Annotated in this window: 103 protein-coding genes, 1 tRNA gene, 1 other RNA gene and 1 riboswitch (2 of these 106 running past the window's edge); of the genes, 53 read left to right on the forward strand and 52 right to left on the reverse strand. The window is 73.8% G+C overall.

The features are described 5' to 3' along the window. A protein-coding gene (locus AB0P03_RS10935) for an MFS transporter (protein ID WP_363580870.1) crosses the window boundary here: on the reverse strand, window positions 1–1,506 show its 5' portion. It extends 105 nt beyond the left edge of the window; only the first 1,506 of its 1,611 coding nucleotides appear in the window; it begins with the start codon at window positions 1,504–1,506; its stop codon lies beyond the left edge, outside the window. A 280-nt stretch (window positions 1,507–1,786) separates the two neighbouring features. Here AB0P03_RS10935 and panB point away from each other — a divergent pair, with 280 nt between their 5' ends. From panB to AB0P03_RS10950, 3 genes are all read left to right on the forward strand, one after another. Beyond that, window positions 1,787–2,656 (forward strand): 3-methyl-2-oxobutanoate hydroxymethyltransferase, encoded by an 870-nt coding sequence (gene panB / locus AB0P03_RS10940; RefSeq protein ID WP_363580868.1) that lies wholly within the window; start codon window positions 1,787–1,789, stop codon window positions 2,654–2,656. 151 nt (window positions 2,657–2,807) lie between these two features. Then, window positions 2,808–3,830, forward strand: coding sequence for an ATP-binding cassette domain-containing protein (locus tag AB0P03_RS10945; RefSeq protein WP_363580866.1), 1,023 nt, complete (start codon window positions 2,808–2,810; stop codon window positions 3,828–3,830). Continuing rightward, window positions 3,827–4,639 carry an ABC transporter permease gene (locus AB0P03_RS10950; RefSeq protein WP_363622325.1) on the forward strand — a complete coding sequence of 271 codons (813 nt, stop codon included), beginning with the start codon at window positions 3,827–3,829 and terminating at the stop codon, window positions 4,637–4,639. The genes AB0P03_RS10945 and AB0P03_RS10950 overlap by 4 nt, the downstream gene beginning before the upstream one ends. A 108-nt stretch (window positions 4,640–4,747) precedes the next feature. Here the strand turns inward: AB0P03_RS10950 and AB0P03_RS10955 are convergent, their stop codons facing one another. Further along, a complete protein-coding gene (locus AB0P03_RS10955; RefSeq protein WP_363628546.1) occupies window positions 4,748–8,137 on the reverse strand; it encodes a BTAD domain-containing putative transcriptional regulator in 3,390 nt (1,129 codons plus the stop codon). A gap of 181 nt (window positions 8,138–8,318) precedes the next feature. On the opposite strand from AB0P03_RS10955, the gene AB0P03_RS10960 reads away from it, so the two are divergent. Next, window positions 8,319–9,134, forward strand: coding sequence for a site-2 protease family protein (locus tag AB0P03_RS10960; protein WP_363628548.1), 816 nt, complete (start codon window positions 8,319–8,321; stop codon window positions 9,132–9,134). Between the two features lie 4 nt (window positions 9,135–9,138). Here AB0P03_RS10960 and AB0P03_RS10965 read toward each other — a convergent pair whose 3' ends face one another. Beyond that, window positions 9,139–9,339, reverse strand: coding sequence for a hypothetical protein (locus AB0P03_RS10965; protein ID WP_363372195.1), 201 nt, complete (start codon window positions 9,337–9,339; stop codon window positions 9,139–9,141). Window positions 9,340–9,453: 114 nt separating this feature from the next. Beyond that, a complete protein-coding gene (npdG, locus tag AB0P03_RS10970) occupies window positions 9,454–10,146 on the reverse strand; it encodes an NADPH-dependent F420 reductase (RefSeq protein ID WP_363628550.1) in 693 nt (230 codons plus the stop codon). A 47-nt stretch (window positions 10,147–10,193) separates the two neighbouring features. Between npdG and AB0P03_RS10975 the strand changes: the two genes are divergently transcribed. Both AB0P03_RS10975 and AB0P03_RS10980 read left to right on the forward strand, forming a co-directional pair. Further along, on the forward strand, window positions 10,194–10,799 hold the full coding sequence (locus AB0P03_RS10975; protein ID WP_363628552.1) for a hypothetical protein: 606 nt from the start codon (window positions 10,194–10,196) through the stop codon (window positions 10,797–10,799). Between the two features lie 107 nt (window positions 10,800–10,906). Continuing rightward, window positions 10,907–12,274, forward strand: a complete 1,368-nt coding sequence (locus AB0P03_RS10980) for an MFS transporter (RefSeq protein WP_363580855.1) — start codon at window positions 10,907–10,909, stop codon at window positions 12,272–12,274. Between the two features lie 67 nt (window positions 12,275–12,341). On the opposite strand, the gene AB0P03_RS10985 is transcribed toward AB0P03_RS10980, so the two are convergent. After that, window positions 12,342–12,575 (reverse strand): hypothetical protein, encoded by a 234-nt coding sequence (locus tag AB0P03_RS10985; RefSeq protein WP_363580853.1) that lies wholly within the window; start codon window positions 12,573–12,575, stop codon window positions 12,342–12,344. A gap of 104 nt (window positions 12,576–12,679) precedes the next feature. Between AB0P03_RS10985 and map the strand changes: the two genes are divergently transcribed. Further along, complete coding sequence (gene map / locus AB0P03_RS10990; protein WP_363622337.1) at window positions 12,680–13,525, forward strand: type I methionyl aminopeptidase; 846 nt, start codon at window positions 12,680–12,682, stop codon at window positions 13,523–13,525. 19 nt (window positions 13,526–13,544) lie between these two features. Here the strand turns inward: map and AB0P03_RS10995 are convergent, their stop codons facing one another. Then, a complete protein-coding gene (locus AB0P03_RS10995; RefSeq protein ID WP_363580851.1) occupies window positions 13,545–14,246 on the reverse strand; it encodes a bifunctional DNA primase/polymerase in 702 nt (233 codons plus the stop codon). Window positions 14,247–14,659: 413 nt separating this feature from the next. On the opposite strand from AB0P03_RS10995, the gene AB0P03_RS11000 reads away from it, so the two are divergent. Both AB0P03_RS11000 and AB0P03_RS11005 read left to right on the forward strand, forming a co-directional pair. Further along, window positions 14,660–14,890 carry a hypothetical protein gene (locus AB0P03_RS11000; protein ID WP_063347363.1) on the forward strand — a complete coding sequence of 77 codons (231 nt, stop codon included), beginning with the start codon at window positions 14,660–14,662 and terminating at the stop codon, window positions 14,888–14,890. A 52-nt stretch (window positions 14,891–14,942) separates the two neighbouring features. Next, the gene (locus AB0P03_RS11005) at window positions 14,943–15,140 is read left to right on the forward strand and encodes a hypothetical protein (RefSeq protein WP_363628554.1); all 198 of its coding nucleotides are present in this window, start codon (window positions 14,943–14,945) and stop codon (window positions 15,138–15,140) included. Between the two features lie 36 nt (window positions 15,141–15,176). On the opposite strand, the gene AB0P03_RS11010 is transcribed toward AB0P03_RS11005, so the two are convergent. After that, entirely contained in the window at window positions 15,177–15,833 is a 657-nt protein-coding gene (locus AB0P03_RS11010) for a PadR family transcriptional regulator (RefSeq protein ID WP_363628556.1), read from the reverse strand. Between the two features lie 187 nt (window positions 15,834–16,020). On the opposite strand from AB0P03_RS11010, the gene AB0P03_RS11015 reads away from it, so the two are divergent. Then, window positions 16,021–16,419: an ACT domain-containing protein gene (locus AB0P03_RS11015; protein WP_363628558.1), complete on the forward strand. Its 399-nt coding sequence runs from the start codon at window positions 16,021–16,023 to the stop codon at window positions 16,417–16,419. Window positions 16,420–16,514: 95 nt separating this feature from the next. Then, on the forward strand, window positions 16,515–16,772 hold the full coding sequence (locus tag AB0P03_RS11020; RefSeq protein ID WP_063347367.1) for a hypothetical protein: 258 nt from the start codon (window positions 16,515–16,517) through the stop codon (window positions 16,770–16,772). A 137-nt stretch (window positions 16,773–16,909) separates the two neighbouring features. Here AB0P03_RS11020 and rnpB read toward each other — a convergent pair. From rnpB to AB0P03_RS11040, 4 genes are all read right to left on the reverse strand, one after another. Further along, window positions 16,910–17,306: RNase P RNA component class A (rnpB, locus tag AB0P03_RS11025), an RNA gene on the reverse strand. A gap of 13 nt (window positions 17,307–17,319) precedes the next feature. Continuing rightward, window positions 17,320–18,807 (reverse strand): MFS transporter, encoded by a 1,488-nt coding sequence (locus tag AB0P03_RS11030; RefSeq protein ID WP_363580845.1) that lies wholly within the window; start codon window positions 18,805–18,807, stop codon window positions 17,320–17,322. Between the two features lie 101 nt (window positions 18,808–18,908). Next, window positions 18,909–20,366: an RNB domain-containing ribonuclease gene (locus AB0P03_RS11035; RefSeq protein ID WP_363628560.1), complete on the reverse strand. Its 1,458-nt coding sequence runs from the start codon at window positions 20,364–20,366 to the stop codon at window positions 18,909–18,911. Window positions 20,367–20,453: 87 nt separating this feature from the next. Next, the gene (locus tag AB0P03_RS11040; RefSeq protein WP_363628561.1) at window positions 20,454–20,711 is read right to left on the reverse strand and encodes a Fic family protein; all 258 of its coding nucleotides are present in this window, start codon (window positions 20,709–20,711) and stop codon (window positions 20,454–20,456) included. Window positions 20,712–20,768: 57 nt separating this feature from the next. Here AB0P03_RS11040 and AB0P03_RS11045 point away from each other — a divergent pair, with 57 nt between their 5' ends. Next, entirely contained in the window at window positions 20,769–21,209 is a 441-nt protein-coding gene (locus AB0P03_RS11045) for a DUF3995 domain-containing protein (RefSeq protein ID WP_363580839.1), read from the forward strand. Window positions 21,210–21,294: 85 nt separating this feature from the next. Then, window positions 21,295–22,080, forward strand: a complete 786-nt coding sequence (yaaA, locus tag AB0P03_RS11050) for a peroxide stress protein YaaA (RefSeq protein WP_363628563.1) — start codon at window positions 21,295–21,297, stop codon at window positions 22,078–22,080. A gap of 53 nt (window positions 22,081–22,133) precedes the next feature. Here the strand turns inward: yaaA and AB0P03_RS11055 are convergent, their stop codons facing one another. The 3 genes from AB0P03_RS11055 to AB0P03_RS11065 are packed head-to-tail and all read right to left on the reverse strand — an operon-like array spanning window position 22,134 to window position 24,878. Further along, window positions 22,134–23,270 carry a bifunctional RNase H/acid phosphatase gene (locus AB0P03_RS11055; RefSeq protein ID WP_063347373.1) on the reverse strand — a complete coding sequence of 379 codons (1,137 nt, stop codon included), beginning with the start codon at window positions 23,268–23,270 and terminating at the stop codon, window positions 22,134–22,136. A 4-nt stretch (window positions 23,271–23,274) separates the two neighbouring features. Further along, complete coding sequence (locus tag AB0P03_RS11060) at window positions 23,275–24,018, reverse strand: C4-type zinc ribbon domain-containing protein (protein WP_363580833.1); 744 nt, start codon at window positions 24,016–24,018, stop codon at window positions 23,275–23,277. Between the two features lie 23 nt (window positions 24,019–24,041). Beyond that, window positions 24,042–24,878: a Nif3-like dinuclear metal center hexameric protein gene (locus AB0P03_RS11065; protein ID WP_350885034.1), complete on the reverse strand. Its 837-nt coding sequence runs from the start codon at window positions 24,876–24,878 to the stop codon at window positions 24,042–24,044. 617 nt (window positions 24,879–25,495) lie between these two features. Between AB0P03_RS11065 and AB0P03_RS11070 the strand changes: the two genes are divergently transcribed. The 6 genes from AB0P03_RS11070 to AB0P03_RS11095 all read left to right on the forward strand — a co-directional run bounded on the left by AB0P03_RS11070 (window position 25,496) and on the right by AB0P03_RS11095 (window position 35,181). Continuing rightward, a complete protein-coding gene (locus AB0P03_RS11070; protein WP_363628565.1) occupies window positions 25,496–28,711 on the forward strand; it encodes a lanthionine synthetase LanC family protein in 3,216 nt (1,071 codons plus the stop codon). After that, window positions 28,708–30,705 carry an alpha/beta fold hydrolase gene (locus AB0P03_RS11075; RefSeq protein WP_363628566.1) on the forward strand — a complete coding sequence of 666 codons (1,998 nt, stop codon included), beginning with the start codon at window positions 28,708–28,710 and terminating at the stop codon, window positions 30,703–30,705. Before AB0P03_RS11070 ends, AB0P03_RS11075 begins: the two co-directional genes overlap by 4 nt. Before the next feature lie 265 nt (window positions 30,706–30,970). Continuing rightward, window positions 30,971–31,114, forward strand: coding sequence for a VenA family class IV lanthipeptide (locus AB0P03_RS11080; RefSeq protein ID WP_159398410.1), 144 nt, complete (start codon window positions 30,971–30,973; stop codon window positions 31,112–31,114). 115 nt (window positions 31,115–31,229) lie between these two features. Continuing rightward, entirely contained in the window at window positions 31,230–32,885 is a 1,656-nt protein-coding gene (locus tag AB0P03_RS11085) for an ABC transporter ATP-binding protein (protein WP_363628567.1), read from the forward strand. Window positions 32,886–33,094: 209 nt separating this feature from the next. Further along, a complete protein-coding gene (locus AB0P03_RS11090; protein ID WP_363628569.1) occupies window positions 33,095–34,840 on the forward strand; it encodes an ABC transporter ATP-binding protein in 1,746 nt (581 codons plus the stop codon). Window positions 34,841–35,007: 167 nt separating this feature from the next. Further along, the gene (locus AB0P03_RS11095) at window positions 35,008–35,181 is read left to right on the forward strand and encodes a hypothetical protein (protein WP_363580823.1); all 174 of its coding nucleotides are present in this window, start codon (window positions 35,008–35,010) and stop codon (window positions 35,179–35,181) included. A gap of 78 nt (window positions 35,182–35,259) precedes the next feature. On the opposite strand, the gene AB0P03_RS11100 is transcribed toward AB0P03_RS11095, so the two are convergent. Then, window positions 35,260–36,351: an alcohol dehydrogenase catalytic domain-containing protein gene (locus tag AB0P03_RS11100; RefSeq protein WP_363628570.1), complete on the reverse strand. Its 1,092-nt coding sequence runs from the start codon at window positions 36,349–36,351 to the stop codon at window positions 35,260–35,262. Between the two features lie 177 nt (window positions 36,352–36,528). On the opposite strand from AB0P03_RS11100, the gene AB0P03_RS11105 reads away from it, so the two are divergent. From AB0P03_RS11105 to AB0P03_RS11120, 4 genes are all read left to right on the forward strand, one after another. Further along, window positions 36,529–37,185, forward strand: a complete 657-nt coding sequence (locus AB0P03_RS11105) for a class I SAM-dependent methyltransferase (RefSeq protein ID WP_363628572.1) — start codon at window positions 36,529–36,531, stop codon at window positions 37,183–37,185. A gap of 198 nt (window positions 37,186–37,383) precedes the next feature. Next, the gene (locus tag AB0P03_RS11110) at window positions 37,384–38,583 is read left to right on the forward strand and encodes a hypothetical protein (protein WP_363628574.1); all 1,200 of its coding nucleotides are present in this window, start codon (window positions 37,384–37,386) and stop codon (window positions 38,581–38,583) included. 7 nt (window positions 38,584–38,590) lie between these two features. After that, window positions 38,591–39,577, forward strand: coding sequence for an N-acetylmuramoyl-L-alanine amidase (locus AB0P03_RS11115; protein WP_363628576.1), 987 nt, complete (start codon window positions 38,591–38,593; stop codon window positions 39,575–39,577). 195 nt (window positions 39,578–39,772) lie between these two features. Beyond that, a complete protein-coding gene (locus AB0P03_RS11120; protein ID WP_363628577.1) occupies window positions 39,773–40,684 on the forward strand; it encodes a hypothetical protein in 912 nt (303 codons plus the stop codon). A 166-nt stretch (window positions 40,685–40,850) separates the two neighbouring features. Here AB0P03_RS11120 and AB0P03_RS11125 read toward each other — a convergent pair whose 3' ends face one another. The 3 genes from AB0P03_RS11125 to AB0P03_RS11135 all read right to left on the reverse strand — a co-directional run bounded on the left by AB0P03_RS11125 (window position 40,851) and on the right by AB0P03_RS11135 (window position 44,092). Further along, window positions 40,851–41,912, reverse strand: a complete 1,062-nt coding sequence (locus AB0P03_RS11125) for a prenyltransferase (protein ID WP_350885009.1) — start codon at window positions 41,910–41,912, stop codon at window positions 40,851–40,853. After that, window positions 41,909–42,658, reverse strand: coding sequence for a methyltransferase domain-containing protein (locus tag AB0P03_RS11130; protein ID WP_363372252.1), 750 nt, complete (start codon window positions 42,656–42,658; stop codon window positions 41,909–41,911). Before AB0P03_RS11130 ends, AB0P03_RS11125 begins: the two co-directional genes overlap by 4 nt. 123 nt (window positions 42,659–42,781) lie before the next feature. After that, window positions 42,782–44,092: a glycosyltransferase family 4 protein gene (locus AB0P03_RS11135; RefSeq protein ID WP_079135554.1), complete on the reverse strand. Its 1,311-nt coding sequence runs from the start codon at window positions 44,090–44,092 to the stop codon at window positions 42,782–42,784. A gap of 254 nt (window positions 44,093–44,346) precedes the next feature. Here AB0P03_RS11135 and AB0P03_RS11140 point away from each other — a divergent pair, with 254 nt between their 5' ends. From AB0P03_RS11140 to AB0P03_RS11165, 6 genes are all read left to right on the forward strand, one after another. Continuing rightward, window positions 44,347–44,976, forward strand: a complete 630-nt coding sequence (locus AB0P03_RS11140; RefSeq protein ID WP_063351068.1) for a TetR family transcriptional regulator — start codon at window positions 44,347–44,349, stop codon at window positions 44,974–44,976. A 92-nt stretch (window positions 44,977–45,068) separates the two neighbouring features. Continuing rightward, window positions 45,069–45,144: riboswitch (cobalamin riboswitch) on the forward strand. Window positions 45,145–45,261: 117 nt separating this feature from the next. Continuing rightward, window positions 45,262–46,509 carry a prenyltransferase/squalene oxidase repeat-containing protein gene (locus tag AB0P03_RS11145; protein WP_363628579.1) on the forward strand — a complete coding sequence of 416 codons (1,248 nt, stop codon included), beginning with the start codon at window positions 45,262–45,264 and terminating at the stop codon, window positions 46,507–46,509. Between the two features lie 98 nt (window positions 46,510–46,607). Continuing rightward, window positions 46,608–47,282, forward strand: a complete 675-nt coding sequence (locus AB0P03_RS11150; RefSeq protein ID WP_363628635.1) for an SCO2322 family protein — start codon at window positions 46,608–46,610, stop codon at window positions 47,280–47,282. A gap of 63 nt (window positions 47,283–47,345) precedes the next feature. Beyond that, window positions 47,346–48,449, forward strand: a complete 1,104-nt coding sequence (locus AB0P03_RS11155) for a CbiQ family ECF transporter T component (RefSeq protein ID WP_363628580.1) — start codon at window positions 47,346–47,348, stop codon at window positions 48,447–48,449. Then, on the forward strand, window positions 48,446–50,056 hold the full coding sequence (locus AB0P03_RS11160; RefSeq protein WP_363628581.1) for an ATP-binding cassette domain-containing protein: 1,611 nt from the start codon (window positions 48,446–48,448) through the stop codon (window positions 50,054–50,056). The genes AB0P03_RS11155 and AB0P03_RS11160 overlap by 4 nt, the downstream gene beginning before the upstream one ends. Next, on the forward strand, window positions 50,053–50,931 hold the full coding sequence (locus AB0P03_RS11165; RefSeq protein WP_363628582.1) for an ECF transporter S component: 879 nt from the start codon (window positions 50,053–50,055) through the stop codon (window positions 50,929–50,931). Before AB0P03_RS11160 ends, AB0P03_RS11165 begins: the two co-directional genes overlap by 4 nt. Window positions 50,932–50,957: 26 nt before the next feature. Here the strand turns inward: AB0P03_RS11165 and AB0P03_RS11170 are convergent, their stop codons facing one another. Beyond that, entirely contained in the window at window positions 50,958–51,812 is an 855-nt protein-coding gene (locus tag AB0P03_RS11170) for a helix-turn-helix domain-containing protein (protein ID WP_363628584.1), read from the reverse strand. A gap of 226 nt (window positions 51,813–52,038) precedes the next feature. Here AB0P03_RS11170 and AB0P03_RS11175 point away from each other — a divergent pair, with 226 nt between their 5' ends. Beyond that, window positions 52,039–52,710: an alpha/beta fold hydrolase gene (locus tag AB0P03_RS11175; protein ID WP_363628586.1), complete on the forward strand. Its 672-nt coding sequence runs from the start codon at window positions 52,039–52,041 to the stop codon at window positions 52,708–52,710. Window positions 52,711–52,930: 220 nt separating this feature from the next. Here AB0P03_RS11175 and AB0P03_RS11180 read toward each other — a convergent pair whose 3' ends face one another. Beyond that, on the reverse strand, window positions 52,931–54,145 hold the full coding sequence (locus tag AB0P03_RS11180) for a helix-turn-helix transcriptional regulator (protein ID WP_363628587.1): 1,215 nt from the start codon (window positions 54,143–54,145) through the stop codon (window positions 52,931–52,933). Window positions 54,146–54,433: 288 nt separating this feature from the next. On the opposite strand from AB0P03_RS11180, the gene AB0P03_RS11185 reads away from it, so the two are divergent. From AB0P03_RS11185 to AB0P03_RS11200, 4 genes are all read left to right on the forward strand, one after another. Further along, entirely contained in the window at window positions 54,434–54,985 is a 552-nt protein-coding gene (locus tag AB0P03_RS11185; protein ID WP_363580796.1) for a flavoprotein, read from the forward strand. A 234-nt stretch (window positions 54,986–55,219) separates the two neighbouring features. Beyond that, window positions 55,220–55,705, forward strand: a complete 486-nt coding sequence (locus tag AB0P03_RS11190) for an NUDIX hydrolase (RefSeq protein WP_363628589.1) — start codon at window positions 55,220–55,222, stop codon at window positions 55,703–55,705. A 761-nt stretch (window positions 55,706–56,466) separates the two neighbouring features. Continuing rightward, the gene (locus AB0P03_RS11195) at window positions 56,467–57,642 is read left to right on the forward strand and encodes a macrolide family glycosyltransferase (RefSeq protein ID WP_363628591.1); all 1,176 of its coding nucleotides are present in this window, start codon (window positions 56,467–56,469) and stop codon (window positions 57,640–57,642) included. Between the two features lie 98 nt (window positions 57,643–57,740). Next, entirely contained in the window at window positions 57,741–58,388 is a 648-nt protein-coding gene (locus AB0P03_RS11200; RefSeq protein ID WP_363628593.1) for a M15 family metallopeptidase, read from the forward strand. A 150-nt stretch (window positions 58,389–58,538) separates the two neighbouring features. On the opposite strand, the gene AB0P03_RS11205 is transcribed toward AB0P03_RS11200, so the two are convergent. Together AB0P03_RS11205 and AB0P03_RS11210 are read right to left on the reverse strand one after the other, a co-directional pair. Further along, window positions 58,539–58,769: a hypothetical protein gene (locus tag AB0P03_RS11205; protein WP_363628594.1), complete on the reverse strand. Its 231-nt coding sequence runs from the start codon at window positions 58,767–58,769 to the stop codon at window positions 58,539–58,541. A 253-nt stretch (window positions 58,770–59,022) separates the two neighbouring features. After that, the gene (locus AB0P03_RS11210) at window positions 59,023–59,496 is read right to left on the reverse strand and encodes an ATP-binding protein (RefSeq protein WP_363628596.1); all 474 of its coding nucleotides are present in this window, start codon (window positions 59,494–59,496) and stop codon (window positions 59,023–59,025) included. 159 nt (window positions 59,497–59,655) lie between these two features. Here AB0P03_RS11210 and AB0P03_RS11215 point away from each other — a divergent pair, with 159 nt between their 5' ends. Both AB0P03_RS11215 and AB0P03_RS11220 read left to right on the forward strand, forming a co-directional pair. Further along, window positions 59,656–60,939 carry a hypothetical protein gene (locus AB0P03_RS11215; protein WP_363628598.1) on the forward strand — a complete coding sequence of 428 codons (1,284 nt, stop codon included), beginning with the start codon at window positions 59,656–59,658 and terminating at the stop codon, window positions 60,937–60,939. Window positions 60,940–60,956: 17 nt separating this feature from the next. After that, window positions 60,957–61,670, forward strand: a complete 714-nt coding sequence (locus tag AB0P03_RS11220; RefSeq protein ID WP_363628600.1) for a creatininase family protein — start codon at window positions 60,957–60,959, stop codon at window positions 61,668–61,670. A 71-nt stretch (window positions 61,671–61,741) separates the two neighbouring features. Here the strand turns inward: AB0P03_RS11220 and AB0P03_RS11225 are convergent, their stop codons facing one another. Continuing rightward, the gene (locus AB0P03_RS11225) at window positions 61,742–62,068 is read right to left on the reverse strand and encodes an antibiotic biosynthesis monooxygenase (protein ID WP_363628602.1); all 327 of its coding nucleotides are present in this window, start codon (window positions 62,066–62,068) and stop codon (window positions 61,742–61,744) included. A gap of 213 nt (window positions 62,069–62,281) precedes the next feature. Between AB0P03_RS11225 and AB0P03_RS11230 the strand changes: the two genes are divergently transcribed. Next, window positions 62,282–62,470, forward strand: a complete 189-nt coding sequence (locus AB0P03_RS11230) for a hypothetical protein (RefSeq protein WP_363580777.1) — start codon at window positions 62,282–62,284, stop codon at window positions 62,468–62,470. 83 nt (window positions 62,471–62,553) lie between these two features. Here AB0P03_RS11230 and AB0P03_RS11235 read toward each other — a convergent pair whose 3' ends face one another. Beyond that, the gene (locus AB0P03_RS11235) at window positions 62,554–62,964 is read right to left on the reverse strand and encodes a cupin (RefSeq protein ID WP_363628603.1); all 411 of its coding nucleotides are present in this window, start codon (window positions 62,962–62,964) and stop codon (window positions 62,554–62,556) included. A gap of 63 nt (window positions 62,965–63,027) precedes the next feature. Between AB0P03_RS11235 and AB0P03_RS11240 the strand changes: the two genes are divergently transcribed. Both AB0P03_RS11240 and AB0P03_RS11245 read left to right on the forward strand, forming a co-directional pair. Further along, on the forward strand, window positions 63,028–63,540 hold the full coding sequence (locus AB0P03_RS11240; protein ID WP_363628604.1) for a MarR family winged helix-turn-helix transcriptional regulator: 513 nt from the start codon (window positions 63,028–63,030) through the stop codon (window positions 63,538–63,540). A gap of 40 nt (window positions 63,541–63,580) precedes the next feature. Continuing rightward, the gene (locus AB0P03_RS11245; protein ID WP_363628606.1) at window positions 63,581–64,663 is read left to right on the forward strand and encodes a S41 family peptidase; all 1,083 of its coding nucleotides are present in this window, start codon (window positions 63,581–63,583) and stop codon (window positions 64,661–64,663) included. Here the strand turns inward: AB0P03_RS11245 and AB0P03_RS11250 are convergent. Next, window positions 64,660–66,732, reverse strand: coding sequence for an MFS transporter (locus AB0P03_RS11250; protein WP_363628608.1), 2,073 nt, complete (start codon window positions 66,730–66,732; stop codon window positions 64,660–64,662). The genes AB0P03_RS11245 and AB0P03_RS11250 overlap by 4 nt on opposite strands. Window positions 66,733–67,147: 415 nt before the next feature. On the opposite strand from AB0P03_RS11250, the gene AB0P03_RS11255 reads away from it, so the two are divergent. After that, window positions 67,148–68,293, forward strand: a complete 1,146-nt coding sequence (locus AB0P03_RS11255; protein WP_363628610.1) for a peptidoglycan-binding domain-containing protein — start codon at window positions 67,148–67,150, stop codon at window positions 68,291–68,293. A gap of 17 nt (window positions 68,294–68,310) precedes the next feature. Here AB0P03_RS11255 and AB0P03_RS11260 read toward each other — a convergent pair whose 3' ends face one another. From AB0P03_RS11260 to AB0P03_RS11275, 4 genes are all read right to left on the reverse strand, one after another. Then, window positions 68,311–68,901 carry a TMEM165/GDT1 family protein gene (locus tag AB0P03_RS11260; protein WP_350878273.1) on the reverse strand — a complete coding sequence of 197 codons (591 nt, stop codon included), beginning with the start codon at window positions 68,899–68,901 and terminating at the stop codon, window positions 68,311–68,313. A gap of 327 nt (window positions 68,902–69,228) precedes the next feature. Beyond that, window positions 69,229–69,945 carry an ABC transporter permease gene (locus AB0P03_RS11265; RefSeq protein ID WP_363580974.1) on the reverse strand — a complete coding sequence of 239 codons (717 nt, stop codon included), beginning with the start codon at window positions 69,943–69,945 and terminating at the stop codon, window positions 69,229–69,231. 50 nt (window positions 69,946–69,995) lie between these two features. Then, the gene (locus AB0P03_RS11270; protein ID WP_363628611.1) at window positions 69,996–71,612 is read right to left on the reverse strand and encodes a phospholipid carrier-dependent glycosyltransferase; all 1,617 of its coding nucleotides are present in this window, start codon (window positions 71,610–71,612) and stop codon (window positions 69,996–69,998) included. A 199-nt stretch (window positions 71,613–71,811) separates the two neighbouring features. Continuing rightward, window positions 71,812–73,116 (reverse strand): MFS transporter, encoded by a 1,305-nt coding sequence (locus AB0P03_RS11275; protein ID WP_363628613.1) that lies wholly within the window; start codon window positions 73,114–73,116, stop codon window positions 71,812–71,814. A gap of 146 nt (window positions 73,117–73,262) precedes the next feature. Here AB0P03_RS11275 and AB0P03_RS11280 point away from each other — a divergent pair, with 146 nt between their 5' ends. Then, on the forward strand, window positions 73,263–73,823 hold the full coding sequence (locus tag AB0P03_RS11280) for a MarR family transcriptional regulator (protein WP_363580762.1): 561 nt from the start codon (window positions 73,263–73,265) through the stop codon (window positions 73,821–73,823). 132 nt (window positions 73,824–73,955) lie between these two features. Here the strand turns inward: AB0P03_RS11280 and AB0P03_RS11285 are convergent, their stop codons facing one another. The 3 genes from AB0P03_RS11285 to AB0P03_RS11295 form a co-directional block, all read right to left on the reverse strand. Beyond that, the gene (locus AB0P03_RS11285; protein ID WP_363580760.1) at window positions 73,956–75,785 is read right to left on the reverse strand and encodes a glycosyl hydrolase family 18 protein; all 1,830 of its coding nucleotides are present in this window, start codon (window positions 75,783–75,785) and stop codon (window positions 73,956–73,958) included. A 338-nt stretch (window positions 75,786–76,123) separates the two neighbouring features. After that, window positions 76,124–76,759, reverse strand: a complete 636-nt coding sequence (locus AB0P03_RS11290) for a hypothetical protein (RefSeq protein ID WP_363628614.1) — start codon at window positions 76,757–76,759, stop codon at window positions 76,124–76,126. Window positions 76,760–76,910: 151 nt separating this feature from the next. After that, complete coding sequence (locus AB0P03_RS11295) at window positions 76,911–77,471, reverse strand: DoxX family membrane protein (RefSeq protein ID WP_363580756.1); 561 nt, start codon at window positions 77,469–77,471, stop codon at window positions 76,911–76,913. Window positions 77,472–77,671: 200 nt separating this feature from the next. Between AB0P03_RS11295 and AB0P03_RS11300 the strand changes: the two genes are divergently transcribed. Then, window positions 77,672–78,304: a MarC family protein gene (locus tag AB0P03_RS11300; RefSeq protein ID WP_363580754.1), complete on the forward strand. Its 633-nt coding sequence runs from the start codon at window positions 77,672–77,674 to the stop codon at window positions 78,302–78,304. A gap of 46 nt (window positions 78,305–78,350) precedes the next feature. Here AB0P03_RS11300 and AB0P03_RS11305 read toward each other — a convergent pair whose 3' ends face one another. Then, entirely contained in the window at window positions 78,351–78,896 is a 546-nt protein-coding gene (locus tag AB0P03_RS11305) for an NAD(P)H-dependent oxidoreductase (protein WP_363628616.1), read from the reverse strand. A 76-nt stretch (window positions 78,897–78,972) separates the two neighbouring features. Beyond that, window positions 78,973–79,416: an Lrp/AsnC family transcriptional regulator gene (locus tag AB0P03_RS11310; RefSeq protein WP_063347413.1), complete on the reverse strand. Its 444-nt coding sequence runs from the start codon at window positions 79,414–79,416 to the stop codon at window positions 78,973–78,975. A 215-nt stretch (window positions 79,417–79,631) separates the two neighbouring features. Here AB0P03_RS11310 and AB0P03_RS11315 point away from each other — a divergent pair, with 215 nt between their 5' ends. The 3 genes from AB0P03_RS11315 (at window position 79,632) to AB0P03_RS11325 (ending at window position 82,327) form a co-directional block, all read left to right on the forward strand. Beyond that, window positions 79,632–80,462, forward strand: a complete 831-nt coding sequence (locus tag AB0P03_RS11315) for a tryptophan 2,3-dioxygenase family protein (protein ID WP_363580750.1) — start codon at window positions 79,632–79,634, stop codon at window positions 80,460–80,462. A gap of 14 nt (window positions 80,463–80,476) precedes the next feature. After that, entirely contained in the window at window positions 80,477–81,703 is a 1,227-nt protein-coding gene (kynU, locus tag AB0P03_RS11320; RefSeq protein WP_363628617.1) for a kynureninase, read from the forward strand. 126 nt (window positions 81,704–81,829) lie between these two features. Next, window positions 81,830–82,327, forward strand: a complete 498-nt coding sequence (locus tag AB0P03_RS11325; protein ID WP_363580746.1) for a hypothetical protein — start codon at window positions 81,830–81,832, stop codon at window positions 82,325–82,327. 147 nt (window positions 82,328–82,474) lie between these two features. Here the strand turns inward: AB0P03_RS11325 and AB0P03_RS11330 are convergent, their stop codons facing one another. Then, window positions 82,475–83,923 (reverse strand): choice-of-anchor A family protein, encoded by a 1,449-nt coding sequence (locus AB0P03_RS11330; protein ID WP_363628618.1) that lies wholly within the window; start codon window positions 83,921–83,923, stop codon window positions 82,475–82,477. A gap of 284 nt (window positions 83,924–84,207) precedes the next feature. Here AB0P03_RS11330 and AB0P03_RS11335 point away from each other — a divergent pair, with 284 nt between their 5' ends. The 3 genes from AB0P03_RS11335 (at window position 84,208) to AB0P03_RS11345 (ending at window position 86,524) form a co-directional block, all read left to right on the forward strand. Continuing rightward, a complete protein-coding gene (locus AB0P03_RS11335) occupies window positions 84,208–84,915 on the forward strand; it encodes a 4'-phosphopantetheinyl transferase superfamily protein (RefSeq protein WP_363580742.1) in 708 nt (235 codons plus the stop codon). Window positions 84,916–85,069: 154 nt separating this feature from the next. Further along, entirely contained in the window at window positions 85,070–85,552 is a 483-nt protein-coding gene (locus tag AB0P03_RS11340) for a DUF2269 family protein (RefSeq protein ID WP_063347418.1), read from the forward strand. A gap of 135 nt (window positions 85,553–85,687) precedes the next feature. After that, a complete protein-coding gene (locus tag AB0P03_RS11345) occupies window positions 85,688–86,524 on the forward strand; it encodes a helix-turn-helix transcriptional regulator (protein ID WP_363580740.1) in 837 nt (278 codons plus the stop codon). Between the two features lie 7 nt (window positions 86,525–86,531). Here the strand turns inward: AB0P03_RS11345 and AB0P03_RS11350 are convergent, their stop codons facing one another. From AB0P03_RS11350 to AB0P03_RS11375, 6 genes are all read right to left on the reverse strand, one after another. After that, a complete protein-coding gene (locus tag AB0P03_RS11350) occupies window positions 86,532–87,002 on the reverse strand; it encodes a hypothetical protein (protein ID WP_363580738.1) in 471 nt (156 codons plus the stop codon). A gap of 154 nt (window positions 87,003–87,156) precedes the next feature. Beyond that, window positions 87,157–88,035: an amidohydrolase family protein gene (locus AB0P03_RS11355; protein WP_363580736.1), complete on the reverse strand. Its 879-nt coding sequence runs from the start codon at window positions 88,033–88,035 to the stop codon at window positions 87,157–87,159. Next, on the reverse strand, window positions 88,032–89,666 hold the full coding sequence (locus AB0P03_RS11360; RefSeq protein WP_363580734.1) for an acyl-CoA dehydrogenase family protein: 1,635 nt from the start codon (window positions 89,664–89,666) through the stop codon (window positions 88,032–88,034). The genes AB0P03_RS11355 and AB0P03_RS11360 overlap by 4 nt, the downstream gene beginning before the upstream one ends. Continuing rightward, window positions 89,650–90,327: a TetR/AcrR family transcriptional regulator gene (locus AB0P03_RS11365; protein ID WP_363580732.1), complete on the reverse strand. Its 678-nt coding sequence runs from the start codon at window positions 90,325–90,327 to the stop codon at window positions 89,650–89,652. Before AB0P03_RS11365 ends, AB0P03_RS11360 begins: the two co-directional genes overlap by 17 nt. A gap of 140 nt (window positions 90,328–90,467) precedes the next feature. Further along, entirely contained in the window at window positions 90,468–91,958 is a 1,491-nt protein-coding gene (locus tag AB0P03_RS11370) for a S28 family serine protease (protein WP_363628620.1), read from the reverse strand. Between the two features lie 306 nt (window positions 91,959–92,264). After that, window positions 92,265–93,179, reverse strand: a complete 915-nt coding sequence (locus AB0P03_RS11375) for a serine protease (protein ID WP_363580728.1) — start codon at window positions 93,177–93,179, stop codon at window positions 92,265–92,267. A gap of 225 nt (window positions 93,180–93,404) precedes the next feature. Between AB0P03_RS11375 and AB0P03_RS11380 the strand changes: the two genes are divergently transcribed. Further along, the gene (locus AB0P03_RS11380; RefSeq protein WP_350878102.1) at window positions 93,405–94,280 is read left to right on the forward strand and encodes a metallophosphoesterase; all 876 of its coding nucleotides are present in this window, start codon (window positions 93,405–93,407) and stop codon (window positions 94,278–94,280) included. 58 nt (window positions 94,281–94,338) lie between these two features. Here AB0P03_RS11380 and AB0P03_RS11385 read toward each other — a convergent pair whose 3' ends face one another. Together AB0P03_RS11385 and AB0P03_RS11390 are read right to left on the reverse strand one after the other, a co-directional pair. Then, on the reverse strand, window positions 94,339–96,882 hold the full coding sequence (locus AB0P03_RS11385; RefSeq protein WP_363628622.1) for an AAA family ATPase: 2,544 nt from the start codon (window positions 96,880–96,882) through the stop codon (window positions 94,339–94,341). A 210-nt stretch (window positions 96,883–97,092) separates the two neighbouring features. After that, window positions 97,093–97,167 (reverse strand) — tRNA-Val (locus AB0P03_RS11390). Between the two features lie 168 nt (window positions 97,168–97,335). Between AB0P03_RS11390 and AB0P03_RS11395 the strand changes: the two genes are divergently transcribed. Next, the gene (locus AB0P03_RS11395) at window positions 97,336–98,697 is read left to right on the forward strand and encodes a hypothetical protein (protein ID WP_363628637.1); all 1,362 of its coding nucleotides are present in this window, start codon (window positions 97,336–97,338) and stop codon (window positions 98,695–98,697) included. 94 nt (window positions 98,698–98,791) lie between these two features. Beyond that, window positions 98,792–99,022 (forward strand): zinc ribbon domain-containing protein, encoded by a 231-nt coding sequence (locus AB0P03_RS11400; protein WP_363580711.1) that lies wholly within the window; start codon window positions 98,792–98,794, stop codon window positions 99,020–99,022. 16 nt (window positions 99,023–99,038) lie between these two features. Here the strand turns inward: AB0P03_RS11400 and AB0P03_RS11405 are convergent, their stop codons facing one another. The 3 genes from AB0P03_RS11405 to AB0P03_RS11415 all read right to left on the reverse strand — a co-directional run bounded on the left by AB0P03_RS11405 (window position 99,039) and on the right by AB0P03_RS11415 (window position 103,692). Further along, the gene (locus AB0P03_RS11405) at window positions 99,039–99,908 is read right to left on the reverse strand and encodes an HAD family hydrolase (protein ID WP_363628624.1); all 870 of its coding nucleotides are present in this window, start codon (window positions 99,906–99,908) and stop codon (window positions 99,039–99,041) included. Further along, entirely contained in the window at window positions 99,908–102,352 is a 2,445-nt protein-coding gene (locus AB0P03_RS11410) for a phosphoribosyltransferase (protein WP_363628626.1), read from the reverse strand. The genes AB0P03_RS11405 and AB0P03_RS11410 overlap by 1 nt, the downstream gene beginning before the upstream one ends. Window positions 102,353–102,495: 143 nt before the next feature. Further along, on the reverse strand, window positions 102,496–103,692 hold the full coding sequence (locus AB0P03_RS11415) for an HpcH/HpaI aldolase/citrate lyase family protein (protein WP_363628628.1): 1,197 nt from the start codon (window positions 103,690–103,692) through the stop codon (window positions 102,496–102,498). A 372-nt stretch (window positions 103,693–104,064) separates the two neighbouring features. Between AB0P03_RS11415 and AB0P03_RS11420 the strand changes: the two genes are divergently transcribed. Further along, complete coding sequence (locus tag AB0P03_RS11420) at window positions 104,065–105,231, forward strand: TerD family protein (protein ID WP_363628630.1); 1,167 nt, start codon at window positions 104,065–104,067, stop codon at window positions 105,229–105,231. A 101-nt stretch (window positions 105,232–105,332) separates the two neighbouring features. Here the strand turns inward: AB0P03_RS11420 and AB0P03_RS11425 are convergent, their stop codons facing one another. Beyond that, a complete protein-coding gene (locus tag AB0P03_RS11425; RefSeq protein ID WP_350878113.1) occupies window positions 105,333–106,079 on the reverse strand; it encodes a Tellurium resistance in 747 nt (248 codons plus the stop codon). A gap of 373 nt (window positions 106,080–106,452) precedes the next feature. Here AB0P03_RS11425 and AB0P03_RS11430 point away from each other — a divergent pair, with 373 nt between their 5' ends. Further along, a complete protein-coding gene (locus tag AB0P03_RS11430; protein ID WP_363580701.1) occupies window positions 106,453–107,622 on the forward strand; it encodes a DUF2637 domain-containing protein in 1,170 nt (389 codons plus the stop codon). A 70-nt stretch (window positions 107,623–107,692) separates the two neighbouring features. Here AB0P03_RS11430 and AB0P03_RS11435 read toward each other — a convergent pair whose 3' ends face one another. From AB0P03_RS11435 to AB0P03_RS11455, 5 genes are all read right to left on the reverse strand, one after another. Further along, window positions 107,693–108,796, reverse strand: coding sequence for a DUF475 domain-containing protein (locus AB0P03_RS11435; protein ID WP_363580699.1), 1,104 nt, complete (start codon window positions 108,794–108,796; stop codon window positions 107,693–107,695). A gap of 157 nt (window positions 108,797–108,953) precedes the next feature. Continuing rightward, on the reverse strand, window positions 108,954–109,532 hold the full coding sequence (locus AB0P03_RS11440) for a TerD family protein (protein WP_363580697.1): 579 nt from the start codon (window positions 109,530–109,532) through the stop codon (window positions 108,954–108,956). A gap of 242 nt (window positions 109,533–109,774) precedes the next feature. Beyond that, the gene (locus tag AB0P03_RS11445; RefSeq protein ID WP_363580696.1) at window positions 109,775–110,350 is read right to left on the reverse strand and encodes a TerD family protein; all 576 of its coding nucleotides are present in this window, start codon (window positions 110,348–110,350) and stop codon (window positions 109,775–109,777) included. Window positions 110,351–110,558: 208 nt separating this feature from the next. Next, window positions 110,559–111,017, reverse strand: coding sequence for a peroxiredoxin (locus tag AB0P03_RS11450; RefSeq protein ID WP_363580694.1), 459 nt, complete (start codon window positions 111,015–111,017; stop codon window positions 110,559–110,561). A gap of 289 nt (window positions 111,018–111,306) precedes the next feature. Further along, window positions 111,307–111,633, reverse strand: the 3' portion of a protein-coding gene (locus AB0P03_RS11455) for a DUF3052 domain-containing protein (RefSeq protein WP_363580692.1). 114 nt of this gene lie beyond the right edge of the window; 327 of the gene's 441 nt are visible here — the last part of the coding sequence; the start codon falls outside the window, past its right edge; it ends in the stop codon at window positions 111,307–111,309.

The following is a 111,633-nucleotide window of genomic DNA, read 5'->3' on the forward strand; positions in this document are numbered from 1 at the left end:
GATCAGCGCGCCGACCACCGTGATGCCCGCGGAGAGCGAGGCCACCACGTGCATGGCGCTGACGAAGGCGTCGTCGGCCGGGCCGATCAGCGCGGCGCCCTTGGGGCCCATCCGCTCGGCGATGGCCAGGGTGGCCTCCAGCGACTCGCCGGCCTTGCCGCGCAGGTCGTCGGGCAGCTGGTTGAGCGTGTCGGTCATGCCGTCGCGGTAGACGGTGGAGAGCACCGCGCCGAGCACGGCGACGCCGAGCGAGCCGCCGACCTGGCGGAAGGTGTTGTTGACGGCCGAGCCCGCGCCGGCCTTCTCGCGGGGCAGCGAGGCCATGATCGCGACGGTGACCGGCGGCATGACGTGCGCCATGCCGGTGCCCATCAGCAGGCCGAGCACGATCAGCACCCAGATCGGCGTGTCGACGCCCAGCAGGGTGTAGCCGACGAAGCCGACCGCGATCAGCAGCATGCCGACGGCGGCGGTGGCGGCGACGCCGAAGCGGTCGACCACCAGCCGGGCCCGCGGCGCGAACAGCAGCTGGGCGACGGCCAGCGGCAGCATCAGCAGGCCGGCCTGGAGCGCGCTGTAGCCGCGCACGCTCTGGATGTAGAAGACGCCGAAGAAGGAGACGCCCATCAGCGCGAAGAAGACCACGCCGACGACCACGACGGAGGCGCTGAACACCTTGTTGCGGAACCACGTGACGTCCAGCGCGGGGAAGCGGGTGCGGCCCTCGAACCAGACGAAGGCGGCCAGCGCCAGCACGCCGACCAGCGTCGGCACCCAGGCCTCGGCGGCGGTGAAGTCGGCCAGCTCGCCGCCCTTGATGATGCCGTAGATCAGCGCGACCAGGCCGATGATCGACAGCAGCACGCCTATCGGGTCGAGCTTGCCGGGGTTCGGGTCCTTGGACTCGGGCACCAGGACAATCATCGCGATCACCGCGACGATCACGATCGGGACGTTGACCAGGAAGACCGAGCCCCACCAGAAGTGCTCGATCAGCAGGCCGCCGGTGATCGGGCCGATGGCGATGGCCAGGCCGACCGCGCCGGCCCAGATGCCGATCGCCTTGGGCTGCTCGGAGCGCTCGAACACGTTCATGATGATGGCCAGCGTGGCGGGCATCGCGAGCGCGGCGCCGACGCCCATCAGGGCGCGGTAGCCCACGAGTTCACCGGGCGAGGCGGCCAGCGCGGAGAGCAGCGAGGCGATGCCGAAGACCACCATGCCGCCGAGCAGCGCGCGCTTGCGGCCGAAGCGGTCGCCGAGCAGGCCGGAGGTGAAGAGCAGCCCGGCGAACACCAGGGTGTAGGAGTTGATCGACCACTCCAGGTCGCTCTGGCTGGCGCCGAGGCCGACCGGCGCGGGGGTCGCGATGGTCTTCATCGCGACGTTGAGGATCGAGTTGTCGAGGACGACGACGAGCAGGGCGAGCACCAGGGTGCAGAGGATCGCCCAGCGTCGGCGGTGGATGGCTTCCGGCACGCGGGGTGGCGCGGCTGCGGTGGTCATTGGTCTTCCCGTCCGTGGTGGTGTGGCACTGGCGGGCAATTCCGAGCCATGGTCGTCTCGTAACCCCCCGGCACCAGGGTAGCGGCCGTTACGATACGAGACGACTCCGTTTCGTAAAAACGCGGCAAAGCCCGGGGCCGCCCGCGCTCGCCGGTGTGCCGCAGATCGCACCCGACCGCCCGCACGCCCCTTTGCGCGCACGCCGGGGCGTGCAAGCATGGAGGTGATCCGGGGACGCCGCACGGCGCCACGAGACGACAACCCTTCAGGAGTCCGTTCGATGAACGCTTCTTCGCCTTCGCCTGCCCAGAACCAGGCGGCGACCGCCACCCTCTACGGCGGGGTCACCAACCGCCGCATCACCGTCCGCGACCTCGCCACCGCCAAGCAGCGCGGCGAGAAGTGGTCGATGCTCACCGCCTACGACGCCCTCACCGCCGGGGTGTTCGACGAGGCCGGCATCCCCGTCCTGCTGGTCGGCGACTCCGCCGGCAACTGCCACCTCGGCTACGAGACCACCGTGCCGGTGACCATGGATCAGATGGTGATGCTCTCCGCCGCCGTCGTCCGCGGCACCAAGCGCGCGATGATCGTCGCCGACCTGCCGTTCGGCTCCTACCAGGAGTCCCCCGCGCAGGCCATGCGCAACGCGGCCCGGCTGATGAAGGAGGCCGGGGTCGGCGCGGTCAAGCTGGAGGGCGGGGAGCGCAGCGCCCGCTCGATCGAGCTGCTGGTCGAAGCCGGCGTCCCGGTGATGGCGCACATCGGCCTCACCCCGCAGTCCGTGCACGCCTTCGGCGGCTACCCCGTCCAGGGCCGCGGCGACGAGGCGGCGCACCAGCTGCTGCGCGACGCCAAGGCCGTCCAGCAGTCGGGCGCCTTCGCGGTCGTACTGGAGGCGGTGCCGGCCGAGCTGGCCGCCCAGGTCACCGAGCAGCTGACCATCCCGACCGTCGGCATCGGCGGCGGGCCCGACACCGACGCCCAGGTCCTGGTCTGGACCGACATGGCCGGCATGACGGCGGGCCGGGTGCCCAAGTTCGTCAAGCAGTACGCCGACCTGCGGACCGTCCTCGGCGACGCCGCCCGCGCCTTCGCCGAGGATGTCCGCGGCGGCGCCTTCCCGGCGGCGGAGCACAGCTTCCGCTAGGGCGTGAACCGCCGACGGCCCCGCTCCCCCGCCCGGGAGCGGGGCCGCTGCCGTGTGCCCGCTCCCCCGGTGACAGCGGTCTGACAGCGCAGCGCCGGGCCCGCCCCTCTCATGACAGCCCGCTGACAGCCGGGCCGGACAACCTAGGGGCATGACACGAATCGCCACCGCCCCGAACGACCGGGGGACCGCCGCGGGCAACGCCGTCGAGGTCCGCGGCATCGTCAAGCACTACGGCACCACCAAGGCCCTCGACGGGGTCGACCTCACCGTCCGCGAGGGCACCGTGCTCGGCGTGCTCGGCCCCAACGGCGCCGGCAAGACCACCCTGGTCCGGGTCCTCTCCACCCTGATCAAGCCCGACGCCGGCACCGCGTTCGTCGGCGGCTACGACGTCCTGCGCCAGCCCAAGCAGCTGCGCCGCACCATCGGCCTCACCGGGCAGTACGCCTCCGTCGACGAGCTCCTCTCCGGGTACGAGAACCTCTACCTGATCGGCCGGCTGCTCGACCTCCCCAGCCGCGAGGCCAAGGCCCGGGCCGCCGAACTGCTGGAGCGCTTCTCGCTCACCGAGGCCGCCAAGCGGACCGCCAAGACCTACTCCGGCGGCATGCGCCGCCGCCTCGACCTGGCCGCCAGCATGATCGGCCGCCCCAAGGTGCTCTACCTGGACGAACCCACCACCGGCCTCGACCCGCGCACCCGCAACGAGGTCTGGGACGAGGTCCAGCGGATGGTCGCCGAGGGCAGCACCGTGCTGCTCACCACCCAGTACATGGAGGAGGCGGAGCAGCTCGCCGACGAGCTGACCGTCATCGACCGCGGCCGGGTGATCGCCAACGGCGGCGTGGCCGAGCTCAAGGCCAAGGTCGGCGGCCAGACCCTCCAGATCCGCGCCGTCCACCCGGCCGAGCTGCCCGAGATGGCCCGCTGCCTGCACGACCGCGGCATCACCAGCGCCACCGTCTCCACCGACACCGGGCTGCTCGCGGTGCCGATCACCAACGACGAGCAGCTGACCGCCGTCATCGGGGTGCTCGGCGGCCGCGGCTTCGCGATAGCCGGCATCGACACCAAGGTACCCAGCCTCGACGAGGTCTTCCTCGCCATCACCGGCAAGCCCGCCGACACCGCGGACGCCGCCCCCAGCCTCGCCAAGGAGCCCGTCGCATGACCACCGCCACCGTCGCCCCCGCCCGGGTGGAGGACCCCCGGATCGGCCTGTCCGGCACCTTCCGCCACGTCGGCGCACTGACCCGGCGCAACCTGATGCGGATCAAGGCCGACCCGGAGTCGATGTTCGACGCCGTGCTGATGCCGGTCATCTTCACGGTGCTGTTCGTCTACGTCTTCGGCGGCGCCGTCTCCGGCAACCAGGACTCCTACAAGCAGTACATGATCCCCGGCCTGCTCGGGCAGACCGGCCTCACCCTCGCGATGGCCGTCGGCACCGGCCTGAACAGCGACTTCCAAACCGGCGTGATGGACCGCTTCCGGACCCTGCCGATCGGCCGGGCCTCCGTCCTGCTCTCCAAGATGGCCGCCGAGACCTGCCGGGCGCTGCTCTCCTTCGTGATCCTGATCGGCTTCGCGATGTGCATCGGCTTCGAGGTGAAGACCGGTCCGCTGGAGGTCGTGGCCGCGGTCGGCCTGTCGCTGGTGTTCGGCATGTCGATCGTCTGGGTCTCGATGCTGCTGGGCATGGCGCTGCGCAGCGCCCAGGCCGTCCAGGGCGTGGCCATGCTGGTCCTGATGCCGATGCAGTTCGGCAGCTCGATCTTCGCGCCGACCGACACCATGCCGGGCTGGCTCCAGGCCTTCACCAAGGTCAACCCGCTGTCGGCGCTCGCCGACGCCTCCCGCTCCCTGCTCAACGGCCAGGGGCCGCTGGCCCACCCGGTGATGGTCGTGCTGATCTGGTCGGTGGCCACCACCGCGATCTTCGCGCCGCTCGCCGTCGCCCGCTTCCGCAAGCGGACCTGAGAACGGCCGCCGGCCCTCCGCGGGGGAGGGCCGGGGGGCGACCGGCCGGCACCAGGGGACGGGGCCGGCCGGCGGAACGGCTGGCCGGTGACCAGGGACGGACGCCGGTCAGCCGATCCACTCGTACATCCGCTCCCGGACCTGTTCCGGGGTCAGGCCCTCGCCGGCGGCGTGGGCGGCCTCGAACGCGGCGTCGCCCAGCTGGGCCCGCAGGTCGGTCGCCGCCCGGCCGCGCTCGACGCGGTCCAGGTAGCCGCCCTTCGGGCCGTTCAGCACGTGGTGCGCGCCGTGCAGCACGGTGGCCTGCCGGGCCCGCTCCAGGTCGCCGTCGCGCTCGGCGAAGGCGCGCAGCACCCCCACCACCGCGGGGACCACCATGACCGTCATCTGCTCGCCGAAGCCGCTCGTGCGCGACGTCTCGCGCAGCAGCGTCCGCCCCTCGCGCAGCATCGCGAGCCCCTCGTCCGGCCGGCCCGCCCGGGCGGTGATCCAGCCCCGGGTGGTGGTCAGCATCCCGGTCACGATCCCCGGGGCGAAGCTGCCGACGCTGGTCGCCTCCATCCGGTCCAGCTCGGCCAGCGCCTGCGCGTACTCACCGCGCAGCATGTGGACGCCGCAGAGTGTGAGGCCGCCGAACAGCAGCGCGCCGGTGGAGGAGTGGTCCGCGCTGTGGTGATCCAGCCCGGCCAGCGTCTCCCGGATGATCCGCTCGCCGCGCTCCATGTCCTGCTCCAGCAGGGCGGAGCCGAGGTTCACCCGCAGCATCGGCACCTCGTGCGGCGTCCCCAGCTCCTCGGCCAGCTCGATCGCCCGCTCGTACGCGACGGCGGCCGCCTCCGGATCGCCCCGGTTGGCCAGCGACTCGCCCTGGGCGGACAGGGCCTGGGAGACCCCCCAGAGGTTGCCGGCCTGCTCGAACAGTTCCAGGGAGCGCTGGCCGTCCAGGATTCCCTGGTCGGCCCCGCCCGGCCAGTCGTTCAGCATCTTGGCCCGGAGCTGCAGGATGAACGCGAGGTCGTTCGGCCCGCCGTGCTCCTCGCAGCCGCGGACGGCGTCGTCCAGCAGGCTCCTCATCATTTCCAGCCGGCCGGCCAGGAACGCCCCGAACACCCGCATCAGGCCCGGGAACCGGTAGGCCTGCGGCAGCTCCGGGGTGTAGACCTCCAGCAGCTGCTCCGCGACGGCGATCGCCACCGGGTTGCCGAGCACGTCCAGGTTCCCCTCGAACATGCCCATCAGCCGGTACATCGCGAGCAGTCGTCGGGCCTCCTCGACGACCCCTTCGGGCATCGGCAGGCCGTAGGAGAGCACGTCCCGCTCCAGCGGTACGGGCGGCTTCGGGCCGAACGGATCCGGCCCGAGCGCCGCGACGGCGTCGTACCAGCCGCGGGCCTCCATGCTGTAGCCGCGCAGCGACCAGTACCAGCTCATGCCGAGGGTGAGGACCAGCGACTGCTCCTCGTCCCCGAGGTCGATGGCGCGCCTCAGCGCGGCCCGGATGTTGTCCAGCTCGCGCTCCAGCACCGTCAGCCAGTGCAGCTGCTGGGGGCCGTGGATGTTCAGGAAGGCGGTGGCGGCGATGGTACGGAAGTGCGTCAGGTGGCGGGCCCCGGTCGCGTCGCGCTCCTCCTCGGACTCGGCGAGGCGCTCGGTCGCGTACTCGTGGATGGTCTCCAGCATCCGGTAGCGCGGCAGGCTGCCGTCGTCCAGGTCGGCTACCAGCAGGGACTTGTCGACCAGCGACAGCAGCAGGTCGGCGACCTCCCCGCCGACCACCTCGACGCCGTCCGCGCAGATCGCCTCGGCGTCCTCCAGCTGCCAGCCGCCGGCGAACACCGAGAGCCGGCGCAGCACCGCCCGTTCGCGCTTGCCCAGCAGGTCCCAGCTCCAGTCGACCACCGCGCGCAGGGTCTGCTGACGCGGCAGCAGGGTGCGGCTGCCCGCGGTGAGCAGGGCGAACCGGCCGTCCAGGCGGTCGGCGATCTGGCGTGCCGTCATCACCCGCAGCCGGGCGGCGGCGAGTTCGATGGCCAGCGGCAGGCCGTCCAGGCGGCGGCAGATCTCGGCGCAGGCCGCCGGGTCGGTGTCCGGGTCGAAGCCGGGTCGGGCGGCGGTGGCGCGCTCGGTGAGCAGGCGCAGCGCCACCGGGTCGGGCAGCGGCTCGACCGGCAGCACGGTCTCGCCGGGCACGCCGAGCGGCTCCCGGCTGGTGGCGAGCACGGTCAGCTCGGGGCACTCGGTGAGCAGGATGTCGGCGAGGTCGGCGGCGGCCTGGATCAGGTGCTCGCAGTTGTCCAGGACGAGCAGCATCCGGCGGTGGCCGCAGTGTTCGACCAGCCGGCGCACCGGGTCCTCGGCGCGCTTCTCGATCACCTCGGCGACCATGCCGCCGCTGTGCAGCACGATCTCGCGCAGGCCGAGCGCGGAGACCACGGCGGCGGGCACCGCGTCCGGGGTCTCCAGCGGGGCGAGTTCGGCCACCCAGACGCCGTCCGGCCAGTGCCCGGCGGACTGCTCGGCGCGGCCGGCCTCGATCGAGAGCCTGGTCTTGCCGGAGCCGCCGGGGCCGGTCAGGGTGACCATCCGGCGCTCCGTCAACGTCCCGCGCAGTGCGGCGAGATCGCTCTCCCGGCCGACGAAGCTGGTCAGCCGGCCGCGCAGGTTGCCGCCGACGCGCGGGGGTTGGGGCGCCCCGGACCGCCCGGCGGCCGGCGGGGTCGGCGGGGTCGGTATGGACTCCGGAGCGGGCGTGGTCGGCGCGGCGGCGGGCGCCGGTTCGACCTCGGCCGGGGTCAGCAACGTGGCGTACAGGGACTGGAGTTGGCGCCCCGGGTCGACGCCGAGCTCCTCGGCGAGGGCGCGCCTGGTCCGCTCGTAGTGGCGCAGCGCCTCGGCGGTGCGACCGCTCTCGTGCAGCGCCCGGATCATCAGCTGCTGCAACGGCTCGTCCAGCGGCTGCCGTTCGCAGAGCTCGGTGAGCTCGGCGACCAGTTCGGCGGCCCGGCCGAGCCCGAGCTCGGCGGTGATCCGGTGGCGGCGGGCCTCCTCGCGCTGGGTCTCCAGCCGGGCGGCCGGGCCGCCGCGGTCCGGCAGGTCGGCCAGGGCGGGGCCGCGCCACAGCGCCAGGGCGGCGCGCAGCCGCTCGGCGGCGAGCGCGTGGTCCCCGGTGTCGAGGGCGCGGCGGCCTTCGGCGCCGAGCCGCTGGAACTCGGCGAGGTCGGTGGCCGGGTCGGTCAGCCAGTACCCGGCCGGGCCGGAGCCGATCTCGTCCCGGCCGACGGTCCGGCGCAGCCGGCCGACCAGGGTCTGGAGCGCGGCGGAGGAGTCCTGGGGCGGCTCGGCCTCCCACACCTCGTCCACCAGCAGGTCGGCGGGCACCGGACGGCCCTGCCGGAGGGCGAGCGCGGTGAGCAGTGCCCGCAGCCGGGCGCCGCCTAGCGGCACCGGGGTGCCGTCGTCGTGGTGGGCCGTCGTGGTCCCGAGGATGCCGTAGTACACCGGTCCATTCTGGTCGATGGGCGGCGATCGGGGCGCACAATTGTCCAGGGGCCCCTCACCGGCGGCGGAACCCGGACGGGGCCCTCGGACGTTCACCCGGGACGGCTTGTCCGGTCACCGGCCCGCCCGGCATGATCGATCCCCTGCCCGCTTTTCCTCGGACACCCGGAGCACCCACACCATGACCTTCGCCGCCACGCAGCGCTCACGCAGCGAGGACCGCCGGATCAGCCCGGTGTTCTGGGTGCTCCTCGCCGTCCTCGCCACCTCCGGCTGGGCGGTGTACTCGGGCTACGGGAACGCCGCGTTCGGGGTGTTCCTGTTCGTGGTGGCGGGCTGGATGGTCTCGCTGTGCCTGCACGAGTACGCGCACGCGCGCACCGCCCTGCACGGTGGCGACATCAGCGTCGGCGCCAAGGGCTACCTCACGCTCAACCCGCTGAAGTACACCAACGTGCTGCTCAGCTTCGTGCTGCCGATCGTGTTCGTGATCCTGGGCGGCATCGGCCTGCCCGGCGGCTCGGTCTGGATCGAGCGGGACCGGATCCGGGGCCGGCTCAAGCACAGCCTGATCTCGGCGGCCGGGCCGCTGGTGAACGTGGCGTGCGCGGCCCTGCTGCTGATCCCGATCGGCGCCGGCTGGCTGGACGACCCGACGGTGCACGCGGTCTGGAACGGCTACGAGCTGAACGTCTCGCCGTTCGCGGGCGCGCTCGGCTTCCTCGGCCTGCTCCAGCTCAGCGCCGCCCTGCTGAACCTGCTGCCGGTGCCCGGGCTGGACGGCTACGGGATCGTCGAGCCCTGGCTGTCGTACAAGACCCGGCGCGCGGTCGAGCCGTTCGCGCCGTACGGGCTGCTGGCCGTGTTCGCGCTGCTGTGGCAGCCCTCGGTGAACTCGTTCTTCTTCGGGGTCATCCACGACCTGATGAGCCTGTTCGGCGTGGACCAGGACTACGCGACGCTCGGCCGGTACCTGTTCAGCTTCTGGAAGAACTAGCCGACTAGCCCTGCTCGGCTGCCGCGGCGGCGGCCGTGGCCTCGGCGATCTTCGCGCGGCGGCGGTTCATCCAGAGCACGTTGCTCGCCACACCGGCCATCGGGAGCCAGATCAGGCCCAGCCAGAAGCCCTGGGTCAGCGAGACCACGGCGGCCGCCAGCGCGAGGACGACGACGATCAGGGCGAAGAGGGACGTGCGGGGCATGGCGGGAGGCTCCTAGGGCCGGGTGCGGTCGGCCGGGTTGCGGCCGCACCCATTGTCGCCGACCTCACCTCCGGAGCTGGTCCAGGGGTGAGGCCGACACGGCTCCACCGGATCTCAGACGTCCGTCACCCGCAGGCCCGCGTGGGCCTTGTAGCGGCGGTTGACCGAGATCAGGTTGGCCACCAGCGACTCCACCTGGTGCGCGTTGCGCAGCCGGCCCGCGAAGATCCCCCGCATGCCGGGGATCCGGCCGGCCAGCGCCTGCACGATGTCGGTGGCGGCCCGCTCCTCGCCGAGCACCATGACGTCGGTGTCGATCTGCTCCACCGACTCGTCCTGGAGCAGCACCGCCGAGAGGTGGTGGAAGGCGGCGGTGACCCGGGAGTCCGGCAGCAGCGCGGCGGCCTGCTGGGCGGCGCTGCCCTCCTCCGGCTTCAGCGCGTACGCACCCTGCTTGTCGAAGCCGAGCGGGTTGACGCAGTCGACCACGATCTTGCCGGCCAGTTCCTCGCGCAGCGCGGTCAGGGTCGAGGCGTGCCCGTCCCAGGGCACCGCGACGATCACCACGTCGCTCTCCCGGGCGGTGGTGGCGTTGTCGGCGCCACGCACGCCGAGGCCCAGCTCGGCGGCGGAGGCCTCGGCCCGGGCCGCGTCGCGCGAGCCGATGATCACCTGCTGGCCGGCCTTGGCCAGTCGCAGGGCCAGGCCGCGCCCCTGGTCGCCGGTGCCGCCGAGGACACCGACCACCAGCTGTGAGACGTCCGGCAGTTCGTGGGCCGGGTTTGTCGCTGAATCGAGGGAAGTCATGGGCCGATCCTGTCAAACCCCCGGCCGGACGCGACATTCTGGGCCGCATGGACGCGGTGAGAGTTTCGGCACTCCGGCAGCACCTGGCGGGCACCGGCTGGCTGGAGGCGGTCGGCGGCTTCGCCGGGTCGCTGCGGCGCTCGGTGTCGCGGCGCGGGGCCGGCGGACTGCTGCTGATCGGCACCGAGGCGTACGAGCCCTGGCATCTGGCCGCGCACCTGGCCGACGAGGCCGCCTGGTCGGCCGTCCCCCGACTGGCGCCCACCCTGCTGCGGCACGCTCCGCCGGTCGGCGCCCCGGCGCACCTCGCGCACGGCCTGAGTCGGCTCACCGGGGCCGGGCGCGGCGCCACCGTCCTGGTGGTGGCGCCGGAGACGGCCGGCGCGCCGCTGCTGGAACGGGTGCAGGACGCCCGCCGGCACGGCGCGACCGTGCTCGCGCTGGACGGCGCCGCCCCCGCCGAGCCGGGCGACCTCGGCGGGCTCGCGCACGAGCGGCTCGCCGTCGGCACCGCCGACGAGGAGCCCTTCGACCTCGCCCAGCACCTGGTCAGCGCCGCCGCCGGGCGGCCCCCGGCCCGCCGCGCCGCGCTGGACCGGCTCGCCGAACTCGCCGGCCGGCTGACCGCACCGCCCGCGATCAGCCGCTGGTAGCCCGGGCCCGACCCGGCCGTTGTCAGCGAGGTGTCGGGCTGACGGTCGTGTGTCGGGCTGAAAAACCCTTTGCGAACCCGGCGGCCCGCGTTCGAGGATGCTGGTTCGTGAACGACGACGAACCCCCGCATCCCCCCGGCACCTCCGGACGGTTGCGCACGCTGCTGCGCTCGCTCGCGCCCGACCTCTCGCCCTGGCGCGCCTCCCGCGACTTCCGCTTCCTCTGGCTCTCCGGCTGCGTCACCAGCTTCGGCAGCTACCTGACCTACGTCGCCGTGCCGATGCAGATCAAGGAGCTGACCGGCTCCTCCTTCGCGGTCGGCCTGATCGGCGCCTTCGAGCTCGTCCCGCTGATCGTCTTCGGCCTGTGGGGCGGCGCCCTCGCCGACGCCCTGGACCGCCGGAAGCTGGTGCTGCGGGCCGAGGCCGGGCTGGGCCTGCTCGCCGGCCTGCTGCTGCTCAACGCGCTGCTGCCGTCCCCGCTGCTCTGGCCGATCTACCTGGTCGCCGCGCTGGTCGCGGCCTGCGACGGGTTGCAGCGCCCGGCCCTGGACTCGCTCACCCCGCGGATCGTCCCGCACCAGCACCTGACCGCCGCGTTCGCGCTCAACTCCCTGTACCGCAACGCCGCTTCGGTGGCCGGTCCGGCGCTGGCCGGCGTCGTGGTGGCGTTCTCCGGGGTGGGGACGGCGTACGCGCTGGACGTGCTCACCTTCGCCGCATCGCTGCTGCTGCTCGTCCGGATCCGGGCGGTGCCGCCGGCCACCGGCGCCGAGCGGCCGTCGGTGCGGGCGGTGCTCACCGGCGTCCGGTACGCGTGGAGCCGCAAGGACCTGCTCGGCACCTACACGATCGACCTCTGCGCGATGCTGTTCGCCTTCCCGGTGGCCGTCTTCCCCTTCCTGGCCTCCGAGTTGGGCGCGGACTGGGCGCTCGGCCCGATGTACGCGGCCTCCGCGGCCGGCGCCCTGCTGGTCGGGGCGACCAGCGGCTGGACGTCCCGGATCCACCGGCACGGCCGGCTGCTGGTGGTCGCCGCCGTCGGCTGGGGCGCGGCCATGGCCCTGGCCGGCCTGTCCGGGAGCATCTGGCTGGTGCTGCTCGGCCTGGCGCTGGCCGGCGGCGCCGACGAGATCAGCGGGCTGGCCCGCTCGACCATGTGGAACCAGTCCATCCCGGACGAGGTGCGCGGCCGGATGGCCGGCGTCGAACTGCTCAGCTACTCCGTCGGCCCCCAGCTCGGCCAGGTCCGGGCCGGCACCATGGCCGGGCTGGTCGGCGTCCGCGCCGCCGTCTGGAGCGGCGGCCTGATCTGCGTCGTCGCCGTCCTCGCGGTGGCCGCCGCGCTGCCCAAGCTGCTCGCCTACGACGACCGCACCGACCCGCACACCGCCGCCGTCCGCGCCGGGCACGAGCGCGCGGAGCGCGAGCGGGAGCAGCAGCGGGAGCGGGAGGCCGCCGCGGCGACGGACTGACGGCGGCCGGCCGGCCGGCGGCGACGGCTTGACGGCAGAAGCCGTCCGCCGGACGCCGCCCCGGCCGCTACTCGCCGCCGCCGTCCTTCGGCGTGTCGTTCCAGCGCTCGTCCCCCTGCCGCCACTCCCGGTTGCGCTCGTCGGCGAGTTGCAGGGCGTGCGAGGCCTCCTCCGGGCTGTCGTACGGGCCGAGGCGGTCCTTGGCGGGGCACTCCGGCCCCTCCTCGACCTTGCCGTGCTTGATGCAGTAGAACCACTCGCCGGGCTTGCCGGTCGGCTTGCGGTGGAATCCCAGGGGCATGGTGCCCTCCCGTCGAAGCGATGGGGTCGTACCGATCATTCCCCGGCCGGGGCCGCCGCGCACACCGCCCGGGCGCGCCGGGGGCGGCCGATAGACTCGCGGCCATGGCTCTCGTACCCGGCATCCAGTCCCCCACCCGCAAGGTCCCGGCGCACATCGCGCGCCCCGAGTACGTCGGGCGGCCCGCCCCGACGCCGTACACCGGGCCCGAGGTGCAGACCGCCGAGACGATCGAGAAGATGCGGATCGCGAGCCGGATCGCCGCCCGGGCGATGGCGGAGGCCGCCAAGCTGATCGCCCCCGGCGTCACCACCGACGCGCTGGACGCCGTCGCCCACACCTACATGTGCGACCACGACGCGTACCCGTCCGACCTCGGCTACCGCGGCTTCCCCAAGTCGGTCTGCACCTCGATCAACGAGGTGATCTGCCACGGCATCCCGGACTCGACCGTGCTCCAGGACGGCGACATCGTCAACATCGACGCCACCGCGTACATCCACGGAGTGCACGGCGACCTCAACGCCACCTACCTGGTCGGCGACGTCGACGAGGAGTCCCGGCTGCTGGTCGAGCGGACCCGCGAATCCCTCAACCGGGCGATCAAGGCCGTCAAGCCCGGCCGTCAGATCAACGTGATCGGGCGGGTCATCGAGTCCTACGCCAAGCGCTTCGACTACGGCGTGGTGCGGGACTTCACCGGGCACGGCATCAACACGTCGTTCCACTCCGGCCTGATCATCCCGCACTACGACAGCGAGCGGGCCACCGAGGTGATCAAGCCGGGGATGACCTTCACCATCGAGCCGATGCTCACCCTGGGCACCTACGACTACGAGATCTGGCCGGACGGCTGGACGGTCGTCACCAAGGACCGCAAGCGCACCGCCCAGTTCGAGCACACCCTGGTGGTCACGGCGGACGGCGCGGAGGTCCTCACCCTGCCGTGACCCCCGGCCGGGCGCCGGTTCAGCCGATGAGCCACTGCTCCTCGGCGACGGCGCCCACCTCGGTGCAGGCGTCGGTGAGCACGTCCAGGACGCGCAGCGGGTCCGGCAGCGGCTGCTCGGGCCCGCGCAGCCACCGCACCTGCGAGCCGTCCGGCAGCGCGGCCGGCGGCAGCAGGGTGTACGAGCCGCGGCAGTGCCAGCGCAGGCCGGGGTGCTCGGACATGGTGTCCGGGGTGGAGTCGAGGACGCTCGGCCACCACTCGTCCTCGTCCTGCGGGGTGCCCCGGGTGGCGGTGAAGAACAGGTAGCGGTCCTCGCCGACGGCGGCGACCGGGCCCTCGACGCCCCGCTCGGTCAGCCGCTCCAGAGCCAGCCGGCCGGCCTCGACCGGGACGTCCAGGACGTCGTGGGCGCGGCCGGTGGCGGTGATGAAGTTGGTCTGCGGATCGCGGGCGAGCCAGCGGGCGAGCTGCTCGGGGTCGGTCGTGGCCTGGGTCTGCCAGGCGAAGGAGACCGGGTGCTGGGCGGGCGCCGGACAGGCCACCCGGTCGCAGGAGCAGCGGTAGCCGGCCGGATGCGCGGCCGGCGCGAGCGGGAATCCGGCGCGCACCGCGCCGAGCAGCTGATCGAGCCGGGCGGCGGGGCCGTCCACCTCACCCGACCTGGCCCGCTGACGCTCACGCTTCTGCCACCAGGTCGTCCACCTGCCGCCGGCTTCCATCGGGCCCCTTCCGCGCACTGCCGTACCTGGTGCGGCACAGCGTTCGACGTACCACTCCGACGCAACGCACAGCGCCCCCCGCTGCTTCCCGGGACGGTGCTCGGCCCTGCTGTCCACGCCCTGCCGACCGGGAACCGGGGTCACCGGAGGGCCGACGCCCGGGTCACGGTACGCAGTCGCGGCAGCACGCTGTCCGCGCCAGGTCGGCCGGAGGGCGCGCGGATCCGCGCCCCGCCCGGCCCGTACGGGGCCCGCTGACCCGGGTGAACCCCGGGGGCGTAACAGGAAGGATAAGGGTGCGCGGGGCCTCCGGATGACCGGGGGCGGTGCCTCTCCGGTCACACTCCCCGCACCCGGCCGGAGGGCTCGGGCGGGTGCGCCGGTCACCCGTGCGGAGGTGAGACCCTGGTGGGGTGAAGAGCGCGGACACCGAATTCGTCGGCGGCCCCCTGGACGGCCGCATCCTCCCCATCCCGCTGGGGCCGATGTTCGGCGTGCCGAAGACCTACAAGGTGCCGGTCCCCGCGCACGGCGACTCCCCCGCGCGCACACTGGTGTACGTCCGGTCCAAGCAGGTGCGGGGCATCAGCTGGCACTGGCGCTACGAGTTCGACGAGGCGGCCACCGCCCGCGCGTCCGGCTGACGGCCGCGCCGCCCGCACCGGCCGCCGCCCCCAGCCTCCCCGGGAGGACGGCATGGCGAGAACGGCACGGCACCCCCGCAGCCGCCCCCAGGCGGTCGCGCACCACAACCGGCAGGTCGCCGGCGTCACCGGGGCGCTGCTGGTGGCGGTGTGCGTCTACACCGTGGTGATCGGCCCGAACGGCTGGCTCTGGTTCGGCTGGGCGGTGCTGCTGCTCGCCTGCATGGCCCTGTTCACGGTCCACCCCTGAACAGCCGCACCGCCTGTGCCCAGCCCCCCACGGCGGTCAGTCCTCGTCGGCGAGGATCAGGTACAGCTTCTTGCGCGCCTCGGTGAGCACCACCAGGCCCTTGGCCCGCTGCGCCTCGGTGCCCGTCGCCATCACCTGGCGGATCGCCTGGTCGACCGCGGCCAGCGCCTGGCCGACCTCCTGGACGGCCTCCCAGTCGACCTCCCGGCCGGCCTCCGCCCACGGCTCGGCGGGCCCCGCCTCGGCCTCGGCCCGGCCCGCCTCGGTGAGCGATACCAGCCGCTTGCCGCCGACCTCCTCCGCGGTGATCAGGCCCTCCTCCTCCAGCAGTTGGAGGTTGGGGTAGATCGAGCCCGGGCTCGGCCGCCAGGCCCCACCCGTCCGCTCGGAGATCTCGGCGATCATCTCGTAGCCGTGCATCGGCCGCTCCTTGAGCAGCGCCAGCAGCGAGGCCCTGACGTCCCCGCGCCGCGCCCGGCCGCCGCGGCGCCCGTGCGGGCCGCCCCGGCGCCCGCCGTACCCGCCGAAGCCGTGCCCGAACGGGCCGCCCATCGGCCGCCCGGGCCCACCGCCGCCGAACGGCGGCGGGCCGAAGCCGCCGAAGGCCTCCCGGCCCTCGAACTCCCGCCCTTCGAAGTCCGGCCCCGGCCCGCGGCGCCAGCCCCCGCGCGGACCCTCGCCGCTGAACCGCATTCCCGGATTTCCTCGGTTTCCTGAGCGCATGGCGCTCACCTCCTCGTTCACCGAGCCAGTCGAGTTACTGTCTCGATAGCTCGACGATATATCGGCGACTGTCGCTCGTCAACGGATTCCGACACGAACGGCGCATCGGCACCCAACCCCGCCGCCCAGGCCCCGTCCGCCCGCTACGGTGACGGGCATGGCCGGTGAACGAGACCTCGCGAAGCTGCTGCACGGGATGCGCCCGCTGCTCAACCCGGGGCGGTACGTCTACTGCACGCTGCCCGCCAAGGTGCCCGCGGGCATGCGGCCGGCGGTGACCGTCGCCGAACCCGAAGGGGTCACGGTCGTCGTCACCCAGGAGGAGGCCGACGCGCTCGGGCTGCGCTACGAGTACGTGGCGGCCTGGATCACCCTGCAGATCCACTCCGCCCTGGAGGCCGTCAGCCTCACCGCGGCCGTCGCCGGGCGCCTCGCCGAGGAGGGGATCAGCTGCAACGTGGTGGCCGGCTTCCACCACGACCACCTGTTCGTCACCGCCGACGATGCCGACCGCGCCGTCCGGGCCCTGGAGGAACTGGCCGCCCGGCCCGCCTGACGACGCCGTCGAGTGGCCGCCCCCGCAGGGCCCTCCGACACTGGGAACGGCTGCCCGGCCACCCGGCCGGCCCCCACCGGAAGGAGACGGCCGCCATGGCCACCTGCGTCACCTGCGGCAACGACTACTGGCTCGCCTTCGAGATCAAGACCATCACCGGCGACACCTACACCTTCGACAGCTTCGAGTGCGCGATGGAGAAGCTCGCGCCGCGCTGCGAGCAGTGCCAGGTCCGCATCGTCGGCCACGGCGTCGAAGTGGCCGGCCGCTTCTTCTGCTGCGCCAACTGCGCCCGCGTCAACGGCGGTCTCGGCGACCAGATCCGCGACGCCGTCGGCGCCCGCCCCGCGTAACGGCGGGCGAGCGGAACAGTCGGCCGGTACCCCCGGTTCCGTCTCCCCAGGTGCTCGCACGACTGGGGCGGCCTCACGAAAAAGGCCCCCTGACCTGCGTTTTCGCAGATCAGGGGGCCTCAGTCGAGCTGGGGCGGCGGAAGAGTCGGCCTGTACGCCGGGTTCTGTCTCCCGGGGTGCTCGCGCGGCCCGGGGAGGCGGCCATCCATCTAGGACTGCCGTTGCCGACAGCCTCGTGCGGTCTACCCGCGGACTCGGGCGAGCAGCCCTCGGTCATCCGCGCACGGCGCCCGAGGGCACCGATCTTGACCTTGCTCCAGGTGGGGTTTACCGAGCCGGCCGAGTCACCCCGGTCGCTGGTGGTCTCTTACACCACCGTTTCACCCTTACCCGCCGCCGAAGCGGTGGGCGGTCTGTTTTCTGTGGCACTGTCCCGCGGGTCACCCCGGGTGGGCGTTACCCACCACCCTGCTCTGTGGAGCCCGGACGTTCCTCGGCGGGTCAGGGACCCGTCGCGACCGCCCGGCCGGCTCTTCCGCCGTAGTGGTCATCGTAGCCGCTCGGGTGGGGCCTCCCGCACACCGGAGCGGACCGCGGGCGGCTCGCCGCCGAGGCGGGCGGCCACCCGGACGGCGGTCGCGGTCGCCCACGGGGTGGTGGTGGCCAGGCCGAGGAGGAGGATCGCGCCGCCCAGGCCCACCAGGATCCACCAGCCGGCGTGGCTGGCCGGGGCGAAGCCCGTCGCCACCGGGCCGACCACGGCCGAGGTGACGACCGTGCCGATCACCGCCACCCCCAGCGACTGGCCGATCTGGCGGCTCGTCGAGGCGACCGCCGCGGCCACCCCCGCCTGGGCGCGCGGCATGCCGGAGACGGCCGCGTTGGTGATCGGCGCGTTGACCATGCCGAAGCCGAAGCCGAACAGCGCGTACGCCGCCAGCAGCAGCGCCGCCGGGGAGTCGGCGGCCAGCCTGGTCAGCAGCAGCCCGCTCGCGACCAGGCCCAGCCCGGCCGCGACCAGCGGCCCGCGCGGGCCCCGGCTGCCGACGATCCGGCCGGACAGCGGCGCGCAGACCAGCATCATCGCGGCCATCGGCAGCGTCCACAGGCCCGCCTCGAACGGGTCGTAGTGCCGGACGTTCTGCAGGTAGAGCGTGTTGAGGAAGAGGAAGCCGCCCAGGGCCGAGAAGGCGCAGACCGCGGTGACGGTGGCGCCGGTGAACGGCGCGCTGGCGAAGAACCGCGGGTCCACCAGCGGTTCGGCCACCCTCCGCTCCCACAGCGGGAAGGCGACCAGCGCGGCCACGGCGACGGCCACCAGGCCGAGGATCAGCGGGGACGTCCAGCCGCTGCCCGGGCCCTCGATGATGGCCGCGGTGCCGCACCCCAGCAGGACGATCATCAGCAGCTGCCCGACCGGGTCCAGCCGGCGCGGCCGGGGCGAGCGCGACTCCGGGACGTAACGGGCGGTCAGGAGCATCGCGACCACGGCGACCGGAACGTTGATCAGGAAGATCGACGGCCAGCCCGCGCCCTCCACCAGGAAGCCGCCCAGCAGCGGGCCGAGCGCCATCGAGATGCCGACCACGCCGCCCCAGACGCCGATCGCCCGGGCCCGCTCCTTCGGGTCGGTGAAGGTGTTGGTGATGATCGACATCGCCACCGGGTTCAGCATCGAACCGCCGACCGCCTGCAACGCCCGGAACGCCACCAGCCACTCCAGGCTCGGCGCCAGACTGCACAGCAGCGAGCCGAGCGCGAAGCACAGCAGCCCGGTCTGGAACACCCGGCGGCGGCCGAAGCGGTCGGCCACCGAGCCGAACAGCATCAGCAGCGAGGCCAGGACCAGGGTGTAGGCGTCGATGATCCACTGCAGCCCGGACGCCGGAGCGTCCAGGTCCCGCTGGATCGCCGGCAGGGCGATGTTCACCACGGTGTTGTCCAGGCCGACGATGAACAGGCTCAGGCAGCAGATCGCCAGGACGAGCAGTCGGCGGCGGCGCCCCGGGGCGCCGGAGGGTTGGGCTTCGGGCACGGGACCGATCCTCCCACCTGGACGGTGCCCGGGGGCCATGTGACGGACCGTCCGGGTGGCGGCGCCGGGGGGAGCGCCGGGGGCGCGTGGAAGCCCGGGGGTCAGACGGCGGCGAAGCGGACGGTGCGGGTGACCGGGTCGGCCTGCGTCAGCCGGACCCGGATCAGCCCGCCGAGCGGCAGCACCACCCCGGGATCGGCGCCGTCGCAGCGGGCCCGGACGGCGGGCCGGCGCAGCTGCACGGTGCCGGCCGCGGGCCGCCGCTCGTCCACGTCGATCACCACGGCGGTGAAGTCCTCGCCCTCCCGGCCGGCCAGCAGCTCCGCCTCCACCAGGTCCACGCAGGCCCGCTCGACCTCGGCCGCGCGGCGGTCCCCGCTCGCCATCAGGCCCGGCACAGCGGGCAGCGCCTCGCGCGCCCAGTCCGGCACCTCCTCCCCCGCCGCCACCGCCGCGCACACCTCCTGCGCGAAGCGGTCCCCGAGCCGGCGCAGCGGCGCGGTGCAGTGCGCGTACGGCGCGGCGAGCGCAGCGTGGCCCGGGTCGGCCGGGGCGGGCAGGCCCCGGGACTCGTCGAAGGCGTGGTAGCCGGCGCCGCGCAGCAGGCCGGTGCACGCGTTGAGGAAGGCGGCGTCCATCGGCGCGTCCGGGTCCAGGGAGCGGATCAGCTCCGGGTACGGGAGCGTCCGCGGCCAGTCCACGTCCAGCGCGGAGGCGATCCGGCGCAGCCGCTCGTACGCGGCGGCGGGCGCGGCGGGCAGGGTGCGCAGCAGGCCGACGCCCGCGTCGAGCATCAGGTCGGCCGCGGCCAGGCCGGTGAGCAGCGAGATCTGCGCGTTCCAGCCGTCGGCGGGGCCGGGCGCGCGGTAGCCGAGGACGTAGCCGTGCAGGGTCTCCTCGACCTCCTGCTCGGGCACCGGGAGGCTGGTCCCGCCCCGCGCGCGCTCCTGCTCCTCGCGCAGCCGGCCGACGGTGGCGAGCAGGGCGAGCTGTTCGTCGGCGCCGCCGAGGTCCACCGCGCGCTGGACGGCCTCGTAGTCGAGGCGGCGGTGCGAGCGGACCAGGGCGCGGCGCAGGTCTGCGAGCACCACGGCGCCGTCGGCGTCCAGGTCCAGCTGCCAGAGCAGGGCGGGCCGGGGCTCGCCGGGCAGCAGGCTGGCGGCGTCCTCGGAGATCCGGGTGGGGTGCAGCGGGACGCGGTGGTCCGGGAAGTACAGGGTCTCGACCCGGCGGCGGGCCTCGGCGTCGATGGCGCCGCCCGGGCGGACGAAGGCGGCGACGTCCGCGATGGCGTAGTACACCCGGTAGCCGCCGCCGGGGCGGTGGAGCAGGTGCATGGCCTGGTCGAGGTCGCGCGAGCCGGGCGGGTCGACGGTGAACAGCGGCAGGTCGGTGGCGTCGTGCTCGGGCAGCCGGGGGCGCTCGGCCGCCTCCTCCGCCTCGGCCAGCACCGGCTCCGGCCACTCGGTGTGGATCTCCAGGCGGGCGCGGAGTTCGGTCAGTTCGGTGTTGATCCGGGCGGAGTCGGCGGCCTTGACGCGCAGTTTTCGGCGAGGCATGCAGGCAGCGTAGGGCGAATCGGGTGATTCCGGACGGATCACCCCGCCGGACGCGCCGGGCGGCCGGTGCCGTTGCTGCTGCCGGGCTCAGCGCCCCAGCAGCGACTTCAGGTCCTTGCCCGCGAGCACGACGGCGTCGTCGTAGCCGCCGGTGGCCAGCCGGAGCATGAAGGCCACCGCGTCGTCCGGGTGCGGGTCGGTGTACGGCTCGCCGTTGTAGTCCAGGAACAGCAGCATCGCCTCGAAGGCGGTGCGCTTGTTCCGGTCGATCAGCGGGTGGTTGCGGGACAGGCTCTGGCCGAGGGCGGCGGCCTTGGTCCACCGGGCGCGGGCGGGGTGGGGCACGGGTGTGAGCGCTCGTAGGGTGGGGTCGAGTGGTCGTTCACGAAGGGGGTTCGGGCGATGGGTGTGGTGAAGGCGACCGGGGCGGCGGTGTCCGGGGTGTTGGCGGCGACGGGGGCGCTGCACGCGGTGTGGGCGGTGACGCCGTGGCCGCTGCGGACGCCGGAGGAGTTCGCGGACACCGTGGTCGGCGCGGGCGACGGAGCGCCGTCCCCGGCGGCCTGCGTCGCGGTGGCGGGGCTGCTCGGGACGGCCGCGTACCTGGTGGGGGCGGAGGCCGGGGTGCTGCCGGCGGTGGGGCCGCGGCGGCTGCGGCGGGCCGGGGTGCGGGCGGTGGCCGGGGTGATGCTGGCGCGCGGCGCCGGCGGCCTGGTGCTGTTCGGGAGGGTCGTCGAGCGGTCGGAGCGGTTCAAGCGGCTGGACACCCGGTACTACTCGCCGCTCTGCCTGGCGCTCGCGGCCGGGGCGGCCGTGGTCGCGGGGGCCGGTGGCGCCGAGTAGCCGCGGCCGGACGGGCCGCCCGGGGCGGACCGGTTTTGCGTAGGGTGGCGGGGTTCATCCGCCACAGAGTGTTGAGGAGTCCGCTGTGCTGGTGCTGTTGCCGCCTTCGGAGGGCAAGGCCGCGTCCGGGGACGGGGTGCCGGTGGCGCTCGACCGGCTGTCGCTGCCCGGGCTGACGGCCGCGCGCGGCGAGGTGCTGGACGCACTGGTCGGTCTCTGCCGGGGTGACGAGGACACCGCCGCGGAGGTGCTGGGGCTCAGCCCCGGGCTGCGCGGCGAGATCGCCCGCAATGCCGGGCTGCCGGCGGCGGGTGCCCGTCCGGCGGGCGAGGTGTACACCGGGGTGCTGTTCGACAACCTGGGTCTGGCCACGCTGGACGCGGCCGCGTACGGCCGGGCCGAGCGGTCGCTGCTGGTCTTCTCCGGTCTGTGGGGAGCCGTGCGGATCTCCGACCGGATTCCGCCCTACCGCTGCTCGATGGGCGTGAAACTGCCCGGCCCGGGGGCGCTCGGCGCGTACTGGCGGGGCGCGATGGCGTCCGTGCTGCCGGAGGTGGCGGACGGGCTGGTGCTGGACCTGCGCAGTTCGGCGTACGCGGCGGCGTGGAAGCCGGCCGGCGAGGTGGCCTCCCGGACGGCGACCGTCCGGGTGCTCCAGGAGCGCAACGGCAAGCGCACGGTCGTCAGCCACTTCAACAAGGCGACCAAGGGGCGCCTGGTGCGGGACCTGCTGGTCGCGGGGATCGAGCCGAAGACGCCGGGCGAGCTGCTGGACGCGCTGCGGGGCCTGGGGCACCGGGTGGAGCTCGCCGCCGAAGGCACGGCGCGCAAGCCGTGGCAGCTGGACGTGGTGGTCACCGAGGTGCACTGAGCCCGGCTCCGGGGGGGCGCCCCCCCCGGAGCCGGGCGTTCAGCCCCGGGCGTTCAGCGCAGGTGCGAGGTGTCGTTGAGCAGCCGCAGCGAGGCGTTGCCGTCCGCGTAGTACTGGACGGCGCAGAACGAGGCGGCGGACAGCTCCATCCGGTACAGCGCGTCCGGCGGGGCGCCGAGCGCCAGCCGGACCAGCGTCTTGATCGGGCTGACGTGGGAGACCACCAGCACCGTCCTGCCGGGGTGCCGGGCGATGATCTTGTCCCGGGCGACGCCGGCCCGGTGGGTGAGCGTGGTGAAGCTCTCCGTGCTGCCGGTGGGCTTGGCCTTCGCCGAGCCGAGCCAGGCCGCCAGGTCCTCCGGGTGGCGCTCCTGCACCTCGGCGAAGGTCAGGCCCTCCCAGTCGCCGAAGTCGACCTCGCGCAGCCCGTCCTCGTACCGGACCTCCAGGCCGAGCCGGGCGGCGACGATCTCGGCGGTCTCCCGGGTGCGGCGCATCGGCGAGGCCACCACGGCCTGGATGCTGCCGCGGGCGGCCAGTTCCTCGGCGGCCCGCGCGGCCTGCCAGCGGCCCTTGTCGGACAGTTCCGGGTCGCTGCCGCCGCTGCCGGAGAAGCGCTTCTGCGGGGTCAGCGCGGTCTCGCCGTGGCGGAGCAGGACGAAGGTGGTCGGGGTGCCGAGGTCGGCGGGGGCGGCCCAGCCGGCCTTGGGGGCGGCGGTCTCCAGCGGCGGCTCGTCCACCACCGCGGCGGCCCGCGGCCGGGGCTCCCACTGGCGGCCGGCCTTGCCCGCGTCCATCGCCTCGTTGGCGAGCCGGTCGGCGTCCTTGTTCCGCTCGCGCGGGATCCAGGTGTACGTCACCCGGGCGCGCGGGAGGATCGTGCGGGCCTCGGCGGCGAGCGGCTGCATGTCGGGGTGCTTGATCTTCCAGCGCCCGGACATCTGCTCGACGACCAGCTTGGAGTCCATCCGGACGTCCACCGAGGCGTCCGGGTCGAGCTCCCGGGCCGCCTTGAGGCCGGCGATCAGGCCCTTGTACTCGGCCACGTTGTTGGTGGCGTGGCCGATGAACTCGGCGGCCTCGGCGATGATCTGCCCGGTGTCGCCGTCCCGGACCACCGCGCCGTAGCCGGCCGGCCCCGGGTTGCCCCGGGACCCGCCGTCCGCCTCGACGATGAAGCGAGCCGCCACCGGGTCAGGCGCCCGAATCGGCGGTGCGGACCAGGATCCGCGAGCAGTTCTCGCAGCGGACCACCTTGTCGGCCGGCTCGGCCTTGATGGCGTTGAACTCGGTGATGGAGAACTCGGTGCGGCAGCCCTCGCAGCGGCGCTGGTAGAGGCGGGCCGCGCCGACGCCGCCCTGCGTCTGGCGCAGCTTGGTGTAGACCTTCAGCAGGTCGGCGGGGACGACGGCGGCGACGGTCTCGCGGTCCCGCTTGACCTTGTCGGCCTCGGTGTCGATCTCGGCGAAGGCGGCGTCCCGGCGGGTCTCGGCCTCGGTGAGGACGACGGTGGAGTGCTGGAGGCGCGCGGTCAGCTCGGTGACCCGGGTCTGGGCGCTCTCCAGCCGCTCCATGACCTCCAGCACGATCTCCTCCAGGTCGCCCTGGCGCTTGGCCAGCGAACCGATCTCGTGCTGGAGGTTCTCCAGGTCCTTCGGCGAGGTGATCGCGCCGGAGTCCAGGCGCTGCTGGTTGCGGGCGGCCCGGGCGCGGACCTGCTCCACGTCCTGCTCGGCCTTGGTCAGCTCGCGCGTGGTGTCGCCCTGCTGGGCCTCGGCGGCGACCACCAGGTCCTTGAGCGCGGTGTGGTCGGCGGAGGCCTTCTCGATCTCGGCGTGCTCGGGCAGGCTCCGGCGCCGGTGGGCCAGCTGGTCGAGCTTCGAGTCGAAGGCCTGGAGGTCGAGCAGGCGGATCTGGTCGGCGGGCGCGGCGTTCAAGGGGAAGGCTCCTGTGAATCGGGTCAGGCGGTGAAGGACATGGGGGCGTGCGCGGTCCACGGGTCGGTGACCCGGTGGGAGACCTTGGTCTCCACGGCCCAGCCGCGCTGGTCGGCGGCGGCGTGCAGGGCCCGCTCGGCCAGGGCGAGCCAGGGCCACTCGGTGGCCCAGTGCGCGGCGTCGACCAGGGCGACCGGCGCCGCCTCGGCGGCCTCGGACGCGGGGTGGTGGCGCAGGTCGGCGGTGAGGTAGGCGTCCACCCCGGCCGCCCGCACCTCGGCGAAGAAGCTGTCGCCCGAGCCGCCGCACACCGCGACCCGGCTCACCAGCCGGTCCGGGTCGCCGGAGACCCGGACGCCCGTGGCGGTGGCCGGCAGGCCCTCGGCCACCTGCGCGGCGAAGGCCGACAGGGGCAGCGGGGGCTCCAGCAGGCCGATCCGGCCGGTGCCGCGACGGCCCAGCGGGTCGGTCGGGTCCGGCACCAGCGGGCCGGTCACCCGCAGGCCCACGGCCTCGGCGAGCGCGTCCGAGACGCCGGGGTCGGCGTGATCAGCGTTGGTGTGCGCGACGTGCAGGGCGATGCCGTTGCTGATCAGCGTGTGCACCACCCGGCCCTTGAAGGTGGTCGCGGCGACGCTGGTGGTGCCGCGCAGATAGAGGGGGTGGTGGGTGACCACCAGGTCGGCGCCCCACTCGACGGCCTCGTCGACGACCGCCTGCACGGGGTCGACGGCGAACAGCACGCGGCCGACCTCGGCCTGGGGGTCTCCGCAGACCAGGCCGACGGCGTCCCAGGCCTCCGCCCACTGCGGCGGGTAGACCTCTTCGAGCGCGGTGATGACGTCGGACAGTTTCGGCACCTGTCGAGACTACCGTGCGCGCGGGGGCGGTCGGGCCTCGGCCGTTCGGCGACCTGGACGGCGGCGGTGCTGCGGGGATGGCGGCGGGTGTGCGGCGGCGGCGAGGTGGCGGCGCGGCTCGGACACGGGTGCCGATGGCGTACGGACGCGCGTCAACCTGCGGCGGGGGCGCCCGGGAGGGGCCGGCGCCGGTCGCACGCGCCCGTGCGCCCGGCGCCCACTGCTCACACGGGAGCCCTCGCACGAATTCGAAACCGCCTCCTGATCACCCTTACGAGTGAAGTGACCGGCTCTACGTTGAGCCACTCCCGCCTCGAAAGTAACTTCAGTCCTGCGAACGGGAGTTGCCCCGACAGTTGCCCCGACCGGGGGTCGGGAAGGCGCTCCGCCGGACACGGGCCCTGGCGAGACCGGGCCCGGGGCGGGCGCGGCCGGGGCTCCTGCCCCAGGCGCGGCACCGCCGTACCAGGGCGGTGCGCCGCACCGGGGCGGCACTCCCGTTCAGGGGCGGCACTCCCGCTCCTTCCGAGGAAGCCGATCAGGCCGGGCCGCACGCCCGGGTGCCGGAGCAGTGGGCACCCGCGGGCGGCGGACGAGACGAAGGGATGTGGTGGCGAATGGCGGCGGGCACATCGCTGCGTACGGCCGGGGGCGGGGAATCGGCGGGCCACGGGCCGGATGCGGCCGGACCGTGGCCGGAGACGACGCGGGCGGCGCTGGCGGACGCCGGCGGCCGGGGAGGCGGCGGCGACTGGGAGGTCACCGCCGGGGGCTTCTGGTGCACGGCCAGGCCGCCCGCGTCGGCTCCACTCCCGGAGCAGGGCTGGAAGCTCCACGTCAGCGCGGCCTCGGCGGTCGGCGAAGCGGTGCTCGCGGCCGTCGTACGGGCCCTCGCCGACGACCCGTGCCCGTTCAAGTTCGCCGCCGGGGAGCAGCGGCTGCGCGAACTCAACTCCCGTAACAGCGATCGGGGTTCGGCGGGCAAGTTCATCACCGTCTACCCGGCCGACGACGCCCAGTTCCGGCGGCTGGCCGCCGGACTCGACCGGGCCACCGCCGGACTGCCCGGGCCCGTCGTGCTCTCCGACCGCCCCTACCGGCCCGGCAGCCTGGTCCACTACCGGTACGGCGCCTTCGCGGCCCGCGCCGAGCTCGGCCACGACGGGGAGTACCGCTCCGTCCTGCACGGGCCGGACGGCGAACGGGCCGAGGACGTGCGCGGCGCCTCCTACCGGGCGCCGTCCTGGGCCCGGGACCCGCTGGCGACCGGTGCGGCCCGGCCGGGGGCGAAGCGCGGCGCGGGCGTGCTGCTCGCCGAGCGGTACGCGATCACCGCCGCCGTACGGCACAGCACCAAGGGCGGGGTCTTCCTCGGCCGGGAGGCCCCGAGCGGCGCCGAGGTCGTGGTCAAGCAGGCCCGCGCGCACATCGAGATCGACCGGGCCGGCACCGACGCCCGCGACGCCCTGCGGCACGAGGCCGCCCTGCTGACCCGGCTGGACGGGCAGGGCCTGGCACCCCACCCGATCGAACTGATCGAACGGGACGACTCCGTCTTCCTTGTGCAGGAACGAATCGCCGGACAGCCGCTCGGCGCGTGGGTCGCCGCCCGGCTGCGGCGCGACGGCAGCCCCGACGTCGACTGGGCCGAAGCCGGACCGGTCGCGCACGCCCTCCTCGACCTCGTCGAGCAGGTGCACGCCCAAGGGCTCGTCCTGCGCGACCTCTCCCCCGGCAACGTGATGGTCCGCCCCGACGGCCGCCTCCGGCTCGTCGACCTCGAACTCGCCGCCGAAACCGGCCGCCCCGCCGGCTCCGCAGGCACCCCCGGCTACCGCGCCCCCGAACAGGGGCCCGGCCGGCTCGGCCTCGTCCACGACGGCACCTGCGTCGCCGACCCGGCCGTCGACCTGTACGCCCTCGGCGGCCTGCTCTTCCTCCTCGCCACCGGCCACGACCCGCTGCTCCCGGACGACCTCCCCCGGGCCCGCCCGGTCACCGAGCGCCTCGGCCGCTGGCTCGCCCTCGCCGCCCGCACCGGTACCACCGCCCGCCGCCTCGCCCCCGCCGTCCTCGGCCTCCGGGCCGAACAGCCGGGGCAGCGCTGGAGCCTCGCCCAGGTCAGGGTGGAACTCGCGGGCGGAGCCACCGCGGGCGCCCGGCGCAGCGGCGACACGCACCCGGACCCGGCCGACGGCGGCGGAACCCCTGGTGCCGTGCACGGCCACGAGACCACCGCCGCCGTCACTCCCCTGTGGCAGGCACCGAACCGGCGGAACACGCACACCGGGCGCCCCGACGGCCCGCATGCCGCCGGCCCGACCGGCGCCGCCGCCACCGCACCCCCGCAGCGAGCCGCCGACAGCAGTGCCGCGCCCGCCAGGGCCGGTGCCATCCGGGCCGCCACCGCTCCGCCGTGGCGCGCCGCGGCCCACCGGGCCACGCCCGCCGAGCACTCCGGCGACGCCCACGACGACCGTTCCGCGACCGATGCGACCGCCACGACCGGCGGCCCCCGGGCTACCGTCCGACCCGACGGCGCCGCCCCGGACGCCGCCTGCCGCGCGTCGGCCGGCCTCCTCGACCGGGTGCTGTGCGACGGCCTGCGGCAGCTGGCCGTCACGGCCACGCCGCTGCGGCGGGACCGGTTGTGGCCGGTCGTGCCCGCCGGGGAGCGGACGGATCCGTGCAATGTGCAGCACGGCGCCGCCGGGGTGCTGGCGGTGCTGGCGCGGGCGGTGGCGGCGGAGGGCCTGCCGGGCGGGGTGCGCGCGGAGGCCGCGCGGACGGCCCGGACGGCCGCCGGGTGGATCGAACGGCGCCTGGCCGCCGAGCCGGTGGTGCTGCCCGGGCTGCACTTCGGGCGGTCGGGGACGGCCTGGGCTCTGTTGGACGCCGCCCGGGCGCTGGGCGACGAGGGGCTGGCCGTTCGGGCCGCCGCGCTCGCCCGGCGGATCCCCGTCGAGTGGCCCAACCCCGACGTCTGCCACGGCGCGGCCGGCTCAGGGTTCACCCAACTCCGCTTTGCTGCCGAAGGCTTCACCGCCGAAGCCGCCGGTGACCCGGCCTTCCTCGACCGCGCCGCCCACTGCGGCCACGCCCTGCTCGCCGCCGCCCGGCGCGAGCTGTACGGGCGGGTGTGGCCGGTGCCGGCGGACTTCGACTCGGCGCTCGCCGGGATCACCCATCTCGGCTTCGCGCACGGCGTGGCCGGTGTGGGCGCCTTCCTGCTGGCCGCCGCCGAGGCGACCGGTGACCGCGACCTGCTGGCCGGCGCCGTCGAGGCCGGGCACACGCTCGCCGCGACCGTCCGCTGGGACGCGCCGCGCGAGAGCGCCTGGTGGCCGCAGAGCGCGGGCGATCCGGACCGCGTCCGGCTGGCGCACTGGTGCAGCGGCTCGTCCGGCGTGGGCACCTTCCTGCTGCGCCTCTGGCGGGCCACCGGCGACGCCACCGCGCACGGGCTGGCGCTGGCCGCCGGGCGGGCCGTACTGGCCGGGCGCTGGCACGGCGGGGTGAGCGCCTGCCACGGCCTGGCCGGCGACGGCGAGTACCTGCTCGACCTTGCCGAGGTCGCCGACGAGCCGGAATTCCGTTCCGGCGCCGAGGAGTTGGCGCAACTGATCGCTGCCCGGTCGGCGCTGCGGGGCGGCCTGCTGGTGCTGCCGGACGAGACCGGGACGGGCTGCGCGGCCGGCTACGGCACCGGCGCGGCGGGCGCGCTGGCCTTCCTGCTGCGGCTTCGGCACGGCGGCCCCCGACTCTGGGTGGATCCGGCGCCGCCCGCCGTGCGCCGGCTCCAAGGCGCGGGCAGCGGGGTGAGCGGGGCATGAACGTGGCCACCCGGACCGTCGCGCAGGCGCTGCGCCGACTGAGCTTCACCTTCTCCGCCGACGGCGGTCACGCCGCCTGCCTCGCCTCGGCCGCCGACGGCGGCTGGTACGTGGAGAGTTGGCGGCTGCCCTCGGACGGCGGGCCGGCCACCCCGCTGGCGTTGCCGCTGTCCGGCAACCGGTCGGAGAGCCTGCGTTCGCAACTGGTCGCGCTGCCGGACGGCTCGGTGCTGGTCTGCCGGCACGACGGCGAGCGGCACGACCTGGTCCGCCTCTCGTACGGCGAGAACGGCGCCGTGGAGCAGCAGATGGCCACGATCCGGATGCCCGGGCTGCGGCTGCTGCCGGTCCCGACGCCCCACGGCGCCGGTCCTCGGACGCCGGTGGCGCTCGCCCTCGGGACGGACACCCGCCCGGCGACCACCGTCTGGCTGGTGCGGACGGACGGCAGCGAGCCCGAACGGGTCGCCGAGATCCCGGGGTTGCACGGCGGCGGCGCCTGGCTGGACAGCGCCGGGGCGCTGCTGGCGCTGGACCGGGTGAACGCGGGGCTCGTCCGCACCGTGGTGCTGGACCTGCGCAGCGGCACGACCACCCCGCTGCTGGAGATCGGCGAGCGCAGCAACGACCGGCTGGTGCTGTTCGACCCGGACAGCCGGTTCGCGATGGTGCGCAGCGACGCGCCGGGCACCGACCGGCTCGGCTGGGGTGTGCTGGGCGGCGGCGAACCGCTGCGGTTCCCGGAGTGCCTGCACGTCGCGGGCATGTTCCTGCGGCCGGTCGCGCTGCGGCGGACGGCGGACGGCCCGCAGGTGGCGGTGCAGGTCGACCACGGCGCCGGCTCCGCGCTCGCCCTGTGGCGGGCCGCCGCCGGCCGGCTGGACCAGCTGCCGGTGCCGCCCGGCCGACTCGGCGCGGTCGGCCACTGGGGCGGGGCGGCGCTGCGGCTTCCGTACTCCTCGCCCGACCACCCGGCGGCGCTGGCCGCCCTGGACGTGGACGCGCTGCTGGCGCACGGCCCGGCGAAGGCCGGGTCCGGCCCGATGCCGATGCCGCTGCCGCTGCAACTGGCGCCGCTGGGCTCCGGCCTGCCCGGCCCGTGGCGGGACACCGTGCTGCCCTGGCAGCCCGGCGGTCCGCGCACCCCCCGCACCCAGCCGCCGGGTTGGCGGGTGGACGGCAGCACCGCCCCCGGGGACGGCGGCCGCTGGCAGCCCGCACAGAGCCTCGAACTCGCCGGTCCAGCCGGGCCGTTGGAGGCCGTGGTGTACGGCGGGGACACCTGGCTGAGCAGCCCGCACCTGGTGCTGGCGCTCCACGGTGGCCCGGCGGACGCCTGGCGGCTGGAGTTCGACCCGGCCCTTCAGCGGATGGCCGCCGAGGGCCTGGCCGTGATCGCACCGAACCAGCGCGGCTCCACCGGCTACGGGGTGGCGCACGCGATGGCCATCCGGGGCGCCTGGGGCGGGCCCGACCTGGACGACGTGCTGTACCTGCTGGACGGCATCGCCGGCCAGCGCGCGGCACTCGGGCTGGAACCGCCGGCCCTGTTCGGGGTCAGCTACGGCGCGTTCCTGGCGCTGCTGGCGGCCGCGCACGCGCCGTCCGAGCAGGTGTCCCGCTGCGCGGTGGTCGCACCGTTCCTGTCCGGTGCCCGGCTGCTGGCCGAAGCGGCACCCCCCGTACGGGCGTTGACCACCCGGCTGGCCGGCGACGAACCGATCACCGACGCCCGCGGCCCGCGCGACGTCCTCCAGCTGGCGCACCGGCTGAGCGCCCCGCTGCTGGTGGTGCACGGCAACCGGGACGAGGTCGTGCCGGTGAGCCAGTCCCGTTCGCTGCGGCACGAGTTGCTGCGGATCGGCCGGGTCGAGGGCGCGGACTTCCGGTACGTCGAGGCGGCCGGATCGGGCCACGAGGTGCTCGCCGAGGAGGGCGCGGCCGTGCTGCACGAGCTGCTGGCCGCGTTCCTGCGGACCGGCCGACCGGGCTGACCGGGCTGACCGGAGCCCCGGCACCTCGGTACGTCGACTCCTCGACACCTCAGGACGTCGACACCTCGACTCCTCGACACCTCAGGACATCGACACCTCGACTCCTCGACACCTCATCAGGACGTCGACACCTCAACACACAGACTCCCGGGCCCGACGCGGCCCGGGGCACCACCCCGGCGCGGCGGACCGAGCCGCCCGGGGGCGACACCCGATGCCCGCAGGCAGATCGCGGCGGGCGTAGTTCCAGGGGAGGAACCCGATCATGGAGAACATGGTGGACTTCGAGACCGACCTCGCGGCGCTGCAGGACCTGCCGGAGACCGAGTCCGTCGAGCTGACCGGCCACGGCGCCGGCTGCCAGTACACCTGTCTCATCCTCACCTGCCTGATCTTCACCAACAGCTGATCCAGGCGGTGAGCCGTGGGTGCCGTCCCCGCCTGTCCGGACAGGCGGGGACGGCACCGTCCGTTTCCCCGCACATGCCCGACCCCCGACCCGACGTTCCGACGGGAGCTCCGACTTGCCCCGCCGCCCCACCGGCTGGACCCTCGCACTCGGCATCGCCCTGCCGGTCGGGGCCGCCACCACGCTCGCCCTGCCCGCCGCCCTCGCCGCGGCCGTCGACGCCGCCCTCGGCCACCGGCCCGAGTCCGGCGCCTTCGTGCGGCTCGCCCTCGTCCTGGGCGTGGCCGCCGCGGCCGACGCCACCGCCGCCGCGGCCGCCCCGGCCTGCTCCGCCGAGGCCACCGCCGCCCTGCGCGGGCGCCTCGTCCGCCACCTGCTCGCCCTCGGAGCCGGCGGCCGGCTCCGCCACGGACCACCGCCCGGCGACCTCGCCGCCCGCCTGCTGGGCTCGGCCGGCGACGCTGGCGGCCGGCTGCCCGCCGTCCTCGGCGCGGCCACGGCGCTGCTCACCTCGGCGGGCGCGATCGTCGGGCTCGGGCTGCTGTCACCGTGGCTGGCGCTCGCCTTCTTCGCGGGCGTCGTCCCCGGCGTGGTGCTGATCCGGCTCTTCCTGCGCGAGGCCGGGCCGGTGTTCGCCCGCTACCAGGAGGTCCAGGCCGACCTTGCTGCCCGGCTCAGCGACGCCCTCACCGGACTGCGCAGCATCCACGCCGCCGGCGCCGAACAGCGTGAGGCGGCACGGGTGTTGGCGCCGCTACCGGACCTGTCCGCCGCCGGGCTCGCGCTCTGGGCGGCGCAGCGGCGCACCGCCTGGCAGGCCACCCTGCTGATCGCGGTGGTCGAGGTCGCGGTGCTCGCCACCGCCGGGGCGCTCCTCGCCGGCGGCACCCTGGCTCCCGGGGCACTCGCCGCCGCGGCCGGCTGGGCGGCCCTCGGCGCCGGGCTCTTCGAACAGGTCGAGGCGCTGGTCGCGGTGGCGCACGCCCGCGCCGGGCAGGCCCGGGCCGACGAACTGCTGGCCGTCCGCCCGGCCGAACCCGGCCGGGCGGCCCTCCCCGCCGACGGCTACGGGGAGGTCGTCCTGCGCGGCGTGGTGGTGCGCGACGGCGACCGGGTGCTGCTCGGCCCGCTCGACCTGACGATCCCCGGCGGCCGCACGGTCGCGCTGGTGGGACGCTCCGGCTCCGGCAAGTCCCTGCTGGCCGCGCTGCCCGGGCGGCTGCGCGACCCCGACGAGGGCGCCGTACTGATCGACGGCGTCCCGGTGGACGCGCTGGCCCCGTCCGAACTGCGGCACGCGGTCGGCTACGCCTTCGCCCGGCCCGCCCTGATCGGCCGTACGGTCCGCGACGCGCTGGCCGGCGCCGGCCCCGCCGAGGCGGCGGCCGCCCGCGCGGACGGCTTCCTCCAGCGGCTGCCCCGGGGCTGGGACACCCCGCTCGACGAACTCCGGCTCTCCGGCGGCGAACTGCAACGCCTCGGCCTGGCCCGGCTCCTGGCCCAGCCCGCCCGGGTCGTCGTCCTCGACGACGCCACCTCGGGCCTGGACCTCGCCACCGAGCACCTGGTCACCGAGGCCCTCGACCGCGCCACCCTCGGTCGCACCCGGCTGGTGGTCGCCCACCGCGCCGGCGTCGCCGCCCGCGCCGACCTCGTCGCCTGGCTCGACGCCGGCCGCCTGCGCGCCCTCGCCCCGCACGCCACCCTCCTCGCCGACCCCGACTACCGCGCCGCCCTGTCGGACACCGCCCTCCAGACGGCCGCCGTCTGATGGCCCGCCACCGCACCCCGCCCGACGGCGGCGCGGGAAGTCGGCCCTCTCGACTTCCCACGCAACCGCCCGCCCCGGCGCCCGGCACGAGGAGTCGGCATCGCCGACGGCCCGCAACAGCCGGAGCCCCGCACCGGCCCGGCGCGGGCCGACCGCCCGGCACCGGAAGTCGGCGTCGTCGACTTCCGGCGTCCGCCTCCCCCGGGTGGGTGCTGCTGTTCCGGCAACTGGCCGTCACGCGCGGGCCGCTGCTCCGGCTGCTCGGGTGGTCCGGGGTGGAGGCGCTGCCGCCGCTGCTGTCCGGGCTGCTCGTCTCGGCCGCCGTCGACCAGGGGTTCCTGGCCGGGCGGCCGGGGGCCGGGGTGGCCTGGCTGGCCGGGTTCGGCGCCTCGATGGCCGTCCGGGCGTACGCGGCGCGGGCCGGGTTCCCGCACCTGGCGGGGGTGGTGGAGCCGCTGCGGGACGCCCTGGTCGAGCGGGTGGTCCACAGCGCGCTCGCCCGGCCGTCGGCGGATCCGGCCGAGGTCGCCCGGCTCACCGAACAGGTCGAGTCCGCAAGGCAGTTGACCGCCACCCTGCTGCGCACCCTGCGCGGCGTCGGGGTCACCCTGGTCGCCGCCCTGGCCGGTCTGGCGCTGCTGGCGCCCGTCGTCCTGCCGCTGGTCCTGCTGCCGCTGCTCGCCGCCGGGTTCCTCTTCGCCCGTCTGCTGCGCCCGCTGGTGGCGCGGCGGCACGCGGTCGTGCTCGCCGAGGAGCGGCTGGCCGCCGAGGCGGGGCGGGCGCTGCACGGGTTGCGCGACGTGCAGGCCACGGGCACCCGGGAGCAGGTCGCCGAGGCACTGACCGGGGCCGCCCGGGCGAGCGCCGCTGCCTCCCGCGCCCTGGGTCGGGCCTCGGCCCTGCGCGCGCTGGTCGTGGCCCTCGGCGGCCGGCTGCCCGCCCTGGCCGTCCTCGCCGCCGCGCCGTGGCTGCTCGCCCGCGAGGCCCTGACCCCCGGCGAACTGCTCGGCGTCGCGACCTATCTGCTGCAGCAACTCGACCCGGCGGTGCGGACGTTGGCGGGTACGGTCGGCGGCTGGCTGCTCAACCTCGCCGTCGTCCTGGACCGCCTGGCGGCCACCACGATCGACCCGCCGGCGGACACCGCCCCCAGCGCGCTGCCGGGGAGAGCCGCGGGGCAGGAGCCGGAGGTACGGGTCAGCGGGTTGAGGTACGGGCACGGCGGGGCCGGGGCGCCGGTGCTGGAGGGGCTGGAGTTCGGGTTCGCGCCCGGGGAGCACGTGGCCGTGGTGGGAGTGAGCGGGGCGGGGAAGTCGACGCTGGCGGCCCTGCTGGCCGGGGTGCTGACGCCGACGGGCGGGGCCGTGTCGGTGGGCGGGGTGCTGACGCCGACGGGCGGGGCCGTGTCGGTGGGCGGGGTGCGGCCGGACGGGCTGGCGGGGGCCGCGCGGGCGCGACTGGTGGCGTTGGTGCCGCAGGAGGCGTACGTGTTCCCGGGGCCGGTGCGGTCCAATCTGACCTGGCTCTCCCCGGAGGCCACGGAGGAGCAACTCGCCCGTGCCGTCCGCGTACTGGGGGCCGATCAGGTGGTCGCGCGGCTGGGCGGCCCGGAGGCCGTCCTGCGCGATCCGGGCGTGCTGTCGGGCGGGGAGCGGCAGTTGCTCGCGCTGGTGCGGACGTATCTGTCGCCGGCGCCGGTCGTGGTGCTGGACGAGGCGACCTGCCATCTGGACCCGCATGCGGAGGAGCGGGTCGAGCGGGCGTTCGCCGCCCGGCCAGGGACTCTCGTCGTGGTCGCGCACCGGATCAGTTCGGCCCTGCGCGCGGACCGGGTGCTGCTGCTGGACGGCGGGCGGGGGGTGCTCGCCCGGCACGGCGATCTTCAGGTGCTGTCCCCGCTGTACCGCGAGTTGGTCGGTCACTGGCTGGGTTCGACGGCGGGTCGCGCGTCATGATCTCGATAGGATCTCGTCCGTTCCGGCCGTTATGGTGGCCGGGGCACGGGCCGCGATCACCGGCTGTGGCGCGTACCGAGCGCCCGATCGGGGACCCGACCGCGCGCCGCCAAGCGCCGGCCGGGCGCCGATGACCTGCACCCTCCGCACGGAAAAGACGATTTCTGATGTCCGACACCCTCACCGCCTCCACCGGACCCGCGGCCAACGGGACCGACGCCGACGAGAGCACCGCCGGGTACACCTCGTCGCACGGCCGGCACCGGGGCCGTTCCGCCGCCGACGACAAGCCCGAGGCCGACCCGCACGGCCGGCACCGCGCCGCGGCGGACCGGGGCTGAGCACACCCGCACCGGAAGGGCCCGTCAGGGGGAGCACCCCCCGGCGGGCCCTCGTCGCGTTCGGGCAGGGCCCGCGGCTCAGCGCCCCAGCGTCACGACCGTGCGCAGCGCCTCGCCGCTGCGCATCTGGGCGATCGCCTCGTTGACGTCCGACAGGTCGACGCGGTGGCTGATCATGCCGTCGAGGTCGATCCGCCCGGCCCGCCACAGGTCGACGACCAGGGCGATGGTGCGGGCCACCTGCGCCCCGCCGTAGAGCGAGGGCAGCAGGCGCTTCTCGTTGAAGAACAGCTCGCCCATGGTGAACTGCGCGAGGTCGTCCTGCGCGCCGGCGCCGATCACCACGACCGCGCCGCCGCGCCGGGCCGCGTCGTAGCCGGCCCGGACGGTGGCGGACCGGCCGACGGCCTCGAAGACGTAGTCGAAGCCGCCGCCGGGCAGGCCCTTCGCCGTCGCCCTGAGGTCCTCGGGGGCGATCGCCTCGGTCGCGCCGAACGCCAGTGCCCGCTCGCGGCGCGAGACGACCGGGTCGACGACGGTGATCCGGGCGGCGCCGCAGACCCGGGCACCCTGCACGGTGGCGACCCCGACCCCGCCCGCGCCGATCACCGCGACGGAGGCGCCGGGTTCGACCCGGGCGGTGTTGACGGCGGCGCCGACGCCCGTGGTCACCCCGCAGCCGATCAGCGCGGCGGCCTCGTACGGCAGGTCGGCGGGCACCTTGATGACGGCGTCCGCAGCGACCACGACCTCCTCGGCGAACGCCCCGGTGCCGTAGAACCCGGAGGCCTCGACCGCCGCGCCGCCGTCCTCGAAGCGGAAGCCGGGCGCGCCGAGCCGCCGCAGGCTGGCGATGCACAGGTGGCCGCGGCCCCGCTCGCAGTGCGCGCAGCGGCCGCAGGGCGCCATCCAGCAGAGCACCACGCGGTCGCCGGGGGCGAGGCCGGCCACGCCCTCACCGACCTCCACGACCTCCCCGGCACCCTCGTGCCCGGGGACGAACGGCGCGGGCTGCGGCAGGACGCCGCTCATCGCCGAGAGGTCGGAGTGGCAGAGGCTGGCAGCGCGCATCCGGACCCGTACGGCGCCCGGCCCGAAGCCGACGGCCGTCACGTCCTCCCGGACGTCAAGGGTCTCCTGGCCGGTCTTGTGCAGGACGGCTGCGCGCATGGGGCTGCTCCCGGTGTGCCTCGTGTGCTCGGTTCTCCACGGTCGGGCCCGATTCTGACACGGGCGACCCGACCCGACTAGAACACGTTCCAGGGCCGCTGTGGTCCGCCCCTCTACCGTCGAGTAGGGTCCGGGGCGAACGCGTTCGCGCACGTCCCGAGCCCGAGGAGCACCGTCATGTCCGACCTGCTGGAGAGTGTCCGCCCGGCGGCCGAGGTGCTGGCGGCGTTCGAGGCGGCCACCGGATTCATGCCGGTGGACGAGGGGCTGGCGCTGTACGCGGCGGCGGTGACGGCGGCGCGGCGCACCGGGCTGCCGGTGCTGGAGATCGGCACCTACTGCGGTCGCTCGGCGGTCCTGCTGGCGGCGGCCGCCCGGGAGACCGGGACGACCGCGCTGACGGTGGACCACCACCGCGGCTCGGAGGAGCAGCAGCCCGGCTGGGAGTACCACGACCCGACGCTGGTGGACCCGGAGGTGGGGCTGATGGACACCCTGCCGCGGTTCCGCCGGACGCTGCACGCCGCCGGGCTGGAGGAGTACGTGGTGGCGCTGGTGGGCCGCTCGCCGCGGATCGCGGCGCTGTGGGGCCGGCCGCTGGCCCTGGTGTTCATCGACGGCGGGCACACCGACGAGCACGCGACCGGCGACTACGAGGGCTGGGCCCCGCACCTGGCGCCGGACGGGCTGCTGGTGGTGCACGACGTGTTCCCGGACCCGGCGGACGGCGGCCAGGCCCCGTACCGGGTGTACCTGCGGGCGCTGGCCGAGGGCTTCGAGGAGGTCTCGGTGACGGGCTCGCTGCGCGTCCTGCGCCGGACCGCCGCGAGCTAGCGCTAGCCGCTCACCACCCGCCGCCCACCGCCCACCGCCCGATCCGCCGGCCGAGCCGCCGCCCGATCCGCCGAGCGGCCCCACAGTCCTGCACGGATGCTCTAACGTCGTGCCGGAGCTGTCGGGCGGAGGTTCGAACGGTACGGTGTCCGCGCAGCACCAGGCAGAGCATCGGCGGACGGTGGGGGCTAGCGGCACATGACGGACCAGCACAACACCGCTCCGGCAGTCTGGGACCCCACCGCGCGCGGCGGCGCGGGCGGCTGGGTGCGCGGCCCGCAGCGACCCGCCGAGCCCACCCCGGCGCAGCCCGCCCCCGCCCAGCCCGCCGCACCGCGCCCCGGGGCCGCACCGCAGGACGGGGCCGCGCTGCCGCCCGCCACCGGCGCCGTCGGGGACCAGGGCCCGCCGCTGGGTGCCCGCCCGTACCTGGCCGCCCCGAAGCCGCCGTCCGTGCCGCCGCCGGCGCCGTTCCCCTCCCACGCGTCCGCGCAGACCCCGGGGCCCGGCTACGTGTCCGGCGAGGCCCCCGGCCCCGGCTACGTGTACCCGCCGCAGCCGCCCGCCGGCCCGCAGCAGCCCCCGTACGTCCCGTACCAGGGACAGCCCGACTACCCCGCCGACTACCCCTCCGGTTACCCCGCCGACTACGAGGACCCGGACGACGGGGACCGCCCGAACAACCGGAAGGCACCGCTGCTGATCGGCTTCGCGCTGCTCCTGGTGGTGGCGGTCAGCGGCGGCCTGCTGGTGGCCGCCCAGAACAGCGGCGACAAGAAGGACCAGGCCTCGCCCGCCCCGCCGTCCGCCTCCGCGACGTCCACCGGGAACCCGCCGACGGGCCCGGCGCCCACCGGTACGGACGCCGCGCCGAACGGCGCCACCGACCCGGCCTCGTCCGCCGCGGCGCCGTCCCCGACCGCGAGCGGTGCCGGCGCCAACGCCAAGACGCAGGCACAGGCCCTGGACGGCCTGCTCACCGAGGGCGAGAGCGCGAAGGCCCCGATCGGCAGCGCGGTCGCCAAGGTGAGCAGCTGCCCGGCGAAGGCCGACATCGAGAGCGCGGCGCAGGTGTTCGACAACGGCGCCAAGCAGCGCGACGAACTGCTGCGCAAGCTCGCCAAGCTGAGCGCCTCCGACGTGCCGGGCGGCGCGGACGCGATGGCGTCGCTGAAGTCCGCCTGGCAGCTGTCGGCCGACATCGACCGGGCGTACGCGAGCTGGGCGCGAGCGGTCGCCGGCCAGGGCTGCTCGGGCTCGGCCCCGAACACCGCCGACAAGAAGCGGGCCGACGAGCTCAACCCGCAGGCCACCCAGGCGAAGAAGGACTTCGCGGGCAAGTGGAAGCCGATCGCCGACACGTACGGCCTCACCCCGCGCACCCAGGACAGGATCTGATCCACCCGTGACCGGCCCGAACTCCCGACCGCCCCGCCGTTCCACCCTGCTGCGCGCCACCACGGCGGTGGGCGCGGCCGTTCCGCTCTGCCTGGCGGGCTGGCTGGGCTGGCAGTCCCTCGGCCACTCCGTGGCGGTGGGCGGCACCGCCGCGCCGGCCACCTCCCCGGCCGGAACCGCCACACCGGGCACCACCACCCCGGGAACCGCCACACCGGGAACCCCGGCCCAGACGCCGACGACCCCGGTGCCCCCGACCACCCCGACGACGCCCGCCCCGTCGAACACACCCGCCCCGTCGGACGCCCCGGTCTCCCCCACCGCGCTCACCGGCCGCACCATCCTGCTCGACCCCGGCCACAACCCCGGCAACTCCGCGCACACCGCCGAGATCAACCGCCTGGTCGACATCGGCAACTCCCGCAAGCAGTGCGACACCACCGGCACCGAGACCAACTCCGGCTACACCGAGGCCGAGTACACCCTGGACGTCTCCCACCGGGCCCGCGCCATCCTGGCCGCCCGCGGCGCGACGGTGGTGCTGGCGCAGGACGGCGACCGTCCGTGGGGCCCCTGCATCGACGAGCGCGCCCGGGCCGGCGCCGACGCGCACGCCGACGTGGCCCTGTCGGTGCACGGGGACGGCGGTCCGGCGGGCGGCAGCGGGTTCCACGTGATCCTCCCGGCGAAGGTGGCGGCCGGGAAGGCGGACAACTCGGCGATCGTCGAGCCGTCGCGCCGGCTCGGCCTGCTGCTGCGCGAGCGCTTCCGCGCCGCGACGGGCGAGCCGTACGCGGACTACACCGCGAGCGACGGCCTGGACACCCGCTCCGACCTGGGGGGCCTGAACCTGTCCACGGTGCCGAAGGTGTTCATCGAGTGCGGTAACATGCGCAACCCGGTGGACGCCAAACGGATGACGGATCCTCAGTGGCGGCAGCGGGCGGCCCAGGGGATCGCCGACGCGCTGACGGCGTATCTGACCACCCGGTAAGGAAGTTGGGCCGGGGCGGCCGACGGCGTGCGCGCCGCCCGGGTCGCGCCTTTGGCAACGACTTCGCCCCATTCCCGGTCCCGCCGTGCACCGGCGGTGCGGTTGGGCCTAGGCTTCTGGTCCGTTCGGGAGTTTCGGCCGGTCAGCCCGACCGCACGAACCGCCGTCCACGACACGTCAACGAGGGGAACGTTAGTGAATCTGCGCGCTCTCACCAGGGGAGACGCCGCCGTCGCCGGCGCGGCCGTCCTGCTCTTCATCGCCTCCTTCCTGCCCTACTGGACGGTGGACTGCACCGGCCGGTACTGCGGCGACACATCGCAGAACGCGTGGAGCACCCAGCTGTTCCCCATCCTGCCGTCGATCTACCTGCTCGGCATCGCCGCCGCGGTGCTGATCCTGCTGCACCGCTTCCAGGGCGAGGCCGCGGCCGGGCGCCAGGTGCTCGGCCTGCGGCTGGACCAGTGGGGCATCGCCTTCGCCGTCGTCGCGCTGTGGACGGCGCTGTGGTCGCTGGGCGGCGGCCCGTCCGGCGGCAGCTTCGGGCACGGCTTCGGCGCCTGGCTCGGCCTCATCGCGCTGATCGTGCTGGCCGGTGCGGCCGCGGCCGCGCCGCTGGTGCCCGCGCTGAAGGCCCCGCTGGTCGCCGACCGTCCGGCGGCCGTCCCCTACCAGGGCGGCTACCCGGCCCCGGGCCAGCCGGTGCAGCCCGGCCAGTACGGTTACCCGGCCCCGGGCCAGGACCCGAACCAGGCCCCGGCGTACGGCGCCCAGCCCGGTGGCTACGGCTACCCGGCGGCCGGCCAGCCGCAGCCGGTGCAGGCCGGCCAGCCGCAGGACACGGCCGCCGCCCCGCAGCCGGTCCCGGCCGCGCAGCCGCAGCCGACCCCGGCCGCCCCGGCGGCCGACTTCGCACCGTTCTGGTTCGCCGTCCCGGCCCCGCGCTCGCTGGCGTCGAAGGACAACCCGGCGGGCGCCCCCGTCGGCGAGCTGGTGCCCGGCACCTGGTACCTGGCGGTCGAGCAGCGCGGCAGCGCGCTGGTCGCGCAGTTGCAGGACGGCACCGTCGGTCTGCTGGCCGACACCTCGGGCATCCAGCGCGGCTGACGCCCCCGCCGGTACGACGAAGGGGTGGGACCGGACCTCTCCGGTCCCACCCCTTCGCGTTGCCCGTACGAGCCTCAACCGTCGTACGGGCCTCAGCCGTCGTGCGGGCCTCAGCCGTCGTGCGGGCCTCAGCCGTTCGCACCGGCATCGGCCACGGCTACGGGCCTCAGCAGCAGTCCTGGACCACCAACCCGGCGGGCAACTGCTCCCCGCCGAAGACCGCGACCGTCGCCGGGTCGCCACCGAGCGCGGCGACCGCGAGCAGCAGCGCGCCGGCCGTCCAGGTGGTGCGCTCCTCCGGCCAGACGGCGTCGTCCTCGAAGACGTACCCGGTCCAGTAGGAGCCGTCCTCGTGCCGCAGGTGCTTCTGGATCCAGCGCAGGATCTCCACGGCGCGGTCGGAGCGGCCGATCGCCCAGAGCGCGAGGGCGAGTTCGGCGCTCTCGCCGCCGGTCACCCACGGGCGGTCGCTGACGCAGCGCACGCCGAGGCCGGGGACGACGAAGCGGTCCCAGTCCCGGTCGATCCGTTCCAGCGCCGCGTCGCCGCGCAGTCCGGTGCCGAGCACCGGGTAGTACCAGTCCATCGAGTAGCGGCCCTTGTCGAGGAACCGCTCGGGGTGGTGGGTGATGGCGTGCCCCAGCCGGCCGGCGGCGAGCTCCCAGTCGGGCTGCGGCTCCTCCAGGTACTCGGCGATGGCCAGCCCGCAGCGCAGCGCGTGCAGCATGCTGGACGAGCCGGTGAGCAGCGCCTCGTCGGTGGCGGTGCCGTCCTCGTCGAGGCGCCAGGCGATCGGGCCGCCGGGCAGCCGCTGGCCGACGATGAAGTCCAGGGCGCGCCGGACGACGGGCCAGATCCACTCCAGGAAGGCGTCGTCGCCGGCGCTGAGGTGGTGGTGCCAGACGCCGACGGCCACGTAGGCGCAGAAGTTGGTCTCCTTGGCCCGGTCGGTGACGGCGCCGTCGGTGTAGGCGGCGTACCAGGAGCCGTCCGGGTTCTGGGTGGCGGCGAGCCAGCGGTAGGCGGCCTCGGCGGCGGCGTGCTCGCCGGCGGTGTCGAGGGCCATGGCGGCCTCGGTGTGGTCCCACGGGTCGAGGTGGTGGCCGGCGAACCAGGGTATGGCGCCGTCGGGAAGCTGTTCGGCCAGGATGCTGCGGACGGTGCCGGCGGCCTGCTCGGCGTCGAGCACCCCGTCGAGCAGCAGTGCCTCGGGGACGGCGGCGGTCATGCGTCCACGCGCCCGGGCTCGGTCCGCCGCGGCTTGGACGCGTAGGCGACGAAGCTCTTGCCGATGACCGGGTTGAGCGCCCGTTCGGCGGCCTTGGTGAGGGTGCTGATTACCGGGGTGCCGACGATGTCCCAGACCAGCAGCTGGTGGTAGGCCTTGACCGGCAGCGCCTTGTCGTTGTTCACGCCGACCGCGCACTTGATCCACCAGTACGGCGAGTGCAGCGCGTGCGCGTGGTGGGTGCCGTAGGGCTCCAGGCCGGCGTCCTTGAGCTTGCCGAGCAGTTCGTCGCCCCGGTAGATCCGGATGTGGCCGCCCTCGACCTCGTGGTACTCGTCGGACAGCGTCCAGCAGATCTTCTCGGGCAGCCAGCGCGGCACGGTGACGGCGAGCAGCCCGCCCGGCTTGAGCACCCGGAACATCTCGTTGAGCACGCCCTTGTCGTCCGGTATGTGCTCCATCACCTCGGAGATGATGATCTTGTCGAAGTAGTCGTCCTCGAACGGCAGCGCCAGCGCGTTGCCCTCCATCGCGACCGCCGACGCACCCTCCGGGGCCTCACCGGCCTGCTCCATCGCGGCGAACCACTTCTGGACCTCGGCGATCTCCTCGGCGTTCTGGTCGAGGGCGATCACGTTGGCGCCGCGGCGGTAGCACTCGAACGCGTGCCGGCCCCCGCCGCAGCCCAGGTCGAGCACCCGGTCGCCGGGGGCGAGCGGGAAGCGCGAGAAATCGACGGTCAGCACTGCAGGGCTCCCATTCCTTTTGCTACCAAGCGGACTTGACGCCGCGTCAGTTCGATCCGCTACCGCTCCGCACCGGGCGGCCGGGGCCGCCGGGCGGGCGCCGCGCAGGGCGGCCGGAGCGACTCAGGGCACGTACCGCCAGCCCGGCCCGGAGCGGGCCCGGGCGCCGGCGCCGGTGGCGATCGCCGCCCGGTAGGCGTCGGCGGTCAGCTCGGCGGCCCGCGCCCAGGTGAACCGGGCCAGCACCCGCTCCCGGCCGGCCGCGCCGAGCCGGGCGCGCAGCCGCGGGTCGTCCAGCAGCCGGCCGAGCGCCGCCGCCAGCCGGTCCGGCTCCCCCGGCGGCACGGCCAGGCAGGTCTCCCCGTCCGGCCCGGCCACCTCGGGGATCGCGCCGCCGGTGGTGGCGACCAGCGGGGTGCCGGTGGCCATCGCCTCGGCGGCGGGCAGCGAGAAGCCCTCGTACAGCGACGGCACGCAGGCCACCTCGGCCGAGCGGTAGAGGTCGACCAGCTCCTGGTCGGTCAGACCGCTGCGGAACTCGATGTGGTCCGCCAGCCCGAAGCGGCGCACCGCCTCCGCCACCGGGCCGTCCTCCTTCTGCGGCTTGCCGACCACCACCAGGTGCGCGGGGCGCTCGGTGCGCACCTTCGCCAGCGCCTCGACCAGGAACACCAGACCCTTGAGCGGGACGTCCGCGCTGGAGGTGGTGACGATCCGTCCGGGGACGCGGGCGATCTCCTCGGAGGGCGACCAGAGCCGGGTGTCGGCGCCGATCGGCACCACCGAGATCGCGCCCGGCGCGGCGCCCAGGTGCTCGGCGATCTCGCGCTGCGAGGTGCCGGAGACGGTGATCACGTGGTCCAGCCGGGCGGCGACCCGGCGCTGCATCCGGGTGAAGGCGTACCAGCGGCGCAGCGACAGCCGCTTGACCCGGGTGGTGGCCGCGTCCAGCTCCAACTGCCGGTCCACGGTGATCGGGTGATGGATCGTGGTGACCAGCGGGAAACCGTGCCGGGCCAGGCCGAGCAGGCCGTAGCCGAGCGTCTGGTTGTCGTGCACCACGTCGTAGCGGCCCTTGTGCCGGGCCAGGTACTGGCGGGCGCGCAGCGAGAAGGTCAACGGCTCGGGGAAGCCGCCGGTGCGCATGGTGGCGAACTCCAGCACGTCCACCGGGCTGCGGAACTCGCCGCGGGCGGGCGTGCGGAACGGGTCCTCGGCGCGGTAGAGGTCCAGGCTGGGCAGCTCGACCAGGCGCACCGAACCGGGGCCGTCGACCTCGTCCAGCACCGGGTACGGCTGGGCACCGATCACGTCCACGTGGTGGCCGAGCCTGGCCAGCTCACGGGAGAGGTGGCGCACGTACACGCCCTGACCGCCGCAGAAGGGGTCCCCGCGGTACGACAGCAGGGCAATCCGCAGCGGCTGCGCGGTCATCCTCGGGCCCTCATCTCTAGCTGCTATTCCTGTGCTGCTGCTGTCTCTGCGTTGGCGACGGCGCTGCCGCCGGTCGCTAAAGTAGATCAGGTTTCAGTGGCTGTGGAACTCGTCATCGACCATGTGAACAATGAGAGACCTCGAAGATACCGGCCCGTAGCTTTCCCTCAGGAGCCAGGGCTGGTGATTCCCGCCACGCCGACCCTGCCGACCTTGTGGAGCACGCCGCCACCCACGCGCCCCGGGAGCACTCCTTGCCGCCGCCGACCACCTCCACGAGCCCCACCACCCCGCCCCCCGCGCAGCCGGGCGAGCCGCCGCTGACCGCCCGCCAGGCCGAACGCCGGCGCCGGATCCTGCGGGCCGCCACCGCCCTGGCCGCCCGGGGCGGGTACGAGGCGGTCCAGATGCGGGAGGTCGCGGAGACCGCGCAGGTCGCCCTCGGCACGCTCTACCGGTACTTCCCCTCCAAGGTGCACCTGCTGGTCGCGGTCATGCTGGAGCAGTTGCAGGGCCTCCAGGAGCACATCCGGCGCCACCCGCCGACCGACCCCGAACCGGCCCCGCGGGTCGCCGACACACTCACCCGCGCCTTCCACGCGCTCCAGCGCGAGCCGCTGCTCGCCGAGGCGATGGTCCGGGCCCTGTCCTTCGCGGACCGCTCCGTCGGCGCCGAGGTGGACCAGGTCAGCACCGCCACCGGCCAGCTCATCCTGGACGCCATCGGCCAGTCCGGGCCACCCAGCGAGAGCCAGCGCGCGGCCGTCCGGGTGATCGAGCACACCTGGCACTCCGCCCTGGTCGCCTGGCTCTCCGGCCGCGCCTCGATCGCCGAGGTCCGGGCCGACCTGCACACCGCGGCCCGGCTGCTCACCCTGCCCTGACTGGAACCTGTTCCTGCCCGGGCGGGAGGGGCCGGCCGCCCCCGGCGGTTAAAGTCGACGGACAGCACAACTTCATCCCGTCCCTCCCCCGGGGGAAGCCGGTGCGAATCCGGCGCTGACCCCGCAACCGTGAGCCCGGCCCCCGTGACGGCCCGGGCGAGTCGGACCGCCCGTGGAGGGGCGAGCGGCCAGCCCGGGCCCGCCACGCGCACCGCCCGGCACCGTCGAGGACTACGGAACGGCCCCGCCGGGCCACCACCGCTCACCGAAAGGCACACCTCCACCATGCTCACCGCCGCCCGTCTGGGCGCCGCCGCCCTGTCCGCCGCGCTCCTCGCCGGCGCCACCGCCGGACCGGCCCTCGCCGACAGCCCCGCGCCCACCGCCGCCGCCGTCCCCGACGGCCTCTACGGCAAGGGCGACCCGACGTACGACGGCGTCTGGCGGCAGTCCCTCGCGCTCACCGCGCTCGCGGCGGCCAAGGCCACCCCGGCCGACTCCGCCGTCGGCTGGCTCACCGGACAGCAGTGCGAGGACGGCGGCTGGCCCTCCTTCCGGGCCGCCGGCGCCGCCTGCGACCCCAAGACCGAGGACAGCAACGCCACCGCCGTCGCCGTCCAGGCCCTCGTCGCCCTCGGCGGGCACCAGGAAGCCGTCGACAAGGGCGTCCAGTGGCTCAAGGCCACCCAGAACGCCGACGGCAGCTGGCCCTACAACCCCGGCAGCCCCGGCGACGCCAACTCCACCGGCCTCGCCGTGAACGCCCTCTTCGCCGCGAAGACCGACCCGGCCGGAGTCGCCAAGGCGGGCAAGAACGCCTTCGACGGGCTCGCCCTCTTCCAGCTCGGCTGCGCCGCCCCCGCCGACCAGCGCGGCGCCTTCGCCTACCAGCCCGACCCGTCCTCCGGTGCGCTCGCCCCCAACGCCCTCGCCAGCGCCCAGGCCTCGCTCGCCGCCGCCGGCGGCCACCTCCCGGTCGCCACCACCGCCCGCACCGACGCCGCGCCCAAGGCCCTCGGCTGCGACTCCGCCGCCGCCTCCACCGCGGCTGCTCCGGTCGCGCACGCCGACTCCGGCGAGGCCGCCGGGGCGTACCTCACCGCCCAGCTCGCCGCGGGCGGCAACCACCTCACCCTCACCACCCCCGGCGCCGCCCCCACCCCCGACTACAACGCCACCGCCTGGGCCGCCCTCGGCCTCATCCAGAGCGGCCACCCCCAGCAGGCCGCCGGCGCCGTCGACTGGCTCGCCAAGGAAGGCGCCGGCTGGACCAAGGGCGGCACCGACGCCGCCGCCACCGCCAGCCTCCTGCTCGTCACCCAGGCCGCCCAGCGCGACACCGCCCCGCTGACCGCCGAGCTCACCGCCCTCGGCCCGGCCCTCAAGGCCACCGCCGGCCCTGCCCCGACGGCGGCGGCGCCCAAGAAGGACGACGGCATCGGCCAGTACTGGCTGATCATCGTCGGCCTCCTCGTCGGCCTCGGCGGCGGCCTCCTCCTCAGCCTCCAGCGCAAGCGCGGCCAGAGCCTGTGACACCCCGCCCCGCGCGCCGGGCCCGCCCGGGCCGCCGCCGTGGCCGCCGCGCTCTCGGCTCGCGGCTCGGCTCGCGGCTCGGCTCGCTGCTCGGTGCGATGCTCGGTGCGGTGCTCCTGCTGGTCGCCTCCGCCGGGGCGCCGGCGGAGGCGGCGACGGGATACCGGTACTGGTCGTTCTGGCGTGCCGGCGGCGACGGGTGGCTGTACCAGCAGCAGGGGCCGGCCGTCGCCGTGCCGCCGGACGGGGCCGTGGACGGGTGGCGGTTCGCGGTGAGTCCGGACGGCGGGCAGGATGCGGCACGGCCCCGGACGGCGGGCGACTTCGCCGCCGTCTGTGCGGACACGCCCGCGCAGGCGGGCCGCAAGCGGGTCGCGGTCGTGCTGGACTTCGGCACGGCCACCGACTCCGGCTCCGGCTCGGCTTCGGGCTCGGGCTCGGGCTCGGCTTCCGGTTCCGGTTCGGGCGAGGCGCCGCCCGAGCAGCGGAGCGCGTGCGCCAGCGTCGTCTCGAACGCCACCTCGGCCGAGGTGCTGGCCGCCGTCGCCCCGCCGCTGCGCTACGACGCCAACGGCCTGCTCTGCGCCATCGCGGGCTTCCCGAAGGCCGGGTGCGCCGACCAGCTCGGGTCGGCGGCCAAGCCGGCCGACCCGTCCGGCGACGGCGGCGGCTCGGACTCCGGCCCGGACGTCGGCCTGATCGCCGGTGGCGCGCTGATCGCCGTGCTGGCCGGCGGTGCCGTCTGGCAGGCGCGCCGCCGCCGCACCTCCTGACGCCTCCCGAGCCCTTCTTCCCCCCTCCCGCACCCCTCCGGACCCCTTCACCTGGACTGACCCATGAGCACCGCCCGCGCCACCCGACCGCCCACCGGACCCCGGCAACTGCACCCCGGGGCCTGGTGGTTGTGGGCGCTCGGGCTGGGCGCGGCGGCGACCCGCACCACCAATCCGGTGATCCTGCTGCTGCTCGCCGCCGTCGCCGGGTACGTGGTCGCGGCCCGGCGAGGCGACGCGCCCTGGTCGCGTTCGTACGGCGCGTTCCTGCGACTGGGCCTGCTGGTGCTGGGCATCCGGCTGGTGTTCGCGGTACTGCTCGGCTCGCCGATTCCGGGCACGCACGTGCTGTTCACACTGCCCGAAGTGCCGCTTCCCACCTGGGCGCAGGGAGTGCGGATCGGCGGCCGGGTGACCGTGGAGGGACTGCTCGCGGCGCTGTACGACGGGCTGCGCCTGGCCACCCTGCTGGTCTGCGTGGGCGCCGCGAACGCGCTGGCCAGCCCGGCCCGACTGCTGCGCGCCCTGCCCGGCGCGCTGTACGAGGCGGGCGTGGCGGTGGTGGTGGCGATGACCTTCGCGCCGAACCTGGTCGCGGACGTCCGCCGGCTGCGGGCGGCCCGCCGCCTGCGCGGCCGTACCGACCGGGGGATCGCCGCCGTGCTGAGCGTCGGACTGCCCGTCCTGGAGGGCGCGTTGGAGCGTTCGGTGGCGCTGGCCGCGGCGATGGACACCCGCGGCTTCGGCCGCACCGCGGACGTCCCGCGCCGACTCGCCCGGGCGACGGCCGCGCTCACCCTGGCCGGCCTGCTCGGGATCTGCCTGGCCGCGTACGGGCTGCTGACCGCCGGCGGCGCGGGCTGGGCGGCGCCGGTGCTGCTGCTGGGCCTGGCCGCCGCCTTCGCCGGGCTACTGCTAGGCAGCCGACGATCCGTCAGGACACGCTACCGGCCCGACCCTTGGGCACTGCCCGAGTGGCTGACCGCCGGATCGGGCGCCGCCGTCGCCGGGTTGACCATCTACCTGTCCACGCGTGACCCGGCCGCCTTCGCGCCCACCGTCGTCCCGCCGACCGTCCCCGCGCTGCCGCTGGCCGCCGTGCTGGCCGTACTGCTCGGCCTGGTACCGGCGTTCGCCGCCCCGACCCCGCCCCGGAGGGCTTCGTGATCACCTTCGAGCAGGTCTCCGTCCGGTACGCGGACGCCGCCGCCCCCGCCGTCGCGGACGTCGACCTGACCGTCCCCGAAGGCGAACTCTGCCTGCTGGTGGGCCCGTCGGGCTCCGGCAAGTCCACCCTGCTGGGCGCGGTGAGCGGGCTCGTCCCGCACTTCACCGGCGGCACCCTGCACGGCCGGGTCACGGTCTGCGGCCGGGACACCCGCGAGCACCGGCCGCGCGAACTCGCCGACCTGGTCGGCACGGTGGGCCAGGACCCGCTGGCGCACTTCGTCACCGACACCGTCGAGGACGAACTCGCCTACGGCATGGAGTCCCTGGGCCTGCCCGCCGACGTGATGCGGCGCCGGGTCGAGGAGACCCTCGACCTGCTCGGCCTCGCCGACCTGCGCGACCGCGCCCTCACCTCCCTCTCCGGCGGCCAGCAGCAGCGCGTCGCGATCGGCTCGGTGCTCACCGTGCACCCGCGCGTCCTGGTCCTCGACGAGCCCACCTCGGCGCTGGACCCGGGCGCCGCCGAGGAGGTGCTGGCCGTCCTCCAGCGGCTGGTGCACGACCTCGGCACCACCGTGCTGATGGCCGAGCACCGGCTGGAGCGCGTCGTCCAGTACGCCGACCAGGTGCTGCTGCTCACCCCGGGCGCCCCGCCCGTCCTCGGCGAGCCCGCCGAGGTGATGGCGCACTCCCCGGTGCACCCGCCGGTGGTCGGCCTCGGACGGCTCGCCGGCTGGCGGCCGCTGCCGCTGTCCGTCCGCGACGCCCGCCGCAAGGCCGCCGGGCTCCGCTCCCGGTTGGACGGTCTGCACCCGGGCGCGGCCCCTGTTCCAACCGTTTCGACCGACGCCCCGATCGCCGCCGCCGAACGCCTCGCCGTCCGGCGCGGCCCCGTCCAGGCCCTGCGCGGCGTCGACCTGGCGCTGCACCCAGGCGAGATCACCGCTCTGATGGGCCGCAACGGCGCCGGCAAGTCCACCCTGCTGGGCAGCCTGGTCGGCCTGCACGCCCCCGCCTCCGGCCGGGTGACGGTCGGCGGACGCACCCCGCACCGCACCCGCCCGGCCGAACTGATCCGCCAGGTCGGCCTCGTCCCGCAGGACCCGCGCGACCTCCTCTACGGCGAGAGCGTCACCGCCGAATGCGCCGCCGCCGACACCGACGCGGACGCCACCCCCGGCACCTGCCGCGCCCTGGTCGAACGGCTGCTGCCCGGCATCGCCGACACCGCCCACCCGCGCGACCTCTCCGAAGGCCAGCGGCTCACCCTCGCGCTCGCCGTCGTACTCACCGCCCGGCCCCCGCTGCTGCTGCTCGACGAGCCGACCCGCGGCCTCGACTACGCCGCCAAGGCCCGGCTGGTGGAGATCCTGCGCGACCTCGCGGCGGAAGGCCACGCCGTCCTGCTCGCCACCCACGACGTCGAACTCGCCGCCGAACTCGCCCACCGCACGGCGATCCTGGCCGAGGGCGAGATCGTCGCCGACGGCCCGACGGCCGACGTCGTCGTCTCCTCCCCCGCGTTCGCCCCGCAGGTCGCCAAGGTGCTGGCACCCGGCCCATGGCTCACCGTCCGCCAGGTCGCGGAGGCACTGAGCGCATGAGCCGCCCCGCTCCTTCCGGTGCTCCTGCCGGTCGCCCCGTGCCCCTCGGCCGCCGATCCGTAGCGGTCCTGCTCCTGACCTCCCTCGTCGGCGTGGCGGCCTTCGGCTGGCCGCTGCTCGCCTCCACCAAGTCCGCCCTGGTCGGCCACGCCACCGACGCCCCCTGGCTGTTCGCCCTCCTGCTGCCGCTGCTCCTCGCCGTCGTCATCGCCCAGATCTCCGAGGGCCGCACGGCGGGCGGCGGCGCGCCCGGCCTGGACGCCAAGTCCGTGGCCCTGCTCGGGGTGCTGGCGGCGGCGGGCGCGGCACTACGGCCGCTCGGCGCGGGCACTGCGGGGCTGGAGCCCATGTTCTTCCTCATGGTGCTGTCCGGCCGGGTGCTCGGTCCGGGCTTCGGCTTCGTCCTCGGTTCGCTGTCGATGTTCGCGTCCGCGCTGCTCACCGGCGGCGTCGGGCCCTGGCTGCCGTTCCAGATGCTCGCCATGGGCTGGGTCTGCCTCGGCGCCGGCCTCCTCCCGGGCTCCGCGCGCCTGCGCGGCCGGCGCGAGCTCTGGCTGCTCGCGGGCTACGGCGCGCTGGCTTCCGTCCTCTACGGCACGATCATGAACCTCCAGGGCTGGCCGTACATCGCCGGGCTCTCCGGCTCCATCTCCTTCGTCCCCGGCGACCCGCTGCCCGCCAACCTGGTCCGCTTCGCCGCCTACTGCCTCACCACGTCGCTGGGCTGGGACCTCCCCCGCGCCGCCCTCACCGTCGTCCTCTGCCTCACCCTTGGCACCGCCGTCCTGCGTGCCCTGCGCCGCGCCACCCGCCGGGCCGCCTTCGATGCGCCGGTGGCGTTCCGTCCGCCGGACTCCCGGCCACCGGGCGGGTGAACTCCGTCTCCCCACCCCGGGGTCGACTACGGCAAGGCCCGCGACACCCTCGGAGCCCGACACTCCCCGCAGACCTGCCCGACACCCGCGACGGGCCGCCCGCACAAGCCGTCCCGCCCGGGGCACTCATGCCGACGCGGCCCCGACCCGCCGCCGCCCTGCGGGGTCAACGGAACGGGCGGCACCTTCGCCAACCTCCCCGCCAGCACCGCCCCCACGCTGTGCGTGACCCTCTCCGGCAAGGGCGCGGCCAGGATCCCCGCCAGCGCCTCCCCGCTCCACCCGCCCGCGAGCAGCCCCTCCACCCGCGCGGCCTGATCGCACAGCGGCTTGCCCGCCAGCGCCATCCTGGGATCCCTGCGCCCGAGTTCGAGCAGCAGCGCCATGCCCGCCGTCAACTTCCCGGACGGACGGACGGAGGGAACTTCCGCTTCCTTCCCCATCACCTTTCCGGAAGGGCTTCCCGCCTTCCCGGCGCCCGTCACCCCAGCTCCGGGCCCACCGGCGGCCGGGGACACGGGAAGCGGCGGCACGGCGTGAACCGCCTTGCCCGTCACCGGCACTTCGTGCACCGAGACGATCGTCCGCACCTGCCCCGTCACCGGATCCCGCTGCGTCCGCCGCACGTAGTGCCCGGCCGCCTCCAGCTCACGGAGCGCCCGCGCCACCGTCGCCCGGCCCTCGACGCTCTTCGCCGCCAGCGTCCGGATGTCCTCCCGCGCACCGTCCGGCAGGCTGAGCAGGTAGCTGAGCAACCCACGCGCCGCCCAACTCAGCGAGTGCTTCCGGACGACGTGGCCGTTGTCGAGGATCGTGTACCCGGGCGAGTGCTTCGGGATACGATGAATGTGCATTCGGGAGTCCCTAACTCCTAGTGCCATTCCCCGGGGTGTTCGCGCACCGCCGGGGCTCACTTTTGCCGCGCACAGGCCGTCCCTCCGAACGCCCGCGCCGACCCAATGATCACCGTAATGCGCTAACCGAGCGTCAAACTCCTCACCACATCACCCAAACGGGCGGCGCAAGCGCACACCCCCCCCCAGCGCGCCCCAGGCCCACAAGCCCGGAACACGCCCCACATCATGGGCGAGTTGCTACGTTCGACTCATGGCTGACTACGAAACCACGTTCCGGTCACTGGACGGCACGGAACTGTTCGGCACGGTCACCTCCTCCCCAACTCCCCCAGCAGCACTCGCCGTTCTCACCCACGGAGCTGGCGTCACCCGCGAAGAGGGCGGGTTCTTCGACCGCTTGGCGGTCGGCCTCGCGGCCGCCGGCATCACCTGCCTGCGCTTCGATCTGCGGGCCCACGGCGCGAGCGCCGGGCGCTTCTCCGACATCACGATCGCCGCCATCGCCAACGACATCCGGGCGGCATCCGAGCACCTGGCAGAGATCGCGGGCCGCCCCGGGCCTGCGCACGTGATCGCAGCATCGTTCTCCGGCGGGGCTGCGGCCCTGCACGCGGGCCATCGACCAGACGACGTCGACAAACTCAACGGCACCGGAGCAGTCGAACCGGGCCGCGGACTCCGCCTCCCGAACGGCCAGTTCGGCGCATTGCGCACAGTCGCCGACCGGCCCCGAAGCGGTATCGCGCCCCGCCTCCATCAGTTCCACCGGGACGCCCAGTTCGCCTCATGTACGCGCGCTTCCAGGTGCTCACGCCGCAGCCGCAGCCACTCGCCGTTCGCGGCCTCGAACCGTACGAAGGCCCGAATGGTTCCGTCGCCGTCCCGCAACCACTCGCCGCCCTGTTCGTCACGTACGCGGTAGCAACGCGCCGCCGGGTCCCAGCGGATGCCGTACCCGTACGTGGCGGCCGGATCCAGCTCCCGCACCTCCTGCCGCGACAGCCTGGCCGCCCTCGCGGCGGCGATTCCGTCCTGCGCCATTCGCACACTCCCTTACGCACCGAACCCGAAACGTCACTCAACGCTACGGGTTCGTCACTGTGCGAAGGGGTAGGGTTTCTGCCACCAACTCCGGCAGCCCGCTATGCGGCCATCCCGATCGACTCGGCGAGTCGACGCCCGGCCTCCTGGACCGGCGAACGGCCATCAATCAACCCTCGGACCATGGCCCGCGCCTCCTCGTTCCACCGGGCCGTCTCGGGCGCGACCGCAACGGCGTCCGTGAGCAGTTCCACCACGGACGCCGATTCCCCGCGAAGGACGTGTGCCCGCGCGACCTCGATCAGATGGCGACCACGGCGCGGAATCGCCGTGACCTCGGCCACCGGCAACCGTCGGGCCCACCGAAGCGCGGTACCGGTCTGGCGAAGCTCGACCGCCACAGTGACCGAGTGCAACCCGACCGCCTGACGGGAGCCCGACGTCGGGGCGCTCCAGAAGCCTGCGGGAAGGCGCTCGGCAACGGCTGCCGCACGGTCGATCCAGCCCCAGGCCTCACCGGCCTCACCGGCGACCGCATGGGTGATGGCCGCATGGAAGGCCATGTCCGCCCACGCCGAGGCCAGTTCCGGCGAATCCCCGCGGACGGGGTCGAGCAGGCGAAGAGCTCCCTCGGTCAGTGACTGGGCGCTGTCCCACTGGCCGGACTTCCGGAACGCCTCCACCAGGAACCAGCACGCCTGCGCGATCGCCCGCCGGTCGTCCGATGCCCGTGCGGTGGCCAGCGCCCGTTCGGCGACCCGCCAGACCAGGTTGCCGTCCCCTTGGAAGGCCGCATACATCTGTGTCAGGTTCAGTGCGCTGGCGTACATCACCTCCGCCCGACGCCGATCGGCGCAGTCCTGATGCGCAGCTGCCAGGGAGGCCGCCGACACGAGCGCCGGCAGCAACTCCGCCAAGGCGGTCCGGTGGTCGCCTCTGGTCATCCTGGTCCGCCAGGCGTTCGCCAGCTGGACCTCGATGTGGTCGAGGTTGGGCACCGGCCCACCGGCCGACCCGAGCTGCGCACCGTCAACCGCCCGCCGGACGGAGTCCAGCGCCGCGTGTTCCACGCCTGAGTACAGCGCCCTGGGCATGCTGACGTCGCCCGTCAACAACGAGAGATCATCAACCCCCAAGTGCTGAGCGATACGCACGAGCATCGGCAGGCGCGGCGGCAGCAACGCCCCGTTCTCCACCTGCTTCAGCCAACTCGGCGACCGCCCCAGCAGCGCGGCCAACACCGGACGAGACTTCCCTGCACGCTCCCGGTAGTACTGGATGCGCCGGCCAACGGGCAGAGCGGGATCCACAGCCATGCCACCAGCGTAGGGCCGCCGGGTCTCCTCGGGCAGCCAGAGAAAAGAATTGAGCACGCTCCGAATCCAGGCCTCCGGAGGGCGGGGTGGCCCCTCCTGCACCGACGCATCCCCGGTCCAGAGCGACGGGTCGCACTCTGGGTGGAGTCCGCACGGGCGTACAGCCGACACGGCAGACTGGCCGTGGGATGCGGGGCGCCCAGAATCGCGAAGAGCTGTGCGCCGGAAGACATCCGTCGGCGCTGTCCCGGAACTTCGCTGCTTCTGCCAGGAATTGGGAGTCCAGACTTGACCGACCAACGCGAGCCGTTCCTCTATGTCGTCGTCTGCGCCTCGGGCATCGCGGACGACGTCGGCACCTTGATCAGCGCCGCCCACGCCGAAGGCTGGAAGGTCGGCGTCATCGCCACCCCCCATGGGCTCGGGTTCATCGACCCGGAAGCCGTCGAGCGCCAGACCGGGTACCCGATCCGCTCGGCTTGGCGCACTCCCGCAATTCCCCGGCCCCTTCCCCCGGCGGACGCCATCGCCGTAGCGCCCGCCACGTTCAACACCATCAACAAATGGGCCGCTGGGATATCCGACACCCTTGCGCTCGGCATTCTCTGCGAGGCGTACGGGCTCGGCATCCCCACTGCCGTTCAGCCCTACGTCAACTCGGCCCAAGCAGCCCACCCTGCGTACAGCGAGAGCCTGGAACGACTCCGCTCGATGGGCGTCCTGATCGGCGACTACATCCCCCACAAGCCGAAATCCGGCGGAGGTCGCGACAAGTACAACTGGACCCACGTCCTCGACCTGCTTCGCCCCGTACTGGCCCCGGTCACAGAGCAGAACTGACAACGTGCGCCCCGGGACCAAGCCCCGGGGCGCACAGGCCGGAGCTGAGACAGCTGAAGCGCGCGGCACCCGCCCGGCCGGGCCCGCGCAGCGCCGGCCAACGGGCAGAGCGGGATCCACAGCCATGCCATCAGCGTAGGGCCGCCGGGTCGATCAAGGCAGCCGGAGAAGGGAATTGGGCACGCCTCGGATGCAGCCCCCTGGGGATTCCGTCACGGCGACTACAGTCTCGCCGTGACCGACTCCCCGCACGAAGCCCTGGCCCAGCCGCGCACCGCAGCCGGTGTGCTGTTCTTCGACGAGGAGAACCGCATCCTCCTCGTGAAGCCGACCTACAAGCCTGGTTGGGAAATCCCAGGCGGCTACCTGCACGCGGGCGAGACCCCGAGCGAGGGCGCGGCCCGGGAGGTCGCGGAAGAGCTCGGCATCACCCCGCCCGTCGGCCGTCTGCTCGTCGCCGACTGGGCACCCCACCCCGCCGAGGGCGACAAGCTCCTCTTCGTCTTCGACGGAGGGATTCTCCCGGCCGCCGAACTCGACCGCATCACCGTCGACCAGGTCGAGATCGGCGCGCACTCCTTTCACCACGTCGACCAACTCGACGCGCTCCTCATCCCCCGGCTCGCCCGCCGAGTCCACGCCGCATACGCCGCCCGGGCACAGGGCGAGACTGCCTACCTTGAGCACGGCGCGCCGCACGCGCAGCCAGGGATCCTCTGACGGCACCCCCAGCAACCACTGGATGCGAGTAGGAGTGTCGTGCGTGCCGACCTGCGGCACCGAGCCGTCGCGACTCCATACAGCAAGCTCGCCGTCCGCCCCGAAGTAACCACGCCGGTCGTGGCCATCGACGAGTGGCCATGACTGGCTCGGTCATCGTTCGAGGCCCGGCTCGCACAAAGGCAGGAAGTGGATGACCGGTTCCTCATACGGATGAGCCGCGCGCACCGCTCGCAGCACAGCCTCAGCCCGCTCGGCATCGCAAACGGATTCGACCCTGCTCTCCTCGCCCGGCTCGTATCGCCCACTTCACCGTCGTAGGGCCGAGAACCAGGCAAGGGCTTCCATGTCCCCGTGACCCACCAGAGGCTGGCGCACCGGGCGTAGTCGCCCACCCGCCCCGCGCCGGCCGCCTGGAGAGCATCGATCACCTTCTCGACATGACTCTCCGGGACAGATATCTCGATCTCCAAACGCGCCATGCCCGGACCCTGACAACCAGTGCCGGCCAACACTTTCGCAACAGGCCCTGGATCCCGAGATCCAGCCGTCCTGCGAGACGGCGGCTCCGCGCCGCGTCGTCACGCGCCGTCCGCGAGGTCGCGCAGCGTCTGCCGCCGGACCCACCAATCTTCGGCCGAACCGTATCCCCCGTCACAGCGGCGATGGAAAACGTTACGTACTGTGCTGACAGGCGAGTTGACGTCAAGTCAGCCAGCCGAACGCAGGACACCTAACGACATACGAGGAGAGGGCCCGACATGTCCCGACCAGCACACATCGCCATGGTGAACATCCCGGCGCACGGCCACGTCAACCCCAGCCTGGAGGTGATGCGGGAGCTGGTCGCCCGCGGCCACCGGGTCAGCTATGTCAACGACCCGTCGTTCGCCGGGCAGATCGAATCCACCGGCGCCCGACTCGTGCCCCACGACACGACCCTGCCGATCGCCAAGGGCGGGGTCGACCCCAACATCGGGGCCGGCGTGCACACCATGATCTTCGAGGAGGCGCAGGCGATGCTGCCGCGACTGCGCGAGGCCTTCCACGACGACCGGCCCGACCTCGTCCTGTACGACTTCATGGCGTACGCGGGCCGGGCGCTGGCCGACGGCTGGGGCGTGCCGTCCATGCTGATCTCACCGTCCATGATCATCCGGGAGGACTCCCACCTGGCGCGCTTCGAGATGGCACGGGAGGCCTTGGAGGCGGAGAAGATCCCGGAGCGGTTCGCGCAGTGGCTCGCCGACAACGGCGTGCCGGCGGGCGAACCGTTCGGGTACATGCTGCGCCCGGATCGCGGGCTGGCGCTCATCCCGCGGGTGCTCCAGCCCGAGATCGAGCTGGTCGATCCCCAGATCTTCTCCTTCGCCGGGCCCTGCCTCGGCGCCCGCGAGCACCAGGGCGGTTGGACCCGTCCGGAGGGGGCGCAGAAGGTGCTGCTGGTCTCGCTCGGCTCCACCTTCACCCACCAGCCCGACTTCTACCGCGCGTGCCTGGAGGCCTTCGGCGACCTGCCCGGCTGGCACGTCGTGCTCCAGGTCGGCCAGGCAACCGACCCGGCCGAACTGGGTACGATCCCGGCCAACATCGAAGTGCACCAGTGGGTGCCGCAGTTCTCCGTGCTCCAGCAGGCCGACGCGTTCGTGACCCACGCCGGAATGGGCGGGTGCAGCGAGGGCCTGTACTGCGGGCTGCCGATGGTCGCGGTACCGCAGGCCGCCGACCAGTTCGACAACGCGGACCGGCTGGTCGAACTCGGCGTCGCCCGCCGGCTGGACACCCCCCAGGCCACCCCGGAGGCGCTGCGCTCCGCCGTGCTGGAGCTGACCGGCGATCCGGCGGTGACCGCCCGGCTGGCCGAGCTCAGCCGCGAGGTCCGCGCCGGCGGCAGCGCGGCCAGGGCCGCCGACCTGGTCGAGGCCGCCCTCATCTGAACCACCCGTCCGCCACCGCCCCGCCGCCCGGGGCGGTGGCGGACACCGCACCGGCCGCCGGGCCCGCACCGCCGCTCCCTCCTCCCCAGGAGACCCTGTTGACCGAGATCATCCTCATGTCCGACCCACAGGTGGCCGCCGTCCCCGTCCAGGACTGCGGCGACCGCCTCCTGGACGTACGCGAGCACGAACTCCTGCTGGACGGCCGCAAGCGCGACGACGCCGGGGCGTTCGCCCACCTGCGGTCCGGCGTGCTCGACCGGCTCCTCGACGCCCAATCGCATCTCCCGGACGGCCTGCGGCTGCTCTTCGTCGAGGGCTACCGCCCGCCGGCCCTCCAGCGCCGCTACTTCGACGACTACGCCGCCGAGTTGCGCGCCGCACACCCCAACTGGCCGGCCGCGCAGCTCCGCTCGGCCACGAGCCGCTACGTCTCCCCGCCCGAGATCGCACCACACAGCGCCGGCGCCGCCGTCGACCTCACCCTGGCCGACGCCGACGGCCACGAACTCGACCTCGGCACCCGGGTCAACGCCAACCCGGAGGAAAGCGCCGGAGCGTGCTACACCGACGCCGCCGACCTCTCCCCCGAAGCCCGCACCAACCGGCAACTCCTCAGCCACACCCTCACCCGCGCCGGCCTCGTCAACTACCCCACCGAGTGGTGGCACTGGTCCTACGGCGACCGCTACTGGGCCCTCACAACAGGCGCACCCGCCGCCCTCTACGGCCCCCAACACCGATAGCCCTCACGCGACTGCCCTCCCACGCCCGCCGCAAGCTCCGCCCGACCCGCCGACGACAGGACGGGCCACCCAGAGCGCCCCGGGGCTCGGAAGCCCCGGGGCGCATTGGTTACCCGGTGATCCGTAAGACCCGGAGCCGTTCGCCGACGGTCACCACTCGGCCGGGTGGAGACGGACCAGGTGCGGGGTCAGGCCGACGAACGCCAGCGTCCGCACCTCGCCGAAAGTGGCCAGCCGATGCCCGATCTTCTGCACGGCGGACGGGCCGAACAACTCCGTGAAGTAGTCCTGCTGATCCGTGCTGAGCGGGAGGGCGCGGAGCGATCCCAGGAGCGCGGCCAACGCGTCCGGAAGCCGGGAGAAGCGTGCGGGTTCCGTCACGCCGCGGATCTCCACCACCACCGGAAACGGGCACGACGCCGCTCCCGCCTCCCCGCCGGCGGAAACCGACTCCGTCCCGTCGTGATCCCGAAACGCCGTCATCGCGCCGACACCTCCCCCGCACGGCGCGGGTGCCACATGTGGACGCCCACCGTCTGTCCGTTGACCACGATGTCCCGCGTCACGGCCTTCCGCAGGCCCGCACCGCAGTAGAAGCATCGCGTCGCCGCCGATCCGAACGCCCGACCGTTCCTCATCTGGCACCGCTTCCCGGGCCGACCAAGGCCCAGACGATCTTTCCGAAGCCTTCGGGGCGGGGCGCGCAACCCCACTCCACGGACAGGGCCTCCACCAGGAACAGTCCCCGCCCCGACAGCTCGTCGGACACGGTCGACCGCCGGATCGTCGGCTTCTCGCTGCTCGCGTCGTGCACCTCGATGCGAAGATGGCCGCAGGTCAGCTCGAACCGGACAGCAATCTCCCGCCCCGGCGAAACCCGCCCGTGGACCACGGCATTGGACACCAACTCGGTGAGCACGAGCTGCCCGTCCATCGCGAGGGCCGCGCCGTCGGGAACCTCCGCAAGGAACTTCCGGAGGTGGTCCCTGGCCATGCCGGCGGACTTACGGTGCCGGGTGAGCATCGCCCCGAACGTGGTTATCCCGGCGCCCGACTCATTGGACTCAGCGTCGTCCCGGGATTCTCCCGAGCTGATCACGTGCACCACCCTCCCGATGCTCGACAGCGGCCGGAACGGGTCTTCCGGCCCGTGGCTCCAGGTTGCCGGGAGGCGATGCGGTCGACGTACCCAGGCTGAATACCCAAGGTGGATAAACTCACTGTCAATCAACTTCGCTTCAGGGAAAACTGATCGACAGCGGGGGCAATGGTGACCGAAGCTCGCCTTCCGGACCGGCTTCCATCAGGTCTGCTCGCCAATCCTGAGATGATCGCCGCGTGCCGACAGCGGGACTTCGCCGCCGTATTCCGGCTGCTCAAACTGGTCGGCGTCTACCCATCGCTCATCGCGCGAGCCTGCGACCTGACCCCGAGCCGTGTCGGCGAGGTAATGGCTGGGAAGCGGCGGATCGAGAAGATCGATCTCGTCGAACGCATCGCGGACGGCCTCCACATCCCGGGTCACATGGTGGGCCTGGCCACCCGGGATTGGGAGCAAGCAACTGCGCCGCCCCAGGCAAAGCACTGTGTGATCGAGCCCCATCTCGCCGCCGCAAGGCCCAGCCCGCCCGTCGACCCCGAGTTCTTCGCCTGCCACCTCCGCGAGGTGATGCCCGGCCACTACAGGACCGCCAACCTTCTGGGATCCCGCCACGCGCTCGACCCGGTCACCCGGCACGTCGAAGTACTCGACCGTCTCCAGCGATCCGCCGACGGGAGCGCCAGGGCCGAGATCCTTACCATCGGTGCCCGGACCGCCGAGTTCCTGGGCTGGCTGAACCAGGACCTGGGCGACTTCGACCAGGCCATGTACTGGTCGGACCGCGCCATGGAGTGGGCGCAGGAGTCCGGCGACGACGTCATGGCCGCCTACCTCCTGTTCAGGAAGAGCAACCAGGCGACGGCCCGCCGCAACGCGCAGCAGGCCGTCGGGCTGGCACGCGCCGCCCAGCGCTCACCCGGGGCGACCTCGCGCATCCGAGCCCTGGCCGCGCAGCAGGAGGCCCAGGGCCACGCCCTCATGGGCAACCAGCGCTTCGCCCAGGCCAAGTTCGACGAGGCCCACGAGCTGGCCGCGTCACCGGACGACGAGCACCGCGACGATGCCCTCGACATGGCCTACTGCACGCCGACGTACATCGAGATGCAGCGCGCGAACTGCCTGCTCGAACTGGGTGACCCGCTCACGGCGGTGGCCATGTTCGAGGCCGAGCTCCGGGCGCTCCCTCCGGTGTACCGCAACGACCAAGGTGTGTACCTCTCCCGGCTCGCCCGCGCCTACGCGGTGTCCGGCGAGCCGGAGCAGGCTGCCGCGGCGGCGGACCGCGCGCTGTCGATCGCCATCGACACCGAGTCCGCGCGAGCGATGGCGGAACTGTCCGCCGCAGACAAGGCCCTCCGGCGGTGGAACACCGTGGCCGAAGTCGCCACCTTCACCGGCCGGTTGAAGCTGATGAGCGGCACGGCGCCCTCTCGACCTGCGACAGGCTGATGAGAGAGGGTGGGGCCATGGACGCACTGATCACGGCCGCCACCTCCGCGGACGAACGCCGGCGCGGCGCCAAGATCGCCGTACTGCCGGTCGGCAGCTTCGAGCAGCACGGCGACCATCTGCCGCTCACCACCGACACCGTCGTCGCCGGCCTGATCGCCCAACGGATCGCCGCCGACTACGGCCTGTTCCTCCTGCCGCCCATCACGGTGTCCTGCTCGCATGAGCACGCCCACATGCCCGGCACCGTCAGCATCAGCGCCGCCACGCTCTACGCCGTCGTCAACGACATCTGGAAGTCGCTCCAGGCGTCCGGCGTTCCCGGCCTGCTCATCGTGAACGGCCATGGGGGCAACTACGTCCTCTCCAACGTCGTCCAGGAGGCCAACACCTCCGGCCCGCGCGTCGCCCTCTTCCCGGTCCGCGAGGACTGGCACCAGGCCCGCGAGGCGGCGGGCCTGGTGAGCAGCGGCGCGGAGGACATGCACGGCGGCGAGTTGGAGGTGTCGCTCCTCCTTCACGGCGCCCCGGAGCTCATCCGCGACGGCATCGAGCAGGACGACCACTCCGCCCCCGAGCGCCCGCACCTGCTCACGCTCGGCATGGCCGGGTACACGAAGAACGGCATCATCGGGCAGCCCTCCCTCGGAACGGCGGCGAAGGGCCGAGCCCTCCTCGACAGCCTGTCCCAATCTGCCGCCGCGCATCTCTCGATCCTCGTGGGCGGCTGAGAGGCACTTCGGGCCCTGCCCCGGCTGGGGAAGGGCCCGAAGGGAAAAGCGAACAACCGCGAAGTGAGGCGTCAGGCCTTGGGGCCGGCGGACTGGACGACCTCGAAGGACCAGAGGGTGGAACCGGAGGCGGCGGGGCGCTTGGGGGCCTCACCTTCCGGGGCGGCGGGGCGGTGGGCGGCCTGCATGGGGCCCTCCATCCACGCCTTGAAGTCCTCCTCGCTGTGCCAGCGGGTGTAGACGAGGTACTGGTCGGTGCCCTCGACGGGGCGGAGGAGCTCGAACCACTCGAAGCCGTCCGAGTTCTCCACCGCGCCGGCGCGGGAGGCGAAGCGCTGCTCCAGGACCTCCCGCTGCTCGGCGGGAACCGTCAGTACGTTGATCTTGACGACGGACATGCCGCTCCTTCTGCTCCGCCGGGGCCGCGGGTGCGGCCGCCGGTCCGGTGACTGTCTGCGGTCAGCAGTCTCCTACACCTCACACCGCGCGGGTCGGGCGATCCGGGGCCTGTCGATCGTGACGCTCTGCGGCAACTTGCCCGAAGTGCAGGCGGAGAAGGTGCGTGCAAGCCTGGTTGGAGAACCCGAAATCCAACCGAATGGGGCACAGCCATGGGTATCGGCGACAAGTTCCGGGACAAGGCCGAGCAGTTGGAGGAGGAGGCGAAGTCGCGCCTCGGCAGCAAGCCCCCGAAGGGGGACGACGCCCAGCAGAAGGCCGCCCAGACCCAGCAGCAGGGCCAACAGCAGGGTCAGCAGAACCTGGACGACCTCCAGGACGACATCGACGACCGGAAGTAGCGGCGAGGACCGGGCGGGGACGGTCAGGGGTAGGCCCTCGACCGTCCCCGCACCCGTGCCCGGACCGCCGGACCGCCTCGCGGTCAGGCGATCCACGGCGGGAGGAGGCGCTCGGCGTCGCGGGGGGCGAGGCCGCAGGCGCCTTCGGGGGTGACGGCGTCGGGGTTGTAGGCGTGGGCGGGGGACGGGCCGGCGACGATGGCGGTGAAGCCGTCGGCGGTGGTGATCTGGCGGGCGAGGTCGGCGGGGAGGACGAGGGTGTCGCCGGCGGTGAGGGGCACCGGGCCGTCGGGGAGGGTGACGGTGGCGGTGCCGGTGAGCAGCGTCCAGATCTGTTCGACGTCCATGGCGTGGAGCGGGCCGCTCTTTCCGGCCGTCATGTCGACCTGCCACAGGGCGAGGGCGGTTGAGCCCTGGGTGGGTGAGGCGTAGGTGGTCATGACGGCGTTCGGCGTCTCGGTGCGACGGGCGTCGGCGTGGCGGATCACGGGCATGGCGAGGGAACCCCCTAAGATGGTCAATGGCGTTGTCTATATGGTCAATGAGGTTGTCTACCTATGTCAAGCGAGCCCGCGAGCACACCCACCAGCGCACCCACGAGCGAACCCGCCCCGCCCGGCTTCGAGTTGCCGCTGCGCCTGCTGCTCGCCTTCCGGACGATCATCGACGAGCTGCACGAGCGCATCGCCCGCGAGGGCCACCCCGACCTGCGGCCCATGCACGGCTTCGTCTTCCAGGCGATCGGACCGCACGGCACCACCGCCGTCGAACTCGGCCGCCGACTCGGCGTCTCCAAGCAGGCCGCCGGCAAGACCATCGAGAACCTGGAGCAGCTCGGCTACGTCGAGCGCGGCGGCGACCCGGCCGACGCCCGCCGCAAGGTGGTCCGGCTGACCGCCCGCGGGGTGGACTGCCTGGTCCGGTCGGCCCGGATCTTCGACGAGCTGCGCGCCGAGTGGTCCGCCACCCTGGGCGAGGAGCGCCTGCGCGAGGTGGAGACGGCCCTGCGCCTGCTCGCCCCCGGCGACCCGTTCCGCCTCGACACCCCTCGCTGGTTCGGCGGTCCGTGAGGGAGGATCAGGAGTGGCACGAGTCATGAGGGGGCAGCGGATGAGGCGGCTGGGACGGACGGTCGCGGCGGCGGCCGTACTGGTGCTCGCGGCGTGCTCCTCGCCGGCCCCCGAGTCACCGACCCCCGAATCACCAGCCCCCGAGTCGCCAGCCCTCAAGTCGCCAGCCCTCAAGTCGCCGCCTCCCGAGCACATGTCCCCCGAGGCCCGCGGCTACCTCTCGGAGGCCCTGGACCTCATCCAGCGGAAGTCCCTCAACACCGCGAAGGTGGACTGGCCGAAGCTCCGCACCCAGGCCTTCGCCCAGGCGGCCACGGCCCGCACCCCGGCCGACACCCACACCGCGATCAGCGCCGCCGTCACCGCCCTCGACGACCACCACAGCCGCTTCTACCCGCCCGACCAGGCGGCGAGGGTCGACGCCGACCCGGAGGCAGTGAACGCCCCGACCACCCGGCAACTCCCCGGCCGAATAGCCCAGTTGACCCTCCCGGCGGTGAACGGATCGGAGCGCACCTACGCCGAGTACGTCACCCGCGGCCGTGCCGCCGTCGCCGAAGCGAGCGCCTGCGGCTGGGTGGTGGACCTGCGCAACGAGACCGGGGGCGGGATGTGGGCCCCGCTGGCCGTCGCGGCGCCGGTCCTCGGCGACGGCCCGCTGGGCGCCTTCGTCACCGCGGACGGCACCCGCAGCACCTGGTCGGTCCGCGACGGCGTGCCGTACCTGGACGACGCCCCGCAGGCTTCCCCCGCCACCCAGCACGACAAGGCGCCCACCCACCACGACAAGACGCCCGGAACGCCCGTCGCCGTCCTCACCGGCCGCGCGACCGGCAGCGCGGGCGAGGCGGTCGCCATCGCCTTCATCGGCCGCCCGGCCACCCGCAGCTTCGGCCAGCCCACCTACGGGGTGCCCACCGGCAACGCCGCCCACCGGCTGTCGGACGGCGCCGTCCTGCTGCTCACCGGCGCCGCCGAGGCCGACCGCACCGGCAGGGTGCACGAGGGCCCGATCGAGCCGGACGAGGCGGTCGAAACGGCCGACCCCCGCAAGGACGACGACCCCACGCTCGCCGCCGCCGTCACCTGGCTCTCCCACCAGACCCCCTGCGAGGCGGGCTAGAACGACCGCCCCTCGCCCCGGTACGGCGGCTCGTGGGCCGGTCGGTCGGGGCGGTCGCGCCGGTCGGCGCAGAGGGTGGAACTGAGGCGGGTGAGCAGGTCGGCGAGGTCGGCGTACTGCTGCTCGTCCCAGTCGCCGAGCAGGTCGGCGAGTTGCGAGCGCCGGGCGGCGACCAGCTTGACGGCCGCCTCCGCCCCCGGTTCGGTGAGCCGTAGCGGCAGCCCGCCGCTGCGGACGGCGAGGCCCCGGCCCTCGACTTCCCGGACGGCGCTCTCGATGACGGCGATCGGGATGATCCGCCGCTCGGCGAGTTCGGCCGGCTCGACCGAGCCGTGGTGGTGCATCTGCAACAGCAGCCAGCTGGAGGCGGGTTGGAGGTCCAGCCCGGCCCCCTCGGTGATCCGCCGGAAGAGGTCGCGCCGGGCCTCGCGGGAGCTCAGCACCGAGAGCGCGCGGGCGATCTCGTCCAGCGACGAGCGTTGGACGGGGTTGAGGCCGATGGATCCGCTCAGGTCGGGCGCGGTGGCGGTGGAGCGCAGCTTCTGCTCGCGCAGGAACAGCGACAGCACGAAGGCGACCATCGCGACGGGCACCGCGTACAGGAACACCCTGGTGATCGACTCGGCGTACGCGTGGTGGACGGCTTCCTGGGCGACGGCGGGCAGCCGGGTGATCACCCGTGGGTCGGAGGTGACGGCCTCGGGGTGGAAGCCGGGCGGCAGCGGCAGGCCGGTGAGGGCGTCGGCGAGCCGGTCGCGCAGCCCACTGGCGAACAGGGTGCCGAAGATGGAGACGCCGAAGGAGGCGCCGATGGAGCGGAAGAAGGTGGCGCCGGCGGTGGCGACGCCGAGGTCCTGGTAGCCGACGGAGTTCTGCACGATCAGCACCAGTACCTGCATGACCAGGCCCAGCCCGAGGCCGAAGACCAGGAAGTAGAGGCTCATCTCCGTGGTGCTGCTGTGCTCGTCGAGCCGGGAGAGCAGCAGCAGGCCGACGGTGGTGACGGCCGTCCCGGCGATCGGGAAGATCCGGTAGTGGCCGGTGCGGGCGACGATCTGGCCGGAGCCGATCGAGGTGAGCAGCATGCCGAGCACCATCGGCAACATGTGGATGCCGGACAGGGTGGGCGAGACCTGCATGACGACCTGGAGGAAGGTCGGCAGGTAGGTGAGGGCGCCGAACATCGCGAAGCCGACCACGAAGGAGATCACCGCGACCAGGCTGAACGTCCGGGAGCGGAACAGCCGCAGCGGCAGCACCGGTTCGCTGGCCGTCCGCTCGACCAGGACGAAGGCGAGCAGCAGCACCAGGCCGAGCACGCCGAGCCCGACGATCTGCCAGGAGGTCCAGCCCCAGGTGGTGCCGCCGAGGGAGGTCATCAGCACCAGGCAGGTGGCGACGGCGGCGATCAGCACGGTGCCGAGGTAGTCGATCCGGTGCCGGCGCCTGACCTCCTGCCCGTGCAGGACGGCGGCGATCACCACCAGGGCGACGATGCCGATCGGCAGGTTGATGTAGAAGACCCAGCGCCAGCTGAGGTTGTCGACGAACAGGCCGCCGAGCAGCGGCCCGAGGACGCTGGTCACGCCGAAGACGGCGCCGAAGAGGCCCTGGTACTTGCCGCGGTCCCGGGGGGAGACGAGGTCGCCGACGATGGCCTGGGTGAGCACGATCAGCCCGCCGCCGCCCAGGCCCTGCAGCGCGCGGAAGGCGATGAGTTCGCCCATGTTCTGGGCGATGCCGCAGAGTACGGAGCCGAGCAGGAAGATCACGATGGAGGCCTGGAAGAAGCGCTTCCGGCCGTACATGTCGCCGAGCTTGCCCCAGAGCGGGGTGGCGGCGGTGGAGGCCAGCAGGTAGGCGGTGACCACCCAGGAGATGTGGTCCAGGCCGCCGAGGTCGCTGACGATGGTGGGCAGCGCGGTGGAGACGATGGTCTGGTCGAGGGCGGCGAGCAGCATCGCCAGCAGCAGGGCCCCGATCGGCACCCAGAGGTTGGGGGCGGTGACCTCCGGCGGGCCGGGCTCGTACGCCGGGCTGCGGTCGGACGCGGCGCGCGAGTCCGTCATGGCGGCTCCGTAGGGTCGCGGGCCCCGGCCGAGGCGGCGGGCCCGTGCGGATGATCACTCCCAGCTCACCATGCTGTCAGAAATGCCCCGGTTTGCTCCCTCGGATTGAGCCGAACGTAGCCTCCGGGCCTGCCCGAGCGGACCCTCCGGGCCTGCCGACCCAGGACGCACCGAGCCGAGCCGACCACACCCACCGCACCGACCCGGCCGCCGGCGCCGGCGCCGGCGCCGGGGACATCCGCCGCCCCCCGACCGTTCCTCGGGAGACAACCGCCACCAACCGGCACAACACCCCCGCCCGGGTCCGGACGCCCCTGTCCCCCCTCCGGGACGTCCTGCATAATCAGGCGCGATCGTGAGCCCGGGAACCGCCCCGGGGCACGGAGACCGCCCGAGAACCGAGGAGGACCGGCCGATGCCGGACCAGCACTGCCCGACGTGCGGCACCGCACGCTCCACCGGGTGCGGCTGCGTCCCGGACCCGAGCCTCACCGAGACGGCCGTCCTCCCGCACCTCGAAGGCCCGCCGCTGGTCCGCCCGTACGTGCCGCAGGCGGTCGGCCAGGTCGCCGAGGAGCCCGTGGCGGACGTCCCCGCCGTCGACCCGTTCGCGACCGCCGTCCTGCCGCCGGTCGCCCCGGGACAGCCGGCCCCCGTCCACCCCGCCGCGCCCCCGCCCGCCGCTGCCCCGCCCGTGGTTCCCCCGCTGGGGCCGGACGCCGACGCCTACGCCACCACCGTGCTGCCGCCGGTGCCCGCCTCCGGGCCGGGCGCTTACGCGGCGGCGACGGCCCCGCAGGCCGCGTCCGGCGGCGACCTCGGAGTCTTCCCCTTCGACCATGCACCAACGCCCGGGCCCGAGCCGGAGCCCGTCGGCGGCCGGGCCGCGCGCAGAGCCGCCGAGCAGGCCACGCAGAACCCGCTGGCCCGGCACAAGCTGCTGCTGGCCGGGGTGGGCGCCGGCCTGGTCGCGCTCACCATCGGCATCGCGTACGCGGTGACGCCCTCGCCCGCGCCGACGACCCGGCAGGCGCAGCCGCTGCCCACCACCCTGGCGCCCGCGCCGGTGGAGCCGACCGCCCCGGCACCGACGGACCCGGCCACCCCGCCGCCGACCAGCGAGGCGCCGAGTCCGACGTCGTCCCCCACCCGCAAGCCGAGCCCGACGAAGACGGCCACCCCGGCGCCGACGCCGACCACCCAGGCCCCGGTCGCCGCTCCCCCGGCCCCGGCTTCCGCCCCGACCGCGCCCCCGACACCCACGCCCACCCCCACCACCGCGACGCCCACGCCGACTCCGACGCCGACCCCCACCCCGACGCCGACCCCGACCACCCGGGTGCTCCAGATGGGGATGACCGGCGCTGACGTCAAGGACATGCAGCAGCGGTTGTGGGCGGCCGAGTGCGGATACGTCGACAAGTCGATGATCACTGGCACCTTCGACTTCTGGACCAGGTCGGTGCTCGGCGACTACCAGACCAGCAACCGGATCAAGGGCGAGACCTACGTCTACGGCCCGAAGACCCGGGCCGCCCTGGAGGCCGACCCGGGCTGCTGAGCCCCGCGAACAAGGGGTCAGCCGGTGATCGCCCCGAAGATGCTGATGCCCGCCAGCACCACCATGATCGCCGCCGCGACCCGGATGATCAGCTTCATCGGCACGTACTTGAGCAGCTTCTGCCCGCCCACGATGGCGAGCCCGCCGACCGCGCACAGCGCCAGCCAGGCGCCGAGGCCGACGGCCAGCGGATCGGCGTACTTGGCGGCCAGGTTGGCGGTCATGATCTGGGTCAGGTCGCCGAACTCGGCGACCGCGACGACCACGAAGCTGGCCCCGGCCACCTTCCAGAAGCTGTTCGAGGACGGCTCCTTGGCGGCGTGCCCCTCCTCGTCGTCGCCCCCGCCGTGGAACAGCAGCATGGCCGCGCCGGCCAGGAACAGCACGCCGGTGACGCCCTCCACCCAGCGGTGCGGCAGCAGCGAGAGCAGGTGCCCGGCGGCGAGGGCGAGGACGACCTGAACGCCCATCGCGGCGGCGACACCCGCGAAGACGTAGCTGGCACGGTACTTGGTGCCGAGTACGAGGCTGGCCAGCGCGGTCTTGTCCGGCAGTTCGGCCAGGAAGATGATGCCGAACGTCAGCGCGGCCACGGTCAAACTCATCAGAAAGGGTCCCTCGGTCGGGCTGCCCGGCCTCCGCAGGTCCGTCAGGGGACGCTTCGGCCCGACAGCACTGGTCATGGTCACAGCACTGCGGCCGAAGGTCTCGCCGGCACCGACCCCGGAGGATCGGGTGCCCCGGGCGCCGGGCCCGTGAGGGCCAGTATGTCGACGGTCCGGTGGAGGGCTACTCCCCTTCAACGTGCTCAAGGGTACCCGACCGCGTCCGGTGCCCAAGGCGGCCCGGTCCCCGCCCCCGTCCGGCACCCGCCCCGGCCCGGTACCCCACGCTCACCAACCCACGCTCACCAACCCACGCTCACCAACCCACGCTCACCAGCCCGCGTTCACCAGCCCCCGGCCGACCAGCTCCAGCACCACCACGATCGCCACCGACTCCACCGCCAGCAGCCCGACCAGCACGAACAGCTGCACCGCCCCCGCCTGGACGGGCGAGGCGCCGCCGAGCAGCATGCCGACGAAGGCGCCGGGGAGGGTGACCAGGCCGACCGTCCGGGTCTGGTCGAGGGCGGGCACCAGCGAGGTCGCGGCGGCGGTGCGGCAGATCTCCAGCCGGGCGTCGCGGTCCTCGAAGCCGAGCGCCAGGGCCGCCTCCACCTCGCCGCGGCGCTGCCGCAGTTCGTCGAGGGCGCGCCGCCCGGCCAGCGAGGTGGCGGTGAGCGCGCCGCCGATCAGGATGCCCGCGACGGGGATGACGGACAGGCCCTTGGCCGGCAGCAGCCCGACGGCCAGCAGCAGGGCGAGCACCGGCAGCACGCCGGCGCCGATCGGCGCGGCCGCCCAGACCCAGCCGGGGCCGGGGGTCATCCGCCGCCCGGCGGTGCGCACCGCGACGGTGAACATCAGCAGCACGAACAGCGCCGACCACCAGAGCGAGCCGACCACCCAGCTGATCACCGCGGCGACGGCGGCCAGTTGCACCACCGCGCGCAGTCCGGCCCGCAGCACCGCGTGCCCGTGGCCGAGCAGGCCCCGGCCGGCGACCGCGACGGCGGCCAGCAGCAGGGCGGCGGTGACCACCCCGAGCATCGGGGTGACGGGTAGCAGCTGGCCGCCCGCGGCGGACAGGGTCACCGGTGTCAGATCCAGCTGGTGAACCACATCCGGTCCTGCCAGGACGTCATCGGGATCACCTCCGCCGTGTACAGCGGGTAGAAGAAGGCGAAGCAGGCGACGATGGCGAGCACGATCAGCCCGGCGCCGGCCGCGCCGATCCGGCGGCGTTCGGGGCTGCATCCGGCCGGGCCGAGGATCGCCCCGAGCATCTGCGCGACGGCCAGGCACAGGAACGGCACCAGGACGACCATGTAGAAGGAGAAGACGGTCCGCTCCTGGTATTGGAACCAGGGCAGGTAGATCCCGGCGACGGCGCACAGCACGGCGCCCGAGCGCCAGTCCCGGCGGAAGAACCAGCGCCACAGCAGGTAGACCAGGGCGAAGCAGGCCGTCCACCAGAGCAGCGGGGTGCCGAGGCCGAGGATCTGGGACGCGCAGCCGCCGGTGGCGGTGCAGCCGTGCTGCCCGTTCGGGACCTGCTCCCAGTACATGGAGACGGGGCGGCCGACGACCAGCCAGCTGAAGGGGTTGGACTGGTAGGTGTGCGGGGTGCTCAGCCCGGTGTTGAAGTCGTACATCTGCGAGTGGTAGTGCCACAGGCTGCGCAGCGGCGCGGGCACCCAGCTCATCGACACCTGCGGCAGCGGGACGCCGAGGAAGGTGTCCGGGGACAGGCCGGGGCGGCCGTCGGCCCAGTGCCGGTCGTACCCGCCCTCGCCGTTGCCGCCGCCGGCGAGCCAGCCGGCCCAGGCGCCGACGTACACCACCAGGGCGGAGCCGACCATGGCGAGGAAGGCGGGGACGGCGTCGCGGCGCAGCATCGAGCGCCACGGGCGGCGGGCGCCGGCCCCGCGGCGGCCGGACTGGTCCCACAGGACGGTCAGCAGGCCGAAGGCGGCGAGGATCATCGCGCCGTTCCACTTGACGGCGCAGGCGGCGCCGAGGAGCACCCCGGCGGCGATCCGCCAGGGACGCAGGCCGAGCCGGACGCGGTCGCCGTCGGTGACGCCGGCCAGCCGGGCGCGGACGTGGTCGCGGTCGATCAGGAGGCTGCCGAAGGCGGCGAGCACGAAGAACATCTGGATGCCGTCGAGCAGCCCGACCCGGCTCATCACCAGCTGGAGGCCGTCGACGGCCATCAGCAGGGCCGCGGTGCAGCCGATCAGGGTGGAGCCGAAGAGCCGGCGGCCGATCCGGGCGAGCATCAGCACGGTGACGGTGCCGAGCAGGGCGGTCATGAACCGCCAGCCGAAGGGGTGCAGGCCGAACAGCTGTTCGCCGATCGCCATCACCCATTTGCCGAGCGGCGGGTGGGCGATGAACTCGGGCGCGGAGGTGAGCGGGATGTGCTGCGGGACGGCCAGGACGTCGGCGTTGGCGTGGTCCGGCCAGCTGCCCTCGTAGCCCTGCCGCAGCAACGACCAGGCGTCCTTGGGGTAGTACGTCTCGTCGAAGACGAAGGCGTTGGGGTAGCCGAGGTTCCAGAACCGCAGGAGGCCCGCGAAGAGCGCGACGCCGATCGGCCCGAGCCAGCCGGACCAGTCGGCCGGCAGGCGGAGCAGCCGGCCCCGGGCCGGTGCCGGGGCGGCGGGGGCCGGGGCCTGGGCCGCCGGGGGGTGCGTGAGCGCCGCTTGCGTCATTGCCTCGCCGATTCGCCTGTCTCCTGTGCCGGCCGGGTCTCCTGTACCGACCGGGCCGGGCGGCCAACAGCCACTGACACTATGTGGCGGTGGTCGCGAAGCCAAGCGCGACGGGCGCCGACCAGGTGACCCGGTCGGCGCCCGTCGACACGCCTGTTCGATCGGCGGTCACGCCGCCGTCTGCAACCCCCGTCGGCGGTCACGCAGCCGTCTGCAACTCCCGGACGACCGTGGTGCGGACCACGGCCGGGGCCGCGTTGTCCTGCTCCGGCGTGAGGTACGGGCGCAGCCGCAGCGCCAGGACGACGATCAGCAGCGTGGAGCCCGCCATGGCCGCGAGGTAGAGCGGCCAGGTGCCGGAGCCGACCAGCAGCACGCCGACGGCCGGGCCGACCGCGATGGCGATCTGCTTCACCAGGGCGTACCCGGAGTTGTAGGTGCCGAGCAGCCGGGCCGGGGCGAGGTCGGCGACGATCGGGCCCATGGTGGGCGCGAGCAGCGACTCGCCGACGCCGAACAGGGCGTAGATCGAGACGATCGCGACCGTGGCGGCCATGGTCTCGGTCCGGATCAGGCCGGCCACCAGGGCCATCGCCCAGGCGCCGAGCCAGACCACGCCGGCCGTGGCCATCGCGGTGGTGCGGCGGCGGCGCGCGGTGATCCGCACCATGAACATCTGCAGGACGACGATGGTCAGCGCGTTGGCGCCGATCGCGAAGCCCAGGGTGGAGGGCGCGGTGCCGACGGTGTCGGTGGCGAAGGCCGCGACGCCGGACTCGAACTGGCCGTAGCAGGTGAAGAAGATCAGCCCGGCGAGCACGCAGAGCCGCAGCATCGCCTTGTCGGCGACCAGCGCGCGCAGGCCGGTCGGACCGTCGTTCTTCTCCTGGAGCGGGATCAGCGGGTTGGCCGGCATCCGGGCGGTGCCGGTGACCAGGGCCAGGCCGAGGAAGGTCGCCGCCTCGATGGTGAACAGCCGGGTGAGGCTGGCCGGGTCGGCGACGTTCACGATCTGGCCGCCGACCAGGGCGCCGATGCCCATGCCCAGGTTGACCAGGGTGAACTGGAGCGCGAAGGCGTGCGAGCGGGTCGCTGCCGTCGAGCAGCGGACGATCATCGTGGCGAGCGCCGGCTGGCAGGTGGTGACACCCGCGCCGAACAGGAAGGAGGAGACCAGCAGGGCCGGGGTGCCGGTGGCGTGGCCGAAGGCGAACGCGCCGGTGGCGGCGAGCGCCGTACCGGCCAGCAGGACCGGACGGGGACCGTACCTGTCGATGCCGCGACCGGTGAACGGCAGGACGGCGAGCGCCGCCAGCGCGAAGACGGTGAACACCATCCCGGCCGCCAGCGAACCCAGCCCGCGCACCTGGTCCACGTACACGAACATGTACGGCATCGTGAAGCCGCTGCCGAACGCGCTGAGCGCGTTGCCGATCTGGACGCGGCGCAGCGGGCCGCCCGCCCCGCGTCGCTGCCGCCCCTGCTGCTTCACCGTGCCGGTCACCGTGCACATCCCTTCCTGGATTCAACTGGATACTCTTAAGTCCAGAAGATTTCAGAGCTAAAGTTTGACAAGATAAATTCTTAGCACTGGAAGAGTGTGGAGTCAAAGGCTTAAGAGATGCACGCCCCCGTGCGACACTGGTCCGCATGACTACGGACAAGCCCCCGCCGGCCACCGCCAGGGAGCTCGGCATCACCGAGCAGGTGGCCGTCTACCAGCGGGAATTCCCCACCGTCGACCCCCAGGTGGAGACCATCGTGCAGACCCTGTCCCGGGTCGCCCGGCGGATGGGCGTGGCCTACGACCGGCAGCTGACTGTGCTGGGAATCACGGCCGCCGAGTGGGAGGTGCTCAAGGCACTGGTGGTCTCCGGCAGCCCGTACCAGCTCGGACCGGGCGAGCTGGCCAAGCGGCTCGGGCTCACCCCGGCCGCGATGACGCACCGGATCGACCGGATGGTGACCGAGGACCTCGTCACCCGGGAGCGCGACGAGACCAACCGGGTCCGGGTGATCATCGAGCTGACCGAGAACGGCCGCGACAAGTGGCTGGAGTCGATGCGGATGGCGGCGGTGTTCGAGGAGGAGCTGCTCCAGGACGTCACGGGCGAGGAGCGGGCCGTGCTGTCCGCGATGCTGGCGCGGATGCTGCGGCGGATCGAGGAGAGCCAGCCGGACGCGCTCGGGCGCACCGCCGACCTGGCCTGAGCCGCGCGCCCGGGTCGCGCCCCCGAAACGCAACGAGTCCGGCCCGCCGGGGGTGCTCCCCCGGCGGGCCGGACCGCTTGGTTCAGGTGCTGCGAGGGTCCGTCAGGCCCTCAGTCCGTGCCGCCCGAGGGGTCAGCAGGCGCCGTTGTCGGTCCAGACGCCCCACTGGCCGCTCTGGCTCGGGTCATCGCCCTTGGTCCACCACTTGTTGGTGTAGTAGTGGCCCTTCCACGAGACCTTGGTGCCGCCGGCCGCGTAGGTGGTGTTGGCGTCCCAGCTCGGGGCGGCCGGGCAGCCGGCCGGCGAGGTCGGGGTGCCGGTGGGGGTACCGGTCGGGGTACCCGTGGGGGTGCCGGTCGGCGTGCCCGTGGGCGTGCCGGTCGGGGTCTGGGTCGGGGTCGCCGTGCTGCTCGGGGTGCCGGTCGGCGGGGCCGGGCAACCGGCGGCGGAGCCGTTGGTGGCGTTCACCATCGTGTCGAACAGGCCGGTCTTGGTGCCCAGGTCGTACAGCGAGAAGGCGAAGGAGCCGCCGAGGCCGTTGCAGTGCGCGTAGTCGAGCTTGGCCTGGATCGACCGGGTGTCCTCACCGCTCCAGAAGGTGTTGCCGTCGTAGAAGTACGTGGCCTTGGCGTCGTCGTCCCAGAAGGTCCTGGACGGGTTGTCGACGAAGCCCGCGAGCTCCTTGTACATCTGGATGCCGGGGACATTGCCGGACATCGCCGCGCCGGTCGCCGGGCTGGCGGCGGGCTGGAACAGGCCGTTCTTGCCGTTGTTCTGGACGCCGGTCCAGCCGCGGTAGTAGAACGGCACACCCATGTTGATCTTGTTGGCGGGGAAGCCGCCGGGGATCCCGTAGTCCGCGTCGCCGACCGTCCACGCCTTGATGGCGTTGTCGATCGAGTACTTGCCGTGGCCCGGCTTGACCGGGGTCGACGGGTCGTTCGGGCCCGCGTAGAGCGCGGCCTGGTGGTTGGTCGGCCCCTGGGCGTCCCAGCCGCCGTGCATGTCGTAGGTCATGACGTCGAGGAAGGTGAGGTACTGACCGATCTTGTCGGTCTCGACGTTCATGATCTTGTCCTGGCCGGCGCCGACCGCCGCCGACAGGGCGTAGGTCTTGTTGTCGGCCTTGCCCTGGGCGTCCAGCTGGGTGCGGAACTCCTTCAGCAGCGCCGTGAAGTTCTGCTTGTCGGCCGGGCTGGAGATGTTGCCGGTGTGGCCGCCGCCGCCCGGGTACTCCCAGTCGATGTCGATGCCGTCGAAGATGCCGGCGCCGGAGCCCGGGCCGCCGTAGCCGGCGTCGCTCGGGAGGTTGCCCTTGATGAACATGTCGAGGCAGGACGAGACCAGGTGCTTGCGCGAGGCGTCCGTGGCGGAGGCCGGCGAGAAGTACTTGGAGTAGGTCCAACCGCCGATCGAGAGCAGGATCTTGAGGTTGGGGTTCTTCGCCTTCAGCTTCTTCAGCTGGTTGAAGTTGCCCGCGATCGGCTGGTTCCAGACGTCGCCGACGCCGTCGACCGAGATGTCCGCGCCGAAGCTCTTCTGGTAGTCGGCGAACGCGTCGGCCGCGCCGTCACCCGCGTTGGGGTTGTTGTCGTTCGTGTCGGCGGCCTTGGTCGCCTCGAAACAGCCCAGGTCGGTCGGGTGGATGTTCGCGAAGTCGTAGATCAGGTAGTCGAGCTTCCCGGCCACGCCGGTGTCCTGGATCGTCTTCGGGTAGTACGCGTTGGCGTAGACCGACCACTGGTCGTAGTAGGCGACCTTGATGCCGCCGCTGGTGGCGGCCGCGCCGGTGGTGTTGGTGGTCGCGGCGTTGGCCGCGGCGCCGCCGGTCAGCGCGAGGCCCGCGCCGAGCAGCACGGAGGCGGCGGTGCCGGCCGCGACGGCGGCCAGGCTCTTCGGGCGGCGTCGACGGCCGCCCGTCGGAGCCGGGGTCCCGGCCCTTTCAATGCGTGAACGCAGCATGGGTGCGTGACTCCTGGTTGTGGGGGTTTTCCGTCGTCCCGTGGGGGTGCGCCCGAGGTGGGGTCGGGCGACCGGGACATGACAGCTCAGTGCGGGGAATCGTGCGGGATCAGCGGGATCGGGCCTGGACGGACACCGGGATGTGCCGAACCGGCGCCCGCGGCACGAGGCCGTTGACGCCGGTTCAGGGGCTCCCTGCACCTGGGCAATAAAAATGGACTAGACCAACTCCCCCGTCAAGGGGTCCCGTTGGGCCTTGAGCCGCGCTTAAGGTTCGGCCCCCGCCCGGCACCCGCGCTGACCTGCGAGCCAGCAGCGGGAAGTCAGTGGCGGGGAAGTCAGTAGCGCAGCGCGTTCGCCACCACGGCCTTCAGGCTGCCCGAGAGGTCCCGGTTGCTGCGCGCGGTGGCCTGGGCGCTCCGGCCGGCCGCCACGTCCTGGACCGTCACCGCGGTCGCGTCCTGCACCGTGCCGGAGTCGTCGGTGAAGTCGACCTGGATCACGTACCGGTACGACTGCTGCCCGTGGTTGGTGACGGTCAGCTCCACCTGCGCCCTGCCGTCCGAGCCGGTGCTCACCGCCCCGACGGCCACGTCCCCCTTGGCGTCCAGCCCGCCCTTGATCCCGGAGACCGCCGAGGAGGCCGCCGACACCGCCGCCGAGGCCCGCGCCTCCGCCGAGGCGATCACCGCCCCCGCCCCGCCCGCCACCGAGGCCAGCGCCGAGGCGGCGGAGGCCGCGGCCGAGGCGCCCCGCTCGATCGCGGCGGAGGCCGAGGTGGCCACGCTGCTCGCGCTCTTTCCGGAGGAGCAGCCCGCCAGCGCCGCCGCGGCGACCATGGTGGCGGCCAACACCCCGGCCACCGCCCGGCGTTGGCGGCGCACCGGCGGCGCGTCCAGCTGCCGCGCGGTGACCCGCGGCCTCGAACCGATCCGGGTGAGCGGCTGGCGGTCCATGCGGTCCAGGCGGTCCATGCGGTCCCTCGTTTCTGCCCCGGCGCCGGGCTGCCCGGCACGCCTTCCCGACCACCCTCCGAGGGCCGCCCGGGGGCCGCCAGCAGGACTGGTGCCTCCGGGTGACCGGGGCGAGCAGGCCGGCGAGGGCCGCCCGGGGGCCGCCGGCGCGTCAGGACAGCCCCGAGCCCTCCTGCTCGTCCGCCTCCATCGCGGCCCGCTCCTCGCGCAGCCGCACCACGTGCCGGCGCCGCGCCACCACGCCGTACGCCCCGGCGACGGACCCCGCGAAGGCCACCAGGCCCATCCACGGCTGGTCGAGGACGTGGCAGGTCAGGTGGTCCAGCGAGTACCGCCCCGGACCGGCCAGGCCGAGCGCCAGCCCGGCCGCGCCGAGGAAGGCCGGGTACTCGTAGCCGCCGGAGGTCGCGAAGAAGCCCCCGGGGGCGTGCACCGCCACCGCGCCGGCCATCGTCCCGGCCACCACCGCGCCGGCCGCGCCGGTGGCCAGCCCGGCGACCAGCAGCACGCCGCCGCCCGCCTCACCGGCGCCCGCCGCGATGGCGCTCTGTCGGCCGGGGTGGAAGCCCATGTGCTCCATCGCCTGGGCGGTACCCTCCAGGCCTCCGCCGCCGAACCAGCCGAACAGCTTCTGGGTGCCGTGCGCGATCAGCACCCCGCCGACCGCGCCGCGCAGGGCCAGCAGGCCCAGGTCCTTACGGTTCAGACACATGTCGCATCCTCGTTCCCGGGGAGGTGATCCGACTTCCATGGGAGCCGAGAGCGCGCACCCGTTCGAGCCAGGACGGCCATCCGGGCGAATTCGTCGGCGACCGGGAATGAACCGCTCCCCGGCGAGATTCACGCCACGCCCGACCGCGGGGCGTGGCGTGGCGGAGCGGCCGCACCGGCCACCGCGGTCATGCTTGGCGCATGTTCGTCTTCAATCTGAGCAGCGCCTTCATCACCTTCTTCGCCGTGGTCGGCCCGCCCAAGGTCCTGCTGGCCTTCGCCCGGCTGGCCTCCACCCGGAGCACCCGGGAACTGCGACGGCTGGCGGCGTGGAGCACGATCATCTCGGCGGTGATCGGCCTGGTGCTCGGCTTCACCGCGGACGAGGTCACCACGCTCTTCCACATCAGCGACCAGTCGCTGCAGCTCGCGGGCGGGACGATCTTCTTCATCTACGCGGTCGCGCTGGTCTTCGGCGTCCACCTCGGCGGCGAGAACGAGGACGACGACCACCTGCCGAACCCGATGGTGGACGGCATCCGCGAACTGCTGCTGCCGTACATCGCCAGCCCGCTCGCGGTCACCGCCGTGCTGGTCGCCTCGCTCGCCCGCAACGACTGGAGCTGGAAGGCCACCATCGGCGGGGCCTACCTCGCGGTCGTGGTGATCAACTACGTCTGCGTGGCCCTGCTGGCGCCGCTGATGCAGCGCACCCACCGCACCTCGCTGGAGGTGCTCTCCCGGCTGCTCGGGCTGCTGCTGGCGGCGGTCGGCGTGGAGCTGTTCCTGACCGGCCTGGCCGGGCTCGGGGTCCACCTGCCCGAAGGGCACTGAGCCCGGCCGCCGCCCGTCAGGCCGCCACCCGTCAGACCGCCGCCCGTCAGACCGCGGCCGCCGCCAGCCGGGCCAGCACCTCGCCGATCCGCTCCCGCACCAGCGGATCGGCGACCAGCCCGTCCGGGCCGACCGCCCCGCGGTCCAGCGGGATGCGGACGCAGGCCCCGTCCACCACCGCCGCGCCGGTGTAGCCGAGGACGGTGCGCAGGGTGGCCTCGGCGCCCTGGCCCCGGCCCGGGCCCGCCGCGTTGATCCAGCCGGCGGGCTTGTCCGCGATCTCCGTCCCGCCGACCGTCCAGTCCAGCAGGTTCTTGAAGGAGCCGGGCAGCGTCCCGGCGTACTCGGGGGTGCAGACCAGCAGCGCGTCGGCGGCCCTGACGGCGGCGCGCAGGGCGGCCACCGGCCCGGGCAGCGGGTCGGTGTCGTGGTCCGGGTTGAAGTGCGGCAGGCCGGCCAGCCCCGCGTAGTAGGTGGCCCGCAGGCCCGGGGTGGCGGCGGCCACGGCGGCGGCGGTGCGCAGCACCGTCTCGTTGGCGGAACCGGCCCGCAGGCTCCCGGGCAGCAGCAGGATGTGGCGCTCGTTCGGCATGCCGAGGAACCTACCGTTCCGGCCCCGGGCCGCACGGCGGTCGCGACGGCGCCATCGCGCTGTGGCGCTACGGCTCCTACGCCCCGGCGGGCGCGACCACCGGCCGCCAGGGCACCGGGCTGGAGAGGATCATCGAGCTGGACGGCTGGCCGTAGCCGCCGAGCCGGTCGCACAGGGCCTCGAAATCGGCCATCGTGGGCACCGCGACCAGCAGCGCGCAGCAGGCCCCTCCGGTGACCCGGTGCAACTGGAGCACCTCCGGCCAGGCGGCCACCTGGGGGTCGCGCAGCACGCAGCGCGGGCCGTAGCACTGGATCTGGACCAGCGCGGTGATCGGCAGTCCGGCCCGGCTGAGGTCCACGTGGGCGTGGTACCCGGTGATCACGCCGTCGGACTCCAGTCGGCGGACCCGTTCGGCCACCGCAGGTGCGGACAGGCTCACCCGGCGGGAGAGTTCGTTGTAGGAGAGCCGGGCGTCGGTCTGCAACTCGGCCAGCAGGCGGCGGTCGACGGCGTCCATGGCGGCTCCCGGAGTGACTGGAATGGGTGGTTTCGCGATCGTAAAGCGAATCGGCCGAACGCCTCGCGAACAACAGCCCGGATCGCGGTTGCGGTGTCCGTCGACCATTCAACCGGGGGGTCGCACCGCCGCACAATGGGCACCCCGGTGGAACCAGGCCATCCGTCTGGTCGCCGGTCCGGGCGACGGGCCCGGGTGGATCAGGAGGAATCGGGATGGGGCACGACACGGTGGAGACGCCCAGCCTGTCGTTCGGTCGGCGCGGGGAGCCGGATCGGGGCACCCCGTACGCCCGCTACGTGTGCCTGGACGAGCTGCACAGCCTGCAGCACCCGCGCAGCAAGGTGCCGGCCGAGCTGTCGTTCATCGTCACCACGCAGGTGATGGAGCTGCTGTTCGACCTGTTGCGGCACGAGTGGACGCTCGCCCAGCGCGCGCTGCGCGAGGACGACCTGCCCGCCGCACTGGCCGCGCTGCGGCGCGGCACCCACGTGCAGGACGTGCTGGTGGAGTCCTGGGACCTGCTGGCCACCATGACGCCGCAGGAGTTCAACGGCTTCCGCGCGGCGTTCGGCCAGGCCTCCGGCTTCCAGTCCGCGGCCTTCCTGCACCTGGAGTTCCTGCTCGGCAACAAGAACGCCGCACTGCTCACGATGTACGACGGGATGCCGCGGACGCAGGCCGAGCTGACCGAGGCGCTGCGCTCCCCCGGCCTGTACGACGACGCGCTGGCCCTGCTGGCACGGCGCGGCCTGCCGCTGCGCCCGGAGCCCTCCGAGGAGCGCTACCGCGCCAGCGACGAGGTCGCCGCGGCCTGGCGCCTGGTCTACACCGACCCGGAGCACGCCGGACTGCGGCCGCTCGCCGAGGCGCTGCTGGACGTCGCCGAGCGGGTCACCCGCTGGCGCCAGCGCCACCTGTCCGCGGTCAAGCGGACCATGGGCGGCAAGCCCGGCTCGGGCGGCTCCAGCGGGCTGAGCTGGCTGCGCAGGTCCGCCGAGCAGGACGTGTTCCCGGAGCTGTGGACGATCCGGGACGAGCTGTGAACGAGGGGATGGGCATGGTCACGCGCGAGGAGTGCGCGGCGCTGGACGCCGTCGACCCGCTGGCGGCGTTCCGCAAGGAGTTCGCCCTGCCGGACGGGGTGGTCTACCTGGACGGGAACTCGCTCGGCGCGCTGCCGGTGCGCACCGCGGAGCGGGTGCGGCAGGTGGTCGAGGAGGAGTGGGGCCGGGAGCTGATCCGCAGCTGGAACGACGCGGGCTGGTTCGAGCAGCCCTACCGGCTGGGGCGGCGGATCGCCCCGCTGGTCGGGGCCGGGCCGGAGGAGGTGGTGGTCTGCGACACCACCTCGGTGAACCTGTTCAAGGTGCTCGTCGCCGCGCTGCGGCTGCGCCCCGGGCGGCGCACGGTGCTGGGCGACGGCGAGGCGTTCCCGACCGACCTGTACATCGCCGAGGGCGCCACCGGCCTGGTCGAGGGCGCGCGCAGCGTGCTGGTCCGGCCCGAGGAGCTGGACCGGCACCTGGACGGCGACGTCGCCGCGGTCGTCCTCTCGCACGTGGACTACCGCACCGGCGAGCTGCTGGACCTGCCCGGGATCACCGCCCGGGTGCAGGCCGCGGGCGCGCTGATGATCTGGGACGTCTGCCACTCGGTGGGCGCGCTGCCGGTCGAACTCGGCGCCGCGGGAGCGGACTTCGCGGTCGGCTGCACCTACAAGTACCTGAACGGCGGCCCCGGCTCGCCGGCCTTCCTGTACGTCGCCGAGCGGCACCTCGCGGCCGGCCCGCGGCAGCCGCTGAGCGGCTGGTTCGGGCACGCCCGCCCGTTCGCCTTCGAGCCCGGGTACGACCCCAAGCCGGGCATCGGGCGCTTCCTGACCAGTTCGCCGTCGCTGCTCGGGCAGGCCGCGCTGGGCGCGAGCCTGGACGTCTGGGAGCGCGCCGACCCGGCCGCCGTCCGGGCGAAGAGCCTGGCCCTGACCGACCTGTTCATCGGACTGGTCGAGGGGTTGGACGGGATCGAGGTGGTGACCCCGCGCGAGCACGCCCGGCGGGGCAGCCAGGTCGCGCTGCGGCACGCCGACGGCTATCCGGTGGTGCAGGCGCTGATCGCGCGCGGCGTGATCGGGGACTTCCGCGCGCCCGACCTCATGCGGTTCGGCTTCACTCCGCTGTACCTCTCGTACACCGACGCCTGGGACGCGGCCCGGGAGCTGGCCGAGGTGCTGGCCGGCGGGGAGTGGCGGGAGGAGCGGTTCTCCCTCCGGGGCGAGGTGACCTGAGGCCCGGCGCCGCGCCGCGGCCCGCCATGGAACAGTGACGCACGTCATGCCCAGGTAAAGTTCGACCCTCATCACCCTTGGGAAACCTCCCGATTGACTCACCGTCAGCCACAAGGGGAGGTTTGCGTGAACATCGAACTCGGACCGCTTTCGCCCGAACCCTTCATGCTGGCCCTGGGGTTGACCCTGTTCTTCCTGATCACGTGGACGCTGGGCCACCGCATCCTCCCCCGCGTCGAGCGGATTCAGGCCGAGCGGTGGGACGCGACCGAGGGCCGCGCCGAACGCGCCGAAGCCATCCGCGCCGAAGCCGAGGCCGCCCACGACGCCGGCCGACAGGAACTGGCTCAGGCCCGGCACGAGGCGGCCCGGATCCGACAGGAGTACGCCGAGCAGGGCGCGGCGGCCGTCGCCGCGGCCCGCGCGGAGGGCATCCGCGACCGGGACCGGCTGGTCACCGCCACCCACGCGCGGATCGCCGCCGACCGGGCCGAAGCTGCCGAACAACTCCGGCAGGACGTAGGAGAGTTGGCCGTGACGCTGGCCGGCCGGGTGGTCGGTGAACCGGTGCACGCCGTCGCCGCCGGCCGCCGCACGGTGGACCGCTTCTTCCGCTCCCGCTGAGCCGCCGTCGGCCCCTCGCCCGTGCTGGGCGAGGGGCCGACGCATGCCTGCGGCGGGCCGTCGACACGGCCCAGGCCGCCCGGTCGGGGTCGACACGGGCGGCCTGGGCCGTTGTTGCTGCTCGGGCGTCCTTGCGCTGGGCAGGCCCTAGCTGTGGCGACCGCGACGGCGGGCGGCCAGGACGGCGAGACCGCCGAGGCCGAGCAGGCCGACGCCGGCCAGGCCGAAGACCACCGGGGCGTTGCCCGCGCCGGTGGAGGGCAGCTCACCACCGCCACCGGGGTGGTGGCTGGTCGGGTGCTCGGACGGGTGGTGGCTGGTCGGGGCCGGACCCGAGCTGGACGGACTGGCCGAGGGCGAGGAGGACGGTGACGACGACGGCGAGGAAGAGGGCGACGACGACGGCGAGGAGGACGGGGAGGAAGAGGGCGAGGAGGACGGTGACGACGACGGCGAAGAGGAGGGCGACGACGACGGCGAGGAGGACGGGGAGGAAGAGGGCGAGGTGGACGGCGACGGGCTCGGCGTCGTCTGGCAGTCCGGCAGGTCCCCGTCGAACGGGTAGCTGTGGATCTCGTAGCCGCCGGTGCCGGTGTGGATCAGGTTGCCCGCGAGGTACACCCGGCCGTTCATCCCGGGCTGGGCGATGGTCGTGGTGCCGCCCGGATTGCCGGCCAGGACCGAGCCCTGGAACTGGGCGCTGCCGAGGATCTGCGCCGAGGTCGCGGTCGGGAAGTTGTACATCAGCTTCGACCGCATGTCGGTGGTCTGGTCCCCGGCCAGGCCGGTGCCCGTGTAGGTGTTGATGATCGGGCTGTCCCCGAGCATGTTCACCACGACGGTGGCCCCGGCCGGGATGTTGTTGAAGACCAGTCCGATCTGCCCGCCGCTCGGCGAGGCGAGGTTCTGGGTGACGTTGAAGACCTGCTTCAGGCTGGTCCCGTCACCGGTGAGGGTCGCCTGGCTGGAGGAGATGTCGACGGTGCCGGTCGCGGCGGCCTTGCCGACGCAGTCGGAGATCTCCTCGATCTGGGTGAGCACCGTCTGGTACGGGGCGGCGGCGTTCGGGTCCTGGATCGACTGGCCGGTGGGGTCGATGCTGACGGTGCCGGTGACGGTGCCCGCGTGGCGCAGGTTGCCGAAGGCCGGGCCGTGGGAGTCGCTCCCGCCGATCAGGATCGAGTTGCCGGTCACGACGTCGACGTTGCCGCCGGTGGTGACGAAGTCGCTGCCGTTGGGCGGCACGACGCGCGAGCCGACGCCGACGACGCCCATGTTGTAGATGCCGCCGCCGTTCTTCTCGACGGTCAGGTTCCCCAGCGCGACGATCTTGCCCTCGGCCTCCGCGGCGCGACCGGTCACGGTGTAGTCGCCGCCGGTGAAGACGTTGATGCTGGCGTCCCGGCCGGGGAAGTCGCCGTTGTTCGGCGGCGGCCAGGTGGCGGGGCAGTCGGGGCCCGTGCAGGCGCCCAGCGGCGGGGCGAGCGGCGCGGCCGAACCGACCGTCAGCACGGCCGCCAGCGGCAGCGCCGCGACGACGGTCGCCACGGCGACCCGGACGGTCCGACGCCTGCGGGTGGCGGGTTCTCTTCTCACGGCGGTCGTTCTGTGATCCGGCGTACCGGTGCCCTGACCCATCGACACATTCCTCCGCGCATAGGAAAAGGAGCAGGTGCGCATAACCTGCCCCGTTCGTACTATCTGCTGGCGATCCCGCAGATCCGGGACATCCAACATCAAATCGGGCGATTCCTACCCTACAGATCCTCAGATCCGATCCGAGAATCCACCGCGCGGCGCAGCAGTCGCCTCCCACCGGCCCTGCCCGGACGACCTCCGCGCCGCCCCCGCCCGACGCCCGCGCCCGTTAGGTTGGAGCAATGACCTCCGAGGCCCAGGACCAGAGCACGCCGCTCGTCGCCGTCGCGTCCGCCGACGCCGTACTGCGGCACCCCGAAGCGGGCGAGCACCTGCTCACCCCCCTCGAACTCGAACGCGCCGCCCGCTTCCGGCACGAGTCCGGGCGGATCGACTTCACCGCCGGCCACGTGCTGGTCCGGCTCTGCGCCGCCCGGCTGCTCGACGTCCCGGCGGCCTCGCTCACGCTCGCCCAGCAGTGCCCGGACTGCGGCCTGGCCGACCACGGCAAGCCGTACCTGCCGGACCACCCCGAGGTGCACGTGAGCCTGTCGCACACCCGGGGCGTGGTCGCGGCCGGAGCCGGCCACCAGCCGGTCGGGGTGGACGTCGAGCTGGCCGCGCGCGGTGGGTCGCTGGGCGCGGTCGCCCGCCGGGTGCTCTCCCCCGCCGAACTGCGCCTGGTCGAGACGGCACCGGAGCCGGACCAGGCGTTCCTGCGGCTGTGGGTGCGCAAGGAGTCGCTGATCAAGATCGGGCGGGCCACCCTGGACACCCTGGCCTCCGTCGACCTGTCCGACCTGCCCCTGGACGTCCCGCCCGGCGCCCCGCTGCGCAGCCGCCACCAGGACCTGCACCTGCTCGACTGGGCCGACCCGGAGCACGGCGCCGCCGTCGCGGCGGTCAGCACCGCCGCGCCGAGGATCGTCCGGCTGACGACGGCGGGCTGACCAGGGCGGAGCTCCGCCGTCCTGCGGAACGAGCACGCCCACCCGCGCGGCGGGCCCCCGGATAAGCGGTGTTAGCGTGCCTGATCGCGGGCGCGCCGCCACCGGACGCCCGCCGCACCAGCTGCCCACCGCCGGATGTAAGGGTGTCCCCGCCATGGCCAAGTTCCTGCTGAGCCTGCACGTCCTCGCGTCGGTCCTGTTCATAGGCCCGGTCGCGGTGGCCGTCAGCATGTTCCCGCGCCGGGCCAAGGCCGCGCTGGCCGGCGGGCCGGACCAGGCCTCGGACGCGGGCGTGCTGCGGATCCTGCACCGGATCACCCAGGTCTACGCCCTGCTGGGGGTCGCGGTGCCGGTGATGGGCATCGGCCTCGCCCAGGTGATGGACGTGCTCGGGCAGTCCTGGATCATCGTCTCGATGGTGCTCACCGCGATCGCCGCGCTCTCGCTGCTGCTCTTCGTCCTGCCCGGGCAGCAGGCCGCGGTGGACGCGCTCGGCGCCGACACCGCGCCGGAGCAGCACGCCAAGGCCGTCCAGGGCCTGCGGCTGCTGCCGATGACGGCCGGGGTGTTCAACCTGCTGTGGGCGGTGGTCGTGGTGCTGATGGTCATCCGGCCGGGGTCGAGCACCGGCGTCTGAGCCGGGCCCCCGAAGCCGTACCGAAGCCGTAGCGAACGAGGGACTCCACCGCCCGGCCGTGCCGGCCGAAGCCACGCCGACCGGGCCGGAAGGCCCTCTCCCCCGGGGCGGGCCCGGTCCAGTACCGTCCTGGCCATGACGATCATGGCGGGCATGGGCAGCCCGACAGGTACCGGAGTCGGTCCGCTGCTGCGCGGCTGGCGCGAACGGCGACAGCTCAGCCAGTTGCAACTGGCCCTGCGGGCGGACTCCTCGACCCGGCACCTCAGCTTCGTCGAGAACGGCCGGTCCCGCCCGAGCCGGGAGCTGGTGCTGCGGCTCGCCGAGCACCTGGACGTCCCGGTCCGCGAGCGCAACACCCTGCTGCTCGCGGCCGGCTACGCCCCGCACTTCCCCGAGACGCCGTTGGACGACCCGTCGATGGACGCGCTGCGCGGCGGCCTGGAGCGGCTGCTCGCCGCCCACGACCCGTACCCGGCGCTGGTCGTCGACGGGACCTTCCGGGTGCTGGCGGCCAACCGCTCGCTCGGGCTGCTCCTCGACGGCGTCGCCCCGCACCTGCTGGAACCGCCGCTCAACGCGATGCGGATCGCCCTGCACCCCGAGGGGCTGGCGCCGCGCATCGTGAACCTGCCGCAGTGGCGGCGGCACCTGCTGGAGCGGGTGGAGCACCGGATCGAGCTGCTGCGCGGCGAGGCGCTGCGGCGGCTGTACGAGGAGGTCGCCGGCTACCCGACGGCGGCGGACGACCCGGGCCCGGGCGGGGAGCAGGCGGACGGCGCCGGGCTGTTCCCGTTCGCGCTGCCGATGCGGATCCGGCACGAGGGGCGGGTGCTGTCGTTCCTGTCCACCATCACGACCTTCAACACGCCGCTGGACGTGACGGTCTCCGAGCTGGCCATGGAGACCCTCCTGCCGGCCGACGCGGAGACGGTGCGGTTCCTCCAGGACGCGGTCGGCCCGGAGCGCTGACCCCGGTTCAGGTGCGGCGCCCCTCGGTGCCGCCCCCGACGCCCCCGACGCGGCCGACGCGACCGTCGCGTCGGCGCAGCGCGGTGAACTGGAGGACGGCGAACAGGGCCACCACCACCGCCTGCACCGGGATCCAGACGGCACCGGCCGTGGTCGGCTCCAGCCAGGCCGCCATCGCCACCAGGCTGAGCACCACCCAGACGGCGTTGAGGTCGATCACCGCCCGCACCGCGAGCCGCGGCGGCCACCGGCGGGCGGCCAGGGCGCCGACCCCGAGGGCGTAGCCGGTGAGGAAGAGCCCGAGGGCGAGCAGGACACTACGGCCGACCCCGAGCAGTTCGCCGACCGGGCCGGCGAAGGCCAGGTAGACGAGGCCGTTGCCGCCGGTGACCAGGGCGTCCAGGGCGAGCACGCCGCGCACCGTCCACAGGGGGGAGGCGGAGCCGGGGCGGGCGGGCGTGAGGGTGTTCGCGGACATGGCGGGTCAGCCTCCTGACGGGGATGGGGCCCGGCGGCGGTGACGCCGGCCGGGCCCCCCACCCTGCCCGCCCGGCCGCCGGGCGTCGATTACCCCGCAGGTAAGGGCCCGGGGCCGGGGGCGCTCAGGGCCGCACCCCCGGCGACCGGCCGCCTCAGCCCGGCAGCCCGAAGAGCCCGGCGGCGTTGTCGTGGCAGACGGCCCGCAGCCACTCCTCCCCCAGCCCCAGCCCGGCCAGTGCCTCCAGCTGGTGCACGTACCGGTACGGGATGTTGGGGAAGTCGCTGCCGAGCAGGACGCGGTCCTGGAGGCCGCGCAGGCGCGGCAGTTCGGCGCGCGGGAACGGGACGTCGGCCTCGGCGAAGTCCGTGAAGGCGATCGTGGTGTCCAGCCGGACGGCCGGGTGGCGCTCGGCGAGGTCGAGGAAGTCGCGGTACTCGGGCATGCCGAGGTGGGCGACCACCAGGACCAGTCCGGGGTGGCGCTTCAGCACCTCGCCGATCGGACCGGGGCCGGTGAAGTCGCCCGGCACCGGTCCGGACCCGCAGTGGGTGACCACCGGCGTGCCGGTCTCGGCGAGCAGCCCCCACACCTCGTCCAGCTGCCGGTCCGCCGGGTCGTAGCCGCCGACCTGCACGTGCGCCTTGAACACCCGGGCGCCGTCCTCGATCGCGCGGGCCACGTAGCCGGGCGCCTCGGGCTCGGGGAAGAACGTCGCGGTGTGCAGGCACTCCTGGGTGCGGGCGGCGAAGTCGGCCGACCACGCGTTCAGCCAGCCGGCCATGCCGGGCCTGTGCGGGTAGAGCATCGAGGTGAACGCCCGGACGCCGAAGTCCCGCAGCCGCTGGACGCGCTGCGCCTCGGCCTCGCGGTAGGTGATCGGCCAGGGCCGGTTCACCAGCGGGCCGGCCGCGTCGAAGTACGCCCACACCTTGTCGAGGACGTTCTTCGGCATGAAGTGGGTGTGCACGTCGATGAGGCCTGGCAGGCCCAGGGCCTGCCAGAACGCGCGGACCTCCTGGGATTCGCTCACGCCGGCACCGGGCGGGCCCGGTCGATGATCCCGGCGGTGTCGACGCCGGACGGCAGGGTGCCGAAGGCGGAGCCGCGGTCGCCGGCGAGGCGGGTGGCGCAGAACGCGTCGGCCACCGCCGGGCTGCCGTGGCGGACCAGCAGCGCGCCCTGGAAGGCCAGCGCCATCGACTCGACCAGCCGGCGCGTCCGGTACTCCAGGTCGGCCTGGTCGGTGAGCTGCTTGCGCAGGTCGGCGACGGCCGCGTCCAGCCGGCGGTCCGCCCCGGCGGCGGCGTCGAGCTCGCCGAGCAAGGCCTCGACCGTCTCCGGGCGCTTCGCCATGGCGCGCAGCGCGTCCAGGGCGGCGACGTTGCCGGAGCCCTCCCAGATCGACACCAGAGGCGCCTCCCGGTAGAGCCGGGGCATCCCGGACTCCTCGACGTAGCCGTTGCCGCCCAGGCACTCCAGCGCCTCGGCGGCGTGCGCCGGGCCGCGCTTGCAGACCCAGTACTTGGCCACCGCCAGGCCCAACCGCCGTACCAGCGCCTCGGGTTCGTCCCCGGCCAGGGCCAGGTCGGTGCTCTGGGCGAGCCGCATCGCGACGGCGGTGGCCGCCTCGGACTCCACCACCAGGTCGGCGAGCACGTTGCGCATCAGCGGCTGGTCCACCAGCGGCCGGCCGAACGCGCGCCGGTGCAGGGCGTGGTGCACGGCCCGGGTGGCGCCGTAGCGCATGCCGGAGGCGGCGCCGACGGTGCAGTCCAGACGGGTCATGTTGACCATCTCGATGATGGTCGCCACCCCGCGCCCCTCCTCGCCGACCAGCCAGCCGACCGCGCCGTCGTACTCCAGCTCGGCGGAGGCGTTGGACTTGTTGCCGAGCTTGTCCTTGAGCCGCATCAACTGGAGGCGGTTGCGGGTGCCGTCCGGGAGGACGCGCGGCAGCATGAAGCAGCTGAGCCCACCCGGCGCCTGGGCGAGCGTCAGGAACAGGTCGGACATCGGCGCCGAGGTGAACCACTTGTGGCCGGTCAGCCGGTAGGTGCCGTCCGGGTGCGGGGTCGCGGTGGTGGTGTTGGTGCGGACGTCCGAGCCGCCCTGCTTCTCGGTCATCGACATGCCGGCGATCAGCCCGCGCTTGGTGCGCGGCTCGCGCAGCCCGAAGTCGTACGTGGTGGCGGCCAGCAGCGGCTCCAACTCGCCCGCCAGGGAGGGGTTCGCGCGCAGGGCCGGGACGGCGGCGTAGGTCATCGAGATCGGGCAGGTGTGGCCGGCCTCGACCTGCCCCCAGACGAAGAACTTGGCGGCCCGGGCGGAGTGGGCGCCGGGCCGCTCGTCCCGCCAGGGCGCGGCGTGCAGGCCGTGGGAGACGGCGGTGCGCATCAGCTCGTGCCAGGCCGGGTGGAACTCGACCTCGTCGACGCGGTGGCCGAAGCGGTCGTGGGTGCGCAGGACGGGCGGGTTCTCGTTGGCCAGCCGGCCCCACTCGGCGGCCTGCTCGGAGCCGGCCAGGCGGCCGAGCTCGTGCAGCTCGGCCTCGGCCCAGCCGGCGCCGGCCCGGTGCAGGGCGGCGAGCAGGGTCGGATCGGCGGCGGTGTCGTGTCCGTACGGCAGGGGCACCTGGTTGGTGACCTCATGCGTCGCTGTCATCGCGTCCTCCCAGGGCACGCAGAGTGAAGGAGACCAGGGCGGGGACCACGTCGGTGGTGCCCGCCGGCTTCGTGGGCGCGGCCGTCCGTGCGGGCGCGGCCGTTGCCTCAGGCGCGGGCGCGGGCGCGGGCGCGGCCGCGAGCGGGCCGGCCAGCGCCTCGCCGACCGCACCGACCAGCGCGGCGGCGGTCAGCACCGGGTCCTGCTCGGGGAGTTCGCCGCTCGCCACGGCGGCGGCGATCTCGGTGGCGATCACGTCCCGGAACGCCCGGCGGAACACCAGGCGCTCGCTGTCCACGACCGCGTCGGCCGGCTCGACCAGCAGCGCGTACGCCAGCCGGGGCGCGCGCAGGGCGCGGGCGGCGAAGGTCTCGACGACCGCGGCGATCCGCTGCCGCGGGCCCTCCCGGAGGGCGACGGCCGCGTTGACGGCCGCCATCTCGTGGGTGACCACCCGGCGGAACAGCTGCACGGACAGCTCGGCCTTGTTGGCGAAGTGCTGGTAGAGGCTTCCGGTGGCGATCCCGGCGCGGTCCGCCACGGCGGCCATCGTGCAGCCGCCGTAGCCGCGTTCGGCGAGCAGCAGGACGGCCGCCTGCAGCACGGCCTCGCGCTGGGTGTCCAGCCGGGCTTGGACGGCGGGCGTGCGTCGGTAGGCCATGAAAGTATTGAAGCACTGATTCAGTGCTTCGGTGAGGGGTCGGCCCCGCCAGATGCGCGAGGAGGCCGCCCCCGGCTGGGGACGGCCTCCTCCAAGGCGTCACACGGTGTCACGGCCTGCCGGTTACAGCGGGTGGCGCTCTACAGCGGGTGGCGCTGCGACTCCAGCTTCAGGCCCTCCTCGTCGAGCGGGCCGAACGGCGGGATCTGCTGCTTCTTGCCGAGCGAGCGGGCGGCGTCCTGGTCGCCCAGGCCGGCCCACTCCAGCACCTTGGCGGTCGCCTCCGCCGACTGCGCGGCCGGCAGCTGGCCGATGTTGGAGCCGTGGTTGCCGCCCGGCACGGTGTAGACGTAGCTGTCGTCACTGCCCCGGCCGAGCTTGAACGGCTTGGCGCCCCACGGGTCGTTGCCGCCGTAGACGTAGATGATCCGCTCGGCGTCGTGCTTCACCCAGCGGTCGATGTCCCGCATCGCGTTCGGGTTGAAGGAGATCGGGATCTCCTTCGGCACGTACGACCGGGCCGAGTACAGCTCCTTGTAGTCGTAGTGCAGCACGCCCTTGAGGTGCGAGACGTCGAAGAACGGCGCACCCAGCTCGGTCGCGGCCTGGTAGTAGTACGCGGTGTACTTCGCCAGCGACTGGTCGCTGTTGCCGGTGATGCCGGACTGCGAGTCGAACCACGCGTACAGCGCGTCGTCGGTCGCGGTGGCCGCGGCCGGGACCTTGGCGCAGTCCGCCTCGGTGCTGTACTGCCAGAACGCCCAGACCACGTCGAGCACGCCCGCCTCGTACGCCCGGTCCGGCGTGCCGAGGGTGTTGAAGGTCGAGCCGGCGGCCTTGTTGTCGGCCACGTAGCGGGTCTCCAGGCGGTCGCGGCGCACCAGCAGCTCGCGCTGGGCGGCGTTCAGCGCGGCCCGGCACTCGGGGGTGCCGACGGTGCGGAAGAAGTTGGTGTAGGCCGCGTAGTCGTTGACGTCGGTGTTGTTCGGCGCCACGTACGCGATCGTGCCCGCGACGTCGTCCGGGTAGAAGCGGCGGAAGTAGGTGGAGGACATGCCGCCCTTGCTGGCGCCGGTGGAGAGCCACTCCTGCTGGTATATCCGCTTGAGCGCGGTCACCAGCCGGTGCGAGTCGGCGGCCTGCTGGCGGATGCCGGCCTTGGACCAGTCCGCCGGCTCGGGGCGCGACGGGGTGAAGTACCGGTACTCGATGGACACCTGGTTGCCGTCCACCAGCCGGGTCGGCTCGGTGCGGGACGGGTTGGTGCCCAGCGTGTAGCCGTTGGTGTAGAAGACGGTCGGGCGGTCGTAGCCCCGGTGCAGCACGCTGAAGCGCTGCTGGAAGGTGCCCAGCCAGGGGCGGAAGTGGTCGATCGGCTGGGTGTAGGTGAGCAGGAAGTAGCGGTGGCCGGTGGTGGTCGGCTTCTCCTCGGTGATCGTCACCCCGGGGATCGCCGCCAGCCGGTCCTTGATGTCGGCATTCGGGTCGTCGGCGGGGCTCCGGCCGTGGGCGGCCTCGGCGGCGCCGGCGCCCTGGGCACCGGCGGCCAGCGCCGGGGTCGCCAGGCCGCCGAGCGCGAGCAGCGGTATCAGCAGGACGGAAACCAGCAGCCTTCGCAGCGTGGTGGTCATCAACTCTCCATTGGTCACACGGATATGACTGCCGCCCTGTCGGGACGGCAGCGCGGCGCGGGTGGTGCGGCGGCCGCCCGGTGGACGGCCGAATGGGCCACCCGCCGTTCACGGGTGGCCCATCGGGGATCGGTGCTGGTCAGCGGGGTCGCCCCGGTTCCGTCACGTCGTGACGGTCGGGCGCGGGGCGGCGGTCAGGTCAGGTCGGGTCAGGGCCTTCGCGACGGCCAGGTCAGGTCAGGGCCTTCGCGACGGTCGAGTCAAGGCCTTCGCGACGGTCGGGTCAGGGCCGTCCCGACGGTCGGGTCAGGGCCGGACCAGGGTGCAGCCGGGCAGGGTGAGGTCGAACCGGTTGCCGGCGGCGAAGCAGGCCGGGATGCCGTAGGTCTCCTGGGCGTAGCCGATGCCCTGGTGCACCGTCACCGAGCCGTTCTCGTCGACCTCACACGGGTTGTCGAGGGTGCAGGACTCGCCGTTCTCGTTGATCGTGTTGTTGACCGCGACCACCTGCCCGGTGTTCGCGTCCACCACCGGCGAGCCGGAGGTGCCGCCGATCACGTTGCAGCCGGAGGTGTAGCGGACCGAGTCCTTGAAGGTCCAGTCGGCCTCGTTCAACTGGTAGGCGAAGCCGTCGATCGAGCAGGAGTAGATCTTCTTCCAGTAGCCCGAGACGACCTTGATCGAGGTGCCCTGCGTGGGGTGGGCGGCGGAGATGGTCAGCGGGGCGATCCCGTACCGGGACTGGATCGAGGCGTAGCTGGTGTTCAGCTGGTAGATCGACACGTCGGTGTCGGTCATGGCGCCGTAGACCACCTTGGTCGCGCGCAGGGTGCCGAGCCCGCTGCCGCTGGAGCTGAGGAGGGTGAAGGTCCGGCTGGAGGGCTGGTTGAGGATCACCTCACCGGGGCCGGGCATGCCGGACTCCAGGCAGTGGCCGTTGGACAGGACGAGGGCCGGGTCGCTCGCGGCCGAGCCTGGCATCCGGACCAGCGAACCGGAACAGTTGTTGAGCGCCACCGTCCCGGCGAAGTTGACGGCGCGGGGGGCCGCCTTGGTGTCGGTGACCTGGGCCTGGTCGCTCAGGGACTGGCCGTCCCGGGCCGCGACGGACACGGCGGCGGGGGCCTCCGCGGTGGCGGCCTGGGCCGGGAGGGCGCCGGCGAGGGCGGTTGCTCCGGCGACCAGGACGGTGGCGAGCATGCCTATGAGCGGCTTCTTCATGAGAGACCTCTCGGTGTGGGGGTGCACCAAAGCTGTCGCGGACATGACTCACTGTCAAGAGTCAAGACGACACCAAGAAAGCACTTCGGCCGCAATGGCTCGTTCGCGCGGTGGCGGCGGTGCGCCGGCCCCTCCCTTCGCACCGCCGATCGCGTCAACCCGCCCCACGGCCCCCGTCCGCCACGTACTGTGGCGACATCGGACGGGTGACCACAGGGGGCAGGAGTGACTACCGAGTACCGCAGCGACGCGCCATCGGAGCCCACGGGGGCGGGTGGGCGGTTGCTCGCCGTGAGCGACCTGCACATCTCCTACCAGGAGAACCGCGACCTCGTGGAGAAGCTCCGGCCCACCAGCCCCGACGACTGGCTGCTCGTCGCCGGAGACGTCGCCGAGCTCACCACCAGCATCGAGTGGGCGCTCGGGCTACTCGCCGAACGCTTCGCCCGCGTGGTGTGGGCCCCCGGCAACCACGAGCTGTGGACCCACCCCGAGGACCCGGTGCAGCTGCGCGGCGTGGCCCGCTACGACCACCTGGTCGACCTCTGCCGGAGCCTCGGCGTGCTGACCCCCGAGGACCCGTACCCGCTCTGGCAGGGCGCCGGCGGACCGGTCCGCATCGCCCCGCTCTTCCTCCTGTACGACTACTCCTTCCGCGCGCCGGGCACGACCACCAAGGAGGAGTCCCTGGCGGCCGCCTACGAGAGCGGCATCGTCTGCGCGGACGAGCGGATGCTCCACCCGGACCCGTTCCCGGACCGCGACTCCTGGTGCCGCGAGCGCGTCCGGCTGACCGAGCAGCGGCTGGCGGCCTGCGACCCGGACGTACCGCTCGTCCTGGTCAACCACTACCCGCTGGTCCGCCACCCGACCGAGATCCTCTGGTACCCCGAGTTCGCCCAGTGGTGCGGCACCGAACTGACCGCGGACTGGCACCGCCGCTTCAACACCGCGGCGATGATCTACGGCCATCTGCACATCCCCCGCAAGACCAGCTACGACGGTGTCCCGTTCGAGGAGGTCTCGCTCGGCTACCCGCGCGAGTGGCGCAAGCGCGGGCTGCCGGAGCCGCTGCTGCGCGAGGTCTTCCCGCAGGCGTAGGTGCGCCCTGCCCCGCCGCCTGACCGTCCGGCGGCGGGGCAGGGCGATCGCCGAGGGGTCAGGCCTCCCCCGCCTTCTCCCCCGCCTTCTCCTGCGCCTCCTCGAAGGTCGCCGACGCCTCCGGCCGGGCGAGCGTGACCACCAGGTCGCCGTCGCTCACCTCCGCGATCAGCGTGTCGCCCTCCTGCACCGTGCCGTCCAGCAGCAGGTTGGACACCCGGTTGTCCAGCTCCGACTGGATCGTCCGGCGCAGCGGCCGGGCCCCGAACTCCGGCTGGTACCCGCGGTTGACCAGCCACTCCTTGGCCGCCTCGGTGACCTCCAACTGCACGTCCTGCGCCTTGAGCCGGCGCCGGCTGCGCTCCAGCAGCAGGTCGACCACCGACAGCAGGTCCTTCCGGGTGAGCGCGTGGAAGACGATCACCTCGTCGATCCGGTTCAGGAACTCCGGCCGGAACTGCTGGCGCAGGTCGCGCATCAGGTCGTCGCGGATCTCGTCCACGTTCCCGGCGTGGTCGAGGATGCGCTGCGAGCCGATGTTGCTGGTCATGATCACCACGGTGTTGCGGAAGTCGACAGTCCGCCCCTGGGCGTCGGTCAGCCGCCCGTCGTCCAGCACCTGGAGCAGCAGGTTGAAGACGTCCGGGTGCGCCTTCTCCACCTCGTCGAAGAGCAGCACGCTGTACGGCTTGCGGCGGACGGCCTCGGTCAGCTGCCCGGCCTCGTCGTAGCCGACGTACCCGGGCGGGGAGCCGACCAGCCGGGAGACGGTGTGCTTCTCCTGGAACTCGCTCATGTCGAAGCGGATCATCCGGTCCGGGTCGCCGAACAGCAGCGCCGCCAGCGCCTTCGCCAGCTCGGTCTTGCCCACGCCGGTCGGCCCGAGGAAGAGGAAGGAGCCGGTCGGCCGGTCCGGGTCGCCCATCCCGGCCCGGCCGCGGCGCACCGCCTGGGCGACCGCGGTGACCGCCTCGTCCTGGCCGATCACCTTCTCGTGCAGGTGCTCCTCCAGCTTGAGCAGCCGCTCCCGCTCGGTCGCGTTCAACTCCGCGACCGGGATGCCGGTCCGGGACGACAGCACCTGCGCGATGTCGTCGGCGGTCACGTCGACGACCTCCTCGCGGGACTCGGCGACGGCCGCCAGTTCGTCCTCGGTCTGCCGCAGCTCGGCCTTCAGGTTGGCCGCCCGCACGAACTCCTCGTCCGCGACGGCCTCGTCCAACTCCCGCTTCAGCTTGGTGATCCGGTCCTGCACCCCGGTCGCCTCGGTCGAGCCGCTCAGGCTGCGCAGCCGCACCCGGGCGCCGGCCTGGTCCAGCAGGTCGATCGCCTTGTCCGGCAGGAAGCGGTCGCTGACGTACCGGTCGGACAGCGTCGCCGCCGCGTCCAGCGCCTCGTCGGTGAACCGCACCTGGTGGTGCGCCTCGTACGCGTCCCGCAGCCCCCGCAGGATCTCGATCGTCTCCTCGACGCTCGGCTCGGGCACCAGCACCGGCTGGAAGCGGCGCTCCAGCGCGGCGTCCTTCTCCACGTGCTTGCGGTACTCGTCCAGCGTCGTCGCGCCGACCACGCTCAGTTCGCCGCGTGCCAGCGCCGGCTTGAGGATGTTGCCGGCGTCCATCGACCCCTCGCCGCCGGAACCCGCGCCGACCACGGTGTGCAGCTCGTCCAGAAACAGGATCACGCTCTTCTCGGCCGCCGTGACCTCGTCGATCACCTTCTTCAGCCGCTCCTCGAACTCGCCCCGGTACTTGGAGCCGGCCACCAGGGCGGTCAGGTCGAGGGTGACGACCCGCTTGTCCCGCAGGCTCTGCGGCACGTCCCCGGAGACGATCCGCTGCGCCAGCCCCTCCACGATCGCGGTCTTGCCGACACCCGGCTCGCCGATCAGCACCGGGTTGTTCTTGGTCCGGCGGGAGAGGATCTCGACGGTCTGCTCGATCTCCTCGGCCCGCCCGACCACCGGGTCCAGCCGGCCCGAGCGCGCCGCCTCGGTGAGGTCCAGCCCGTACTCGTCCAGCGTCGGCGTCTCGCTCGGGTGCGCGCCCGTGCTGCTGCGCTCGCCGCCGACGCCGCGCCCCTCCAGCACCGTCTTCAGCGCCTCCTGCGAGGGCGCCGCGTTGCGCAGCGCCGTCCCCGCCCCGGACCGCTCCTGGTCCAGCAGCGCGCCGAGGATGTGCTCCGGCCCGATGTACGAGGCCCCGGCCGCCTGCGAACGGGCGTGCGCCGCCAGCAGCGCACGCTTGGCCGACGGCGTCAGCGCGGGCTGCCCGCCGTCCACCGCCGCCGGGTCCCCGGACGGCAGCGACCGCTCCAGGTCACCGGCCAGCTGGTCCGGGTCGATCCCCGCCCGCTCCAGCATCCGGCGCGACGGCTCCACCCGGGTGGCCGCCCAGGCCAGGTGCCCGGTGTCGAGATCACTGATCCCGTCCTCGCCGGCCCGGTGCGCGGCCAGCCCCAGCAGCTCCTGCGAGGACTCGCTCAGCAACCGCCCGATCGGCACCCGCTGCACGGCGGGAGGGGAGGCCATCGGACTCATCCCGAAGAAGCGGCTGAGTAGATCGGAGAACGGATCGCTCGATCCGAACGGTGGCATGGTCACGGAGGATCACCTCTCCCAAGCGGTGTGCAGCCACCCAAACACAGCCCGCCCCACCCCGCCTCCCGAGCCCCGCCCCCTCCCGCCCCCTGACGCCCCCTGACGGCACCCCCCAACTCCCCCGCCCCGTCGGCCGCACCGACGGAGCGGCCCGGGAAACGACGGAGGGCCGGTCCCGGGAGACATGTCTCCCGGGACCGGCCCTCCGAACGGTGGTGGGCGCGGACGGTTTCGAACCGCCGACATCTGCTTTGTAAGAGCAGCGCTCTACCACTGAGCTACGCGCCCCCTGTCGCGGCCCGGTGGGGGCACGACGACTGCCTAGGGTACCTGGTCCCGGGGGGTGCTGTGGTGCGGGTGGTCGGGGAGTGGGGCGGGTGGGGGTGCCGGTGCGGTGGGGCGATCGGGAAGAATGGGGGTGGATCAGCGGGTCGGAGCAGGGAGCGCGCAGTGACGGTGGCCGGCGGGAGCGGGCGGGGGCGGCGTCGGGCGGGGAGTGCGCTGGCCGACGCACTGGTGGTGCCGGTGGTGCTGGCGGGTGCGCTGGGTGCGCTGGGGCTGGCCTCGGCCGGGACGGGCGGCTGGTGGGGCCGGCGCGGCGGGGAGGGTGTGCGGGCGGACGCCAAGGCGGCCCGGGACGCCGCGCAGGAGGCGTTCTACGAGCTGGACTCGACGCAGCGCGAGGTGCAGTTGGCGGTGGAGACCGTCCGGGCGGCCGAGGACGAGGCGACGGCCCGCCGGGCGCTGGCGGATCTGGCGGGGATCACCGGCCGGGTGGACCAGGTCACCGTGAACTACCTGGGCGCGCTGGACGCGTACAACCTGGACGACGAGGAGCTGGACGCCGGCACCGCGGCGCGGGCCCGGCGGCAGCTGGAGGACGTGAAGGGGCAGCTCGGCTCGGCCCGGGCGGAGCTGAACGACTTCCTCCAGCGGCTTCAGCCGACCCTCCAGCGCGCCGAGCAGCAGTTGATGCGGGTCACCCCGGCGGTGGAGCAGGCGAAGCGCGCGCTGCTCCAGGCGAGCAACGCGCTGGACGCGGTGCGCGGCGCCGGGCTGCGGGCGGACGACCTGGCGGCCCGGCTGGCCGAACTGGCGCCGGAGCTCGGGCTGCTGAACGAGGGGCCGGCCCGGCACGGGGTGGCGCCGACGCTGCGGCGCGCGGACGAGGTGGGCCGGCGCGCCGAGGCGATCGCGGCCGACGCCGGTCAACTGCCGGAGCGGGCACGGGAGATCGACCGGCGGGTGGCGAGCCTGCGGACCCGGATCCAGGCGCTGGAGACCAAGGCGGAGACGGTCGAGCCGGCACTGAGCGAACTGCGCCGCCGGTTCAGCGCGGCCTGCTGGCAGGACCTCCAGCGGGTGTCGGAGCAGGTCGCGGAGACCGGGCGGGCGGCGGAGCGCAAGCTCGCCGAGGCCGCCCGGGCCCGGGACGAGCAGCGCTGGGCGGACGCGACGGGCGCCATCGGTACGGTGCGCGCGCTGTTGGACACCGCGGACGGGTCGGTGGTCGCGGTGAACGAGCGGCTGCGGCAGCTGAACGAGGTGCAGCACGACCCGCACCGGGAGGTGGAGCGGGCCCGGTTCGCCCTGCGCGACGCGCAGCGGCTGGCGATGACGGGCCGCAGCGCGCCGGACCCGCGGCACGCCGCCCCGCTGGACGAGGCGGTGGCGCGGCTGGACCGGGCCGTGGCCACCCTGGAGGCGGCCGGCCGGCACCCCGACTACTGGCACTTCCTGACCGAGCTGGCGGGCGTGCGGGAGACGGCGGCGCAGGTGATCGGGCTGATCCGCGGCGATCTGGGCGGGCACCGGTAGCGCCGGTAGCGCCGGCCGGGCAGGACACCGGCAGCACCCACCGATAGGACACCGGTAGGGCGCCGGCAGGGCACCGCCTGGGTACCCTGCCGGTATGCCACGCTACGACTTCCGCTGCCGCTCCTGCGGCGCCACCTTCGAACTCCGCCGCCCGATGGCGCAGGCCGGCGCCCCCGCCGTCTGCCCGCAGGGCCACGAGGACACCGTGAAGCTGCTGTCCGCCATCGCCGTCACCGGCTCCGCTTCGGGCGGCGCCCCGCGCCAGGCCCCCTCCGGCAACGGTGGTGGCGGAGGGGGCTGTTGCGGCGGCGGCTGCTGCGGCTGACCGCTCCCGCTTCCGCTCAGGAAGCGACGACGGGGGCGGTGGGGGCGGCGGGGGCGACGGAAGCGGCGGCCACCCGGGCGAGGAACCGTCGGACGATCTCCTCCCCCGCCGCCACCCCCACCTCGTCGAGGGCGGTGACGCCGGGGGCGGTCCAGCCGCCGTCGGCGAGTTCGCCGTGCCCGGGCCGCCAGGCGGCGTCGGCGGCGAGCAGCAGGTCGGCGTCGAGCAGCGAGTCACCGGCCGCGAGCACGGTGCTCGCGCCGGTGCGCCGGACGGCTTCGGCGAGGGCGGCGCTCTTGCTGAGCGGCGCGGGGACGGCGTAGACCTTGCGGCCCTGGAGCGAGACCGTCCAGCCGCGTTCGGCGCACCAGCCGGTCAGCTCGTCGAGCCAGCCGGCGGGCAGCGCGGCGCGCTCGACGACGAGGTAGGCGAACAGCCCGTCGGCGACGCGGCGCTTGTGCGTCCACTCCGGGTCGGCGCTCAGGGCGAGCTGCCGGACGACCTCCTCCAGCGGGGCCGCACCGGAGGCGAGCCGCGCAGTGATCTCGGTGCGCCAGTCCTGGTCGGGCACGCCGTCGACGAGCAGGTGCCCGCCGTTGCCGCAGATCGCGTACGCGGGGACCCAACCGGGCGTCGGGCCGGGCAGGTTGATCCGCTCGTACTGGGCGAGGGTGCGGGTGGTGGCGGGGACGAACCAGGCCTGCCGGACGAGTTCGGCGAGCAGCGCGGCGGCCTGTTCGGTCATGAACGAGAGCGCCTTTCCGTCGTGCACCTCGACGGAGAGCAGCCGGGGCGCGAGCCGGTCGGGGACGTCCAGGGCGAGGGCCCGGTTGGAGTAGACGAGCGTCCGGTCGAGGTCGCTGGCGACGAGAACATCGGCGTTCATCAGGACTCCTTCACCACAACGGTCCTACCGGAGGCCCCGGTCGCTCCCCGACTGTAGCGGGGGTGGATGAGGCCGACGCAGGAGTACGGCAGGCCGTCCACCTCCTCGACCTCGACGCCGCGCTGGGCGGCGAGCAGCCGGACGTGGTCGAGGTCGGCGCCGCGCCGGGCGAGGACCCGCCAGGGGACGCGGCGCAGCAGCACCCGGGTGGTCTCGCCGACGCCGGGCTTGACCAGGTTGACGCTGTCGATGCCGTACTCGGTGCTGATCCGCTCGACGGCGGCCCAGCCGGCCCAGTCGGGCGCGCGGTCCGGGGCGGTGGACAGCCGGTCGGCGGCGGCGACGGCCTCCGGGCGGACGGCGTCGAAGTGGTCGGCCACGGTGTCGAGGAAGGCGGCGGAGACGTCCGCGCCGGCCAGTTCGGCGTAGTGCTTGGCGCCGTGGAAGTCGTCCGGGCCGATCAGGCCGGGCCGCAGCACGGTGCGCGAGACCAGGCCGGAGACGGTGGAGTTGAGGCAGGCGGAGGGGATCAGGAAGTCGTCCCGGGTGCCGTAGGTGCGCGCGCAGCGGCCGGGGTCGGCGAGGACGGCGAGGTCCGGGTCGAATCCGGTGCCGGCCAGGGCCTCGGCGAGTTCGCGGCTGATCGCGCCCTTGCCGGTCCAGCCGTCGACGAAGACCACGTCGCCGGCGCGGTGGTGGGCGGCCAGGTAGCGCAGGGCGACCGGGTCGATGCCGCGGCCGCGGACGATGGAGACGGCGTAGTGCGGGGTGTCGAGTCCGTGGGCGTGGGCGAGCCAGCGGCGGATCAGGATGCCGACGGGCGTGCCGGCCCGGGCCAGCGAGGCGAGCACCAGGCCGGGGCCGCGCTCGCGCAGCAGGGTCTCGGCGACGGTGCCGGCGGCGAGCGCGATGCGGCGGGCGGAGGCGCGCAGCGCCTGGTGGAACAGCTCCTGGTACTCGGGGCTGGGCTGGTACTCGACCGGCAGCGATTCGGCGTAGTGCGCGCCGCCGTTCTGGACGGCCTCCTCGCGCTCCTCGGTGGGGGCTTCGAGCGGGACGCCGGAGAGGTCCTTGAGCAGCCAGGCCACCTCGTCGGGCCGGTAGGAGGAGAACGCCGGGCCGTACAACGGGGACGGCAGGCGGGGAGGCGTGCGGGACGGCAGCCCGGCCGGCCGGTGGGAGGGCAGCACCGCGAGCACCACCTGGTCGGTGACCTGCCGCAGCTGGCCGAGCAGGGCGCGCTCGCCCTCGCGCAGGGCGGGGGTGTCGGCGACGTCGTCGACCACCAGCACGACCGCGTCGAACCGGCGAGCCGGGTCGCTGCCGGGGGCGACGTTGTAGGCGTAGCGCTCGCGCGAAGCGTCGTCCTGCGGGTCGTCGTGGGCCGGGAAGGCGAGGCGGGTGCGGATGGCGTAGCCGGGGTCGTCCACGGCGAGGACGGGCGAGCGGGTGGTGGTGGAGTAGCGGACGCGGTCGCCGCCCAGCCGGTCGGCGAGTGCGCCGGCCAGCCGCAGCGGGGCGTACATCAGTTCCTCGAAGCCGAGGACCAGCACGCGCCGCGCCGTGGCGGGCAGTGCGTCGGCCAGCTGTGCGGCCAGGCGGGGCAGGGCGGCGTCCAGTCGGACGCGGTCGCGGGCGGTGAACCCGTGCCGGCCGCCGTCGGGGAGCCCGGCGGGCCAGTCCAGGTCGACCCGGGCGAGCGGTGCGGGCGGTCCGGGGGGCGCGGCGGGGGCGGGGGCGGCCTCGGCTATCAGCCGCTCGGCGCGGTCCAGGACGTCCGCGGGCAGCTGGACGGCGCCGCTGGCGGTGGCCACCAGGTCGAGCCGGACGCCGAGTTCGGCGGCGGTGTCGGCGAGCCGGCGGCGGTCGGCGGCGGAGCGCAGGTCGACCAGGGCGACGACGACGTAGTGGTCGCGGGGGTGGCGGGCGTGCAGTTCGCGGATGGTGTTGAGGACCGTGCGGCCGGTCGAGAACTCGTCGTCGACCAGCACCAACGGGCCGTCACCGGTGAGGAGCTCGGGATCGGCGGGGAGCAGCAGGTGCGAGGTGGCGTGCGAGTGCTCCTCCTCGAAGCCGCCGAGTGGGGGCACGCCGGCCACCGGGCGGCGGGTGGAGTGCAGGTACGGGGCGTCGAGGCCGTCGGCGACGCTGTGGCCGAGGCCGGTGGCCGTCTCCGCGTAGCCGAGGACGACGGCCCGCGCGGCGGCCTCGTCGCCGAGCAACTCGCGGACCTGCCGGCCGAGTTCGAGCCCAACGCCGTGGACGACCGCGGGCCGCTGCGGGACGTGCTTGCCGAGCACGGTGGAGACCAGCAGGTGGGCGCGCTTCGGGTTCTGGGAACGCAGGGCCAGGCCCACGAGTTCGGGGAGGCGGTCCGATCCGGTCAGGGCGATGCCGGCCCGGTCGGCGACCCAACGGCCGGTCCACGTCTGCTGTGCTGTCACTGCTGGTCCTGCCTTCGCATGGTGCGGTGGTGCGGTCTTCGGATCGGTCGGATCGGTCGGATCGGCCGGATGGGTCGGATCGGTGGGGCCGTTCGGGTCAGCCGCGGACAGCCCCCTCAGCCGCGCGCAGCCCCCTCACCCCCTCACCCCCCGCACAGGCAGGCCGCGAGCAGCTCCGCGAAGCTCACGTCCTCCCGGGCCACCCCGAACACCTCCGCCCGCAGCAGCACCCGCTCCGCCCAGGCCCGGTGCGGCCGGGCCTCGTTCATCTTGTTGGTGTACGCCGAGCGCAGGACCCCGCCGCCGTCCCGCTCCTGCCGGAGGATGTCCCGGGCGTCGCAGTACTCCTCGTGCGTGACCACCGAGAGGGCGTGCACGGCGGGGACGTGGCTGGGGTGGATGCAGGTCTTGCCGAGCAGGCCGTTGGCCCGGTCGAGCTCGACCTCCCGGATCAGCCCGTCCAGGTCGTGCTCGATGATCCGCCGGCGGACCTCCTCGCCGGAGGCCCGGGCCGTCCCGGGGGCCTCGGCGAACGGCGTGCGGCGCAGCTGCGGCTTGAACATCCGCTCCTGGACCGGGAAGTACTCCCAGACCGGACCGGTGACGGTGTACCCGGTGCCGTCCGCCCGGCCGAGCACGTTGACCACGTCGCCGATCACCGCCGAGACCAGGGCGACGTCGTACGCGGTGAGGTCGGGCGAGCGGCGCAGGCCGTACGCGGAGCACAGGTCGGTCACGCCGAGGCGGACGGCGAGCACCCGCTCCCGGTGCCCGGCGAGCAGGTCGGCGATGCCGAAGAGCTGCTGGCGCCTGGTCTCCAGGTGGGCGAGTTCGGGTGACTCCAGGACGGGCATGGCGAACAGCCGGCGCCCGGTGGCGGCCTCGGAGGCGGCCAGGGCGGCCAGGTACGCGCCGCCGGTCTCCGTGGTGAACTTCGGCAGGACGAACCCGCTCAGCAGCTCGACGGCCGGCCCGAGCCGCTCGGCCAGGTCGAGGATCTGGGAGGCGGCTCGAACTCTGATGAAGAGCAGGGGGTGGCCTTGTGTGCAGTCGGTGAAATCCCTGACCAGGTCATTCAACTGCTCGATCAGGTTCCGCTCCCCCGCGTCCACCTCGTGGTCGGCGATCGCGTCCTCCAGGCAGAGCACCATCGACACCACGCCCCGAGCAGCCTGTTTGCGGATGTCGGCGGCCAGCGCGGGCCGGGTGGCGGGGCTGTAGAGGGTGCCGCCGAGGGCGGTGGCCAGCACCGCGGCCTCGCTCCGCGCGGTGAACGGCCGGGGCGGTTCGAGGAAGAGGCGACCGCGTACGTCGTCGGCGAGGTGGCCGAAATGGCGCAAGGTGCTCTCCTCAGAGGTTTGACGGCCACCGGTCCGTTGCCGGGGCGTGCGGCGGCGCGGGACGACACCGCGATCCAGCGGTGCGACACCATGGTTAACCGGTCCACGGGGCTCCGTGGTTCCCGGACGGACGCCGGCGGGCCCCCTCCGCCCGACCCCGGCGGGCCCTTGGACCGCCCATCGTACGGACGGATTCCGGCCGTCCCCGGTTCCTCGGCACTGAACTCCCGGAACATCGCCGTCCAGATCACCGATCACCGGTCGAGCACCGGCAAACCCCCGGCAAGCGCAAGTCTTGGCAAAGTTCGACCCGGTTCCGACGGTCCCGGTCACGTTGTCCGAAGGGGTGGCGAACGGGCAGGATGGTCGGCTATGACGCACGTGATGGCCAAGGGCGCCAACATCGCACTGCCGGCTGCGGCGGTCCGCGCCGTGCTGCGCTGGAGCGCCACGCCCGGTGCGCCGGACGTGGACGCGTCCGCGCTGCTGCTCGGCGCCACCGGCAAGGTCCGTTCGGATGCCGACTTCGTCTTCTACAACCAGCCGCGACACCCCTCCGGCCTGGTGCGCCACCTGCCCAAGCAGCAGACCTCCGGCGGCGCCGAGATCATCGACACGATCGAGGTCGAACTCGCCAAGCTGCCCGCCGACGTCGACCGGGTGGTGCTGGCCGGCTCCTCCGAGGGCGGCTCCTTCCGCACGGTGCCCGGGCTGCGCCTGCTGCTCTTCGACGCCACGGCCGGGGACGGCACGCCCGCACTCGCCGAGTTCGCGATCTCCGACGGCGAGAACGTCACCGCCCTGGTCGCGGGCGAGCTGTACCGGCGCTCCGGCGCCTGGAAGTTCCGGGCGATCGGCCAGGGCTACACCTCCGGCCTGATCGGCCTGGCCACCGACTTCGGCATCACCGTCGACGACGAGGCGGAGGCCGACGCGGCCCCGGCGGCGGCCTCGACGGCCACCCCCACCGCCGCCGTCGACCCGCGCAGCACCCCGCTGCCCGCCCCGCGCCCGACCGCCCCGCCCGAGCCCGGCACCTTCACCCTGGCCCCGGCCGTCCCGCAGCCGTCGGCCACCCCCCAGGGCCGACCCCAACAGCCCGCCGCGGCCGCCCCGGGCCCGGTGCCGCCCCCGCCGACCGCCCCGCCCACCGTTCCCCCGGCCGCGCCGCCGGCTCCGACCGCACCCCCGGCCCACCAGCCCGGCACCGGGTACGGCTACCCGCAGCAGCCACAGCCCCAGCAGCCGCCCGGCACCGGCTACGGCTATCCGCAGCAGCAGCCCGGTACCGGCTACGGGTACCCGCAACCCACCCCCCAGCCGTACCCGCAGCAGCAGGGCACCGGATACGGCTACCCGCACCAGCAGCAGCCCGCCCCGCAGCAGCACCCCGGCAGCTACGGCTACCCGCACGCCGGCACCGGCCAGCAGCCGCCGGCCCAGGCCCCCGCGCAACCACCTGCCCAGGCCCCGGCCCAGCCGCCCACCGGCGAGGAGTTCGCCCTGCCGCCGCAGGGCCCGCAGTTCCAGCCCCGCTGACCGGCCTGCTCAGGGCACCACCGCCGCCCGGCTCCGACCAGACCGGGCAGGGCCGAGGCCGGGCGGGGTCGAGGCCGGGCGGGGTCGAGGCCGGGCGGGGCCTAGTCGGAACCGCCCTGGCTCTTGTACCCGCGCTGCCACTGCATCCCGAACCCGTACAGCCGGTCGATGTCCGCCTGGAACCCGTTGACGTACCGCACCTCACGGCGCACCGTCAGCTGGTTGTCCCCCGCGTTCTCGATCAGCACCACCGCGCACGAGCGCGCCGCCCGGGCCCGTTCGTCCAGCTTGATCTCGATCCGCGGCCCGGTCTGCGGCACGATCGTCACCACCGCGTGGGACTGCTCGAAGGCCGGCGTGCCGTCGTAGATGTAGACGAAGATCAGCAGCCGTTTGAACTTGTCCTTCTTCTCCAGGTTGACGTACATCGTCTCGCCGGACGGCGCCCCGTACTGGTCGTCGCCGCTGAGCTTGATGTACGGCGGTTGCCGGAGGTCGCCGAAGTAGCCGCCGAGCGGCTGCACCACACCGCTGCTCCCGTCGGACAGTTCGTACATGCACGCCAGGTCGAGGTCGACGTTGACCTGCTCGTTCTGCACCGAGTCCGGCTCCAGCGGGCGCAGGATGCGGGGGCTGAAGAGGCGCTTGGCGCGTTCCCGGGCACTCGGCCGGACGGCCCCGGAGCGGGTGGTCCAGTGCAGGTTGACGTAGAGGTAGCCGGTGGTGGCCGCGGACCCGGTGATCGCGTGCTGCGGGGTCGACTTGGTGAGTATGACCTTGTGCTGACCGCCCGGGTTGTCGAAGGTGTAGTTCCGCTCCCCGCGCAGGTACTCCCAGATCGAGACCATCCCGCCCTCTCCCCCTGCTCCCGTCAGGCGATCTGACGGTTCGCCGCTCCATGATCGGGCATCAGCCCGGCCCTCGGATACCCAAACCTTCCCCTCCCCTACCCCGTCGGGCCCCCCGGCGCTCACCGCCGGGTCGACGAGTGGAGCGGCCGGCGGGTCGATTGGCGGGAGGAAGCCCCCCTCCCGTAACATGCCGCCCCTTCGGACGCGATATCGTCTAGCCGCACAGGTGTCCCGTCCGCCCCTGCGCGGGTGCGGCGGGTACGCCGTGCGGCGACGAACGAACCGTCAGGCGCGACCCGAGTACCGGGAGCTGACCGCCTGTGTCGCTCTGTGAACCCGTCCCCTGCGGAAACCCGAGGCCCGACCCGCAATGAACCTGACCTCCATACAGCTGGTCTGGACCGTCGTCGGCGGCGCAGCCCTGCTGTTCGTCGCCGTCCTGCTGGCGACGCTGCGTTTCAAGAACACGAAGAAGGAAGAGGCCGGCGACTCCTGGGAGCGCAGCGAGGAGCGTCGGCGGCGCAAGGAGATGATCTACGGCATCTCCTCCTACACGCTGCTGTTCTGCTGCGCCGGTGTCGCCGCCGCGCTGTCCTTCCACGGCCTGGTGGGCTTCGGCAAGGAGAACCTGGGGCTGTCCGGCGGCTGGGAGTACCTCGTCCCGTTCGGCCTCGACGGCGCCGCGATGTTCTGCTCGGTGCTCGCCGTCCGCGAGGCCAGCCACGGTGACGCCGCGCTCGGCTCCCGCCTGCTGGTCTGGGTGTTCGCGATCGCCTCGGCCTGGTTCAACTGGGTGCACGCGCCGCGCGGCGTGTCGCACGACGGCGCCCCGCAGTTCTTCTCCGGCATGTCGATCTCGGCGGCGATCCTGTTCGACCGCGCGCTGAAGCAGACCCGCAAGGCCGCGCTGCGCGAGCAGGGGCTCGTGCCGCGCCCGCTGCCGCAGATCCGGATCGTCCGCTGGCTGCGCGCCCCGCGCGAGACCTACGCGGCCTGGTCGCTGATGCTGCTGGAGAACGTCCGCAGCCTGGACGAGGCGGTCGAGGAGGTGCGCGAGGAGCGCCAGGCCAAGCTGGACGCCAAGGTGCGGGCCCGCACGGCCGACCGCCGCGAGCGGGCCGAGCTGAAGGCCATCTCCCGCCAGGGCGGCATGCTCGCCCGGGCCCGCGGCGGCCGCCAGGTGCCCGCGCTCACGGCTGCCGGCGACGGCCAGACCGCTACGGAGCCTGCCCTAGCCGCCGAGTCGGACACCGCCTCCTCGCACCAGGCCGCCTCGGGCCCGCTGGAGCCGGCCGCGCTGGACGCCGGCCGCCGCCCGCGTGCCGCCGTCGGCTCGTCGTACGCGCCGTCCTCCTCGGCGTCCTCCTCGTCCTCGTCCTACTCGTCGTCCTACTCCTCGTCCTCGTCCGCCGGATCGGCCTCGGGCTCGTCCTACCGCAGCTCGACCATCGACCTGACGGCCGACGACGACACCCTGTCGATGCCCAAGCTGGACTCGCTGGAGCGCAAGCTGCGCGCGATCGAGCAGCAGCTCGGCTGAGCGGGCGCACCGCGACGCGAAACGGCCGCCCCCGGATTCCCGGAGGCGGCCGTTTCGCGTACCCGGCGGGCTATTCGCCGGTACCCGTACTCACCAGTTCCGGTTCGTCCCGCGCGGCCTCGCGCCGGTTGCGCAGGATCGACGAGCCGAGCGCCAGCCCGATGAAGGCGACGCCGATCAGGCCGGTGACGATCTCCGGGATGTGGTACTTGATCCCGACCAGCAGGATCACCGAGAGCGCGCCGATCGCGTAGTGCGCGCCGTGCTCCAGGTAGACGTAGTCGTCCAGGGTGCCCTTGCGGACCAGGAAGACGGTCAGCGAGCGGATGTACATCGCGCCGATGCCCAGGCCCAGGGTGATCTGGAAGATGTCGCTGGAGATGGCGAACGCGCCGACCACGCCGTCGAAGGAGAACGAGGCGTCCAGGACCTCCAGGTAGAGGAAGAGGAAGAACGCGGCCTTGCCGCCGACCTGGAGGATCGACTTGCCGGACTTCTCGGCCTCCTCCTCGCGCTCGGCGTCCTCCTCCAGACCCGATTCGAAGATCGAGGAGAGGCCGCCGACCACGAGATAGGTGATCAGGCCGAGGACACCGGCGAGCAGAACGGTTTCAGCGTGCTCCCCGGCGAAGAAGTTGGAGGCCAGCACCAGCACGACCAGCGCGACGACGCTGGAGAAGGCGTCCAGCTTGCCGACCTTCTCCAGCGGGCGCTCGATCCAGCCCAGCCAGTTGTGCTCCTTCTCGTCGTCGAACACGAAGTCGAGGAAGATCATGAGCAGGAAGACGCCGCCGAAGGCCGCGATGGCGGGGTTGGCCGCCTCCAGGTACTGACCGTAGGTCAGGCCAGCGTGCGTCTTGTCGGAGTGCAGCGCGAGGTCGACGACCGTCGCGGGGTTGAGCTTCGCGGTGAGGCCGACCACCAGCAGCGGGAAGACCAGCCGCATGCCGAAGACGGCGATGAGCACGCCGACGGTCAGGAAGATCTTCTGCCAGTACGGGTTCATCCGCTTCAACACCGTGGCGTTGACCACCGCGTTGTCGAACGACAGGGAGATCTCCAGGATGGAGAGGATCAGCACGATGCCGAATCCTTGGGCCCCCCAGAGCAGTCCGGCCGCGATCAGGCCTAGGACGGTGATCGCGAACGACCAGCCGAAAGTGCGGAGGAACACGGGACTTGGTTACCTTTCGGGTTTCGGGCCGTGCCGGGGGCGGCCTCGTCCCGAGACGCCCTGACCGGGCCGGGCCCGGTCAGGTCACCCCCGCACTGCCTTCTGTTCTCATGATCGTAGGTTGGGTGCGATTGTTCTGATTTTCGCCTTTTCGCCCTTACTGTACGTTTACGCCGAAATCGAGGGCGATGCCGCGCAGGCCGGAGGCGTAGCCCTGGCCCACCGCGCGGAACTTCCACTCGCCCGCGTAGCGGTACAGCTCGCCGAAGATCATCGCGGTCTCGCTGGACGCGTCCTCGGACAGGTCGTAACGGGCGATCTCCTCGCCGTCGAGGGAGTTGGCGACCCGGATGTAGGCGTTGCGGACCTGCCCGAAGTTCTGCAGCCGCGCCTCGGCGTCGTAGATCGACACCGCGAACACCACCTTGTCCGCCTGCGCCGGAACCAGCTCCAGGTTGACCAGGACCACCTCGTCGTCGCCGTCGTCCTCGCCGCCGGTGAGATTGTCACCGGTGTGCTCGACCGAGCCCTCGGGGCTCTTGAGGTTGTTGTAGAAGACGAAGTACTCGTCACCGAGCACCCGGCCGCCACCACAGATCAGGGCGCTCGCATCGAGGTCGAACGGTGCGCCCGTGGTCGAACGGGCGGACCAGCCGAGGCCGATCTGGACCTGCGTCAGGTTCGGCGCGGCCTTGGTGAGCGAGACGTTCCCGCCCTTGGCGAGCGTGACCACCATGACTGTTCTTCCTCCCTTGCCTTCTCCCGGGGCGCGCCTACAAGGTGTAGTCCCCCACGGCCCGGGCCGGCCCCGTTTGGCCGGCTGAACTTCCTGAACTCACATCCTCGCAGCGCACGGAGCCGACACGAAGCCGGGGCGGCCCCGGACCTCTGGAGGTCCGGGGCCGCCCCGTAGAAGGCTCCCGCGCCGGGCGACCGGCCGTCGTCCGCCGCCGCCCCGCGTCGTCCGGTGTCGTCCGGTCAGACGTTGACGCCGAAGTCCTGGGCGATGCCGCGCAGGCCGGAGGCGTAGCCCTGGCCGATGGCCCGGAACTTCCACTCCGCGCCGTTGCGGTACAGCTCGCCGAAGACCATCGCGGTCTCGGTGGAGGCGTCCTCGGAGAGGTCGTAGCGGGCCAGCTCCGTGTTGTCGGCCTGGTTCACCACGCGGATGAACGCGTTGCGGACCTGGCCGAAGTTCTGCCCGCGGTTCTCGGCGTCGTAGATCGAGACCGGGAAGACGATCTTCTGCACGTCCGCCGGGACGCCGGCCAGGTTGACCTTGATCGCCTCGTCGTCGCCCTCGCCCTCGCCGGTGCGGTTGTCACCGGTGTGCTCGACGGAGCCGTCCGCGCTCTTCAGGTTGTTGAAGAAGACGAAGTTCCCGTCCGAGGCGACCTTGCCCTGCTCGTTGCAGAGCAGCGCGCTGGCGTCCAGGTCGAAGTCCGTCCCGGTGGTGGTCCGGACGTCCCAGCCCAGGCCGACGACCACGGCCGAAAGCCCCGGGGCCTCCTTGGTGAGCGAGACATTGCCGCCCTTGCTCAGGCTGACACCCACTTGTCCTCCAAGAATCGGGAGGCACGCCCTGGTGCCCCCGTGGTGCGGTTCGAGGCGCCGGCCGGCGAGCGGCTCACGTGCCCCACCCGGCCAACGGACCGAGCGTAGTGCGCGGTTCCCGTCCGGACGTGCGAACGGGCCCGGCGCGGCTGTTCGAAGTTCGCGGGGCCGGGCCCACGGCCACCGCCACGGGCCTCCACGCGGGGCCTCAGAGGGCGCCGAGGGCCTTCAGGTACTCCTGCTCGTCCCGGGCGTCCGGGAGGTCGTTGACGACGCTCCAGCGCACCGTGCCCGCCGTGTCGATCACGAAGGTGCCGCGCACGGGGCAGCCCTTCCGCTCGTCGAGGACGCCGTAGGCGCGGGCGACCTCGCCGTGCGGCCAGAAGTCGGCCAGCAGCGGGAACTCCAGGCCCTCCCGCTCGGCGAAGACGCGCTGGGTGAACTGCGAGTCGCAGGAGACGCCGAGCACCTGGACCCGGTCGTTCTGCAACTGCGCCAGCTCCCGCTGGATGGCGCCGAGCTCGCCGGTGCAGACGCCGGTGAAGGAGAACGGGTAGAAGACCAGGACGACGTTCCGCTCGCCCCGGAAGTCGGAGAGGCGGACCGCTTCGCCGTGCTGGTTGTTGAGCTCGAAGTCCGGAGCCTCGGTGCCGACCTCGATGGCCATGGACGTGACCTTTCTGACGCGACCGCGCCGCGCGGGCGGCGCGGCCAGCGCCATCCTCGCATCCGTTCGGGCACGTTCCGCCGAATGGATGAGGGCGGCACCCGCGCGCTCCACCGCTTTCGCCCTGGGCGAACGCGTTTCCGGGCCGGCCCCGGGGCGGACGCGACCCCTGGCGACCACGCTCCGTGACGACGAGGGCGACGCCGCCCCCGGTTCCGGACCCGGAAAACGATCGGGCCCCGCCGGAGGGATCCTCCGACGGGGCCCGGTGCGGGGCCTCAGAGCCCGCTCAGCGCTTGCCGGCCGGCTTGGCCGTGGACTTGGTGGCGAGCCGGGTGGCCGCCCAGTCCTTGGCGACCGCGATCGAGCTGGTCTGGGAGAGACCGGCGGTGCGGGCCGCGTCCGCGATGTCGGACGCCTCGATGTGGCCGTCGCGCCCGGTCTTGGGCGTCAGCAGCCAGATCAGACCGCCTTCGGCCAGGTACTCCAGGGCGTCGACGAGGGAGTCGGTGAGGTCCCCGTCGTCGTCGCGGTGCCACAGCAGGACGGCGTCGGCGACGTCGTCGTAGTCCTCGTCGACGAGATCCGTCCCGGTGAGCTCCTCGATGCCTTCGCG

The organism is Kitasatospora sp. NPDC088779 (genome assembly GCF_040685395.1).
In the GTDB taxonomy this organism is placed as follows: domain Bacteria; phylum Actinomycetota; class Actinomycetes; order Streptomycetales; family Streptomycetaceae; genus Kitasatospora.

What these genes read in the sequence shown, in the direction of transcription:
- AB0P03_RS11280 (WP_363580762.1), top strand. Translation starts at nt 73,263, where the DNA reads ATGACTACGGACAAGCCCCCGCCGGCCACCGCCAGGGAGCTCGGCATC.
- AB0P03_RS11310 (WP_063347413.1), bottom strand. Translation starts at nt 79,416, where the DNA reads ATGGACGCCGTCGACCGCCGCCTGCTGGCCGAGTTGCAGACCGACGCC.
- AB0P03_RS11110 (WP_363628574.1), top strand. Translation starts at nt 37,384, where the DNA reads ATGACGGACCAGCACAACACCGCTCCGGCAGTCTGGGACCCCACCGCG.
- AB0P03_RS11010 (WP_363628556.1), bottom strand. Translation starts at nt 15,833, where the DNA reads ATGCGGTTCAGCGGCGAGGGTCCGCGCGGGGGCTGGCGCCGCGGGCCG.
- AB0P03_RS11075 (WP_363628566.1), top strand. Translation starts at nt 28,708, where the DNA reads ATGAACGTGGCCACCCGGACCGTCGCGCAGGCGCTGCGCCGACTGAGC.
- AB0P03_RS11095 (WP_363580823.1), top strand. Translation starts at nt 35,008, where the DNA reads ATGTCCGACACCCTCACCGCCTCCACCGGACCCGCGGCCAACGGGACC.
- AB0P03_RS11145 (WP_363628579.1), top strand. Translation starts at nt 45,262, where the DNA reads ATGCTCACCGCCGCCCGTCTGGGCGCCGCCGCCCTGTCCGCCGCGCTC.
- AB0P03_RS11215 (WP_363628598.1), top strand. Translation starts at nt 59,656, where the DNA reads ATGGTGACCGAAGCTCGCCTTCCGGACCGGCTTCCATCAGGTCTGCTC.
- AB0P03_RS11035 (WP_363628560.1), bottom strand. Translation starts at nt 20,366, where the DNA reads ATGCCTCGCCGAAAACTGCGCGTCAAGGCCGCCGACTCCGCCCGGATC.
- AB0P03_RS11135 (WP_079135554.1), bottom strand. Translation starts at nt 44,092, where the DNA reads ATGACCGCGCAGCCGCTGCGGATTGCCCTGCTGTCGTACCGCGGGGAC.
- AB0P03_RS11220 (WP_363628600.1), top strand. Translation starts at nt 60,957, where the DNA reads ATGGACGCACTGATCACGGCCGCCACCTCCGCGGACGAACGCCGGCGC.
- AB0P03_RS11175 (WP_363628586.1), top strand. Translation starts at nt 52,039, where the DNA reads ATGGCTGACTACGAAACCACGTTCCGGTCACTGGACGGCACGGAACTG.
- AB0P03_RS11250 (WP_363628608.1), bottom strand. Translation starts at nt 66,732, where the DNA reads ATGACGGACTCGCGCGCCGCGTCCGACCGCAGCCCGGCGTACGAGCCC.
- AB0P03_RS11245 (WP_363628606.1), top strand. Translation starts at nt 63,581, where the DNA reads ATGAGGCGGCTGGGACGGACGGTCGCGGCGGCGGCCGTACTGGTGCTC.
- AB0P03_RS11020 (WP_063347367.1), top strand. Translation starts at nt 16,515, where the DNA reads ATGGCCACCTGCGTCACCTGCGGCAACGACTACTGGCTCGCCTTCGAG.
- kynU (WP_363628617.1), top strand. Translation starts at nt 80,477, where the DNA reads ATGGTCACGCGCGAGGAGTGCGCGGCGCTGGACGCCGTCGACCCGCTG.
- AB0P03_RS11375 (WP_363580728.1), bottom strand. Translation starts at nt 93,179, where the DNA reads ATGAAGAAGCCGCTCATAGGCATGCTCGCCACCGTCCTGGTCGCCGGA.
- panB (WP_363580868.1), top strand. Translation starts at nt 1,787, where the DNA reads ATGAACGCTTCTTCGCCTTCGCCTGCCCAGAACCAGGCGGCGACCGCC.
- AB0P03_RS11340 (WP_063347418.1), top strand. Translation starts at nt 85,070, where the DNA reads ATGGCCAAGTTCCTGCTGAGCCTGCACGTCCTCGCGTCGGTCCTGTTC.
- AB0P03_RS10945 (WP_363580866.1), top strand. Translation starts at nt 2,808, where the DNA reads ATGACACGAATCGCCACCGCCCCGAACGACCGGGGGACCGCCGCGGGC.
- AB0P03_RS11255 (WP_363628610.1), top strand. Translation starts at nt 67,148, where the DNA reads ATGCCGGACCAGCACTGCCCGACGTGCGGCACCGCACGCTCCACCGGG.
- AB0P03_RS11045 (WP_363580839.1), top strand. Translation starts at nt 20,769, where the DNA reads ATGGGTGTGGTGAAGGCGACCGGGGCGGCGGTGTCCGGGGTGTTGGCG.
- AB0P03_RS11405 (WP_363628624.1), bottom strand. Translation starts at nt 99,908, where the DNA reads ATGAACGCCGATGTTCTCGTCGCCAGCGACCTCGACCGGACGCTCGTC.
- AB0P03_RS11305 (WP_363628616.1), bottom strand. Translation starts at nt 78,896, where the DNA reads ATGCCGAACGAGCGCCACATCCTGCTGCTGCCCGGGAGCCTGCGGGCC.
- AB0P03_RS10995 (WP_363580851.1), bottom strand. Translation starts at nt 14,246, where the DNA reads ATGGAAGCCGGCGGCAGGTGGACGACCTGGTGGCAGAAGCGTGAGCGT.
- AB0P03_RS11240 (WP_363628604.1), top strand. Translation starts at nt 63,028, where the DNA reads ATGTCAAGCGAGCCCGCGAGCACACCCACCAGCGCACCCACGAGCGAA.
- AB0P03_RS11420 (WP_363628630.1), top strand. Translation starts at nt 104,065, where the DNA reads ATGACGCACGTGATGGCCAAGGGCGCCAACATCGCACTGCCGGCTGCG.
- AB0P03_RS11155 (WP_363628580.1), top strand. Translation starts at nt 47,346, where the DNA reads ATGAGCACCGCCCGCGCCACCCGACCGCCCACCGGACCCCGGCAACTG.
- AB0P03_RS11235 (WP_363628603.1), bottom strand. Translation starts at nt 62,964, where the DNA reads ATGCCCGTGATCCGCCACGCCGACGCCCGTCGCACCGAGACGCCGAAC.
- AB0P03_RS11400 (WP_363580711.1), top strand. Translation starts at nt 98,792, where the DNA reads ATGCCACGCTACGACTTCCGCTGCCGCTCCTGCGGCGCCACCTTCGAA.
- AB0P03_RS11295 (WP_363580756.1), bottom strand. Translation starts at nt 77,471, where the DNA reads ATGTGTCTGAACCGTAAGGACCTGGGCCTGCTGGCCCTGCGCGGCGCG.
- AB0P03_RS11230 (WP_363580777.1), top strand. Translation starts at nt 62,282, where the DNA reads ATGGGTATCGGCGACAAGTTCCGGGACAAGGCCGAGCAGTTGGAGGAG.
- npdG (WP_363628550.1), bottom strand. Translation starts at nt 10,146, where the DNA reads ATGACTTCCCTCGATTCAGCGACAAACCCGGCCCACGAACTGCCGGAC.
- AB0P03_RS11430 (WP_363580701.1), top strand. Translation starts at nt 106,453, where the DNA reads ATGAACCTGACCTCCATACAGCTGGTCTGGACCGTCGTCGGCGGCGCA.
- AB0P03_RS11285 (WP_363580760.1), bottom strand. Translation starts at nt 75,785, where the DNA reads ATGCTGCGTTCACGCATTGAAAGGGCCGGGACCCCGGCTCCGACGGGC.
- AB0P03_RS11015 (WP_363628558.1), top strand. Translation starts at nt 16,021, where the DNA reads ATGGCCGGTGAACGAGACCTCGCGAAGCTGCTGCACGGGATGCGCCCG.
- AB0P03_RS11105 (WP_363628572.1), top strand. Translation starts at nt 36,529, where the DNA reads ATGTCCGACCTGCTGGAGAGTGTCCGCCCGGCGGCCGAGGTGCTGGCG.
- AB0P03_RS11180 (WP_363628587.1), bottom strand. Translation starts at nt 54,145, where the DNA reads ATGGCTGTGGATCCCGCTCTGCCCGTTGGCCGGCGCATCCAGTACTAC.
- AB0P03_RS10960 (WP_363628548.1), top strand. Translation starts at nt 8,319, where the DNA reads ATGACCTTCGCCGCCACGCAGCGCTCACGCAGCGAGGACCGCCGGATC.
- AB0P03_RS11300 (WP_363580754.1), top strand. Translation starts at nt 77,672, where the DNA reads ATGTTCGTCTTCAATCTGAGCAGCGCCTTCATCACCTTCTTCGCCGTG.
- AB0P03_RS11425 (WP_350878113.1), bottom strand. Translation starts at nt 106,079, where the DNA reads ATGGTCTCGATCTGGGAGTACCTGCGCGGGGAGCGGAACTACACCTTC.
- AB0P03_RS11170 (WP_363628584.1), bottom strand. Translation starts at nt 51,812, where the DNA reads ATGGCACTAGGAGTTAGGGACTCCCGAATGCACATTCATCGTATCCCG.
- AB0P03_RS11195 (WP_363628591.1), top strand. Translation starts at nt 56,467, where the DNA reads ATGTCCCGACCAGCACACATCGCCATGGTGAACATCCCGGCGCACGGC.
- AB0P03_RS11225 (WP_363628602.1), bottom strand. Translation starts at nt 62,068, where the DNA reads ATGTCCGTCGTCAAGATCAACGTACTGACGGTTCCCGCCGAGCAGCGG.
- AB0P03_RS11315 (WP_363580750.1), top strand. Translation starts at nt 79,632, where the DNA reads ATGGGGCACGACACGGTGGAGACGCCCAGCCTGTCGTTCGGTCGGCGC.
- AB0P03_RS11365 (WP_363580732.1), bottom strand. Translation starts at nt 90,327, where the DNA reads ATGGCCTACCGACGCACGCCCGCCGTCCAAGCCCGGCTGGACACCCAG.
- AB0P03_RS11005 (WP_363628554.1), top strand. Translation starts at nt 14,943, where the DNA reads ATGGCGAGAACGGCACGGCACCCCCGCAGCCGCCCCCAGGCGGTCGCG.
- AB0P03_RS10975 (WP_363628552.1), top strand. Translation starts at nt 10,194, where the DNA reads ATGGACGCGGTGAGAGTTTCGGCACTCCGGCAGCACCTGGCGGGCACC.
- AB0P03_RS11335 (WP_363580742.1), top strand. Translation starts at nt 84,208, where the DNA reads ATGACCTCCGAGGCCCAGGACCAGAGCACGCCGCTCGTCGCCGTCGCG.
- AB0P03_RS11270 (WP_363628611.1), bottom strand. Translation starts at nt 71,612, where the DNA reads ATGACGCAAGCGGCGCTCACGCACCCCCCGGCGGCCCAGGCCCCGGCC.
- AB0P03_RS11165 (WP_363628582.1), top strand. Translation starts at nt 50,053, where the DNA reads ATGAGCCGCCCCGCTCCTTCCGGTGCTCCTGCCGGTCGCCCCGTGCCC.
- AB0P03_RS10950 (WP_363622325.1), top strand. Translation starts at nt 3,827, where the DNA reads ATGACCACCGCCACCGTCGCCCCCGCCCGGGTGGAGGACCCCCGGATC.
- AB0P03_RS11290 (WP_363628614.1), bottom strand. Translation starts at nt 76,759, where the DNA reads ATGGACCGCCTGGACCGCATGGACCGCCAGCCGCTCACCCGGATCGGT.
- AB0P03_RS11370 (WP_363628620.1), bottom strand. Translation starts at nt 91,958, where the DNA reads ATGACCACCACGCTGCGAAGGCTGCTGGTTTCCGTCCTGCTGATACCG.
- AB0P03_RS11360 (WP_363580734.1), bottom strand. Translation starts at nt 89,666, where the DNA reads ATGACAGCGACGCATGAGGTCACCAACCAGGTGCCCCTGCCGTACGGA.
- AB0P03_RS11450 (WP_363580694.1), bottom strand. Translation starts at nt 111,017, where the DNA reads ATGGCCATCGAGGTCGGCACCGAGGCTCCGGACTTCGAGCTCAACAAC.
- AB0P03_RS11440 (WP_363580697.1), bottom strand. Translation starts at nt 109,532, where the DNA reads ATGGTGGTCACGCTCGCCAAGGGCGGGAACGTCTCGCTCACCAAGGCC.
- AB0P03_RS11125 (WP_350885009.1), bottom strand. Translation starts at nt 41,912, where the DNA reads ATGACCGCCGCCGTCCCCGAGGCACTGCTGCTCGACGGGGTGCTCGAC.
- AB0P03_RS11100 (WP_363628570.1), bottom strand. Translation starts at nt 36,351, where the DNA reads ATGCGCGCAGCCGTCCTGCACAAGACCGGCCAGGAGACCCTTGACGTC.
- AB0P03_RS10985 (WP_363580853.1), bottom strand. Translation starts at nt 12,575, where the DNA reads ATGCCCCTGGGATTCCACCGCAAGCCGACCGGCAAGCCCGGCGAGTGG.
- AB0P03_RS11265 (WP_363580974.1), bottom strand. Translation starts at nt 69,945, where the DNA reads ATGCTCGGGGTGGTCACCGCCGCCCTGCTGCTGGCCGCCGTCGCGGTC.
- AB0P03_RS11080 (WP_159398410.1), top strand. Translation starts at nt 30,971, where the DNA reads ATGGAGAACATGGTGGACTTCGAGACCGACCTCGCGGCGCTGCAGGAC.
- AB0P03_RS11070 (WP_363628565.1), top strand. Translation starts at nt 25,496, where the DNA reads ATGGCGGCGGGCACATCGCTGCGTACGGCCGGGGGCGGGGAATCGGCG.
- map (WP_363622337.1), top strand. Translation starts at nt 12,680, where the DNA reads ATGGCTCTCGTACCCGGCATCCAGTCCCCCACCCGCAAGGTCCCGGCG.
- AB0P03_RS11350 (WP_363580738.1), bottom strand. Translation starts at nt 87,002, where the DNA reads ATGTCCGCGAACACCCTCACGCCCGCCCGCCCCGGCTCCGCCTCCCCC.
- AB0P03_RS10965 (WP_363372195.1), bottom strand. Translation starts at nt 9,339, where the DNA reads ATGCCCCGCACGTCCCTCTTCGCCCTGATCGTCGTCGTCCTCGCGCTG.
- AB0P03_RS11150 (WP_363628635.1), top strand. Translation starts at nt 46,608, where the DNA reads ATGCTCGGTGCGGTGCTCCTGCTGGTCGCCTCCGCCGGGGCGCCGGCG.
- AB0P03_RS11345 (WP_363580740.1), top strand. Translation starts at nt 85,688, where the DNA reads ATGACGATCATGGCGGGCATGGGCAGCCCGACAGGTACCGGAGTCGGT.